Annotated in this window: 101 protein-coding genes, 1 pseudogene and 3 riboswitches (1 of these 105 cut by a window edge); of the genes and pseudogenes, 63 read left to right on the top strand and 39 right to left on the bottom strand. The window is 75.4% G+C overall.

The features are described 5' to 3' along the window. The 9 genes from ACI78Q_RS11405 to ACI78Q_RS11365 all read left to right on the top strand — a co-directional run. Positions 1–1,269, top strand: the 3' portion of a protein-coding gene (locus ACI78Q_RS11405; RefSeq protein WP_456923480.1) for an MFS transporter. It extends 69 nt beyond the left edge of the window; 1,269 of the gene's 1,338 nt are visible here — the last part of the coding sequence; its start codon lies off the left edge, out of view; its stop codon occupies positions 1,267–1,269. A gap of 134 nt (positions 1,270–1,403) precedes the next feature. Then, positions 1,404–3,011 carry a histidine kinase gene (locus tag ACI78Q_RS11400; RefSeq protein WP_456923479.1) on the top strand — a complete coding sequence of 536 codons (1,608 nt, stop codon included), beginning with the start codon at positions 1,404–1,406 and terminating at the stop codon, positions 3,009–3,011. After that, a complete protein-coding gene (locus ACI78Q_RS11395; protein WP_456923478.1) occupies positions 3,008–3,673 on the top strand; it encodes a response regulator in 666 nt (221 codons plus the stop codon). The genes ACI78Q_RS11400 and ACI78Q_RS11395 overlap by 4 nt, the downstream gene beginning before the upstream one ends. Before the next feature lie 249 nt (positions 3,674–3,922). Further along, complete coding sequence (locus ACI78Q_RS11390) at positions 3,923–5,017, top strand: Rieske 2Fe-2S domain-containing protein (protein WP_456923477.1); 1,095 nt, start codon at positions 3,923–3,925, stop codon at positions 5,015–5,017. Further along, positions 5,014–5,718: an alpha/beta hydrolase gene (locus ACI78Q_RS11385; RefSeq protein WP_456923476.1), complete on the top strand. Its 705-nt coding sequence runs from the start codon at positions 5,014–5,016 to the stop codon at positions 5,716–5,718. The genes ACI78Q_RS11390 and ACI78Q_RS11385 overlap by 4 nt, the downstream gene beginning before the upstream one ends. Positions 5,719–5,741: 23 nt before the next feature. Then, entirely contained in the window at positions 5,742–6,017 is a 276-nt protein-coding gene (locus ACI78Q_RS11380) for a muconolactone Delta-isomerase family protein (protein WP_456923475.1), read from the top strand. Then, positions 6,017–6,196: a hypothetical protein gene (locus ACI78Q_RS11375; RefSeq protein WP_456923474.1), complete on the top strand. Its 180-nt coding sequence runs from the start codon at positions 6,017–6,019 to the stop codon at positions 6,194–6,196. The genes ACI78Q_RS11380 and ACI78Q_RS11375 overlap by 1 nt, the downstream gene beginning before the upstream one ends. Continuing rightward, the gene (gene ligA / locus ACI78Q_RS11370; protein ID WP_456923473.1) at positions 6,186–6,554 is read left to right on the top strand and encodes a protocatechuate 4,5-dioxygenase subunit alpha; all 369 of its coding nucleotides are present in this window, start codon (positions 6,186–6,188) and stop codon (positions 6,552–6,554) included. The genes ACI78Q_RS11375 and ligA overlap by 11 nt, the downstream gene beginning before the upstream one ends. Continuing rightward, complete coding sequence (locus tag ACI78Q_RS11365; protein ID WP_456923472.1) at positions 6,547–7,404, top strand: class III extradiol dioxygenase subunit beta; 858 nt, start codon at positions 6,547–6,549, stop codon at positions 7,402–7,404. Before ligA ends, ACI78Q_RS11365 begins: the two co-directional genes overlap by 8 nt. Positions 7,405–7,479: 75 nt before the next feature. Here ACI78Q_RS11365 and ACI78Q_RS11360 read toward each other — a convergent pair whose 3' ends face one another. The 3 genes from ACI78Q_RS11360 to ACI78Q_RS11350 form a co-directional block, all read right to left on the bottom strand. Beyond that, entirely contained in the window at positions 7,480–8,013 is a 534-nt protein-coding gene (locus ACI78Q_RS11360) for a cysteine dioxygenase (protein WP_456923471.1), read from the bottom strand. A gap of 131 nt (positions 8,014–8,144) precedes the next feature. Then, positions 8,145–8,645, bottom strand: a complete 501-nt coding sequence (locus tag ACI78Q_RS11355) for an NADPH-dependent FMN reductase (RefSeq protein WP_456923470.1) — start codon at positions 8,643–8,645, stop codon at positions 8,145–8,147. Beyond that, the gene (locus ACI78Q_RS11350) at positions 8,642–9,742 is read right to left on the bottom strand and encodes an LLM class flavin-dependent oxidoreductase (protein WP_456923469.1); all 1,101 of its coding nucleotides are present in this window, start codon (positions 9,740–9,742) and stop codon (positions 8,642–8,644) included. The genes ACI78Q_RS11355 and ACI78Q_RS11350 overlap by 4 nt, the downstream gene beginning before the upstream one ends. Before the next feature lie 228 nt (positions 9,743–9,970). Next, positions 9,971–10,086: riboswitch (SAM riboswitch) on the top strand. 33 nt (positions 10,087–10,119) lie between these two features. Between ACI78Q_RS11350 and ACI78Q_RS11345 the strand changes: the two genes are divergently transcribed. Then, complete coding sequence (locus ACI78Q_RS11345) at positions 10,120–11,496, top strand: aminotransferase class V-fold PLP-dependent enzyme (protein ID WP_456923468.1); 1,377 nt, start codon at positions 10,120–10,122, stop codon at positions 11,494–11,496. Positions 11,497–11,501: 5 nt separating this feature from the next. Here the strand turns inward: ACI78Q_RS11345 and ACI78Q_RS11340 are convergent, their stop codons facing one another. Continuing rightward, positions 11,502–12,413, bottom strand: coding sequence for a hypothetical protein (locus tag ACI78Q_RS11340; RefSeq protein WP_456923467.1), 912 nt, complete (start codon positions 12,411–12,413; stop codon positions 11,502–11,504). A gap of 68 nt (positions 12,414–12,481) precedes the next feature. Between ACI78Q_RS11340 and ACI78Q_RS11335 the strand changes: the two genes are divergently transcribed. The 6 genes from ACI78Q_RS11335 to ACI78Q_RS11310 all read left to right on the top strand — a co-directional run bounded on the left by ACI78Q_RS11335 (position 12,482) and on the right by ACI78Q_RS11310 (position 18,391). Next, positions 12,482–13,462, top strand: coding sequence for a sulfotransferase (locus tag ACI78Q_RS11335; RefSeq protein WP_456923466.1), 981 nt, complete (start codon positions 12,482–12,484; stop codon positions 13,460–13,462). An 11-nt stretch (positions 13,463–13,473) separates the two neighbouring features. Next, complete coding sequence (locus ACI78Q_RS11330; RefSeq protein WP_456923465.1) at positions 13,474–13,962, top strand: beta-class carbonic anhydrase; 489 nt, start codon at positions 13,474–13,476, stop codon at positions 13,960–13,962. Between the two features lie 81 nt (positions 13,963–14,043). Beyond that, a complete protein-coding gene (locus ACI78Q_RS11325) occupies positions 14,044–14,859 on the top strand; it encodes a DUF1684 domain-containing protein (protein WP_456923464.1) in 816 nt (271 codons plus the stop codon). Further along, a complete protein-coding gene (locus ACI78Q_RS11320) occupies positions 14,856–16,049 on the top strand; it encodes an LLM class flavin-dependent oxidoreductase (RefSeq protein WP_456923463.1) in 1,194 nt (397 codons plus the stop codon). Before ACI78Q_RS11325 ends, ACI78Q_RS11320 begins: the two co-directional genes overlap by 4 nt. A 9-nt stretch (positions 16,050–16,058) precedes the next feature. Beyond that, positions 16,059–17,396: an NtaA/DmoA family FMN-dependent monooxygenase gene (locus ACI78Q_RS11315; protein WP_456923462.1), complete on the top strand. Its 1,338-nt coding sequence runs from the start codon at positions 16,059–16,061 to the stop codon at positions 17,394–17,396. Between the two features lie 89 nt (positions 17,397–17,485). Further along, entirely contained in the window at positions 17,486–18,391 is a 906-nt protein-coding gene (locus ACI78Q_RS11310) for an alpha/beta fold hydrolase (protein ID WP_456923461.1), read from the top strand. Positions 18,392–18,416: 25 nt separating this feature from the next. Here ACI78Q_RS11310 and ACI78Q_RS11305 read toward each other — a convergent pair whose 3' ends face one another. The 5 genes from ACI78Q_RS11305 to ACI78Q_RS11285 form a co-directional block, all read right to left on the bottom strand. Beyond that, complete coding sequence (locus ACI78Q_RS11305) at positions 18,417–19,430, bottom strand: ABC transporter substrate-binding protein (RefSeq protein ID WP_456923460.1); 1,014 nt, start codon at positions 19,428–19,430, stop codon at positions 18,417–18,419. Positions 19,431–19,450: 20 nt separating this feature from the next. Further along, entirely contained in the window at positions 19,451–20,428 is a 978-nt protein-coding gene (locus tag ACI78Q_RS11300) for an ABC transporter substrate-binding protein (protein WP_456923459.1), read from the bottom strand. A gap of 122 nt (positions 20,429–20,550) precedes the next feature. Beyond that, on the bottom strand, positions 20,551–21,342 hold the full coding sequence (locus tag ACI78Q_RS11295) for an amino acid ABC transporter ATP-binding protein (protein WP_456923457.1): 792 nt from the start codon (positions 21,340–21,342) through the stop codon (positions 20,551–20,553). Continuing rightward, positions 21,339–22,316 (bottom strand): amino acid ABC transporter permease, encoded by a 978-nt coding sequence (locus ACI78Q_RS11290; RefSeq protein WP_456923456.1) that lies wholly within the window; start codon positions 22,314–22,316, stop codon positions 21,339–21,341. The genes ACI78Q_RS11295 and ACI78Q_RS11290 overlap by 4 nt, the downstream gene beginning before the upstream one ends. Continuing rightward, positions 22,313–22,846 carry a GNAT family N-acetyltransferase gene (locus ACI78Q_RS11285; RefSeq protein ID WP_456923455.1) on the bottom strand — a complete coding sequence of 178 codons (534 nt, stop codon included), beginning with the start codon at positions 22,844–22,846 and terminating at the stop codon, positions 22,313–22,315. The genes ACI78Q_RS11290 and ACI78Q_RS11285 overlap by 4 nt, the downstream gene beginning before the upstream one ends. Positions 22,847–23,157: 311 nt before the next feature. Beyond that, a riboswitch (SAM riboswitch) is annotated at positions 23,158–23,270 on the bottom strand. Between the two features lie 216 nt (positions 23,271–23,486). On the opposite strand from ACI78Q_RS11285, the gene ACI78Q_RS11280 reads away from it, so the two are divergent. From ACI78Q_RS11280 to ACI78Q_RS11255, 6 genes are all read left to right on the top strand, one after another. Continuing rightward, positions 23,487–25,424, top strand: a complete 1,938-nt coding sequence (locus tag ACI78Q_RS11280) for an FAD/NAD(P)-binding protein (RefSeq protein WP_456923454.1) — start codon at positions 23,487–23,489, stop codon at positions 25,422–25,424. Positions 25,425–25,468: 44 nt separating this feature from the next. Continuing rightward, positions 25,469–25,960: a Chromate resistance protein ChrB gene (locus tag ACI78Q_RS11275; protein ID WP_456923453.1), complete on the top strand. Its 492-nt coding sequence runs from the start codon at positions 25,469–25,471 to the stop codon at positions 25,958–25,960. Beyond that, complete coding sequence (locus ACI78Q_RS11270) at positions 25,957–26,388, top strand: chromate resistance protein ChrB domain-containing protein (protein ID WP_456923452.1); 432 nt, start codon at positions 25,957–25,959, stop codon at positions 26,386–26,388. Before ACI78Q_RS11275 ends, ACI78Q_RS11270 begins: the two co-directional genes overlap by 4 nt. A 19-nt stretch (positions 26,389–26,407) precedes the next feature. Beyond that, the gene (locus ACI78Q_RS11265; protein WP_456923451.1) at positions 26,408–26,665 is read left to right on the top strand and encodes a hypothetical protein; all 258 of its coding nucleotides are present in this window, start codon (positions 26,408–26,410) and stop codon (positions 26,663–26,665) included. Positions 26,666–26,699: 34 nt separating this feature from the next. Beyond that, positions 26,700–28,163: a chromate efflux transporter gene (chrA, locus tag ACI78Q_RS11260; RefSeq protein WP_456923450.1), complete on the top strand. Its 1,464-nt coding sequence runs from the start codon at positions 26,700–26,702 to the stop codon at positions 28,161–28,163. 94 nt (positions 28,164–28,257) lie between these two features. Continuing rightward, positions 28,258–29,112 (top strand): SDR family oxidoreductase, encoded by an 855-nt coding sequence (locus ACI78Q_RS11255; RefSeq protein WP_456923449.1) that lies wholly within the window; start codon positions 28,258–28,260, stop codon positions 29,110–29,112. A 96-nt stretch (positions 29,113–29,208) separates the two neighbouring features. Here the strand turns inward: ACI78Q_RS11255 and ACI78Q_RS11250 are convergent, their stop codons facing one another. After that, the gene (locus ACI78Q_RS11250) at positions 29,209–30,855 is read right to left on the bottom strand and encodes a Na+/H+ antiporter (RefSeq protein WP_456923448.1); all 1,647 of its coding nucleotides are present in this window, start codon (positions 30,853–30,855) and stop codon (positions 29,209–29,211) included. 110 nt (positions 30,856–30,965) lie between these two features. Here ACI78Q_RS11250 and ACI78Q_RS11245 point away from each other — a divergent pair, with 110 nt between their 5' ends. The 4 genes from ACI78Q_RS11245 to ACI78Q_RS11230 all read left to right on the top strand — a co-directional run bounded on the left by ACI78Q_RS11245 (position 30,966) and on the right by ACI78Q_RS11230 (position 35,556). Continuing rightward, the gene (locus ACI78Q_RS11245; RefSeq protein WP_456923447.1) at positions 30,966–31,265 is read left to right on the top strand and encodes a DUF1905 domain-containing protein; all 300 of its coding nucleotides are present in this window, start codon (positions 30,966–30,968) and stop codon (positions 31,263–31,265) included. Positions 31,266–31,361: 96 nt separating this feature from the next. Then, the gene (locus ACI78Q_RS11240) at positions 31,362–33,053 is read left to right on the top strand and encodes a SpoIIE family protein phosphatase (RefSeq protein WP_456923446.1); all 1,692 of its coding nucleotides are present in this window, start codon (positions 31,362–31,364) and stop codon (positions 33,051–33,053) included. Positions 33,054–33,139: 86 nt separating this feature from the next. Next, positions 33,140–33,916, top strand: a complete 777-nt coding sequence (locus ACI78Q_RS11235) for a cyclase family protein (protein ID WP_456923445.1) — start codon at positions 33,140–33,142, stop codon at positions 33,914–33,916. Then, a complete protein-coding gene (locus tag ACI78Q_RS11230) occupies positions 33,913–35,556 on the top strand; it encodes a thiamine pyrophosphate-binding protein (protein WP_456923444.1) in 1,644 nt (547 codons plus the stop codon). The genes ACI78Q_RS11235 and ACI78Q_RS11230 overlap by 4 nt, the downstream gene beginning before the upstream one ends. Positions 35,557–35,728: 172 nt before the next feature. Here ACI78Q_RS11230 and ACI78Q_RS11225 read toward each other — a convergent pair whose 3' ends face one another. Together ACI78Q_RS11225 and hppD are read right to left on the bottom strand one after the other, a co-directional pair. After that, on the bottom strand, positions 35,729–36,895 hold the full coding sequence (locus ACI78Q_RS11225; RefSeq protein ID WP_456923443.1) for a C40 family peptidase: 1,167 nt from the start codon (positions 36,893–36,895) through the stop codon (positions 35,729–35,731). 15 nt (positions 36,896–36,910) lie between these two features. Further along, positions 36,911–37,053, bottom strand: a riboswitch (cyclic di-AMP (ydaO/yuaA leader). Between the two features lie 163 nt (positions 37,054–37,216). After that, entirely contained in the window at positions 37,217–38,443 is a 1,227-nt protein-coding gene (hppD, locus tag ACI78Q_RS11220; protein WP_456923442.1) for a 4-hydroxyphenylpyruvate dioxygenase, read from the bottom strand. A 160-nt stretch (positions 38,444–38,603) separates the two neighbouring features. Between hppD and ACI78Q_RS11215 the strand changes: the two genes are divergently transcribed. After that, positions 38,604–39,122 (top strand): Lrp/AsnC family transcriptional regulator, encoded by a 519-nt coding sequence (locus tag ACI78Q_RS11215; RefSeq protein WP_456923441.1) that lies wholly within the window; start codon positions 38,604–38,606, stop codon positions 39,120–39,122. Here ACI78Q_RS11215 and ACI78Q_RS11210 read toward each other — a convergent pair. Continuing rightward, positions 39,095–40,372: an MFS transporter gene (locus ACI78Q_RS11210; RefSeq protein ID WP_456923516.1), complete on the bottom strand. Its 1,278-nt coding sequence runs from the start codon at positions 40,370–40,372 to the stop codon at positions 39,095–39,097. The two genes, ACI78Q_RS11215 and ACI78Q_RS11210, sit on opposite strands and share 28 nt — an antisense overlap. A gap of 103 nt (positions 40,373–40,475) precedes the next feature. Between ACI78Q_RS11210 and ACI78Q_RS11205 the strand changes: the two genes are divergently transcribed. From ACI78Q_RS11205 to ACI78Q_RS11185, 5 genes are all read left to right on the top strand, one after another. Beyond that, the gene (locus ACI78Q_RS11205; RefSeq protein WP_456923440.1) at positions 40,476–40,820 is read left to right on the top strand and encodes an STAS domain-containing protein; all 345 of its coding nucleotides are present in this window, start codon (positions 40,476–40,478) and stop codon (positions 40,818–40,820) included. A gap of 48 nt (positions 40,821–40,868) precedes the next feature. Then, positions 40,869–41,393, top strand: coding sequence for a gamma carbonic anhydrase family protein (locus ACI78Q_RS11200; RefSeq protein ID WP_456923439.1), 525 nt, complete (start codon positions 40,869–40,871; stop codon positions 41,391–41,393). A 187-nt stretch (positions 41,394–41,580) separates the two neighbouring features. Then, the gene (locus ACI78Q_RS11195) at positions 41,581–42,609 is read left to right on the top strand and encodes an ATP-dependent 6-phosphofructokinase (protein WP_456923438.1); all 1,029 of its coding nucleotides are present in this window, start codon (positions 41,581–41,583) and stop codon (positions 42,607–42,609) included. A 165-nt stretch (positions 42,610–42,774) separates the two neighbouring features. Next, the gene (locus ACI78Q_RS11190; RefSeq protein ID WP_456923437.1) at positions 42,775–44,826 is read left to right on the top strand and encodes a DUF222 domain-containing protein; all 2,052 of its coding nucleotides are present in this window, start codon (positions 42,775–42,777) and stop codon (positions 44,824–44,826) included. A 160-nt stretch (positions 44,827–44,986) separates the two neighbouring features. After that, positions 44,987–45,694, top strand: a complete 708-nt coding sequence (locus tag ACI78Q_RS11185; RefSeq protein ID WP_456923436.1) for a dienelactone hydrolase family protein — start codon at positions 44,987–44,989, stop codon at positions 45,692–45,694. Between the two features lie 21 nt (positions 45,695–45,715). On the opposite strand, the gene ctaD is transcribed toward ACI78Q_RS11185, so the two are convergent. From ctaD to ACI78Q_RS11170, 3 genes are all read right to left on the bottom strand, one after another. Next, positions 45,716–47,476: an aa3-type cytochrome oxidase subunit I gene (gene ctaD, locus ACI78Q_RS11180; RefSeq protein WP_456923435.1), complete on the bottom strand. Its 1,761-nt coding sequence runs from the start codon at positions 47,474–47,476 to the stop codon at positions 45,716–45,718. Between the two features lie 222 nt (positions 47,477–47,698). Continuing rightward, entirely contained in the window at positions 47,699–49,570 is a 1,872-nt protein-coding gene (locus ACI78Q_RS11175) for a bifunctional sugar phosphate isomerase/epimerase/4-hydroxyphenylpyruvate dioxygenase family protein (protein ID WP_456923434.1), read from the bottom strand. Next, the gene (locus ACI78Q_RS11170; protein WP_456923433.1) at positions 49,554–50,444 is read right to left on the bottom strand and encodes a shikimate dehydrogenase; all 891 of its coding nucleotides are present in this window, start codon (positions 50,442–50,444) and stop codon (positions 49,554–49,556) included. Before ACI78Q_RS11170 ends, ACI78Q_RS11175 begins: the two co-directional genes overlap by 17 nt. 221 nt (positions 50,445–50,665) lie before the next feature. Here ACI78Q_RS11170 and ACI78Q_RS11165 point away from each other — a divergent pair, with 221 nt between their 5' ends. The 3 genes and pseudogenes from ACI78Q_RS11165 (at position 50,666) to ACI78Q_RS11155 (ending at position 54,473) form a co-directional block, all read left to right on the top strand. Then, positions 50,666–51,355: a TetR/AcrR family transcriptional regulator gene (locus tag ACI78Q_RS11165; RefSeq protein ID WP_456923432.1), complete on the top strand. Its 690-nt coding sequence runs from the start codon at positions 50,666–50,668 to the stop codon at positions 51,353–51,355. Between the two features lie 255 nt (positions 51,356–51,610). Beyond that, positions 51,611–52,963 (top strand): MFS transporter, encoded by a 1,353-nt coding sequence (locus ACI78Q_RS11160; protein WP_456923431.1) that lies wholly within the window; start codon positions 51,611–51,613, stop codon positions 52,961–52,963. A 67-nt stretch (positions 52,964–53,030) separates the two neighbouring features. Then, positions 53,031–54,473 (top strand): annotated as a pseudogene (locus tag ACI78Q_RS11155) (carboxylesterase family protein). Positions 54,474–54,479: 6 nt separating this feature from the next. On the opposite strand, the gene ACI78Q_RS11150 reads toward ACI78Q_RS11155, so the two are convergent. Together ACI78Q_RS11150 and ACI78Q_RS11145 are read right to left on the bottom strand one after the other, a co-directional pair. Beyond that, positions 54,480–54,827 carry a UBP-type zinc finger domain-containing protein gene (locus tag ACI78Q_RS11150; protein ID WP_456923430.1) on the bottom strand — a complete coding sequence of 116 codons (348 nt, stop codon included), beginning with the start codon at positions 54,825–54,827 and terminating at the stop codon, positions 54,480–54,482. Positions 54,828–54,925: 98 nt separating this feature from the next. Next, on the bottom strand, positions 54,926–55,738 hold the full coding sequence (locus ACI78Q_RS11145; protein WP_456923429.1) for a hypothetical protein: 813 nt from the start codon (positions 55,736–55,738) through the stop codon (positions 54,926–54,928). A 306-nt stretch (positions 55,739–56,044) separates the two neighbouring features. On the opposite strand from ACI78Q_RS11145, the gene ACI78Q_RS11140 reads away from it, so the two are divergent. From ACI78Q_RS11140 to ACI78Q_RS11130, 3 genes are all read left to right on the top strand, one after another. Then, a complete protein-coding gene (locus tag ACI78Q_RS11140; protein ID WP_456923428.1) occupies positions 56,045–57,703 on the top strand; it encodes an FAD-dependent oxidoreductase in 1,659 nt (552 codons plus the stop codon). Next, on the top strand, positions 57,700–59,166 hold the full coding sequence (locus tag ACI78Q_RS11135) for an ATP-binding protein (RefSeq protein WP_456923427.1): 1,467 nt from the start codon (positions 57,700–57,702) through the stop codon (positions 59,164–59,166). Before ACI78Q_RS11140 ends, ACI78Q_RS11135 begins: the two co-directional genes overlap by 4 nt. Before the next feature lie 65 nt (positions 59,167–59,231). Beyond that, positions 59,232–60,755, top strand: coding sequence for an MFS transporter (locus tag ACI78Q_RS11130; RefSeq protein ID WP_456923426.1), 1,524 nt, complete (start codon positions 59,232–59,234; stop codon positions 60,753–60,755). A gap of 9 nt (positions 60,756–60,764) precedes the next feature. Here ACI78Q_RS11130 and ACI78Q_RS11125 read toward each other — a convergent pair whose 3' ends face one another. Both ACI78Q_RS11125 and ACI78Q_RS11120 read right to left on the bottom strand, forming a co-directional pair. Beyond that, the gene (locus ACI78Q_RS11125) at positions 60,765–63,986 is read right to left on the bottom strand and encodes a bifunctional cytochrome P450/NADPH--P450 reductase (RefSeq protein WP_456923425.1); all 3,222 of its coding nucleotides are present in this window, start codon (positions 63,984–63,986) and stop codon (positions 60,765–60,767) included. Beyond that, positions 63,983–64,705, bottom strand: a complete 723-nt coding sequence (locus ACI78Q_RS11120) for a hypothetical protein (protein ID WP_456923424.1) — start codon at positions 64,703–64,705, stop codon at positions 63,983–63,985. The genes ACI78Q_RS11125 and ACI78Q_RS11120 overlap by 4 nt, the downstream gene beginning before the upstream one ends. Before the next feature lie 237 nt (positions 64,706–64,942). Between ACI78Q_RS11120 and ACI78Q_RS11115 the strand changes: the two genes are divergently transcribed. Continuing rightward, the gene (locus ACI78Q_RS11115; protein ID WP_456923423.1) at positions 64,943–65,407 is read left to right on the top strand and encodes a response regulator; all 465 of its coding nucleotides are present in this window, start codon (positions 64,943–64,945) and stop codon (positions 65,405–65,407) included. 9 nt (positions 65,408–65,416) lie between these two features. On the opposite strand, the gene ACI78Q_RS11110 is transcribed toward ACI78Q_RS11115, so the two are convergent. Genes ACI78Q_RS11110 through ACI78Q_RS11100 form a run of 3 tightly spaced genes read right to left on the bottom strand, consistent with a single transcriptional unit; the run spans position 65,417 to position 68,291 of the window. Next, positions 65,417–66,040, bottom strand: a complete 624-nt coding sequence (locus tag ACI78Q_RS11110; protein WP_456923422.1) for a LutC/YkgG family protein — start codon at positions 66,038–66,040, stop codon at positions 65,417–65,419. After that, positions 66,037–67,521 carry a LutB/LldF family L-lactate oxidation iron-sulfur protein gene (locus ACI78Q_RS11105; protein ID WP_456923421.1) on the bottom strand — a complete coding sequence of 495 codons (1,485 nt, stop codon included), beginning with the start codon at positions 67,519–67,521 and terminating at the stop codon, positions 66,037–66,039. The genes ACI78Q_RS11110 and ACI78Q_RS11105 overlap by 4 nt, the downstream gene beginning before the upstream one ends. Next, positions 67,518–68,291 (bottom strand): (Fe-S)-binding protein, encoded by a 774-nt coding sequence (locus ACI78Q_RS11100; protein ID WP_456923420.1) that lies wholly within the window; start codon positions 68,289–68,291, stop codon positions 67,518–67,520. Before ACI78Q_RS11100 ends, ACI78Q_RS11105 begins: the two co-directional genes overlap by 4 nt. A 231-nt stretch (positions 68,292–68,522) precedes the next feature. Between ACI78Q_RS11100 and ACI78Q_RS11095 the strand changes: the two genes are divergently transcribed. The 3 genes from ACI78Q_RS11095 (at position 68,523) to ACI78Q_RS11085 (ending at position 70,402) form a co-directional block, all read left to right on the top strand. Continuing rightward, the gene (locus ACI78Q_RS11095; protein ID WP_456923419.1) at positions 68,523–69,101 is read left to right on the top strand and encodes a carboxymuconolactone decarboxylase family protein; all 579 of its coding nucleotides are present in this window, start codon (positions 68,523–68,525) and stop codon (positions 69,099–69,101) included. Continuing rightward, entirely contained in the window at positions 69,098–69,961 is an 864-nt protein-coding gene (locus tag ACI78Q_RS11090) for an RNA polymerase sigma-70 factor (protein WP_456923418.1), read from the top strand. Before ACI78Q_RS11095 ends, ACI78Q_RS11090 begins: the two co-directional genes overlap by 4 nt. Positions 69,962–70,108: 147 nt before the next feature. Beyond that, positions 70,109–70,402, top strand: coding sequence for a hypothetical protein (locus ACI78Q_RS11085; RefSeq protein WP_456923416.1), 294 nt, complete (start codon positions 70,109–70,111; stop codon positions 70,400–70,402). 55 nt (positions 70,403–70,457) lie between these two features. Here ACI78Q_RS11085 and ACI78Q_RS11080 read toward each other — a convergent pair whose 3' ends face one another. The 4 genes from ACI78Q_RS11080 to ACI78Q_RS11065 all read right to left on the bottom strand — a co-directional run bounded on the left by ACI78Q_RS11080 (position 70,458) and on the right by ACI78Q_RS11065 (position 73,473). Further along, the gene (locus ACI78Q_RS11080) at positions 70,458–70,739 is read right to left on the bottom strand and encodes a hypothetical protein (protein WP_456923415.1); all 282 of its coding nucleotides are present in this window, start codon (positions 70,737–70,739) and stop codon (positions 70,458–70,460) included. A gap of 136 nt (positions 70,740–70,875) precedes the next feature. After that, positions 70,876–71,295 (bottom strand): VanZ family protein, encoded by a 420-nt coding sequence (locus tag ACI78Q_RS11075; RefSeq protein WP_456923414.1) that lies wholly within the window; start codon positions 71,293–71,295, stop codon positions 70,876–70,878. A 75-nt stretch (positions 71,296–71,370) separates the two neighbouring features. Further along, positions 71,371–72,615: a DUF3500 domain-containing protein gene (locus tag ACI78Q_RS11070; protein WP_456923413.1), complete on the bottom strand. Its 1,245-nt coding sequence runs from the start codon at positions 72,613–72,615 to the stop codon at positions 71,371–71,373. A gap of 3 nt (positions 72,616–72,618) precedes the next feature. Beyond that, positions 72,619–73,473, bottom strand: coding sequence for a fumarylacetoacetate hydrolase family protein (locus tag ACI78Q_RS11065; protein ID WP_456923412.1), 855 nt, complete (start codon positions 73,471–73,473; stop codon positions 72,619–72,621). A 305-nt stretch (positions 73,474–73,778) separates the two neighbouring features. On the opposite strand from ACI78Q_RS11065, the gene ACI78Q_RS11060 reads away from it, so the two are divergent. The 3 genes from ACI78Q_RS11060 to ACI78Q_RS11050 all read left to right on the top strand — a co-directional run bounded on the left by ACI78Q_RS11060 (position 73,779) and on the right by ACI78Q_RS11050 (position 77,728). Then, positions 73,779–74,753, top strand: a complete 975-nt coding sequence (locus ACI78Q_RS11060) for a hypothetical protein (RefSeq protein WP_456923411.1) — start codon at positions 73,779–73,781, stop codon at positions 74,751–74,753. Between the two features lie 116 nt (positions 74,754–74,869). Then, positions 74,870–77,131 carry a glycoside hydrolase family 3 C-terminal domain-containing protein gene (locus ACI78Q_RS11055; RefSeq protein WP_456923410.1) on the top strand — a complete coding sequence of 754 codons (2,262 nt, stop codon included), beginning with the start codon at positions 74,870–74,872 and terminating at the stop codon, positions 77,129–77,131. Positions 77,132–77,263: 132 nt separating this feature from the next. Next, positions 77,264–77,728, top strand: coding sequence for a DUF3237 domain-containing protein (locus ACI78Q_RS11050; RefSeq protein WP_456923409.1), 465 nt, complete (start codon positions 77,264–77,266; stop codon positions 77,726–77,728). A 2-nt stretch (positions 77,729–77,730) separates the two neighbouring features. On the opposite strand, the gene ACI78Q_RS11045 is transcribed toward ACI78Q_RS11050, so the two are convergent. Together ACI78Q_RS11045 and ACI78Q_RS11040 are read right to left on the bottom strand one after the other, a co-directional pair. Continuing rightward, complete coding sequence (locus ACI78Q_RS11045; protein WP_456923408.1) at positions 77,731–78,117, bottom strand: nuclear transport factor 2 family protein; 387 nt, start codon at positions 78,115–78,117, stop codon at positions 77,731–77,733. A gap of 346 nt (positions 78,118–78,463) precedes the next feature. Next, complete coding sequence (locus ACI78Q_RS11040; RefSeq protein ID WP_456923407.1) at positions 78,464–79,639, bottom strand: LLM class flavin-dependent oxidoreductase; 1,176 nt, start codon at positions 79,637–79,639, stop codon at positions 78,464–78,466. 126 nt (positions 79,640–79,765) lie between these two features. On the opposite strand from ACI78Q_RS11040, the gene ACI78Q_RS11035 reads away from it, so the two are divergent. Next, a complete protein-coding gene (locus ACI78Q_RS11035) occupies positions 79,766–84,316 on the top strand; it encodes an HAD-IC family P-type ATPase (protein WP_456923405.1) in 4,551 nt (1,516 codons plus the stop codon). A 46-nt stretch (positions 84,317–84,362) separates the two neighbouring features. Here ACI78Q_RS11035 and ACI78Q_RS11030 read toward each other — a convergent pair whose 3' ends face one another. Beyond that, on the bottom strand, positions 84,363–85,214 hold the full coding sequence (locus ACI78Q_RS11030; protein WP_456923403.1) for an SDR family NAD(P)-dependent oxidoreductase: 852 nt from the start codon (positions 85,212–85,214) through the stop codon (positions 84,363–84,365). A gap of 409 nt (positions 85,215–85,623) precedes the next feature. Between ACI78Q_RS11030 and ACI78Q_RS11025 the strand changes: the two genes are divergently transcribed. The 4 genes from ACI78Q_RS11025 to ACI78Q_RS11010 all read left to right on the top strand — a co-directional run bounded on the left by ACI78Q_RS11025 (position 85,624) and on the right by ACI78Q_RS11010 (position 89,608). Continuing rightward, entirely contained in the window at positions 85,624–86,154 is a 531-nt protein-coding gene (locus tag ACI78Q_RS11025) for a MarR family winged helix-turn-helix transcriptional regulator (protein WP_456923401.1), read from the top strand. A gap of 188 nt (positions 86,155–86,342) precedes the next feature. Beyond that, complete coding sequence (locus ACI78Q_RS11020) at positions 86,343–87,365, top strand: ABC transporter substrate-binding protein (RefSeq protein ID WP_456923400.1); 1,023 nt, start codon at positions 86,343–86,345, stop codon at positions 87,363–87,365. A 147-nt stretch (positions 87,366–87,512) separates the two neighbouring features. Then, positions 87,513–88,631: an NDMA-dependent alcohol dehydrogenase gene (locus ACI78Q_RS11015; protein WP_456923398.1), complete on the top strand. Its 1,119-nt coding sequence runs from the start codon at positions 87,513–87,515 to the stop codon at positions 88,629–88,631. A gap of 35 nt (positions 88,632–88,666) precedes the next feature. Beyond that, positions 88,667–89,608 carry a ribonuclease Z gene (locus ACI78Q_RS11010; RefSeq protein WP_456923397.1) on the top strand — a complete coding sequence of 314 codons (942 nt, stop codon included), beginning with the start codon at positions 88,667–88,669 and terminating at the stop codon, positions 89,606–89,608. On the opposite strand, the gene ACI78Q_RS11005 is transcribed toward ACI78Q_RS11010, so the two are convergent. From ACI78Q_RS11005 to ACI78Q_RS10990, 4 genes are read right to left on the bottom strand one after another with little or no spacing between them, the layout of a single operon-like run. Continuing rightward, the gene (locus ACI78Q_RS11005; protein ID WP_456923396.1) at positions 89,584–91,146 is read right to left on the bottom strand and encodes a hypothetical protein; all 1,563 of its coding nucleotides are present in this window, start codon (positions 91,144–91,146) and stop codon (positions 89,584–89,586) included. The genes ACI78Q_RS11010 and ACI78Q_RS11005 overlap by 25 nt on opposite strands. 19 nt (positions 91,147–91,165) lie before the next feature. Then, positions 91,166–91,984, bottom strand: coding sequence for an SDR family NAD(P)-dependent oxidoreductase (locus ACI78Q_RS11000; RefSeq protein ID WP_456923395.1), 819 nt, complete (start codon positions 91,982–91,984; stop codon positions 91,166–91,168). Between the two features lie 20 nt (positions 91,985–92,004). Continuing rightward, complete coding sequence (locus tag ACI78Q_RS10995; protein WP_456923394.1) at positions 92,005–93,774, bottom strand: sigma-54-dependent Fis family transcriptional regulator; 1,770 nt, start codon at positions 93,772–93,774, stop codon at positions 92,005–92,007. Beyond that, on the bottom strand, positions 93,771–94,865 hold the full coding sequence (locus ACI78Q_RS10990; protein ID WP_456923393.1) for an LLM class flavin-dependent oxidoreductase: 1,095 nt from the start codon (positions 94,863–94,865) through the stop codon (positions 93,771–93,773). The genes ACI78Q_RS10995 and ACI78Q_RS10990 overlap by 4 nt, the downstream gene beginning before the upstream one ends. 259 nt (positions 94,866–95,124) lie before the next feature. Between ACI78Q_RS10990 and ACI78Q_RS10985 the strand changes: the two genes are divergently transcribed. Beyond that, entirely contained in the window at positions 95,125–96,222 is a 1,098-nt protein-coding gene (locus tag ACI78Q_RS10985; protein WP_456923392.1) for a ScyD/ScyE family protein, read from the top strand. A 13-nt stretch (positions 96,223–96,235) separates the two neighbouring features. Here ACI78Q_RS10985 and ACI78Q_RS10980 read toward each other — a convergent pair whose 3' ends face one another. Next, positions 96,236–97,072 carry an alpha/beta hydrolase fold domain-containing protein gene (locus tag ACI78Q_RS10980; protein ID WP_456923391.1) on the bottom strand — a complete coding sequence of 279 codons (837 nt, stop codon included), beginning with the start codon at positions 97,070–97,072 and terminating at the stop codon, positions 96,236–96,238. A gap of 199 nt (positions 97,073–97,271) precedes the next feature. Here ACI78Q_RS10980 and ACI78Q_RS10975 point away from each other — a divergent pair, with 199 nt between their 5' ends. Beyond that, the gene (locus ACI78Q_RS10975) at positions 97,272–98,189 is read left to right on the top strand and encodes a YwqG family protein (protein ID WP_456923390.1); all 918 of its coding nucleotides are present in this window, start codon (positions 97,272–97,274) and stop codon (positions 98,187–98,189) included. A 114-nt stretch (positions 98,190–98,303) separates the two neighbouring features. On the opposite strand, the gene ACI78Q_RS10970 is transcribed toward ACI78Q_RS10975, so the two are convergent. After that, entirely contained in the window at positions 98,304–98,876 is a 573-nt protein-coding gene (locus ACI78Q_RS10970; protein ID WP_456923389.1) for a mycothiol transferase, read from the bottom strand. A 224-nt stretch (positions 98,877–99,100) separates the two neighbouring features. Between ACI78Q_RS10970 and ACI78Q_RS10965 the strand changes: the two genes are divergently transcribed. The 3 genes from ACI78Q_RS10965 to mug all read left to right on the top strand — a co-directional run bounded on the left by ACI78Q_RS10965 (position 99,101) and on the right by mug (position 100,525). Continuing rightward, positions 99,101–99,616 (top strand): hypothetical protein, encoded by a 516-nt coding sequence (locus ACI78Q_RS10965; protein ID WP_456923388.1) that lies wholly within the window; start codon positions 99,101–99,103, stop codon positions 99,614–99,616. Between the two features lie 132 nt (positions 99,617–99,748). Continuing rightward, on the top strand, positions 99,749–99,958 hold the full coding sequence (locus ACI78Q_RS10960) for a hypothetical protein (protein ID WP_456923386.1): 210 nt from the start codon (positions 99,749–99,751) through the stop codon (positions 99,956–99,958). A 60-nt stretch (positions 99,959–100,018) separates the two neighbouring features. Beyond that, a complete protein-coding gene (gene mug / locus ACI78Q_RS10955) occupies positions 100,019–100,525 on the top strand; it encodes a G/U mismatch-specific DNA glycosylase (RefSeq protein WP_456923385.1) in 507 nt (168 codons plus the stop codon). A 6-nt stretch (positions 100,526–100,531) separates the two neighbouring features. Here the strand turns inward: mug and ACI78Q_RS10950 are convergent, their stop codons facing one another. After that, entirely contained in the window at positions 100,532–100,675 is a 144-nt protein-coding gene (locus ACI78Q_RS10950) for a hypothetical protein (protein WP_456923383.1), read from the bottom strand. A gap of 85 nt (positions 100,676–100,760) precedes the next feature. Here ACI78Q_RS10950 and ACI78Q_RS10945 point away from each other — a divergent pair, with 85 nt between their 5' ends. The 6 genes from ACI78Q_RS10945 to ACI78Q_RS10920 all read left to right on the top strand — a co-directional run bounded on the left by ACI78Q_RS10945 (position 100,761) and on the right by ACI78Q_RS10920 (position 107,159). Continuing rightward, positions 100,761–101,219, top strand: coding sequence for a winged helix-turn-helix transcriptional regulator (locus ACI78Q_RS10945; RefSeq protein WP_456923382.1), 459 nt, complete (start codon positions 100,761–100,763; stop codon positions 101,217–101,219). A 127-nt stretch (positions 101,220–101,346) separates the two neighbouring features. Then, complete coding sequence (locus tag ACI78Q_RS10940) at positions 101,347–102,762, top strand: tannase/feruloyl esterase family alpha/beta hydrolase (RefSeq protein ID WP_456923381.1); 1,416 nt, start codon at positions 101,347–101,349, stop codon at positions 102,760–102,762. Between the two features lie 62 nt (positions 102,763–102,824). Continuing rightward, complete coding sequence (locus ACI78Q_RS10935) at positions 102,825–104,084, top strand: FAD-dependent oxidoreductase (RefSeq protein ID WP_456923379.1); 1,260 nt, start codon at positions 102,825–102,827, stop codon at positions 104,082–104,084. A gap of 7 nt (positions 104,085–104,091) precedes the next feature. Next, positions 104,092–104,529, top strand: a complete 438-nt coding sequence (locus tag ACI78Q_RS10930; protein ID WP_456923378.1) for a hypothetical protein — start codon at positions 104,092–104,094, stop codon at positions 104,527–104,529. Positions 104,530–104,730: 201 nt separating this feature from the next. Further along, positions 104,731–106,116, top strand: coding sequence for a cytochrome ubiquinol oxidase subunit I (locus ACI78Q_RS10925; RefSeq protein WP_456923377.1), 1,386 nt, complete (start codon positions 104,731–104,733; stop codon positions 106,114–106,116). Further along, the gene (locus tag ACI78Q_RS10920) at positions 106,113–107,159 is read left to right on the top strand and encodes a cytochrome d ubiquinol oxidase subunit II (protein ID WP_456923376.1); all 1,047 of its coding nucleotides are present in this window, start codon (positions 106,113–106,115) and stop codon (positions 107,157–107,159) included. Before ACI78Q_RS10925 ends, ACI78Q_RS10920 begins: the two co-directional genes overlap by 4 nt. Positions 107,160–107,207: 48 nt before the next feature. On the opposite strand, the gene ACI78Q_RS10915 is transcribed toward ACI78Q_RS10920, so the two are convergent. Further along, entirely contained in the window at positions 107,208–108,053 is an 846-nt protein-coding gene (locus ACI78Q_RS10915; RefSeq protein WP_456923375.1) for a cold-shock protein, read from the bottom strand. 268 nt (positions 108,054–108,321) lie between these two features. Between ACI78Q_RS10915 and ACI78Q_RS10910 the strand changes: the two genes are divergently transcribed. Then, a complete protein-coding gene (locus ACI78Q_RS10910) occupies positions 108,322–109,698 on the top strand; it encodes an FAD-dependent oxidoreductase (protein WP_456923374.1) in 1,377 nt (458 codons plus the stop codon). A 125-nt stretch (positions 109,699–109,823) separates the two neighbouring features. Here ACI78Q_RS10910 and ACI78Q_RS10905 read toward each other — a convergent pair whose 3' ends face one another. Beyond that, the gene (locus tag ACI78Q_RS10905) at positions 109,824–110,993 is read right to left on the bottom strand and encodes an LLM class flavin-dependent oxidoreductase (protein ID WP_456923515.1); all 1,170 of its coding nucleotides are present in this window, start codon (positions 110,991–110,993) and stop codon (positions 109,824–109,826) included. A gap of 264 nt (positions 110,994–111,257) precedes the next feature. Here ACI78Q_RS10905 and ACI78Q_RS10900 point away from each other — a divergent pair, with 264 nt between their 5' ends. Next, the gene (locus tag ACI78Q_RS10900) at positions 111,258–113,042 is read left to right on the top strand and encodes an FAD-dependent oxidoreductase (protein WP_456923373.1); all 1,785 of its coding nucleotides are present in this window, start codon (positions 111,258–111,260) and stop codon (positions 113,040–113,042) included. The last annotated feature ends 41 nt before the right edge of the window (positions 113,043–113,083 follow it).

Raw genomic sequence — 113,083 nt, 5'->3', positions numbered from 1 at the left:
TTCATCGGCACGTCGATCGAGTGGTACGACTACTACATCTTCGGCACCGCCGCCGCGCTGGTGTTCGGGAGCGTCTTCTACCCCGAGTTCGACCCGACGGCCGGCACCATCGCCGCGTTCGCCACCTTCGCCGTGGGCTTCATCGCCCGCCCGCTCGGCGCCGCGGTCATCGGCCACTTCGGCGACCGGATCGGCCGCAAGTCGATGCTGGTGCTCACCCTGCTGCTCACCGGTGGGGCGACCTTCCTCATCGGTGTGCTGCCGACCTACGCGGCGATCGGCGTCGGCGCGCCGCTGCTGCTGGTCGCGCTGCGGCTGATCCAGGGCTTCGGCGTGGGCGGTGAGTGGGGCGGTGCGGTGCTCATCGCGACCGAGCACGCCAGCCCCCGTCGCCGCGCCGTCTACGGCAGCTTCGCCCAGTTCGGCGTCCCGGTCGGCGTGCTGACCTCCAACCTCGCGTTCCTCGCCGTCTCCGGCATGGACAACGAGGACTTCCTCGCCTGGGGCTGGCGGATCCCGTTCCTCATCAGCATCGCGCTGGTGGTCGTCGGCTTCGTCGTCCGCAGCAAGCTGGAGGACGCCCCGGAGTTCCAGCAGGTCAAGGAGAAGAAGCAGGTCAGCAAGATCCCGGTCGCCGAGCTGGTCAAGCGCCAGCCGCGCACGCTGGTGCTGGGCAGCCTGGCCTCCATCGCCCCGCCGGCGGTGGGCTACACGGTGATCGTCTACATGCTGACCTACGGCACCACCGTCGTCGGCTTCGACCGGACCACCCTGCTGTGGCTGATCCTCGCCTCGACCGCGGTGTGGATCGCCACGATCGTGGTGTCCGCGCTGCTGTCGGACCGCTTCGGCTCCAAGAAGGTCTTCGCGGTCGGCGCGCTGACCGCCGTCCTCTGGCCGCTGCCGATGTTCGCCCTCGTCAACACCGGCAGCTCCGCCGCGGCGCTGTTCGCGTTCGTCGTCGCGGCGATCGTGCAGGGCATCATGGCCGGCGCCCAGGGCGGCCTGTTCACCGAGATCTTCGAGGTGAAGACCCGCTACAGCGGCATCTCGATCGCCTACCAGCTCGGCGGCATGATCGGCGGCGCGGTCACCCCGATCGTGGCCACCGCCCTGTACGGCTCCTACGAGTCCTCGACCCCCATCGCCATCTACGTGGCGGCGCTGTCGCTGGTCAGCCTCGTGGCCGTGCTCGGCATCCGGCCGGTGCCCAAGGCGCAGCAGGCCGACGCCGACCGGCTCGGGACGGCGGCCGCGACCGCCGGCTGAGCCGCGGCGCGACCCACCACGGCGCGCCGGCCGGGACTCCTCGTCCCGGCCGGCGCGCCGTCGTCGTCGCCGGGCCCTCCTGCGGGGGGAGCTCCCCGGGCGGGCCGGGGCCGGGCTCCCGGCCGGGGGGTAGCGTGATCGCCCGGCAGTGGGCCGGTGTCGACGGGCGGGACGAGGCAGTGGTGCGCAGCGAGGTGGCGCCGGCCGGCGCGGTGTGGCCGGCGGACGCCGGGGACGACCCGGTGCTCCGCGCGCTCGTCGAGGTCTCCGCGGACGGGCTGGTGCTGGTCGACGGCGCCGGCCGCCTGCTGGGCCTCAACGCCGCCGCCGCGCAGATCCTCGGCCGCCCCGCGGCCGACCTGGTCGGCACGGCCACCCCGTTCGAGCCCACCACCGGCGACCCGGACGCCCAGGACCGGCGGACGGCGAGCTGGCCGGTGCCCGGGCACAGCCGCCGCGAGCTGGAGTACCGCGTGCTCCCGGTGGACTCCTCCCGCTGGGCCGTGTGGTTCGGCGACGTCACCGACACCGTCCGCCAGCAGGAGCGGCTGACCGCGATCACCCGGGCGGCGGCCAGCGTGGCCGACGCCTACTCCCTGCCGGCCACCCTCGACGCGGTCGCCCGCGAGATCGCCATGACCGCGTCGATCGCCGCCGTCCAGATCCTCGCGCTCGACGACCCCCGCGAGGACCTCCGGCTGCTGGGCATGGCCGGGTTCGGCGACGTCGTCGACTTCGCGGAGAAGCTCGCCGCCTGCCGCCGGCTGGGCGCCCGGGTGCTGTTCATGGAGGCGCTGGAGGGCCGCCAGCCGGTCGTCAGCCTGCACCGCAAGCCGGTGATCATGGCCGACCCGCTGTGGGCGCCGCTGCACGAGATCATGGACGTCCCCGACTGGGACAGCTTCGTCTCGATGCCCCTGGTGGTGCGCGGCCGGACGCTGGGGATCATCAACGCCTACTACTCGCCGGGGGAGGACCCCGGCCCCAGCTCGCTGGCGTTCCTCGAGGCCATGGCCGACTCCGCCGCCGTGGCCATCGAGACCGCGGCGCTGCTGACCCAGACCCGCTCCCGCGCGCAGAGCGACGAGCGCCGCCGGCTGGCCCGGGACCTGCACGACTCGGTGGTCCAGCAGGTGTTCTCCATGCGCATGCAGGCCGAGGCGCTGCGCGCCCACCTCGCCACCGCCGACGCCGACCCGGCGACCGTGCGCAGCGGCGCGGAGGAGCTCGCCGAGCTGTCGGCCAGTGCGCTGGCCGACCTGCGCGGGCTGGTGTTCGAGCTGCGGCCGCTGGACCTCGCCGAGAACGGCCTGGTCGAGGCCATCCGCGCGCACGCCGCCGGCGTGGAGGCGCGCACCGGGCTGGCGGTCGAGGTGCACGCCGACGACGACCTGGAGCTCGACGTCGACGTCGACGTGCAGGAGGACCTCTACCGGATCGTCCAGGAGGCGCTGCACAACGTGGTGAAGCACGCCCGGGCCACCGAGGCCGACATCCGCGTGGACCGGCCCGGCGGCGGGGTGCGGGTCGAGGTCACCGACGACGGCTGCGGCGGCACGCCCGACCCCGCGCCGGCGCCCGACGCCGGTGACCGGCCCCGCGGCCGCCTGGGCCTGGTGTCGATGCGCGAGCGCGCCGAGCGGTGGGGCGGGCAGCTGGCGGCCGGGCCCCGGCCGTTCGGCGGCTGGCGGGTGCAGGTGACGCTGCCCGCGCCGGGCGCCCGGGGGAGGGCGGGCCGGTGAGCGGCGAGGCGATCGGCGTCCTGCTCGTCGACGACCACGCGATCGTGCGCCGCGGGGTGCAGGCCTACGTGGCCAGCGTGCCCACGCTCACGGTCCTGGGGGAGGCGTCCGACGGCCAGCAGGCCGTCGAGCTGCTGCACCAGTGGCAGACCACCGGCGAGCCGATGCCCGAGGTCGTCCTCATGGACCTGCAGATGCCGCGCATGGACGGCGTGGCCGCCACCGCCGCGATCGCCCGCGCCCACCCGGGCATCCGGGTGGTCATCCTCACGAGCTTCGGCGAGGTCGAGCGCGTGCACGCCGCCCTGGCCGCCGGGGCGGCCGGCTACGTGCTCAAGGACGCCGACCCCGCCGAGGTGGCGACGGCGATCACCGCGGCCGCCGCCGGCGAGGTGCACCTGGACTCCGCGGTGGCCCGGCAGCTGGCCCGCCGGATGGCCGCCCCCCAGGCCGGGCTCACCTCCCTCACCGCCCGGGAGCGGGAGATCCTGGCGCTGGTCGCGCAGGGCCACTCCAACCGCGACATCGCCGACGAGCTGGTGATCAGCGAGCGCACCGCGCGCACCCACGTGAGCAACGTGCTGAGCAAGCTGCAGCTGTCCAGCCGCACCCAGGCCGCGCTGCTGGCGATCCGCGAGGGGCTCATCCCCCCGCCCGCCTGACCTGCGCGGACGCCGACGTCCGGAGGCGGGACGAGGCGTAGGACACATGACGTAGCCGGGACCTGCCGAGTCGGTCGCCCCGAAGCTGTCATCGAGCCGATCCGCCGGACACCGGCGATCCTTAGCGTCAGTGTGTGTGCGGTCACCCCTGGGGGCCCGCCGCCGGGGTGCGCGTCCCGGTGCCCGGCCCCCGGCCGGGCGGCCCGGCGCCGCACCCCCGATCCACCCTCTCGAGTCAAGGAGTCCGCGATGGCAGCCAACCCCATCGTCATGAACGGCTGGTACATCGGCGCCTGGTCCGACGAGGTCAGCCGCACGCTGATGCAGCGCTGGATCTGTGGCCGCCCGGTGTGCTTCTACCGGCTGTCCGACGGCAGCGCGAACGCCATCGAGGACCGCTGCCCGCACCGCCGCTACCCGCTGTCGCTGGGTCAGCTGGACGACGACGTCATCACCTGCAACTACCACGGCTACAAGATCGACGGCTCCGGCCAGTGCGTGGGCGTCGCGGAGCAGCCCGACATGCCCAAGGGCGCCACGGTGCACCGCTTCCCGGTCGTCGAGCGCTACGGCATCGTGTGGATCTGGCCGGGTGACCCCGACAAGGCCGACCCGGACGACATCCCGGACGTCTCCTGGCTCGAGGACCCGAACTGGACCCACGTGCAGGGCTCGGTCGGCCTCAAGGGCCGCCAGGTGCTGCTGGTGGAGAACCTGCTCGACCTGACCCACGAGACGTTCCTGCACCCGACCTCCATCGGCAACGCCGCGGTCGCCGCCACCCCGATCGACGTGATCGGCGAGGGCAACAAGGTCTCCTTCGTCCGGCACATGATCGACATCGAGGCCCCGCCCTTCTACCAGTCGTCGATGGGCGTGACCACGAACATCGACCGCTGGCAGGACGGCGACTTCTACGCGCCGGGCATCTTCATCCTCAACATCCGGATCGCCCCGACCGGCACCGAGGAGCCCGAGGGCTTCCACATGAAGGTCATCTACGGCATGACCCCGGAGACCGAGACCACCACGCACGACTTCTTCGCCCTGGGCCGCGACTACAAGATCGACGACCAGGAGCTCTCGGACTTCCAGCTCAAGCAGCAGCTGGCGGTCATGAAGGAGGACGTCGACGCCCTCGAGATCCAGGAGAAGATGGTCGCCACCGACCCGGGCATGATCGAGTCCTCGATCCGCTCCGACGTCGCCGGCATCCGCGGCCGCCGCCTGCTGGAGAAGATGGCCAAGGCCGAGGCCGCCGCGCGCGGCGAGGTCCCGGCCCGCCCGGCGCGCCCCGCCCGTCCGGCCGCCGCGGCCCAGCCGGAGCCGGCGGGTCAGGCATGAGCACGTTCGTCCTCGTCCACGGGGCCTGGCACGGGGGCTGGTGCTGGGACCGCGTCGCGCCGCTGCTGCGTGCGGCCGGCCACGAGGTGCACGCCCCCACGCTGACCGGCCTGTCCGAGCGCTCCCACCTGCTCTCCCCGCTGGTCGGGCTGGACACCCACGTCGAGGACGTCGTCCGGCTGATCGACACCTTCGGCCTGCGCGACGTCGTCCTGGTCGGGCACAGCTACGCCGGCCAGATCGTCACCGCGGTCGCCGACCGGCGGCCCGACGCGATCGCCAAGCGGGTCTACCTCGACGCCTTCGTCGGCTCCGACGGCGAGGCCGCCCGCGACCTGCTGCCCGAGCAGGTGGAGCACCACTGGGCGGAGTCGGCCGCGGAGCAGGGCTTCGGCTGGCTGGTGCCGGTCCGCAAGCTGTCCGTCCTCGGCGTGACCGAACAGGCCGACGTCGACTGGCTGACGCCCAAGCTCACGCCGCACCCGTGGAAGACCTACCTCGACCGGCTCGACCTCACCGGCGCCGTGGACACCGTCCCGGCCGCGTTCGTCGAGTGCGTGACCTGGATGCGGGTCTTCCAGGCCCAGGCCGAGCGTGCCCGCGAGCGCGGCTGGCCGGTGCACGAGCTCGACACCGGTCACGAGGCGATGGTCACCGCCCCCAAGGCGCTGGCCGACGTCCTGCTCGAGCTCGCCCGCTGACCACCACACGACAGGAGACCACCGTGGAGTTCCTCGTCCGCGCCGAGAACCTGCTGCCCCCGGACACCCCGGCGGAGCGGCGGGCGGAGCTGCGCTCCGGAGAGCGGGCCCGCGCCATGGAGCTGCGGGAGGCCGGCGTCCTCAAGCGGCTGTGGCGGGTCCCGGGCCGCACCGGGTGGATCGGGCTCTTCGAGGCCCCCGACCCGGCCGCCCTGCACGACGCGCTGGTGTCGCTGCCGATGTCCCCGTGGCTGGACGTGCACGTCGAGGCGCTGGCCCAGCACCCCCAGGAGCGCTGATGACCGCCTCCACCTCGCGGCAGCTGCGCATCACCTTCCGCCAGTACGACGGTGAGATGCTCGGGACGTGCTGGTGCGGTCGCACCAAGACCAGCGCCCACCCGCGGCCGCTGTGGGAGTGGCTGGACGACCACGAGCACCTCGGCGGCGACGAACAGGAGGTGACCGATGAGCACTGACACCCCCGTCGGCAGGTTCGACCTGCCGGGGACCCCGGTCTTCGACGGCCAGACCAGCCGGCGCGGCTTCCGCATGAACAAGCTGTTCATGAGCCTGCGCTCGGCGGAGGCCCGGGAGCGGTTCCTCGCCGACGAGGCCGCCTACTGCGACGAGTTCCGGCTGAGCCCGGAGCAGAAGCAGGCCGTGCTCGCCCGCGACTGGCAGGCGATGATCGACCTGGGCGGCAGCATCTTCTACGTGTACAAGCTGGCCATGATGGACGGCCGGTCGATGCAGTACCTGGGTGGTGTCTTCAGCGGCATGACCGAGGAGGAGTTCGTGGCGGCGATGCGTGCGGGAGGACGGCGGGATGGCTGAGGTGATCTGGGGCCTGGCGACGTCGCACGTCCCGTCGATCGGGGCGGCGATGGACCGCGGCAAGACCGAGGACCCGAACTGGAAGGGCCTGTTCGACGGCTACGCCCCGGCGCGGGAGTGGCTGGCCGAGCACCAGCCCGATGTCGCGATCGTGATCTACAACGACCACGCCAACGGCATCGACCTCGACATCGTCCCCACGTTCGGCATCGGCACCGCCGAGCGCTACGAGGTGGCCGACGAGGGCTTCGGCAAGCGCCCGGTGCCCGACGTCGTCGGTGACCCCGAGCTGTCGCTGCACCTGCTCGAGAGCCTGGTGGACGACGGCTTCGACCTCACCGTGTTCCAGGAGCTCGACGTCGACCACGGGTTCACCGTGCCGCTGTCGGTCTGGACGCCGGACCCGGGCGAGGCCTGGCCGTGCCCGGTGATCCCCCTGCTGGTCAACGTCATCCAGTACCCGCAGCCGACCGCGGCCCGCTGCTACGCCCTCGGGCAGGCCCTGGGCCGGGCGATCCGCAGCTACCCGAAGGACGTCAAGGTCGCCGTGCTGGGCACCGGCGGGATGTCCCACCAGCTGGCCGGGTCGCGGGCGGGCTTCATCAACCCCGACTTCGACCACATGTTCCTCGAGGCCATCGAGAAGGACCCGGCCAAGCTGACGACGCTGTCCCGCCAGGACTACATCCGCGAGGCCGGCTCCGAGGGCATCGAGATGATCATGTGGCTGATCATGCGCGGGGCGATGAACGAGCAGGTGACGAAGGTGCACTCGCACTACTTCGTGCCGGCGTCCAACACCGCCGCGGCGATCGCGCTGTTCGACAACCGGGTGCCCCAGCCGGCCTGAACCGGCACCCGTGGACCGACGGGCCGTACCGCTCCTCCGTCGAGCGGTACGGCCCGTCGGCGTCCCAGGGGCCGGTCACCAGTCGACGCCGGCCCGTTCGGTGCCGGTGCGGAGCAGGCCGCCCCGGTCCACCCGGTAGGTGTTCATGACGGTCAGCCGCGGGCTGTAGACGTGCACGCTCAGCGCGGGCTCGGCACCGGTGTTGGTCACCCGGTGCACGTGGTGGGCGCCGAACGGGCGCACCCGGCCGGCCGAGAGCCGGGTGGCGTCCGGGAGCGCGCCCACCTCCTCGTCCAGCGTGCCGCGGACGACGGCGAACGCGCCGGCCGAGCCGCCGTGGTCGTGCAGGCCGGTGCCCTGGCCGGGCAGCCAGGAGAGCAGCCAGACCTGCGCGGCGGCCAGTGCGGGGTGCAGCGAGGGGTCGAGGGCGTCGGCGGCCAGCGCCGGGTCGAGCAGGTGGGTCCACCGGCTCTCGGCGCGGTACTCCACCAGCGCCGACCAGCGGTGCTCGGCGGCGGCGAGGGCCGCGGCCAGCGCGGCGGCCCCGGTGCGGCGGCGGGTGGGGTCGGCGTCCGGACGGCGGGCAGGGGACAGCAGGGATCGGGTCACGAGGGTCCTTCGGAGAGTGCTGGGGGTGGGCGCGGGGATCAGCGGCGGCGACATCGCGCGCTGGACACGCGCAGCAGGTCCACGGCGACGCGGCGGGTGAGCCTCACCGCGCGCCCCGCGACAGGTCCACGTCAGCCGCGCCGCGCGGTCCGGGCGGCGTCGACCTGCGGGCGCGCCGCGGCCAGCCAGGCGTCCAGCGGTGCGGGGTCGTCCCAGGTCTTCTCCAGCAGGTACAGCCCGCGGGTCGGCGTGGTGGCGCCGAGCTCGACGAGGACCGGCTTGAGCAGCAGCTCGGGTGCCAGCGCGTGGGTGGGCCCGCCGCCCAGCATCAGCGGGACGGCGACGACGCCCGCGAGGTCGCCGGTGCCGATCTGGTCGAGGAACAGCTTGAGCAGGCCGGTGTAGGTGGCCTTGTAGGTGGGGCTGGCGACGACGGCGACCTCGGCCTCGCGCACCGCGGCGACCGCCTCGGCCACGGCCGGGTCGCCCCAGGCGAGCAGCCCGGCACCCAGGTCGACGACGTCGACGACGAGGTCCGGCGGGGCGTCGGTCAGCCGCTCGACGACCAGCTCGGCGGCGGAGCGGGTGCGGGAGCGGGGCTTGGGGTTGCCGACGACGGCGACGGTGGTCATGCCGCGGCCGCGTCGCGCTTCGCGACCTCCTCGCGGACCAGCGGGAGCACGTACCGGCCGACGTCGATGGCGTCGCCGAGCAGGTCGTAGCCGCGCATCGAGATGATGTCGACGCCGAGGCCGACGTAGTCCAGCAGCGCCTGGGCCACCGTCTCGGGGGTGCCGACCAGCGCGTTGGAGTTGCCCGCACCGCCGGTTGCCCGCGCGGTCGGCGTCCACAGTGCGCGGTCGAACCGCTCACCGCGGGCGGCGATCTCCAGCAGCCGCTGCGAGCCGGTGTTCTCGGGGCCGGTCAGCGGGTGCCGGCGCGAGATCGGCTGCCGCCCACCGGCGGTGCGGGCGGTGATCCGGTCGACGGTGCGGTACGCCTTCTCCCAGGCCAGCTCCTCGGTGGGGGCGATGATCGGCCGGAAGGCCACCTGGATCCGCGGCATCGTCGTCCGCCCCGCCGCACGGGCCGCCGCGTGCACGCGCTCGATCTGCGCCGCGGTCTCGGCCAGGGGCTCGCCCCACAGCGCGAAGACGTCGGCCTCGGCGCCGCCGGCGGCGTAGGCGGCCTCCGACGAGCCACCGAAGGAGACGTCGGGGCGCGGCTGCTGCACGGGGAAGGTGTCGCTCACGAAGTCGGCGAACCGGTAGTGCTCGCCGTCCCAGTCGAACGGCTCGCGGGAGGTCCAGGCCTTCTTGACGATCTGGATGTACTCGCGGGTGCGGCCGTAGCGCTGGTCCTTGGTCAGGTAGTCGCCCTCGCGCTGCTGCTCGGCGTCGGTGCCGCCGGTGATGAAGTGCACGGTCAGCCGGCCGTCGCCGATCTGGTCGAGCGTGGCGAAGGTCTTGGCGGCGAAGGTCGGGTAGCTGACGTTGGGCCGGTGGGCGAGCAGCACCTGCAGGCGCTCGGTGTGCGAGAGCAGGTACGCGGCGGCGGCCGAGGGCTCGGGGGCGCCGGAGCCGTAGGCGAACAGCACGCGGTCCCACCCCCAGTCCTCGTGGGCGCGGCCCAGGCGCAGCGTGAACTCCTTGTCGAAGCTCGCGCCGGAGCGGGGGGTGGTCTCGGAACCGTCGTTGGTGGCGGCGATGCCCAGGAACTCGATCGGCATGGTGGTCCTCACGTGGCGGGGCGGCCGCGCGCTGGACGCGGCCGGGGGAGGGATCGGGAGGGCGCCGTCAGGGACAGGTGGCCGACCAGACCCGCCCGAGGTCGACGTGGACCCGCCGGACCAGCCGCGGGGCGGCTGCGGGGGCGGTCGACAGGCTGGGCACGGGGATATCTCTACCATCTCGATCGGGTTTGACGGGAAAGCGGGTGCCGTGTCACGCTCCCGGCAGGTCAAGAGTGCCAGCGACAAGCCCCGGCTCGCTGGCCGGCAACCCTTCCTCCGCGATGGGGTGCCCCGGGTGACGACCTGGCGGGTGTGCCGACCGGCGCCCGCAAGCGCGGACCCCGTACCCGGGTCCCCGAACCGAGGAGCCCTGCGTGACCGGCGCCGTCCTGTCCCGTCCCGTCCTCCCCGCCGCCCCGGAGCGGCCGCTGCTGCCGGTCGTCGGCGCCGACACCGAGGTGCCGCTGGTGCCCACCGGGCGGGCCCCGTACGCCGATCTGGACACCGCGGCGAGCACCCCCGCGCTGGTCGCGGTCGCCGACCGGGTGGCCGAGACGTTGCCGCTGTACGCCAGCGTGCACCGCGGCGCGGGCTACCTCTCGCAGGTCTCGACAGCCCTGTACGAGTCCGCGCGTGACACCGTCGCCCGCTTCGTCGGCGCGCGGCCGGACGACGTCTGCGTGCTCACCCGCAACACCACCGACGCGCTCAACCTGCTGGCCGCCTCGGTCCCGGCGGGGGAGCGGGTGCTGGTGCTCGACTGCGAGCACCACGCCGACCTCCTGCCCTGGCAGCGCCGGGGGAACACCACCGTGCTCCCCACCCGGTCCACGGTCACCGCGACGCTGCGGGAGCTGGCCGCCGAGCTCGCCGCGCAGCGCCACGCCCTCGTGGCGGTCACCGGGGCGTCCAACGTCACCGGCGAGGCGCTGCCGCTGGCGGACGTCGTCGAGCTGGCGCACGCCGCCGGTGCGCGCGTGGTCGTGGACGGCGCCCAGCTGGTGCCGCACCGCCGGTTCTCCCTCGCCGCGTCCGGCGCGGACTACGTCGCACTGTCGGGACACAAGCTCTACGCGCCCTACGGCACCGGGGCGCTGGTCGGCCGGCGGGACTGGCTGGACACCGCCCCCGCCCACCTGGCCGGTGGCGGTGCGGTGCACGAGGTCACCGTCGAGGCGACGCGGTGGGCCGCGGCGCCGCACCGGCACGAGGGCGGGTCGCCCAACGTGCTCGGCGCGGTCGCGCTGGCCGCGGCCTGCGACGCGCTGACGGAGCTGCCCGAGGGTGCCGTGGAGGAGCACGAGCTGGCGCTGCGGGCCCGGCTGGAGGCCGGCCTCGACGCGCTCCCCGGCGTGCGGCGGCTGCGCATCTGGCCGGACTCGGCGACGCCCACCGGGGTCGTGTCGTTCACCGTCGAGGGCGCCGACCCGGGCCTGGTCGCCGCCGTCCTCTCGGCCGAGCACGGCGTCGGCGTCCGGGACGGCCGGTTCTGCGCCCACCCGCTGCTCCAGCGGCTCGGCGTGCCCGAGGGTGCCCTGCGCGCCAGCGTCGGCGTCGCCACCACGGCGGCCGACGTCGACCGGCTGCTCGCCGGCCTCGCCGCCTTCCTGGGCCGCGGGCCGGCGGTGCGCTACGCGGTACGCGAGGGCCGGTGGCAGCCGGCCGAGGACCCGCGGCCCCTGGCCGGGCTGGCCGGCGCCGACCTGCGCGCCGTCGCCCGGGGCGCAGGCTGCGGCGGGGCGGCGCGGTGACCGGCTCAGCCGGGCAGGACGACGGTGCGCAGCTCGTGGGCGCCGTCGGCGCGGTTGGCCTCGTAGAACCAGCGGGCGCCGCCGCCGGGCAGGGCCACCGCGTCGGCGTAGCGCAGGCCGCCCGGGGCGTGCGGGCTCTGCAGCAGCGGCCCGCCGGGGGCGGCGCGGAACCGCCCGTCGCCGTCGGCGTGCGCGAGGCCGGTGCGCTCCTCCCAGTTCTCCGCCGCGGTGGCGCGGCCGTCGTACAGCGCCCAGCTGCGGTCGCCGTCCAGCACGACGGCGGCGAACCGCACCCCGCGGGCGTCCCAGCTGCCCGGCGTGCCGGCCAGGGCGGTGCCCTGCCAGCTCCAGTCGACGCCGTCGTCGCTGGTGGCGTGCTCGGTGGTCATGCGGTCGGTGGCGTCCGGATCGTCGAGCGGGTGGACGCTGGCCCACAGGTGCCACCGGCGTCCGTCGTGCCGCAGGACCGGGTCCTTCACGGCCTCGGCGTCGCTGCCCGGCAGCACGGTGCGCGGGGTCGCCGTCGCCAGCTCCTCGACGGTGCCGGCCTCCAGCAGGTCGACCCGCCAGTGCTTGGTCCCCGGCGTCGCGCAGCTGACGTAGAGCCGCCAGCGGCCCTCGGGCGTGTGCACCAGCGCCGGACGCTCCAGCGACTCGGCCCCGAACGCGTCCTTGCCCACGCCCACGACCGGGGTGAACCGCACCCCGTCGTCCGAGCGGGCGACGACGTTGGCGAAACCACGGCCCTCGCCCACCGGCCGCCGCAGCCGGTAGGCCAGCCACCACGTCCCGTCGACCAGCTGGGCCGACGGACCGCCGGCCCACGAGCCGGGGCGGGGGTCCTCCGGGGCCAGCACCACCTCGGCGTCGGCCCAGAACCGGTGCGGGTCGGGGAGGGGGACGGCGTTGTCGGGCACGCGGCGGCTCCGGTCTCGGGCGAGGGGGACGCCGCTCAGTGTGCACACCGCTCGAGGAAGGAGTCCGCATGAGCGGCCGACTGCCGCAGTTCGTCATCGCCGGGGCCCCCAAGGCCGGGACGACGGCGCTGCACGCCGCCCTGGCCACGCACCCGGGGCTGTACCTGGCGCCGGTCAAGGAGCCGAAGTACCACCTGACCGACGGCCGGCCGCCGCCGCGCAGCGGGCAGCGCGGCCCCGGCGACGCGCACAGCGCCCGGGAGTGGATCTGGCGTCGGGAGGAGTACCTCGCGCTGTTCGACGCCGCTCCCGACGACGCCGTCCGCGGCGAGAGCACGCCGTTCTACCTGTACGACCGCCAGGCCCAGGAACGGCTCGTCGCCGACGTCCCCGCCGTCAAGGTGGTCGTGGTCGTGCGCGACCCGGTGGACCGGGCGTGGTCGAACTGGGTGCACCTGCGGGCCGACGGGCTGGAGCCGGTCGCCGACTTCCTCACCGCCGTCCGGCTGGAGCAGCAGCGCATCGCCGAGGGCTACGCCCCGTTCTGGCACTACCGGGGCCTGGGCCGGTACGGCGAGCAGTTGCGCGACCTGTACCGGCTCCTGCCGCGGGAGCAGGTGTTCCTGCTGCGGTACCGGCAGCTGGTCGACACCCCGCGCGAGACGCTGGACCGGGTCAGCACGTTCCTCGGCGTCGAGCCGGGGGTCGCCCACACGGTGGCCCCCGAGAACGTCAAGCCGTACGTCGCCGACACCCCGCGGTACCGGGCGCTCGCCCGCGCCGTCCGCGCCGGGGCGGCACTGGGCGCCTACGCGCCGCCGCAGGTCTGGCGGCAGGCGAGCCGGCCGCTGGTCGCCGCGCTGCACGCCGGGAGGGCGCCGCGCCCGGAGATGCCGGTCGAGGTCCGGCGCGAGGTGCTCGGGCCGCTGCTGGAGGACATCGCGCTGCTCGAGGAGCTGACCGGCGAGTCCTTCGCCGACTGGAAGGGCGACACCGGCCGGGGGGACTTCCGCTCCCGGTCGTCCGGAACCGCACCCATCCCCCGGTAGAGGAGAGACCGATGTCCGTCACCGACGAGCTGCTCGCCGCCAACGCCCGCTACGCCGAGGGCTTCTCCGGCCCGCTCCCGCTGCCGCCGTCGCGGTCGGTCGCCGTGGTGGCCTGCATGGACGCCCGCCTCGACGTGTACCGCGCGCTCGGGCTGGCCGAGGGCGAGGCGCACGTCATCCGCAACGCCGGCGGTGTCGTCACCGACGACGAGATCCGCTCGCTGGCGATCAGCCAGCGGCTGCTCGGCACGCGGGAGATCGTGCTGGTCCACCACACCGACTGCGGGATGCTGACCTTCACCGACGAGGACTTCCGCACCTCGGTCGAGCAGGACTGCGGCATCCGCCCGCACTGGCACTCCGAGGCCTTTCCCGAGCTGGAGGACGACGTCCGCGCGCAGCGGCAGCGGATCCTCGACAGCCCGTTCGTCCCGGTGAAGGACAGCGTCCGCGGCTTCGTGTTCGACGTCGCCACCGGGAGGCTCAGCGAAGTGCTCTGAGGCGGGTACCCCCGGGGCGGCGCCGCTCGCCGGCGGCCGCCCCGGACCCGCCCCGTCCGACCCCGCCCGACCAGGAGAACCATGACCACCGTCGCTCCCCCCTCCGACACGTTCGCCCGCGACTGGGCCGACTGGCACCGCCGGCACGAGACCCTCCGCGCCGACCCGCACGGATTCCTCGCCGTCACCGGCCTGCACTGGCTGACCGCCGAGCCGCAGCGGGTCCCGGGCGCCCCGGGCGCGTGGTCGACCGGCCCCCGCGGGGTCGTGGTGACCCTGGACGAGGGGGAGGAGCTGGCCGTGGACGGCGTGCCGCTGCACGGCGAGCACGGGTTCGGCGTCCTCCCGGAGCGCGGCGGGGTCACCGCGACCGCCGGCGACGCGGTGGTCGAGGTGGCCCGGCGGGGCGGGCACGACGTCGTCCGGCCCCGGCACCCCGACCACCCGCTGCGGGTCCGGTACACCGGCACGCCCACGTTCGAGCCGGACCCGCGGTGGGTCGCCGAGGGCCGCTACGTGCCGTTCGACGAGCCCCGGCCGACGACCGTCGGTGCGGCCGTCGCGGGCCTCGAGCACGTCTACGACGCCCCCGGCGCGGTCGAGTTCGAGCTCGCCGGCCGCCCCCTGCGCCTGACCGCGTTCAACGGCGCCGCGCCCGGCAGCCTGTTCGTGCTCTTCACCGACGAGACCTCCGGCGTCACCACGTACGCCGCCAACCGGTCGCTGGCGCTGCCGGCGCCCGACGCCGACGGGCGGGTGGTGCTCGACTTCAACCGGGCGGTGAACCTGCCCTGCGCCTACACCGACTTCGCGACCTGCCCGCTGCCCCCGGCGGAGAACCGGCTGCCGATCGCGGTCGAGGCCGGCGAGCAGATCCCGCTCGAGCGCCGGGCATGAGCGCCATGCACCTGGCCGTCGCCCTGGACGGCGCCGGCTGGCACCCCGCCGCCTGGCGCGAGCCGGACGCCCGGCCGGCCGAGCTGCTCACCCCCGGCTACTGGGTCGACCTGGTGCAGGAGGCCCAGCGGGGCCTGCTGGACCTCGTCACCCTCGAGGACGGCCTGTCGCTGCAGTCGACCGACCGGTACGGCCCCGACGACCGGACCGACCAGGTCCGCGGCCGGCTGGACGCCGTGCAGGTGGCCGCCCGCGTCGCGCCGGTGACCGAGGGCATCGGGCTGGTCCCGACCGCGGTGGTCACGCACACCGAGCCCTTCCACCTGTCGAAGGCGATCGCCACCCTGGACTACGTGAGCACCGGCCGCGCCGGCGTCCGGGTCAAGGTGGGCAGCAACCCCGCCGAGGCGGCGCACTTCGGCCGGCGCACCCTCCCCGCGCTGGGCAGCGTCGACCCCGCCGACCCGGCGGTGCAGGCCGCCCTGCGGGAGCTGTTCGACGAGGCCGCGGACTGGGTGGAGGTCGTCCGCCGGCTCTGGGACAGCTGGGAGGACGACGCCGAGATCCGCGACGCCGCGACCGGCCGCTTCGTCGACCGCGCCAAGCTGCACCCCGTCGACTTCGCCGGCCGCTGGTTCGCCGTGCGCGGCCCGTCGATCACGCCCCGGCCTCCGCAGGGGCAGCCCGTCGTGACCGCGCTGGCCCACCAGGCGATCCCGTTCGAGCTGGTCGGGCGCAGCGCCGACGTCGGGTTCGTGACGCCGCGGGACGCGGCCGACGCCACCGCGATCGTGGCGGAGATCCGGCGCGCCCAGGACGCGGCGGGGCGGTCGGAGGAGACGGTGCACGTCTTCGGCGACCTCGTGGTGTTCCTCGACGACGCCCCGGCCGCGGCCGCCGCCCGGCGCCGGCGGCTGGACGCGACCGCGGGCAGCGAGTACGTCAGCGACGCGAGGGTCTTCGCCGGGTCGCCCGCCCAGCTCGCCGACCTGCTGGAGGAGTGGCACGCCGCCGGGCTCACCGGCTTCCGGCTGCGCCCGGCGACGCTGCCGCACGACCTCGTGCAGGTGACCCGCGGGCTGGTGCCCGAGCTGCAGCGCCGGGGCCGGTTCCGCACCGCCTACGCGGCGACGACGCTGCGCGGGCACCTCGGCCTGCCCCGCCCCGCCAACCGCTACGCCGCCGTCTGAAGGAGCACCGTGACCAAGCAGATCCACCTGGCGGCGCACTTCCCCGGGGTCAACAACACCACCGTCTGGAGCGACCCGGCCGCCGGCAGCCACATCGAGTTCTCGTCCTTCGCCCGGTTCGCCCAGGCCGCCGAGCGGGGGAAGTTGGACTTCCTGTTCCTCGCCGAGGGGCTGCGGCTGCGCGAGCAGAACGGCCAGATCTACGACCTCGACGTCGTCGGCCGGCCCGACACCTTCACCGTGCTGGCCGCGCTGGCCGCCGTCACCGACCGCCTCGGCCTGACCGGCACGATCAACTCGACGTTCAACGAGCCCTACGAGGTGGCCCGCCAGTTCGCCACGCTCGACCACCTCTCCGGCGGGCGGGCGGCGTGGAACGTGGTCACGTCGTGGGACGCCTTCACCGGCGAGAACTTCCGGCGCGGCGGCTTCCTCCCGCAGGACCAGCGCTACGAGCGGGCCCGCACGTTCCTGGAGACCGTGCTGGAGCTGACCGGCTCGTGGCGCGGGGACGAGATCGCCGCGGACAAGGAGAGCGGGGTCTTCCTCCGAGACCCGCAGGCCGGCCGGTTCGCGCACCGCGACGCGCACTTCGACATCTCCGGCCGGTTCGACGTGCCCCGCAGCCCGCAGGGGCACCCGGTGGTCTTCCAGGCCGGGGACTCCGAGGAGGGCCGGGAGTTCGCCGCGGCCAGCGCGGACGCGATCTTCAGCCGGCACAGCACCAAGGAGGCCGCGCAGGCGTTCTACTCCGACGTCAAGGGCCGCCTGGAGCGCCACGGCCGGTCGCGGGACTCGTTGCTGATCCTCCCGGCGGCCACCTTCGTCATCGGCGACACCGACGCCGAGGCCGCGGAGCTGGCGCACGAGGTGCGGCGCCAGCAGGTGTCCGGCCAGACGGCGCTGCGGTTCCTCGAGCAGGTGTGGAACCGGGACCTGTCCGACCTCGACCCGGACGGCCCGCTGCCCGACGTCGACCCGGTGGTGGGGGAGGAGCACGTGGCGAAGGGCCGGGCGCAGGTGCGCATGTACCGCGACCCGCTGGCCACCGCCCGGCAGTGGCGGCAGCTCGCCGCGGAGAAGGGCTACTCGATCCGCGAGCTGATGATCGAGGTGCAGAGCCGGCAGACCTTCGTCGGCAGCCCGGCCACGGTCGCGGCCACCATCGACGACCTCGTGCAGTCCGACGCCGCCGACGGCTACATCCTCGTCCCGCACATCACCCCGGGCGGGCTGGACCCGTTCGTCGACCGCGTCGTCCCGCTGCTGCAGGAGCGCGGCGTCTTCCGCACCGACTACGAGGGGACGACGCTCCGCGACCACCTCGGGCTGCCCGCGGTGCGCTGAGCGCACCGCGCCCACCGCGGCACGGCCGTTGCGCCTCCCCACCGCTGGGGAGGAGGGTGTCGCGCGCGGCCGGGACGAGGGAGCGCGGGATGGCGGGCGACGGCTCGGGCTTCGCGGGGGTCGCCCGCCTCCTGGTCGGCGGCGTGCCGCTGGCCTACCGGGAGCTCGGATCGGGTGAGCCGGTCGTCCTCGTGCACGGCGGCATCAGCGACCTGCGGACCTGGACCCCGCAGCTGCAACCGGTCGCCGCCCGGTACCGGGTGATCGCCTACAGCCGCCGGTTCGCCCGCCCCAACGCCGACGTCCCGCCGGGCGCGGCCGACCCGATGGCCGTCCACGTCGACGACCTGGTCGCCGTCCTCCGGGAGCTGGACGCGGCGCCGGCGCACCTGGTCGGGAACTCGTGGGGCGCGTTCATCTGCCTGCTCACCGCGATCGCGCACCCGGACGCCGTCCGCAGCCTCGTCCTCGAGGAGCCGCCGCTGCTGTCACTGGTGCTGGGCCCGGGCCGGCGTCCGCACCCGGGGGTGCTCGCTCGCAACGTGGTCCGGCACCCGGGCACCACGCTGGGCGTCCTGGGGTTCGGCCTGCGCACCTTCGCCCCGATGGCGTGGGCCCAGCGGCGGGGGGACGACGAACGGGCGTGGCAGACCTTCGCCCGCGGCGTCCTGGGCCGGGAGGCGTTCCGGAGCCTGACGGCGGACCGCCGGCAGCAGATGCGGGAGAACGCGACGACCCTGGCGGGGAACCTGCGGGCGGGCTTCCCGCCGCTGCCCGAGCCGGCTCTCCGCAGGCTGGAGGTGCCCACGCTGCTGCTCACCGGCGCCCGGAGCCCGGCCGTCGTGCGGGGGCTCAGCCGGTGGCTGGCGACGCTGCTGCCCCGCGCGGAGCAGCTGACGGTGCCGGGCGCGTCGCACCTGGTGCACGAGGACCGGCCGGAAGCGGTCAACGACGCGATCCTGCGGTTCCTGGACCGGTGCCGGCCGGGCGACTGACGCCGCCCGGCCGGCACCGGTGGGCTCAGGAGCCGACGGCGGGGTTGACCACCGGCTCGTCGACGGCCTCGTCGGACAGGCCCCAGCGCTCGAGGGTCCGGGCGTAGGTGCCGTCCTCGAACACGTGCTGCAGCGCCGCCTCGACGGCGTCCACCAGGCCGTTGTCCTTGAGCGTGGTGGCCGCGACGTAGGTGGTGTCGGGCCACCCGGCGTTGACCGTGCCGACGATCTCGACGTCCCCGACCGACTGCTGGTAGACGGCGTTGGGGTTCGGACCGAGGTAGGTGTCGATCCGGCCCGACTGCAGCGCCAGCAGGGCGTCGGCGGCGTTGGCGTGGTACTCCAGCTGCGCGGGCTCGAGCCCGGCGGCCTCGTTCTGCGCGTTCCAGTCCAGCAGGATCCGCTCCTGGTTGGTGCCGGAGCCCACCGCGATCGTGAGGCCGGCGATGTCCTCGGCGCCGGCGATCGACAGCCCGCTGCCGGGCCTCGCGGTGAACGCCATGACGCCCTGGCGGTACGTGGCGAAGTCGAACAGCTGCAGCCGCTCGTTGTTGACGCCGACGTTGCTGAACACCGCCTCGAGGTCACCGCTCTGCACGCCGAGCGGCCACTGCTCCCAGGCCACGTTCACCACCTCGAGCTCGAGGCCGAGGGACTCGGCGACCAGCGAGGCGATGTCGACCTCGCTGCCGACGACGGTGCTGTTGTCGTCGGCGAGGAAGCCCAGCGGCGGCTCGCCGGTGCCGACGACGCCGACGGTCAGCTTCCCGTCCTCGGCGATGTCGGCGGGCACGAGCGCGGCGGTGCCGGGGTCCTCGTCGGTGTGGACCCGGCCGGCCTGCTCGGGGCTGGTGTCCACCTCCAGGACCGAGGTGGTCTCGTCGGCCTCGGCGGCGGCCGCGGCGGTGTCGGCGCGCTGGTCGGCCTCGATCTCCGCGGAGCTGGTGCAGGCCGACAGGAACACGACGGTGGACAGGGTCAGGGCGGTGGCCACGGGCAGCGCGGCGGGACGGCTGCGACGGGTGCGGGTACGGGTCATCGGGGATCTCCTCGCGGGGTTCAGGCGCCCAGGCCGGGCGGGTTGGTCTCGGCGCGGTCGACCGCCTCGGCGCCCAGGCCCCAGCGGTCCAGGACCTCCTGGTAGCTGCCGTCCTCGATGGCGGAGTTCAGCGCGGCGGTGAACGCCTCGGCCAGGCCGTTGCCCTTGGCGGTGGCGACGGCGATGTTCGCGGTGTCGGGCCAGCCGCCGTTCACGGTGCCGGCGACCGCGACGTCGTCCGGGGAGACCGCGGCGCTGTAGGCGGCGATGGCGTTGGGGCCGACGTAGGAGTCCAGCCGGCCGGACTGCAGGGCCAGGACGGCGTCGTTGTAGGACTCGTAGTAGTCGACGGTCACCGGCTCCAGGCCGGCGTCGGTGTTCTGCTGGTCCCAGGCGAGCAGGATCTGCTCCTGGTTGGTGCCGGAGCCCACGCCGACGGTGAGCCCGGCGATGTCGGCGGCCTCGTCGATCTGCAGGTCGCTGTCGGCCTCCACCAGCCAGCCGAGCTGGTCGACGCGGTAGGAGGAGAAGTCGAACAGCTGCTTGCGCTCCTCGGTCACGGTGACGTTGGAGATGGTGGCGTCGACCTCGCCGGACCGGGTGGCCAGCGGCCAGTTGGACCAGTCGTTGACGACCAGCTCCAGCTCCAGGTCGAGCGCGTCGGCGACCAGGGTGGCGATGTCGGTCTCGCTGCCGATCACGGTCTGGTTGTCGTCGGCGAAGAAGGCCAGCGGCACCGCGCCCTGGGTCACCGAGACCCGGAGCACGCCGTCCGGGAAGGCCCCCTCGGGCAGCAGCGCGATGGCCTCCTCGTCGGGGGTGGTGTGGATGCGGTCCTGCTCCGGGCTGGTGTCGACGGTGAGGGCGGTGCGCTCGCCACCCTCGTCGGCGCGGGCCTGCTCCTCGATCTCCGCAGAGCTGCTGCACGCCCCCAGCGCCAGCAGGGACACGGCGGCCAGGACGGGGACGAGGCGGGCTCGTCGGGTACGGGGGGTCACGATGGTTCTCCTCGGGCAGGCTCGAAGGACCCCCTGCCCCCCACCGCTCGCGGGCTCGCGGCGGGCCCCTACAGGGGGCCGTGGAGGCGTGGGGCTTGGATTGGATTGCGGTTCGGGTGGGGTCAGAGGACCTTGGCGAGGAAGGCGCGGGTCCGTTCGTGCTGCGGGTCGTCGAGGACGCGCTCGGGCGGGCCGGTCTCGACGATGCGGCCGGCGTCCATGAAGACCACCTGGTCGGCGGCCTCGCGGGCGAAGCCGATCTCGTGGGTGACCACGATCATCGTCGTCCCGGTGCGGGCGAGGTCCTCGATGACGCCGAGCACCTCGCCGACCAGCTCCGGGTCCAGCGCCGACGTGGGCTCGTCGAACAGCAGGACGGCCGGCCGCATCGCCAGCGCGCGGGCGATCGCCACGCGCTGCTGCTGGCCGCCGGACAGCTGCCGGGGGTAGACGTCGGCCTTGTCGGCCAGGCCCACCCGCGCCAGCAGCTCGCGGGCCTCGGCCTCCACCTCACTCCGGCGGCGGCCCTGCGCGGACACCGGCGCCTCGACCACGTTGTCCAGCGCGGTGAGGTGCGGGAAGAGGTTGAAGCCCTGGAAGACGAAGCCGAACCGCGTGCGCTGGCGCAGCAGGTCCTTCTCCTGGAGCTCGTGCAGCCGCTCGCCGTCCCGGTGGGCCCGCCGTCGGTAGCCGACGAGCTCGCCGTCGAGGGCGACGAAGCCGCGGTCGACCTTCTCCAGGTGGTTGATGCTGCGCAGCAGCGTCGACTTGCCGGAGCCCGACGGGCCCAGCACCACGGTGACGCTGCCGGGCTCGACGACCAGGTCCACGCCGTGCAGGACCTCCAGCGTGCCGAAGGACTTGTGCACCCCGTGCACCTCGACCCGGCCGGGCCGGACGGCCGCGGCGGTCACCGGGACACCTCGCGGGTGGAGGAGACGCGGGCGAGACCGGCGGTGAGGTTGGCGCGCAGCCGCTGCAGCGGTGTCGGCGGCAGCGTGCGGACCGCGCCCCGGGCGTAGTACCGCTCGACGTGGTACTGGACGACGGTGACCACCGTGGTCAGGACGACGTACCAGACGGCGGCCACGATGAGCATCGGGAGCACCCGCTGGGTGCGGCCGTAGATCACGCTGACGGTGTAGAAGAGCTCGCCGAGCGCCAGCACGTAGACGATCGAGGTGCCCTTGAACAGGCCGATGACCTCGTTGACCGCCGTCGGCACGATCGAGCGCATGGCCTGCGGCAGCACGATGCGGGTGGTCTGCCGGCGGCGCGGGATGCCGAGGGAGGCGGCCGCCTCCAGCTGGCCCTGGTCGACCGACAGGATGCCGGCGCGGACGATCTCGGCGGAGTAGGCGGCCTGGTGCAGGCCCAGGCCGAGGACGGCGGCGCCGAACTTGTCGATCAGCGAGAGGGTCTCGACGCTGGCGAAGGACGGGCCGAACGGGATGCCGAGGTCCAGTGTCTGGTACAGGTAGGCGAGGTTGTACCAGAGCAGCAGTTGCAGGATCAGCGGCACCGAGCGGAACACCCAGGTGTAGCCCCAGCTGACCGCCTGCAGCAGCGGCGAGCGGGACAGCCGCATGAGCGCCAGCACCGTGCCGAGCGCGAAGCCCAGGACCGCGGTGATCAGCGTCAGCTGGATCGTCGTCCAGACGCCGCGGACGATCGACTCCTCGGTGACGTACGCGGCGACGACGTCCCACTCCCACCGCGGGTTGGTGACCAGCGAGTTGACCACCATCGCCAGCAGGACGGCGACGACGGCGGTGGCCACCCAGCGGCCGGGGTGCCGGGCGGGCACCACCCTGAGCTGGTCGTAGGGCGTGCCGGTCGGCGGTGGTGCGGCGGTGTCCGCGGCAGGGCGGGGGACGACGGCGGTCATTCGGGGTCTCCCAGGGGCTTGTCGAAGGCGTAGCCGAGCTCGCCGGGCGGCAGGGTGCGGAGGGTGGCCAGGTCGGTGGGGCGCGGGACGGCCGGGTCGAACAGCGGGGTCCAGCCGGCGGCCAGGTAGAGGGCCTTGGCCTCGGGCTGGCGCGGGCCGGTCGTCAGGTACATGCGGGTGTAGCCGCGGGCGGCGGCGCGCGCCTCGAGCTCGGCGAGCACCCGCCGGGCCAGGCCGCGGCGCCGGTGGGCCGCGGCGGTCCACATCCGCTTGACCTCGGCGGTGCCGGGGTCGGCGTGCCGGCGGTAGGCGCCGCCTGCGACCGCGACGCCGTCCTCGAGCACCAGGATGAGCTCGCCGTCCGGGGGGAGGAACTGCTCGGCGGGGAAGCGGGCCATCTCCGCGGCCGCGCCGCCGAAGAGGTCGCCGTAGCGGGTGTCGTACTCGACGGTGAGCTCGGCGAACAGCGGCGCGGCGAGCGGGTCGTGCGGGTGGACGCGGACCACGTGCAGGCCGGTGGAGGTGGTCACGCGGTCACCTCCGTGTCCGGCCGGAGGCGCCTGGGCAGGGGGGTGCGGGACATGCGGGGTGCTCCCAGGGGACGAGCGGGTGGGGGTGCGCGGGCACGCCGCCGGCACCGCGGGAAGGCGGTGGGCAGGAGCGGGCGGGGCCGCGGGACCGGGGAACCGGTCAGGAGGGGGAATGCGTCAGCGACAGAGCGCGCTGTCGGTACGCAGGAGGTCGACCGTCGGTCGGCCGACGAGGTCGGTCGAGAGGTCGCGCACGCTCGGCGTGCCGGCGGTGCTCACGGGGGCGTGCTCCTCGTTCAGAGCCCGGGAGGGCTGCGGACTTGCCGACGCGGGATGCGTCGGCCAGGTCGTCACCCGGGGCACCCCGTCGCAGCGGAGGGTTGCCGGCCAGCGAGCCGGGGCTTGTGTGCTGGCACTCAGGACCTGGCCGGGACGATAGGCACCGGATGTCATATCCGTCAATCCCGATCGGTTTGGTAGACATTGGTGAGACACCGCACCGGCCAGGAGGAGGAGGGGGCGTGACCCGATCGGAGCTCGCACAGCGTCGGCACGTCGACCTGCTCCGCACCAGCAGCGCCCTGTGTCCGGAGGACTGACCCGCCCGTCCCTCGTCCTCCCGGCACTGGAGCGCCCCCGCATGTCCCGCCCCGACCCCCTCCGCGCCCCGACCCTGGTCGTCGTCGGCGCCGGCCCCACCGCGATCGGCGTCCTCGAACGCCTCGTCGCCTCCGCCCCCGAGCTCTCCGCCGGCCGGCGCCTGCACGTCCACCTCGTCGACCCGTTCCCGCCCGGCGGGGGTCGCGTCTGGCGCGCCGCGCAGCCCGCCCTGCTGTGGGCGAACTCGCTCGTCGGCGACGTCACCGTCCTCCCCGACCCCTCGGTCGTGGTCGACGGCCCGGTGGAGGAGGGCGCCACGCTGTGGCAGTGGGTGTGCGACGTCGCCCGGCACCGCCCGGCCGACGACCCGGTCGGCCGCGAGGCCCGCGGGCTCACCCCGTCGTCCTTCCCCTCCCGGCCGCTGGTCAACGCCTACCTCGGCTGGGTGCTCGACACGGTGGTCGCCGCTGCCGCGCCCTGGGTCGACGTCCACCTGCACGCCACCCGTGTGCTCGACGTGGCCGACACCCCCGCGGGCACCCGGGTGCGGCTGGCCGACGGCGCCGAGCTGGCCGCCGACGCCGTCGTGCTGGCCCAGGGGCACCTCGACGCGCGGCCCACGGCGGCGGAGCGGTCGACGACGGAGCGCGCCGAGCGGCACGGCCTCACCTACGTGCCCACGGGCTACACCGCCGACCTGGACCTGTCCGCGCTGGCGCCCGGGGAGGACGTCCTGGTCCGCGGGGCGGGCCTGGCCTTCGTCGACCTCGCGGTGCTGCTCACCAGCGGCCGCGGGGGACGGTTCACCCGGGACGACGACGGCCGGCTGCGCTACCACCCCTCCGGGCGGGAGCCGGTGCTGCACGTGGGCTCGCGGCGCGGCGTCCCCTACCGGTCCAAGCTCGGGTACACGTGGGCCGGCCCGCCGGTGCCGCTGCGGTTCTTCACCCTCGCCGCCGTCGACGAGGCGTTCGGCCCGTCCCGGCGGCTGGATCTGCGGGCCGACCTCGCGCCGCTGATCGAGCGGGACCTCGCCTGGGCGCACTACACCGAGCTGTTCCGGGCCTTCCCCGAGCGCACCGCCATGCCGTGGGAGGAGTTCGCCGAGGCGTACGTCGCGGCGGCCACCCCGCGCGCCGAGCGGGCGCTGGTGGCCCGCGCCGTGCCCGACCTGGTCGACCGGTTCGACCTGGCCGCGCTGGACCGCCCGCTCGCCGGCCGGTGGTTCGCCGAGCCGGAGGCGCTGCAGGACGCGGTGCGCCGGCACGTGCGCGCCGATCTCGACCGTGCCGCCGACCCGCGGTTCAGCACCGACGCCGCCGTCTTCACCGCCCTGCTGCAGTGCCACGGCACCATCGCCGCGCTGGCGGCGGCGCGGCGGCTGACGCCGCGGGCGGAGTCCGAGGACCTCGCCGGCTGGTGGATGAACCTGTTCAGCTACCTCGCCAGCGGGCCTCCCGGCCCGCGGCTGGAGGAGCTGCTCGCCCTGTCGGAGGCCGGCGTGCTGCACTTCCTCGGCGCCGGCGTCGAGGTGGTGCTGGACGAGGACGCCGGGGTCTTCCGCGCGCACTCCACCAGCTGCCCCGGGGTGGTCGAGGCCCGCGCCCTGGTCGAGGCGCGGGTGCCGTCGCCGGACGTCACCGCCACGCCGGACCCCGTCGTCACCGGCCTGCTGGGCCGCGGTGAGGCCCGCGAGCGGGTGCTCGCCGACCCCGGTGCCGCGGCCGGCGTCCGCGGCACCGGGCGGCTGGACGTCGACGCCGACCTGCGGGTGGTCACGGCATCCGGGGAGCCGCACCCGACGATCCGGGCGGCCGGCTTCTGGACCGCCGGCGCCCAGGTCGCGGCCTTCGCCCGCCCGCGCACCAACGCGCCGTTCTTCCGGCAGAACGACGCCCTCGCCCGCGACCTCTGGCACACGCTCACCGGCGCGGGGCAGGAGCCCGTCGTCCCCGTCCTCGCCGCCGGGGCCGCCTGACGCTCCCCCTCGACACGGCGTTGCAACCGTGGTTGCATCGCCGTGTGCAGCGTCCGACGTCGCCGGCCGGTGAGTGGGTGCTGCTGTCCTACCGGCTGCCGCGTGAGCCCTCCGGTCCCCGGACGACGCTGTGGCGCCGGCTGCGGCGGCTCGGCGTGGCCCAGCTGTCCGACGGCCTGGTCGCCCTGCCCGCCGACGCCCGCACCCGTGAGCAGCTGGAGTGGCTCGCCGACGACGTCCTCGAGGCCGGCGGGACGGCGGGGCTGTGGGTGGCGCGGCCGGGCAGTGCCGCCCAGGAGCGGGCCCTCGCCGCGCGGATGGCCGCGGCACGGGCGGAGGAGTACCGGGCGCTGGCGGCGGAGTGCCGGGCGGCCGCCGACGCCGATCCCGCAGAGCGCGCCCGGGCCCTGCGCCGGCTGCGCACCGAGTTCCGCGCGATCGGGCGGCGCGACTTCTTCCCGCCGCCCGAGCGCGACGAGGCGACCGCCGCGTTGCAGACCCTCACCGCGGCCGGCGACGTGGCGGTGGCGCCGTGAGGTGGGCGACCCGGGCCGGGGTGCACATCGACCGCGCCGCCTGCGCCTGGCTGATCCGCCGCTTCCTGGACCCGGAGGCGGTGTTCGTCTTCGTCTCCGACCCGGCCGAGGTGCCCGCCGACGCCACCCCGTTCGACATGCGCGGGGTCGAGCTCGGCCACCACGGCGGCGACTGCTCGTTCGAGACCATCCTGCGCCGCCACGAGCTCACCGACCCGGTGCTGTGGCGGGTCGCCGAGGCGGTGCACGAGGCCGACCTCGACGACGGGCGGTTCGACGCGCCCGAGGCGCCGGGTCTCGACGTCCTCCTGCGCGGCCTGTCGATGACCGGCACCGACGAGCAGACCCTCGCCGTCGCCGGTCCGCTGTTCGACGGGCTGTACGAGTACCACCGCCGCCGCCTGCTGCTCGGCCGCGAGCCGGCCTGACCTTCCGTCGGAGGACCTGATGCGCAGCACCGCCGACCACGGCTTCTCGGTCACCGTGTACGTCCACCACAGCCGGGCGCGCGCGTACGTCCAGGTCGTCGGCGGTGTCCTGCTCGGCCTCGGCCTGGCCGCGGCCGTCGGGCTCGACCCCGGCCTGGTCTTCGCCGCCTACACCGCCGGCACGGGTCTGCTCCTGCTGTGTCTGGGGCTGCTGCTGCCCGAGGACCCCGACGCCGCCCCCGACCAGCCCGGCCGATGCGGTCCTCCTCCGCGCTGAGCCGCCCCCGCCCGCACACGAGACGAGGACGTCCATGACCCGCGAGGCACGGCCCCGGCCGCGCACCGAACCGCCCACCGTCCCGGAGCCCGCCGACGTGGCCACGTCGGCGCCCGTGACCCCGGCGCCGACGCGGCCGCACGCGCAGAGCGTGGTGCCGTTCCGGACCGCCGTGCGTGCCTGGTTCCTGATCTCCCTCCAGACCTTCGGCGGCCCGGCCGGCCAGATCGCGGTCATGCAGCGCACCCTGGTCGACGAGAAGCGCTGGATCGGCCAGAAGCGGTTCCTGCACGCGCTGAACTACTGCACGCTGCTGCCCGGCCCGGAGGCGCAGCAGCTGGCCACCTACGTCGGGTGGCTGCTGCACGGCACCCGCGGCGGCCTGGTCGCCGGCGGGCTGTTCGTCCTGCCGGGCGTCGTCGCGCTCCTGGCGCTCTCGGCCGTCTACGTCGCCTTCGGCACCGCCACCGCGGTCACCGCCGTCTTCGTCGGGCTCGCGGCCGCGGTGCTGGCGATCGTGGCGCAGGCAGTGGTGCGGGTGGCGAAGCGGGCCCTGGACAGCCGTGCCCTGGTGGTCATCGCCGTGGCGGCGTTCCTGGCCCTCTCCCTGTTCGGCGTGCCGTTCCCGGTCGTGGTCGCGGTCGCCGGGCTCGCCGGCTGGGGGCTGGGCCGCTGGCGGCCGTCCGCGCTGCCGCAGAAGAAACCGGCCGAGGGCCCGGACGCCGGCCCGACGCCGGTGATCTCCGACGACGTGCTGCACCACGAGACCCCCACCACCCGGCGCACCCTCACGGTGCTGCTCGCCGGGCTGCTCGTGTGGGGTGTCCCGGTCGCGGCGGCCGCGGTGCTCACCGGGACGCACAGCGTCTTCACCCAGCAGGGGCTGTTCTTCTCCGGCGCCGCGGTGGTCACCTTCGGCGGCGCCTACGCCGTGCTGGCCTACGTCGCCCAGCAGGCCGTGGCCGTCTACGGCTGGCTCGGGCCGCGGGAGATGGTGCGCGGGCTGGCGCTGGCCGAGACGACGCCGGGCCCGCTGATCATGGTCGTGCAGTTCGTGGCGTTCCTCGGCGCCTACCGCGCACCCGGCGACCTGGACCCCTGGGTGGCCGCCGTGCTGGCCTCGCTGCTGGTCACCTGGGTGACGTTCGTGCCCAGCTTCCTGTTCGTGCTCCTGGGCGCCCCGTACATGGAGCGGCTGCGCGGCAACCGGTCGCTGTCGGCCGCGCTGGCCGGCATCACCGCCGCGGTCGTCGGCGTGATCGCCAACCTCGGCGTCTACTTCGCCGTCCACACGCTGTTCTCGGAGACCGTGGGGGTCGACCGCGGGCCGCTGCACCTGGAGCTGCCCGAGCCGAGCACGCTGCGGCCGGTGCCCCTGGCCATCGCCCTGGTGGCCGCGGTGCTGCTGTTCCGCGTCAAGTGGTCGGTGCTGCGCACGCTCGGCGTCTGCGCCGTGCTGGGCCTGGCCGCGGGCCTCGCGGGCCTGCCGGTCGGGTGATCTCCCGCCCGGCGGGAACAGGGCTGCCGCCCGCCGGGTTCGCCGACGTGCAATGGCGTTCCCTCGCCATCCCGCCCGTATCGGAGGACCCCGCATGTCGATCGTCGTCACCGGAGCCACCGGCCAGCTCGGCCGGCTCGTCGTGGAGGAGCTGCTCGCCCGGGGCGTCGCCCCCGGGGACGTCGTCGCCGGTGGGCGGGCGCTGGAGCGGATCGCCGACCTCGCCGAGCGCGGCGTGCGCACCCTGCGCCTGGACTACGACGACCCGGCCACCCTGGACGCCGCGTTCTCCGCGGGCGACACCGTCCTGCTGGTCTCGGGCAGCCAGCCAGGGGCGCGGGTCGCCCAGCACCGGGCCGTGGTGGACGCCGCGGTGCGGGCCGGGGTGGCCCGGATCGCCTACACCAGCATCCTGGGCGCCGACGACACGCCGCTGCTGCTCGCGCCCGACCACCGGGCGACCGAGCAGATGATCCGCGAGAGCGGCCTGCCGGCGACCCTGCTGCGCAACGGCTGGTACACCGAGAACTACGTGCCCCAGCTGCAGCAGGCGCGGGAGACCGGCGTCGTGGCGGCCAGCGTCGGCGACGGCCGGGTCGCCAGCGCCACGCGCGCGGACTACGCCGCGGCCATCGCCGGCGCGCTGGTCACCGACGGCCACGAGGGCGCGGTCTACGAGCTCTCCGGCGACACGGCCTGGAGCTTCGACGAGCTCGCCGCCGCGATCGGCGAGCTGCTGGGCCGCGAGGTCGCCTACGAGCGGCGCTCGCCGGAGGAGCAGCGCGCGGCCCTGCTGGCCGCCGGGCTCGACGAGGGCACCGCCGGGTTCGTGGTCGGGCTGGAGGGCGGCATCCGCGCCGGCGCGCTGAGCGCCACCTCCGGCGACCTCGCCAAGCTGGCCGGCCGCCCCAGCACGCCGCTGGTCGAGGGTCTGCGCCCGTTCGCCTGAGAGGAAGGATCCCCTCCCGGGTCTCCTCGCACGCTCGGGAACGCCCTGGAGGGGGCCGGAGGCGCGATCACGAACGGCGCACCACCCGGCCCGCTGTCACCGGCGGGCCGGCAGCCGGCCCTCCTCGTGGTCGAGCTCGCGCTCGAGCCGGCGCAGGCCCTCGTCGGGCAGCCGGCCGACGTCCCGCCAGTGCAGCAGCTCCTCGCGCTGGGCGCCGAGCACGGCCTTGCGCACCCGCAGCGCCGCCTCGTACTCCGGCGACATCGGCACCTCGCCGCCCTCCGCGGACTGCAGCACGTCCAGCCGGCGCCGGTAGCGGTCGAGGCGGGCCTGCAGCTGCGCGCGGATGGTCTCGATCGCCTCGTCGTCGACGTGGTCGTGCTGCTCGGCGGCCAGCTCGTCGAGCCGCCGCAGGCCGGCCTCCACCGAGGCCGCCCGCGCCTCGTTGCGCAGCCGGGCCTGGTCGGCCTCGTCGGCCCGCAGGTCCAGGGCGCGCGCCAGCGGGGCGAAGGTCAGCCCCTGGCCGACCAGCGTGACCAGCACGGCGAGGAAGGCGCAGAACAGCAGCAGGTTGCGGTCGGGGAACGGCTCCCCGGTGTCCGTGGTCAGGGGCAGGGTGAAGATCGCCGCGAGGCTGATCACCCCGCGGGTGCCGGCCCAGCTGAGGACGACGATCTCCCGGCCCGACAGCCGCGTCAGCGCGGTCCGCGGGTCGCCGTCCTCCCCGGCCAGGTCCTCGCCGCCCAGCCGGGTGTGCAGCGACTGCGGCAGGTGCTCGGTGAGCCACAGCCACAGCGGCCGCAGCAGCAGCACCACCCCGACGGTGATCAGCGACGCGGTCACGATCGTGCCGGTCGTGTACTGGTCCAGGCCGCGGATGACCGCGGGCAGCTGCTGGCCGATGAGCAGGAAGACGACGCCCTCGAGCAGGAAGTCGACCAGCCGCCAGACCGCGTCGGTCTGCAGCCGGGTCGCGCCGGTCGCCCAGACCGGGAAGTTGTGCCCGATGATCAGCCCCGCGACGACGACGGCCAGCACCCCCGACACGTGCAGGCTCTCGGCCAGCAGGTAGGCCACGAACGGGGTGGCCAGGGAGATCGCGTTCGACGACAGCGGGTCCCGGCGCAGCTTGCGCAGCGGCCGGACCGCATGGGCGATGAACACCCCGACCGCCACGCCGCCGGCGGCGACGACGACGAACTGCCCGACCGCGGCCGGGGTGGAGAACCCGTCCCCCTGCGCGGCGGCGACCGCGACCGACAGGATGGTGAGGGCCGTGGCGTCGTTGAGCAGCCCCTCGCCCTGGATCAGGGTGATCAGCCGCGGCGGCAGGCCCACCTTGCGGCCGACGGCGAGCGCGGCGACCGGGTCGGGCGGGGCCACGGCGGCGCCCAGCGCGATCCCCGCCGCGAGGGTGGCGCCGGCGACGAACAGCTCGAAGCCGATGCCGATCACCAGCGCGGTGGCGGTCACGAGCAGCACCGAGAGGCTGACCACCGTCCGCAGGTTGCGGCGGATCGCGGTCAGGGAGCTGTCGAGAGCAGCGCTGTAGAGGAGGGGTGGCAGCACCAGGGTGAGCACGAGGTGGGGGTCGAGCGCGATGTTCGGGCCGGGCAGGTAGGCGTAGGCGATGCCGATCAGGGTCAGCAGCGCCGCGGCCGGCAGCCCGCTGCGGTCGGCCAGCCAGCGCACCGCCACGATCACCGCGACCGCGCCGAGGACCAGCAGCAACAGGGGATCCACGTGCACCTCCGCATACTTCCCGACCGGCCGGGAGCGGGCAGTGCGGCCCGCCGATGACTTCCGGCCCGTCCCGCGGTCGGAGCGGTGAGGACGAGGAGAGGAGCGCCACCATGACCGCTGCGCGATCGACGGGGCCGGGACCGCTGGACACCGAGTTCACCGCCCAGCTGCTCCGCAGCCCCGCGGACGGCGGGTGGACCTACGTGCAGATGCCGCGGTCGGCCGAGTTCTTCGGCACCCGCGGCCTGGTCAAGGTGCGCGGCACCATCGACGGGCGGCCGTTCCGCAGCTCGTTCATGGCCCTGGGCGACGGCACGCACAAGCTCCCGGTGCGGGCCGACGTGCGCGACGCGATCGGCAAGCAGGCCGGCGACACGGTCACCGTCCACCTGGAGGAACGGCTCGGCTGAGCGCGCGCACGGCGTCCCCGGCCGGTCGCCGTCCCTGGCGTACTGTGCCGGGATCATGCAGCGGGTGCGCCGCCCGGCCGAGGTGATGGGGACGTCGTGAACGAAGCGGTCGTGCCCTCCGCCCGCGCCGGTGGCCGCGCGGGCGCCCGGGTCGGTCACGGGGCGGTCGCCGTCTTCGACGCCGACTGGACCCTCGTGGCGGTCGACCAGGCCACCGCCGACCTGCTGGGACGCCGGCGCGAGGAGCTGGTCGACCGGAACATCTGGATCGCGCTGCCCGAGCTGGCCGGCACGATCTTCCACAGCTTCCTGCTGCACGCCCGCAGCGTCGGTGAGCGGGTGACCTGGCGCGGCTTCTACGCCCCCGCGGAGCGCTGGCTCGACGCCACGGCGCACCGCGCCGGCGACCAGCTGCACGTGCACCTGCGGGAGAGCGCCGGGCCGCTGCCCGAGGGGCTGCGGGCCGAGGACGCCGATGCCCGCTCCGACGCCGCGGCCGAGGACGACCGCCTGCGCTTCCTCGCCGAGGTGAGCGAGGCGATGATCAGCACGCTCGACGCCGGGGAGTCGGTGGGCAAGCTGGTCGACCTCGTCGTCCCCCGGCTGGCCGACTGGGCCGTGGTCACGGTCGTCGGGGACGACGGGCAGTCCCCGGAGGAGCGCTGGGCACACCGCGACCCCGCCCGGCTGGCCGACCTCGAGACCTACATGCTCGGGCGCCTCCAGACCCCCGGCGACGACAGCAACCCGATGGCCGCCGCGCTGCTCACCGGCGAGCCGGTCCACCTGCCCTGGATCGACCCGGCCCTCGTGGAGCCGGCGCTGGGCAGCGACGAGGTGCGGGAGGCATGGGAGCGGCTGGACGCCGGCTCGATCACGATCGTGCCGCTGCGGGCCCGCTCGGAGACCTTCGGCGCCCTCGGCCTGGTGAACTCCTCGGGGCGGGCGGCCCACGGGGAGATGGAGATCGCGACGGCGGTCGAGGTCGCCCGGCGCGCCTCGCTGGCCATCGACAACGCCCGGCTCTACGGGCGGCAGCTCAAGGTCGCCGAGACGCTGCAGCGCAGCCTGCTGACCCCGCCGCCCCAGCCCGACGAGCTGGAGATCGCCGTCCGGTACCAGCCGGCGTCGAGCACGCTGCACGTGGGCGGGGACTGGTACGACGCCTTCCAGCAGCCCGACGGCGCGACGCTGCTGGTCATCGGGGACGTCGTCGGCCACAACGTCGACGCGGCCGCGGCGATGGGCCAGCTGCGCAGCATCGTCCGAGGGATCGCCTTCGACCGGCAGGAGGAGCCGGCGCGGATCCTCACCCGGGTCGACGCGGTCATGTCCGGGCTGCAGGTCAGCACCCTGGCCACCGTCCTCATCGCGCGCATCGAGCAGGCCCGGGAACTGGCCGGGACCGGCCGGCGCACGGTGCGGTGGTCCTCGGCGGGACACCTGCCCCCGCTGCTGCTGCGGGCCGACGGGCGGGTCGAGCTGCTGGCCTCCCCGCCGGAGACGCTGCTGGGCGCGGACTCCCCCCACCCGCGGTCGGACTCCGTCGCCGACGTCGGCCCCGGGGACACGCTGGTCTTCTACACCGACGGGCTGGTCGAGCAGGGCCGCACCGGCATCGACGAGGGCACCGACCGGCTGCTCGCCGCCGTCGCGGCGGTCGGCCCGCAGCCGGTCGACGAGCTGTGCGACGAGCTGCTGGGCCGGATCGTCGGGGGCCGTCCGGACGACGACGTCGCGATCGTCGCCGTCCGCTGCCACGAGCAGGAGGGGCGCCCGGCCGGCTGACCGGCACCGCGTCCGCGCGCCGGCCGTCCGGCTCCCGGGTGCGGCATGCTCCCAGCACCCCGAGTTCCCCCGTCGAAGGGACGCCCATGTCAGCCCTGTCCGGGTTCGCCGCCGCCCTGGTCGGCGGCCGCATCGAGGTCGTGGACCTCACCGCCCCGCTGTCGGCCGAGACCCCGGTCATCCAGCTGCCCGAGCAGTTCGCCCAGACCGCGCGCTTCGAGCTCGAGGAGCTCAGCCGGTACGACGACCGCGGTCCGGCCTGGTACTGGAACAACTTCCGGTCCGGCGAGCACACCGGCACGCACTTCGACGCGCCCAACCACTGGGTGACCGGCAAGGACGGCGAGGACGTCGCCTCCGTGCCGCTGCAGCGGCTGATCGCCCCGGCGGCGGTCCTCGACTTCTCCGCGCAGGCCGCCGCCGACCCCGACTTCCTGCTCGAGGTCGAGCACGTGCGGGCGTGGGAGGCCGAGCACGGGCCGCTGCCCGAGGGCGGGTGGCTGCTCTACCGCACCGGCTGGGACGCCCGCAGCGCCTCGCAGGAGGAGTTCCTCAACGCCGACGACGCCGGCGCGCACACCCCGGGCATCTCGCCGGACTGCGCGCGCTGGCTGGCCGAGGAGGCGCCGGTGGTCGGCGTGGGCGTGGAGACCGTGGGCACCGACGCGGGGGCGGCGCACTCCTTCGACCCGCCGTTCCCGTGCCACGCGGCGCTCATGGGCAGCGGCAAGTACGGGCTGACCCAGCTGCAGAACCTGGCGCAGCTGCCGCCCACCGGGGCGGTGCTGGTGCCGGCGCCGCTGCCGATCGTCTCGGGTTCCGGCTCGCCGGCGCGGGTCCTGGCCCTCGTCGACCGCGGATGACGTCGCGCACCACCGTCGCCGAGGCCGTCGGCGCCGCCCTGGTCGGCTGCGGGGTCGGCGCCGTGTTCGGCGTCGTCGGCTCCGGCAACTTCGCCGTCACCAACGCCATGGTGGCCGCCAGGGCCCGGTTCGTGGCCGCCCGCCACGAGGGCGGCGCGGCGACCATGGCCGACGCCCACGCCCGGATGACCGGCCGGCCGGTGGTGCTGAGCGTGCACCAGGGCTGCGGGCTGACCAACGCGATGACCGGCATCACGGAGGCGGCCAAGAGCCGCACCCCGTTGCTGGTGGTCGCTGCGGAGGCGTCCGCGCCGACGTCGAACTTCGCCGTCGACCAGTCGGGGCTGGCGGCCGCGGTCGGCGCGGTGCCGATGCGGGTCACCTCGGCCGGTGACGCGCTGGACCAGGTGGCCGCCGCGGTCCGGGCCGCCGTCCACGGCCGGCGGACGGTGCTGCTCAACCTGCCGCTGGACGTGCAGGTGGCGCAGCTCCCGGTGCCGTCCGGGCCCCCGCCGGTGCCCGCTCCCGCCGAGCCGGTGGTGACCCCGGAGCACGTGGAGCGGCTCGTGCACGCGCTGCGGCACGCCCGGCGGCCGGTGTTCGTCGCCGGCCGCGGTGCCCGGGGCTCCCGCGCGGCGCTCGAGGACCTCGCCGCGCGCTGCGGCGCCCTGCTGGCGACCTCGGCGGTGGCGCGCGGCCTCTTCCGCGGCGACCCGTGGTCGCTCGACGTCTCGGGCGGGTTCGCCTCGCCGCTCGCCGCAGAGCTGATCAGCGGCGCCGACCTCGTCGTCGGCTGGGGGTGCGCGCTCAACATGTGGACGATGCGGCACGGCCGGCTCATCGGCCGCTCCGCCGTCGTCGTCCAGGTCGACGACGACCCCGCGGCCCTCGGCGTCCACCGCGACCTGACCTTCGGGGTGGTCGGCGACGTCCGGAGGACGGCGGAGGCCGCGGCCGCCGTCCTCGGGGAGCGGGCCGTCGAGGGCTACCGGACGCCGGACGTGCGCGCCGCGATCGCCGACCGGGTGCGCTGGCGGGACGTGCCCTTCGCGCCGGTCGGGGGCGCCGGACGGATCGACCCGCGCACGCTGACCATCGCGCTGGACGACCTGCTGCCGGCCGAGCGCGTGGTCGCCGTCGACTCGGGCAACTTCATGGGCTACCCGAGCATGTTCCTCGACGTCCCCGACGAGCAGGGCTTCTGCTTCACCCAGGCCTTCCAGTCCGTCGGTCTGGGGCTGGCCTCGGCGATCGGCGCGGCGCTGGCCCGACCGGACCGGCTGCCGGTGGCCGCCCTCGGCGACGGCGGCGCGCTCATGAGCGCCTCGGAGCTGGAGACGGTGGTCCGGCTGGGGCTGCCGATGGTGGTCGTCGTCTACGACGACGCGGCCTACGGCGCCGAGGTGCACCACTTCGGGCCGGAGGGCCACCCCCTGGACACCGTCCGCTTCCCCGACGCCGACCTGGCGGCGATCGCCCGCGGGTACGGCTTCGTCGGGGTGACCGTGCGCGGCGTCGAGGACCTCGACGCGGTGGCCGACTGGGTGGCCGGCCCGCGTACGGCGCCGCTGCTCATCGACGCCAAGGTCGCCGCCGACGAGCCGTCGTGGTGGCTGGAGGAGGCGTTCCGCGGCCACTGACGGTGCCGTGAGCATCGCAGGGAGCGCCAGCGACCGAGGAGCGGAGCGGCGCCGGAAGGGGCCAGGGGGCGCGGCCACTGACGGTGCCGCCTCTCCCCGTGATCATGGCGCCGGGACCGCCGGAGGCCGCTCCGGCGTGGTTCCGGCGCCGTGATCGCCGCAGGCGGGGCGGTCAGCCGGCGATGCGGCGGGCGCTGTTGTAGCCGCCCATCGAGTCGATCGACGCGACCTTCACCGGCTGGCCGTAGGTGGAGGCGTGCACCATCTGCCCGTTGCCGACGTAGATGCCGACGTGGCTGACCGGGCTGTAGAAGAACACCAGGTCACCGGGCTGCAGTGCCGACCGCGAGACGGGGGCCCCCATCGTCGACTGGATCCGGCTGGAGTGCGGGAGGCTGATGCCCGCCGCGGCGTAGGCGTACTGCACCAGCCCGGAGCAGTCGAAGGAGTTGGGCCCGGCCGCGGCCCACACGTACGGGTCGCCCTGCTGGGCCAGCGCGGTCTCGACGGCCCGCTGCGCGGCGGCGCTGCCGCCGGCCACGGGCGCGGCGGGGGCGGGAGCAGGCGCGGGTGCGGGTGCGGCGGCCGACCGGGCGCCGCCGGCGGCCGGGGCCGGCGGGGCGGCGGGTGCGGGGGCGGCTGGTGCCGGGGCCGCCTGAGTCGTGGCGGCCTGAGCGGCGGCGGCCCGTGCGGCCTCCTCGGCGGCCCGGCGCTCGGCGGCCTCCCGCGACGCCCGCTCCTCCTCGGCGACCAGCCGGTCGTACTCGGCCTGGAACCGCGCCACCTGCCGGTCGAGGTCGGCCTGCTTCGCGGCGACCTGGTCGACCAGGGCCTGCGCGTCGGCGGCCGCCTGCTCGGCGGAGGCGCGGGCGGCGTCGGCGTCGCCGGCGGCCTGCTGGGCCCCGCCGAGGACGCCGTTGTTGTGGTCGGCGATGGTCTGCAGCGTGCCGACGCGGTCGAGCAGCTCCTCCGGCGAGTCGCTGGTGAGCATGGCCGACAGCGTGCTCAGCCGGTCGCCGGTGAAGGCGCCGCGGGCGACCGCGCGCACCTGCTCGCGAGCGGTGGCGAGGGCGTCCTCGGCGGCGGCCAGTTCCGCGCCGGCCGCGGTGGCGGCGTCCTGGCTGGTCCGCAGCCGCTCGCGGGCCTCGTTGAACTGCTCGGTGACGACCTCGAGGTCGTGGGCCTTGGCGGCGACGAGCGCGGCGGCGTCCTGTGAGGTGGCCGGATCGCCGGGAGCGGCCGACGCCGCGGGGAGGCTGGTCAGGGTGAGCCCGCCGGCGGCGACGAGGCCGACCAGGAGGCGGGGCAGCGCGCGGGCAGGGGCGTGCGACGTCGCCATGGTGGGCGGGTCTGTCCTCTCTTCCACAGCCGCCTACCGAGTTAGCTGACGGGTTCGGGCGGGAAGGCGCCCGGCGTCCACGGCCCTCGCGAGGCCGCGGTCGCTTCACCCCAGTACTGCGGTGGGTCCCCGGTCCCTGGTGCCGGCGGAACGGGCCGGCGCAGGGTTCGGCGGCGTCCGGCCGGTGTCACAGGGGAGTGACGGAACGACCCGTCCGGACGCCGTCACGCTAGGTCGGCACCAGGGGGGCGACAAACCGGGCGACCGGCTCGCGCGGACACCCCGGCCGGTGCTGACGCGCTGTGACGACACCGCCCGGGATCAGAGGTTGCCGCGGCGTTCCTGCTCCCGCTCGATCGCCTCGAACAGCGCCTTGAAGTTGCCCTTGCCGAAGCCGAGCGAACCGTGTCGCTCGATCAGCTCGAAGAACACCGTCGGCCGGTCGCCGGTCGGCCGGGTGAAGATCTGCAGCAGGTACCCGTCCTCGTCGCGGTCGACCAGGATGCCGCGGCGCTGCAGCTCCTCCACCGGCACGCGGACGGTGCCGATGCGGGCCCGCAGCTCCGGGTCCTCGTAGTAGGAGTCCGGTGTCGGGAGGAACTCCACGCCCTCGGCGGTCATCGCGTCGACGGTGGCGAGGATGTCGCCGGTGGCCAGTGCGACGTGCTGGGCGCCAGGGCCGCCGTAGAACTCCAGGTACTCGTCGATCTGCGAGCGCTTCCTGCCCGCGGCCGGCTCGTTGAGCGGGAACTTCACGCGGTGGTTGCCGTTGGCGACGACCTTGCTCATCAGTGCGGAGTAGTCGGTGGCGATGTCCGCGCCGACGAACTCCGCCATGTTGGTGAAGCCCATGACCCGCCGGTAGAAGTCCACCCAGCGGTCCATGGCTCCGAGCTCGACGTTGCCGACGACGTGGTCGATCGCCTGGAACAGCCGCCGCGGCGCACCCGGGCGCCGCTGGTGTGCCGACGTCCGCGCCACGTACCCGGGCAGGTAGGGGCCGGTGTAGCGCGAGCGGTCGACGAGGCTGTGCCGCGTGTCGCCGTAGGTCGCGATCGCGGCCAGCCGGACGGTGCCGTGCTCGTCGGTGACGTCGTGCGGCGGCTCGAGGACGGTCGCCCCCTGGGCCGCGGCGTGGGCGACGCAGCGGTCCACGTCGGGCACGGCCAGGGCGATGTCGACGATGCCGTCCCCGTGCCGGCGGTGGTGGTCGGCCAGCGGGCTGGTCGGGGAGTAGGCGCCCGTGACCACGAACCGGGCGGCGCCGGAGCGGAGGACGTAGGCCCGGCAGTCCCGGTTGCCGGTCTCCGGCCCCGAGTAGGCGACCAGCTCCATCCCGAACGCGGACTGGAAGAAGTGGGCGGTCTGGGTGGCGTTGCCCGCGATCCAGACCAGGGCGTCCCAGCCGCTGACCGGGAAGGGGTCGGTGGCGGGGTCGTGCTCGACCAGCCCGACCAGCTGCCGCAGCTGCTCGGCGCTGAGCTCGGCCAGGCGCTCGTCGTCGGTGAGGACCTGCTCGAGGGTCCCGTGCGGCTCGGTGGCGGTCATGTCGCCCTCCCGGATGATCCCGTCTCCCTGCGTGCGTCCAGCACACCTCCGGGCGCCCGGGATGGGCAAGATGACCGTCTCGGGCTGGCCGATCGGGGCAGGACGGCGGCCGTCGACGGCGTCGAGGTGGTCAGATCGACCAGCTCGGGGAGGAGGAGCGGTGGCCCACCGGCTGGACGCGCTCGACCTGGCGGTGCTCACCGCGCTGACCGAGCAGCCGCGGGCCGGCGTGCTGGAGCTGTCCCGCCGGCTCGGGGTGGCGAGGGCGACGGTGCAGGCGCGGCTGCGGCGGCTGGAGGAGTCCGGTGTCGTCACGGGGTACGGGCCGGACGTCGACCCGGCCGCGGCGGGGTTCGGCGTCCAGGCGTTCGTGACCCTGGAGATCGCCCAGGGCGCGCTGGAGGAGGTCGCCGCCGACCTGCGGGCGATCCCCGGCGTCCTGGAGGCGCACGTGACCACCGGCGCCGGCGACGTGCTGGTCCGGCTGGCCGCCGAGTCGCACGCGGCGCTGCAGGAGACGCTGGTGCGGCTGGGCCGCTCGCCCTCGGTGGTGCGCTCGACCAGCGTCGTCGCGCTGTCGGAGCTGGTGCCCCGGCGGGTGCTGCCGCTGCTCGCGTCGGGGACGCCGCGTCCGGCCGGGCGGGCGCCGGGCTACCGGGAGGCCGCGACGGGCGACTGAGCGGCCGGGACGCCGGGGGACCGCGGCAGCGCGAGGGCGGCGACCAGGCCGAGGCCCAGCACCGCCGTCGTGACGCCGAACGCGGCCTGGAAGCCGGCGACGTCGGTGAGCCAGCCCGCGGCCAGCGGCCCGACGATCCCGCCGAGGTCGGCCGACATCTGGAACACCGCCACCACCCGGCCGCCGCGGGCCGGGCTGACGTCCCCGACCAGGGCGGCCGGGACGCTGGACAGCAGCGAGGCGGCCAACCCGAACACCGCCATCGAGAGCAGGAACGCCCCGGTCGCCGGCGGCAGCGCGAGCACGGCGGTGGCGGCGGTGGCGAGCGCCGTCCCGAGGACGAGCGCGGGGCGTCGTCCCCACGCGTCGGCGAGCCGGCCCGAGCGCAGCAGGCCGACGGCCTGGGCGAGGGAGCCGGCCAGCAGGCCGAACCCGGCCCAGGTGACCGTGCGCCCGAGCTCCTCGGTGACGTAGAGGGGGACCAGCGAGTTGCGGACGCCGAACAGCATCCAGCCGACGCCGAGGTTGACCACCAGCGCCGCGAGGTAGGCCCGCGACCGGAACGCCGCGCGCAGCGGCAGGGGGCCTGGGTCCGGGTCGGGGTCGCCGCCGGCGACGGTGGCCGACGTCGCCTCCTCCCCGGCCGGCGCCGCCTCCTCCCCGGCCGGTTCTGCCTCCTCCCCGGTCGGCGCCGGGGACCGGAGGAACAGCAGGCTCACCCCGCCGGCGACGAGCAGGAACCCGGCGTACAGGACGAACGGCAGGCTGGGGGAGAGCTCGGCGAGCAGGCCCCCGGCCGCCGGCCCGGCGATGCCGCCCAGGATGAAGCCGCCCTGGTAGGTCGCCGCCGCCCGGCCGCGGTGCGCGGCCGGGGCCACCCGCAGCAGCAGCGAGAGGGCGGCCACGGTGAACATCGCGCTGCCGACCCCGCCGGCCGCGCGCAGCCCCAGGAAGAGCGGGAAGGAGCCGGCCAGGCCGGCCGCGCCCGTCGTGACCGCGACGGTGACCAGTCCGAGGGTGAGGACGACGCGCTCGCCGAGCCGCTCGACCAGCGAGCCGCCGCCGAAGGCGGAGACGAACCGGAAGAACGCGAAGGCGCTGACCGCCAGGCCGACGGCGGTCGTGCCGACGCCGAAGGACCGGGCGAACAGCGGGATGGCCGGGGCCACGATCCCGAAGCCCAGCGCGACCACGAAGGCCACGACCGACAGCACACCGACCTCGCGGGGCAGGTCCCCGTCCCCCCGCATCCGCACGGGGAGCGATGCTCGCACGCCGCTCGGCGCCACCCGTCGGGAGGAACCGGCGGGCGGGGAGGTTGTCCGCGGGTGCGAGCTCCGTCACAGTGTGTGCGTGGGGTACCTCCGCGGGGGTGGGGACGAGCCGCCGTCCGGCTCGTTCGAGGTGGTACACGAGGTGGGCGGCCCGGTCCTGCACCTGCGCGGGGACGTCGACGCGCCGCTCGTGCACCACATGCGCGACGCCGGGCTGGACGAGGGGACCATCGTCGCGGTGCACGTGGCCGGGATGGCCTACATCGACTCCAGCGGCCTGGCGCTGCTGGCCGGGTGGGCCCAGCAGGCCGCGGGGCAGGGGCGGCCGGCCGTCGTCCGGCACGCCGGCCCCCGCTTCCGGCAGGTCCTCGACCTGACCGGGCTCGCGCCGCTGTTCGTCCTCGAGGGGACCGCGGGCGCCTGACCGCGCTCCGATCGCCGGCGTGGGGAGCCGCCCCTACCCTCGGCGTCCGTGCCGCTGTTCTCCTTCGAAGGCCGGTCCCCCCAGGTGCACCCCGAGGCGTGGGTGGCGCCGACGGCGACCCTGGTCGGGGACGTCGTCGTCGAGGCCGGCGCGTCGATCTGGTACGGCGTCGTGCTGCGCGCGGACTTCGGCCGCATCGTGGTCCGCGAGGGCGCCAACGTGCAGGACAACTCGGTGCTGCACGGCGGCGCCGACCCGGAGACCGAGGTGGGCCCCGGCGCCACCGTCGGGCACATGTGCGTGGTGCACGGCGCGGTCATCGGCGCGGAGGCCCTGGTCGGCAACGGCGCCACGGTGCAGGACGGCGCCCGCATCGGCGCCCGCGCCCTGGTCGGCGCGCAGAGCCTGGTGCCTCCGCGCATGCGGGTGCCGGACGGCGTGATGGCGCTCGGCGTCCCCGCCCGGGTGCGCGGCCCGCTCTCCGACGGCGCGCGCGGCTGGGTGTCGGGCAACCCCGGCATCTACCGGGAGCTGGCGCGCCGGCACGCCGCCGGCGTCGCCGAGGTGGGCTGACCGCGCGACGGCGTCCAGCGGACGCAGAGGAACCCGCACGGTTCCCTGACAGCGGCTGCCGCCACCGTGGTCGCCGGCGAGGACCGTCGGCTGAGCCGACACGCGGTGTGGGCCGGGGTCCGGGTCATCATGTCGTCATGACGTATCGTCGACCGCGACCCGGCCCACGACCACGAGGAGTTCGCCGGTGCGCATCGGGATCCTGACCGGCGGGGGCGACTGCCCCGGCCTCAACGCCGTCATCCGCTCCGTCGTCCGCACGGCGACGACCCACTACTCCAGCGAGGTGATCGGCTTCCGCGACGGCTGGCGCGGCCTCCTCGAGGACCGGACGACGCCGCTGGACGTCGCCGCCGTCGACGGCCTGCTGACCCGCGGGGGGACGACGCTCGGATCGGCCCGCGTCGCGCCGGAGAAGCTGCACGCCGGGCTGGCGCAGATGAAGGGCGTGCTGGCCGAGCACGGCGTCGACGTGCTCATCCCGATCGGCGGGGAGGGCACCCTCACCGCGGCGCACCTGCTGTCGCAGGCCGGCGTCCCGGTGGTCGGCATCCCCAAGACGATCGACAACGACATCGACGGCACCGACCTGACCTTCGGGTTCGACACCGCGGTCAGCATCGCCACCGACCTCATCGACCGGCTGCACACCACTGCCGAGTCCCACCAGCGGGTGCTGCTGGTCGAGGTGATGGGCCGGCACGCCGGCTGGATCGCGCTGCACGCGGGCCTGGCGTCGGGGGCGCACGTCACGCTCGTGCCCGAGGAGCCCTTCGACGTCGCCGAGGTCGCGAAGATCGTCGAGGACCGCTTCGCGCGCGGGGACACCCACGTCATCGGCGTCGTCGCGGAGGGTGCCTCGCCGATCCCCGGCACGATGCTGGTGCGCGACGGCGGCGTCGACGAGTACGGGCACAAGCGGTTCACCGGCGTGGCGCAGCAGCTGGGCGACGAGCTCGAGCGGCGCACCGGCAAGGAGGTGCGCACCACCGTGCTCGGTCACGTGCAGCGCGGGGGCACCCCGACGTCGTTCGACCGGGTGCTGGCCACCCGCTTCGGCCTGCACGCGACGATCGCCGCGCACGAGGGCCGGCACGGGCAGATGGTCGCGCTGCGGGGCACCGAGATCGACCTGGTGCCGCTGGCTGACGCCGTGGCGAGGCTCAAGACGGTCACGCCGTCCCGGCTGGCCGAGATCGGCGCCTTCACCGGCTGACGCGGCGGCTGTCGCTGCCGTCGCCCGGTGCGGCGGGGTGCCGGCTCGCTGTCGGTTACAGCCGCTGTACCGAGCTCTGGATGGCTCCCGGTGCGCCTGGTGAGCTGCGCATCCTCCGTCCACAGCGGTTGCAGAGCGTCTTCGTTCGAACGTATGATCGAACGCATGGAGGACGTGGCGCTCTCCGGCACCCGCGGTGGTGTCGTGCGCCCCTCGCCGGCCGAGGGCCCTGTTCCGGCGGTGGGCTGGGCGGCCGGTCCGCTGGGGGTGGTGCAGGCCGCGGACCGGGAGATCGCCCGGCAGACGGCGCTGCGCGCGCGAGCGGTGGCGGAGTTCGCCGCGAGCCGGCCGGCCTCGGCCGACCGGGCGCAGGGTGAGCCGGGTGCGATGGCAGCCGGGCGGTGGGCGGCGCGACCCGAAGTGCTGCGGGCGGTGAGTGAGTGGGCGGCGCCGGAGCTGTCGATCGCGCTGGGCATCACCGCGCCGGCCGCGGAGGCGCTGCTGGAGCGGTCGCTGACCCTGGTGCACCGGCTGCCGGGCACGCTGGCTGCCCTGGAGACGGGGGTGCTGCACGCCGGGCACCTGTGGCACCTGCTCGACAAGGTCGCCCCGATCGAGGACGACGCCGTACGGGCGGAGGTGGAGGCCGAACTGCTGACCTGGGTGGGCGGCCGGTCGGTGACCACCCCGGCGCAGCTGGGCGACAAGGCCCGCCGGGTGGTGCTGGCCCGCGATGCCCGCGCGGCCGCCTGGCGGCTGGCCGCGGCGCTGCGCGACCGGGGCATCTCGCTGCGCCCGGAGCGGGCCGAGGGGATGGCCGCGCTCACCGTGGTGTGCACCATGCCCGAGGCGCAGGCGCTGCACCGGGCCCTGGGTGCGTGCGTCGACGCCCTCACCGCACCCGGCGACCGGCGCAGCCACGGGCAGAGGATGGTCGACTGCCTGCTCGACCTGGTGCTGCGCCCCGGCGAGTGCGATCTGCCGCCGGTGCAGGTGCTGCTGACGGTCGTCGCCTCGCTCGGCACGGTGCTCGGCGGGGACGCCCCCGGTGAGGTCGACGGCCAGGTCGTACCGGCGGAGGTGGTGCGCGCTCTGCTCCGCGGCCTCACCGGCCAGGACACCGGCACCGGCGCGCACACGGCGCAGCCGGCCACGACGGCGGAGCCGGCCGCGCCGGCAGCTGACGCCGTCGCCGAGCCGGACCTGCGGCCGTGGCAGGCCGTCGACCAGGACGAACTGGAGCGCTGGTGGGCCGAGATGGAACGCCGCGTGCTCGCCGAGGAACTGGCCGATCTCCCCGAGCCCGGCGACCCGATGCCGTACGACGCCCCGCTCGTGGAGGACGCCTGGCCGGATCTCGACGATCCCCTCGAGCCGGACGACCTCGAGGTCTTCGACGCCTGGGAGGAGTTCGGCGACCTCCCCGACGACCCGGCCGAACCGCAGACGCCCGAGACAGCACCACCGGCCACCGGGCAACACCAGCGTGGCGTCGGGTGGTGGGCGTCCGCCGACCGCGCCGTCGACGACGCCGGCGCCGCCGTGCACGCCGCCGCGCGGGCACTCGGTCATGCCCGGCGGATGGTGCGCACCGCCGAGTCCGCCGACGCCGCAGACGAGGCCGCGTGGAGCGCCGGTCCCGCCGGACGGATCACCGCCGCGCCCGATGCGATCGCCGCCCTCGCCGCCGCAGCCGACGTGCAGCGCGACCAGCTGGCCGGGCGGCTGACCGCCACCGCCGGCGGCGGGCTGGCCGACCGGCCCCGCATCGCGGTGACCGACGCCCTCAGCGGCGCCCTCATCGCGCTCACCGACCTGCCCGGGCTGCGCCGCGCCGCGCACTGCGGCGCGCCCGCCTGCCGCCGGCGGCCCGAGACCTGCACCCACGACCTCACCGGCCGCCCCGCGCTCGGCGCCCCGGGCCCGACCGACGGCTACCGGCCCGGCGCCGGCCTCGACCGGTTCGTCCGGGCCCGCGACCGGCGCTGCCGCTTCCCCGGCTGCCGCCGCCGCGTACCCAACAGCGGCGAGCTCGACCACCACCGTCCCTGGCCCGAAGGCCCCACCAGCGCGGACAACCTCGTCGGCTACTGCACCACCGACCACCGCGGCAAGCACCAGGCCGCCGGCTGGCGGCACCGACTCGACCCGGACGGCACCCTCACCGTCACCACCCCCAGCGGCCTCACCGCGGTCACCACCCCACCGCCCTACTGAATCGTGGTGCGGCTCGGGATGCTCGCCCCACGCAGCCAGCCGGCGCTCACCTCCACATCGGCGGGCGGCGCACGGAGGACCGCCGCCCGCACGAGCTGCCGGGGAGCGGCCTGCGTCGGTAGCGTGCGTCCTCCGGTCCGGACGGCGCAGGGAGAGGCACGTGCCCGAGACGACGATCCCCGGCGGGCAGAGCGCTCCGGAACTGCGCGCCCACCTCGCGGTCCCGCCGGTGGGGGAGGGCCCGTGGCCCGGGGTGGTGGTCGTCCACGAGGCGTTCGGCCTCACCGACGACGTCCGTCAGCACGCCGATCGCCTCGCCGCTGCCGGGTACCTGGCGCTCGCCCCGGACCTGTTCACCGCCGGCGGGCTGCGCTGTCTCAAGCGCACCTTCGGCGACCTGTTCCGGCAGGAGGGAGCCGCCTTCGGCGACCTGGAGGCCGCCCGGCGGTGGCTGGCCGACCGCCCCGACTGCACCGGCCGGGTCGGCGTGGTCGGGTTCTGCATGGGCGGCGGTTTCGCCCTGCTCGCGGCCACCCGCGGCTTCGACGTGGCGGCGCCGAACTACGGGATGGTGCCGAAGAACGCCGAGGAGGTGCTCGCCGGTGCCTGCCCGGTCGTGGCCAGCTTCGGGCGGCGCGACCGGGGGCTGCGCGGGGCGGCCGGGCGGCTGGAGGGCATCCTCACCCGGCACGAGGTGCCACACGACGTCCACGAGTACCCCGACGCAGGCCACTCGTTCATGAACCGGCACAACGCCGGCCCGTTCGCCGTCCTCGAGCGGGTCGTCGGGCTCGGCTACCACCACCCGTCGGCCGAGGACGCCTGGGCGCGCATCCTGCGCTTCCTCGACACCCACCTGCGCGGCTGACCGCGCCAGCGGTCCCGCGGCTCAGGTCGGGTCGGGGTCGCGCGAGCCCTGGCGCCCGCCGCCGGTGAGCCCGACCTCGCTGACGCCGCCGTAGGGCTCGTGCCGGCCACCGACGTGCTTCTCGGCCTCCAGACGGTCGAGCAGGTGCGGGTAGTGCGCCTCGAACGCCGGCCGCTCCGAGCGGATCTTCGGGATCTCCACGAAGTTGTGCCGCGGCGGCGGCGAGGACGTCGCCCACTCCAGTGAGTTGCCGTGACCCCAGGGGTCGTCGCGGACGGCCAGCGCGCCGTGCCGCCAGGAACGGATCACGTTGAACAGGAACGGGATGATCGAGGCGCCGAGCACGAACGAGAAGATCGTGGAGATCGTGTTCAGCGTGGTGAACTCGTCGGTGGGCAGGTAGTTGACGTACCGGCGCGGCATGCCCTCGTTGCCCAGCCAGTGCTGGATGAGGAACGTGCCGTGGAAGCCGATGAAGGTCATCCAGAACTGCAGCTTGCCGAGCCGCTCGTCGAGCATCCGGCCGCACATCTTGGGGAACCAGAAGGCGATGCCGGCGTTGGCGGCGAACACGACGGTGCCGAAGACCACGTAGTGGAAGTGGGCGACGACGAAGTAGCTGTCGTTGAGGTGGAAGTCCAGCGGCGGGGAGGCCAGCAGGACGCCGGTCAGCCCGCCGAGCAGGAAGGTGACCAGGAACCCGACCGACCACAGCATCGGCGTCTCGAAGGTGAGCTGGCCGCGCCACATGGTGCCGATCCAGTTGAAGAACTTGATGCCGGTCGGCACGGCGATCAGGTAGGTCAGGAACGAGAAGAACGGCAGCAGCACCGCGCCGGTCGCGAACATGTGGTGCGCCCACACCGCCACCGACAGCGCGCCGATGGCGATGGTGGCGAAGACCATGCCCTTGTAGCCGAACAGCGGTTTGCGGCTGAACACCGGGATGATCTCGGTGATGATGCCGAAGAACGGCAGCGCGATGATGTAGACCTCGGGGTGGCCGAAGAACCAGAACAGGTGCTGCCACAGCATCGGCCCCCCGTTCTCCTCGGAGTAGACCAGCGCCCCGAGTTGCCGGTCGGCCAGCAGCCCGAACAGCGCCGCGGTCAGGATCGGGAACGCGAAGATCACCAGGATGCTCGTGACCAGCGTGTTCCAGACGAAGATCGGCATTCGGAACATCGTCATCCCGGGCGCCCGCAGGCAGACGATCGTCGTCATGAAGTTGACCGCGCCGAGGATGGTGCCCAGGCCGCTGACCGCCAGCCCCGCGATCCACAGGTTCGCGCCGGCACCCGGACTGTGGACGACGTCGGACAGCGGGGTGTAGGCGTACCAGCCGAAGTCGGCCGCACCGCCGGGGGTGGCGAAGCCCGCGACGGCGAGGGTGCTGCCGAAGAGGAACAGCCAGTAGGAGAAGGCGTTCAGCCGCGGGAACGCGACGTCGGGGGACCCGATCTGCAGCGGCATGATCAGGTTGCCGAACGCGAAGAACAGCGGCGTCGCGAAGAACAGCAGCATCACCGTGCCGTGCATGGTGAACAGCTGGTTGTACTGCTCCGGCGAGAGGAACTGCAGCCCCGGGCGGGCCAGTTCCCCGCGCATCAGCATGGCCATGAGGCCGCCGATGACGAACCACACGAACGACGTCACCAGGTACATCAGGCCGATGGCCTTGTGGTCGGTCGTCCGCAGCAGGCTGTCCAGCCGCGAGCCCTTGGCGGGCGGCGGCATCTCGTTCGGCCGGCTGACGATGGGCCGCGGCGCGATGGCCGTCACGACGTCGGTCCCGGACGCCGGGAGGGGTCCGGCCCGGCGCATCCCGGGCTGGTCAGACGGGGGAAGTGGCTCATGGACGCGCCCCTGGGTCGAGCCGCCGGTGCGGCGAGGGAGGCTCGAGTGATCCGAGTCACCCTCATCATGGCCTGTCGGCGCCCCGCCCGACACCCGGAACCGCGCTTCGTCGCGACGGCGGTGCCGGGCGCTACGCGGTCACCGCCCTCACCCGGCCGCGGGCGCCGGCGCGGCCTGCCGGAGGCGGCGGTGGGCGGCCATCCGGACGGGTGCGTCGGTGGTGCCGTAGCCGTCGTAGCCGCCCAGCCGCTGCACGACCTCGAAGAACACCCGGTCGCCGAGCACCTCCGTGACCAGGTGCAGGTAGCCGCCGGCCGCGTCCTCCTCGTAGAGCAGGCCGTGCTCGCGGACCGCCGCCAGCAGCTCCGGGGCCAGGTCGAGGCGGGCGTCGAGGTCGTCGGCGTAGTTCGCCGGCACGGGCAGCAGGGGGGCGCCGGCCGCGCGCAGCGCCCGAGCCGTGGCGACGATGTCGTCGGTGGCGAGGGCGACGTACTGCGGCTCGGGCACGCCGGGCGCCCAGCCCCCGCGGCGCAGGGTGGAGGCGCTCAGCGCCAGCCGCACGGCGCGGTCCGGCCCGGTCACCGCCCGGGTGCGTACGAGCCCGAACGGCGCGGCCAGCTCGGTGACCTCCTGCGGCTCCAGGCCGAGCACCGCCCGGTAGAACAGCCCGGCCTCGTCGAAGGCGTCGAAGGGCTGGGCCAGGCCGACGTGGTCGACGCGGGTGATCCCGGTGCCCGCACCGGCCGCCGAGCCGGTCGGCAGGAAGTCGGCCGGCCAGCCGTCGGGCACGGTCCGGGTGAAGAAGACCTGGGTGCCGTCGGGGGCGGCCACCGCCGACAGTTCCGCCTCCGCCGACCCCCGGGTGCGGGGGAGCACCGGGGCGCTCATGGCCTCGGCCCGCGCCGCCGAGCGACCTGGGTCGGCGCTCTCCAGGCCCAGCGCCGCGACGGCGGCCACGCCGGTGGCGGCGGGGCGCACGACGGAGGCGTTGAGCAGCACCCGCGCGTCGCCCTGCTCCCACAGCTGCACGGGCTTGGAGCGGTGCTGCCCGGTGTGGGTGAACCCGAGCGTGCCCAGCACCTCGGCCACCCGCGGTCCGGAGACGCCGTCCACCTCCAGCTCGGTGAACGACCAGCCCGACAGCGCGGGAGCTGGCGGGGGAGTGGCCAGGCCGGCGTCCGGACGGCGCAGTGCGAGCGACTCCTCCAGCCACTGCAGCGAGCGCATGGCGTCCACCGCCGTCCGGGCGGGGTCCGACTGCCGGTAGACGTCGTTGAAGACCTCGAGGGAGAGCGGGCCGGTGTAGCCGGCGGCGAGCACCGCGCCGAGGAAACCGGGCAGGTCGAACGCGCCCTGGCCGGGGAAGAGCCGGTGGTGGCGGCTCCACTGGAGCACGTCCATGCGCAGCGCCGGCGCGTCGGCCAACTGGAGGAAGAACAGCTTCTCGCCGGGCACCTGCGCGAACCCGGCCGGGTCCCCGCCGCGGGAGAGCACGTGGAAGCTGTCCAGGCAGAGCCCGAGGGCGGGCGAGTCCGCGCGGCGGACGGCGTCCCACGAGCGCTCCCACGTCGAGACGTGCGTGCCCCAGGCCAGCGCCTCGTAGGCGATCCGCAGGCCACGCTCGCCCGCGCGGGCGGCCGCGGTGGCCAGCTGCTCGGCCAGCAGGTCGGCGTCGTCGACCGCGTCGGGGGCCACCGACGAGCAGACCAGCACGGTGCCGACGCCGAGGGCGGCCATCACGTCGAACTTGCACTCGGCGCGGCGCAGGTTGCGGGTGAAGCGCGCCGGGTCGGTGGAGTCCAGGTCGCGGAACGGCTGGTAGAGGTCGATCGACAGGCCGAGGTCGGCGCAGCGGGCGGCGAGCTCGGCCGGTGACCAGGGGGAGGCGACCAGGTCGGGCTCGAAGACCTCGATGCCGTCGAAACCGGCGGTCGCGGCCGCGGCCAGCTTGTCCTCGAGCGTGCCGGACAGGCAGACCGTGGCGATCGCGCGCCGGGGCCGCTCAGGCGATGCGGACATCGGGGCCCGGCCCGGAGACCAGCTCGGTGAAGTGCGCCAGCATCCGGTCGGCGTCGGGCTCCACGCCGGTGAACAGCCGGAAGGCGTCCACCGCCTGGAAGACCGCCATCCCGCCGCCGTCGAGCACCCGGGCGCCCAGACGCCGGGCGGTGCGCACCAGCTCGGTCTCCAGCGGGCGGTAGACGATGTCGGCGACCCACAGGTCGGGGCGGAGCAGGGCGGCGTCCACCGGCAGGCCGGGGTGGGCGGCCATGCCCGTGGGGGTGGCGTGGGCGAGCCCGTCGGCATCGGCCAGCGCCGCGGGGAGGCCGGCCAGGTCGCCCCCGGTCGCGCGGGTGGCGCCGAAGCGGTCGCCCAGCGCGGCGGCGAGCTGCGCGGCCCGCTGGACGTCGACGTCGACGACGGTCAGCCGGCGGGTGCCCAGGGTGAGCAGTGCGTGCGCCACCGCGGCCCCGGCGCCGCCGGCCCCGAGCAGCACGACCCGGTCCAGTGCGGCGTCGGGCAGTCCGCGGTCGAAGGCGCGGGCGAAGCCGGACCAGTCGGTGTTGTGCCCGACCGCCCGGCCGTCGCGCAGGACGACGGTGTTGACCGCGCCCAGCGCCTCGGCATCGGGCGACAGCTCGTCGAGGTGCGGCAGGACCAGCTGCTTGCACGGGTGGGTGACGTTGAGGCCGTCGTAGCCCACCAGCCGGGCCGCGGCCAGGACCTCGCCGATCGCGGTGGCCGGCCGGGCGAGGACATCGAGGTCCAGGCGCCGGTACAGGTACCGGAGACCGAGTTCGTCGGCCTCCCGCTCGTGCATCGGCGGGGTCAGGGACGGGCCGATGCCCGTGCCGACCAGACCGACGAGGAAGCTCTGCGAGGCGGACGTCATGGTCGTCTCCCTAGCTATGTACCAACTGGTGAGTTGTTCCCAGGGGACCACACCGGAGGCCGCGACGCCAGCCCTCGGGGTGATCCGGGCCACGGCGCCGGCGGGCGGCGGCCTCGTCCCGAGGCTCGCCGCGTGCCCGCGAGCCCGCGAGCCCGCGAGCGAGGCGGGGGACGGGGGTCCTTCTAGGCTCTGGAGGACGGCCGTCGAGGAGGGCAGCACCAGTGACCGCGCAGCACACGCAGGGCGAGACCTCCCCGGACACCCCCCCGGCGGCGCCGGCCGGAACCCCCGAGCGGACGCGGGACGCCGACCGCACCCGCGCCGAGATCCTCGCCGTGGCCACCGCCGAGTTCGCCGACCGCGGCTACGCCGGGGCCCGCATCAACGAGATCGCCGACAAGCTGAGCACCACCAAGCGGATGATCTACTACTACTTCGGCGGCAAGGAGCAGCTCTACGTCGCCGTCCTGGAGCAGGCCTACAGCCGCATCCGCAGCCTCGAGCAGCAGCTGGACGTCGAGCACCTCGACCCGGTCGAGGCCATCCGCGAGCTGGCCGGCCTGACCTTCGACCACCACGAGGCCCATCCGGACTTCATCCGCCTGGTCAGCATCGAGAACATCCACCGCGCCGAGCACATCACCCGCTCCGAGGCGCTGTCGGGGCTGGCCAACCCGGCGCTGGACGTCCTCGGCACCATCCTCGAGCGCGGATGGGGGGCGGGGCTGTTCCGGGACGACGTGGACGCGCTCGACGTCCACCAGGTGATCAGCGCCTACTGCGTCTTCCGGACCGCCAACCGGCACACCTTCGGCGCCATCTTCGGCCGCGACATGCTCGACCCCGCCCGGCGCGAGCACCAGCGCCGGATGCTCGGCGACCTCGTCGTCGCCTACCTCACCGCCCACTGAGCCCTCCCGACATCCCGTCGGGACCGGGACTTGACACGGTGACGGCGATCACCTCACCATCTGGTACGTAACCAGTTGGTACATAAGCCGCTGGGGACACCGCGCCGGCCCCGAACCCGGGGCCAGGGCGGCACGGGGGGCCGGGGATCCCGGCCGCCGCCCGCTGCACCGCACCGCCGACCATCCCGGGCACGCCCCGGACGCCCCGACCGGCACGACGAGATCGCTGCCGCCGCGCCTCCTCAGGAGACCGACATGAGCACGACCCCCGCCACCGGTGGGACCACCCACGCGCACACGCCGCGCAAGGCCGCCATCGCGAGCTTCGTCGGCAGCATGCTCGAGTACTACGACTTCTTCATCTACGGCGCCGCCGCCGGGCTGGTCTTCCCGCAGGTGTTCTTCCCCGAGAGCGACCCCAGCACCGGGATCCTGCTGTCGCTGGCCACCTTCGGCGTCGCGTACGTCGCCCGGCCGCTGGGCGCGGTCGTCATCGGCCACTTCGGCGACAAGGTCGGCCGCAAGAAGATGCTCGTGCTGACCCTGCTGCTCATGGGCGTCTCGACCTTCCTGATCGGCGCGCTGCCGTCCTACGGCGCGATCGGCGTGGCCGCCCCGATCCTGCTGGTCCTCATGCGGATCCTGCAGGGCCTGTCGGCGGCCGGCGAGCAGGCCGGCGCCAACTCGATGACCCTGGAGCACTCGCCCGAGGGCAAGCGCGGGTTCTTCACCAGCTTCACCCTCGTGGGCACGCAGGCAGGGCTGATCCTGGCCAACCTGGTCTTCATCCCCTTCGCGCTGCTGCCCGAGGACCAGTTCCTCAGCTGGGGCTGGCGTATCCCGTTCTTCCTGTCCGCGGCCGTCGTCGCCGTCGGCTACTGGGTGCGCCGCTCGCTGCCCGAGACGCCGGAGTTCGAGCGGGCCAGCGAGGAGCACGAGGTCGCCAAGCTGCCCGTCGCCGTCCTGTTCCGCGACCACTGGGCCTCGGTGCTGCGGGTCGTCCTGTGCGCGCTGGTCTCGGTGGTGAGCACGATCGTCGGCACCTGGGCGCTGGCGCAGGGCACCAGTGACGCCATCGGCATGGAGCGGTCGACCCTGCTGTGGATGATCGTCGTGGCCAACGTGATCGCGCTGGGCACGCTGGTGCTGTGGGCGCGGCTGTCGGACCGCATCGGCCGCCGTCCGGTGTTCGTCTTCGGCGCCCTGGGCTCGGCCGTGGCGATCTTCCCCTTCCTGTGGGCGGTGCAGAACGGGAACGTCGCGCTGGTCTTCGTCTTCGGCATCCTGATCTCCGGCGTCACCTACTCGGCGGCCAACGGCATCTGGCCCTCCCTGTACGGCGAGATGTTCGACACCCGGGTCCGGTACTCCGGCACGGCGATCGGCACCCAGATCGGCTTCGCCCTCGGTGGCTTCTCGCCGCTGATCGCGGCCGCGATCGTCGGTGACGGCCCGAGCGGCTGGGTGCCGGTGGCCGTCCTGACCGCCGCTGCCGCCACCGTCGCCGGGCTGTGCGCCCTCACCGCCCGGGAGACCGCGCACGTGCCGATCGAGGAGCTCGGCCGCAAGGACACCACGCCGCGCGACCGCTCCTTCGTCGGCGCCTGACCCAGCCGCTCCTCCTGCGGGCCCCGGCCGCCGGCCGGGGCCCGCGGCCCGTTCCGCGGAGGTCTGCATGTCCGTCCTCGTCGAGACCACGACCGGGCCCGTCACCGGCCGGCTCGCCGACGGCGTCCGCAGCTGGCGTGGCGTCCCCTACGCCCGCGCCGAGCGCTTCGACCCGGCGTCCCCGGTGGCGGCCTGGCGCGAGTGCCTCGACGCCACCGGCCCCGGCCCGGTCGGCCTCCAGTACCTGCCGGACGGGTAGCCGACCGGCACCGAGGGGTGCCTCACCCTCGACGTGTACGCACCGGCCGGGGCGGACGGCCCGCTCCCGGTGCTGTTCTGGGTGCACGGCGGCGCCTTCCGGACCGGTGCCGCCGCCGACTACGACGGCTCGGTGCTGGCCGCGGCCGGCCCGGCGGTCGTCGTCGCGGTCTCCTACCGGCTGGGCCCGCTCGGCTTCCTCCAGCTGGGCACCGCCGGGGATCCCGAGCCCAGCCCGGCGATGACCGACCTGCTCGCCGCGCTGGACTGGGTGCAGCGGGAGGTCGCCGGTTTCGGCGGGAACCCGGGCCGGCTGACGCTGGTGGGGCAGTCGGCCGGGGCCAGCCTGGTCTGCGCCCTGCTGGCCACGCCGGCCGGGCGGCGCGCCCGCGCCGCGATCGCGCTCTCGATCGGCGGGATGCCCCAGGAGCCGGCCGAGAGCGCGGAGGTCGCCGGCCGGGTGCTCGCCCGCCTCGGCGTCCCCCGCACCGACCGGGCGCGGCTGCGCGACCTGCCGGCCGAGGCCGTGCTGGCCGCCGCCCGCGCGGCGGCCGCCGCCAGCACGCGGCAGTACCTGGGCGGGGTGTTCTTCGCCCCGGTCCTCGACGGCGCGGTCCTGCCCGAGAGCCCGGTGGACGTCGTCGCCCGCGGAGCCCTGCGCGACACCGTCCTGTGGCTCGGCTCGTGCCGCGACGAGATGGCGGTGTTCCTGCGGCACGGCGCGGACGACGCCGCCGCGGTGGCGCGCGCCTCCGTCGGGGACGCCGCCTTCGACCGCCTGCTGGGCGTCTACACCGCGACCGCGCGCCCGGGGGAGGACCCGCTGCAGGTGCTGCTCACCGACGAGATGTGGGCCCGGCCCGCGTGGCGGCTGGCCGAGGCGCAGGCCCGGGCCGGTGGCCGGGCCTGGCTCAGCCGGTTCGACCACGCGCCGGCGCTGCCGCCGTTCGACGTGCTGGGCCCGACCCACGGCGCCGACAACGCCTGCCTCTGGGCGCGCCCGCCGCGGTTCGTCGAGCGGCCGCTGCTGTCCCGCCCGGCCGCGGACATGACCCCGGCCGACGTCGCGGTCACCGCGGCGCTGCAGGGGTCGGTGCTCGCCACGGTGCGCGGCGGGACGCCCGCGGTCGGCGTCCTCGACCCGTGGCCGGCCTACGAGCCGGCGGCCCGCTGCACGGCGGTGTTCGACGCCGCCCCGCGGGTGGAGTCCGACCCGGACGACGAGCGCCGCCGCGCCTGGGACGGCGCCTGACGCCGGTCAGTGCAGGCGGGCCCGCCAGTCCGCCGGCACCCGGCCGCGCGGCCCCGGTGCCGGCTGGTCGGCCGGGTGGGCCAGCGGAGGCGCGAGGTCGGGCCCGGACACCGCGCGCTCGCGGGAGAAGTCCCAGAACCAGCCCTCGCCGGGCTCGAAGCTGCGGACGACGGGGTGCCCGGTGGTGGCCGCGTGCTCGCGGGCGTGCCGGGACGGCGAGGAGTCGCAGCAGCCCACGTGGCCGCACTGCGCGCAGCGGCGGAGGTGGAACCACCAGCCGCCGGTCGCGTCGCACTCCAGGCAGCCGGTCCCGCTCGGCGGCACCGTCGGGTCGATCCCCGCGACAGCGGTCATGGCGGCGTCCTCCCGTGGGGCGGCGGTCGGCGCCCACGGTAGGGACGGCGGACCGTCGCGGGAACCCCGTCGTGCCCCCGGCCGGGGCGGCGCGCCGGTCAGCGCGGCCGGATGGTCACCCGCGGCGTGGTCAGCATGGCCTTCAGTGCGCCCAGCAGGCCCAGCACCGGGACGGCGGCGGCGAACCACGTGCCCAGCGCCAGCCGGTCGGGGTCCCAGCCGGCGTCGGCCAGCAGCGCGAGGACGGCCGTGAGTGCGCCGAGCGACACGAGGAGGGCGAGCACCCCGACGAGCCGGTGGGTCCGGGCGCGGCGGAACAGCAGCAGCCCCAGGAAGAACAGCACGACCCCGCTCAGGACCACCGCGAGCGGTGCCCACTGCTCGACGGGGCCCAGTTCGCCGGAGCCGGAGGCCAGGGCGTCGGCGCCGCGCCAGGCCAGCGCCAGGCCGGTGGTGTCCAGCCCCTCTCCCCACGGGACCCAGAGGCTGACGTTGGCGGCCAGTGCCGCGAGGAGCAGGGCGACGGCGCCGATCCGCTCGGGGCGCCGCAGGACCACCAGTCGCACGGGGAGGTCGAGCGGGCCGGCGGGCCGCTCCGCCAGCGCCACCGACTGCGGCTCCGCGCCGGCCCCGGCCGCACCGGTGTCCCGGGGCACCTCGGGCAGTGCCCCGTCGCGCGGCACCTCGGGCAGCGCACCGTCCCGGGGCACCTCGGGCACGGATCCCTCCGGGAGCCGCACGGTGCCGTCGTCCTCGGGCGGTTCGGGTGGGAAGCCGAGGATGGTCGGGTCGCCCTCGGCGGACGGGGCCGCGACCGGGGCGAGGGGGACGGTCTGCTCGTCGCCGGCCGCGGTCTCCCCGCGGGGCATCGGCTCGCCGGGACGGTGGGGCTGGCGCTGCTGGTCGGTCACCGGTTCCTCCGATGGTGCGGGCGCGGGGAGACGCCCGGCGCCGAGCGTAGGACGGCCCGGGCCGCCGCAGCAGGGGGAACGGAACGGCGCCGGCCGCCTCCGTCCGCGTGTCGGGGCGACGCGCCGACGAGCGCGTCCGAGCCGCGGCCGGGCGGGCCCGCCGACGCGTCCGCGAGGGGTGTCGCCGCAGCCGGAGCCGGGGCTAGCGTGGTCGGCGCGGGGCGACCGGGAGCCCGGGTCGCGGGGCGCCGCCGCACCCGTCGCTGCACCCGTCGCTGCACCCGGCAGGCCGGACAGGAGGCCGTCATGGGCAAGCCGGTCCTGCTCAGCGTGGACGACGACCCGGGGGTCTCCCGGGCCGTCGCCCGCGACCTGCGCCGCCGCTACGGCGAGGACTTCCGCGTCCTGCGGGCCGCCTCCGCCGACGAGGGGCTGTCGGCGCTGCGGGAGCTGAAGCTGCGCGGGGACCCGGTCGCGGTGCTGCTCGCCGACTACCGGATGCCGGAGATGAACGGCATCGACTTCCTCGAGCGGGCGATGGACCTCTTCCCCCACGCGCGCCGGGCACTGCTCACCGCCTACGCCGACACCGACGCCGCGATCGCCGCGATCAACGTCGTGGACGTCGACTCCTACCTGCTCAAGCCGTGGGACCCGCCCGAGGAGAAGCTCTACCCGGTCGTCGACGCGATGATCGAGGCCTGGCGGGAGAGCCCGGACGGCGGCTTCGAGGGCGTCAAACTGGTCGGGCACCGGTGGTCGGCGCCCTCCTTCCGGGCGCGGGACTTCCTCGCCCGCAACGCCGTCCCCTACCGCTGGTACAGCGTCGACGAGCCCGAGGGGCAGCGGATCCTCGCCGCCGCGGGCGCCGGTCCGGACGACGTCCCGGTGGTGGTGACCTCCGACGCGCAGGTGCTGCGCCACCCCAGCGAGGCCGAGCTGGCCGCGGTCGCAGGCTTGGGCGTGGAGCCGCAGGCGGACTTCTACGACCTGATCGTGGTCGGCGGCGGCCCGGCCGGGCTGGGCGCCGCGGTGTACGGCGCCTCGGAGGGGCTGCGCACGGTGCTCGTCGAGCGGCAGGCCACCGGCGGCCAGGCCGGCCAGAGCAGCCGCATCGAGAACTACCTCGGGTTCCCCGACGGCGTCTCCGGCGGGCAGCTGGCCGACCGCGCCCGGCGGCAGGCGGTCAAGTTCGGCGCGGAGCTGCTGCTGGCCCGCGACGTGGTGGCGCTGGAGGAGCACGGGCCCAAGCGGGTGCTGCACCTGGACGACGGCCGCCGCATCGGGGCGCACGCGGTGGTCCTGGCCACCGGCGTCTCCTACCGCAGCCTGGGCGTGGCCGGCGTCGACGACCTGACCGGGCGCGGGGTGTTCTACGGCTCGGCGATGACCGAGGCGGCCGAGTGCGCCGACCGGGACGTCTTCATCGTCGGCGGGGCCAACTCCGCGGGCCAGGCGGCGGTCTTCTTCTCCGGGTACGCGCGCTCGGTCTGCCTGCTGGTGCGCGGCCCGTCCCTGGAGGCCTCGATGTCGGCCTACCTCATCGAGCAGATCGCCGCGATCCCGTCGATCAGCGTGCGCACCAGCACCACGGTGGCGGCCGCGCACGGCGACGGGCACCTGGAGGCCATCACCGTCGAGGACGCGCGCAGCCGGGAGCGGGAGACCCTGCCGTCGAGCCACCTGTTCGTCTTCATCGGCGGCGCCCCGCGGACCGCCTGGCTCGACGGCGCCGTCCTCCGCGACGAGCGCGGCTTCATCCCCACCGGGCCCGCGCTGCTGCGCGACGGGCGCCGTCCAGCAGGCTGGCCGCTGGACCGCGACCCCTACTTCCTGGAGGCCAGCCTGCCCGGCGTCTTCGTCGCCGGCGACGTGCGGTCGGACTCGGTGAAGCGGGTCGCCTCGGCCGTCGGGGAGGGCGCCATGGCCGTCACGCTCGTGCACCGGTACCTGGAGCAGCGGTGACGGCGGCCCCGGCCCGGATGACCCCGGCCGAGCTGCGCGAGCTGTTCCTCTTCACCGACCTCGACGACGCGCAGCTGGCGTGGGTGGCCGCGCACGGCGACGTCGTCGACTGCCCGGCCGGCGCCACCGTCTCGGTGGAGGGCGAGCCGGCCGACTGCTTCTACGTGCTGCTGGACGGGACGATGAGCATGGTGCGGCTCGTCGGCGGCAGCGAGGTCGAGACCGTGCGGACGTCGCAGCGCGGCGTCTACTCCGGAGCCGTGCAGTTCTACATCGGCGACCGGATCGCCCAGACCTACCCCGGCACGGTCCGGGCGGTGACCGACTGCCGGTTCCTGGCGCTGCCGGCCGCGGAGTTCGAGGCGGTGTTCCGCCGCTGGTACCCCATGGCGGTGCACCTGCTCGAGGGCCTGTTCTTCGGCCAGCGCAACATCGCCGAGCTGGTCAGCCAGCGGGAGCGGCTGCTGGCCCTGGGCAAGCTGACCGCGGGGCTGACCCACGAGCTGAACAACCCCGCCGCCGCGGCGTCCCGGGCGGCGGCCGCGCTGCGCGACCGGATCGCCGGGATGCGGCACAAGCTGGCGCTGCTGGCCAGCGGGAAGATCGACGGCACGGTGCTGCGCGACCTCACCGGCCTGCAGGAGGAGCTGGTGGCCCGGGTCGGCACCACTGCGGAGCTGACCGCCATCGAGCGGTCCGACCGCGAGGACGAGCTGGCCGACTGGCTCGACGACCACGGCATCGGCGGCGCGTGGGAGCTCGCCGCCGTGTTCGTCCCGGCCGGCCTGGGTCCCGCGGACCTCGACCGGGTGGTGGACAGCGTGGAGCCCGGCGCCCTCGAGGCCGCGCTGCGCTGGCTGTCCTACACCGTCGAGACCGAGACGCTGCTGGTCGAGATCGGCGAGAGCACCGCCCGCATCTCCGGGCTGGTCGACGCCGCCCGGCAGTACTCCCAGCTCGACCGGGCCCCGCACCAGCCCACCGACCTGCACGCCGGGCTCGACGCCACCCTCGTCGTCCTCGGCGCGAAGATCCCGCCGGGGGTCACCGTGGTGAAGGACTACGACCGCGCCCTGCCCCTCGTGCCGGCCTACGCCGGGGAGCTGAACCAGGTGTGGACCAACCTCGTCGCCAACGCGCTGGACGCGATGGCGGGGGAGGGGACGCTCACCCTGCGCACCGCCCGGGACGGCGACTGCGCGCTGGTCGAGGTGGCCGACACCGGTCCGGGCATCCCGGAGGAGCTGCAGCGGCGGGTGTTCGAGCCGTTCTTCACCACCAAGCCGGTCGGCCAGGGCACCGGCCTCGGCCTCGACGTCTCCTGGCGGATCGTGGTCACCCGGCACGGCGGGGACCTGCGCGTGCAGTCCCGGCCCGGCGACACCCGCTTCTCGGTGCTGCTGCCGCTCGCCGAGGGCGCCACCGCGCCGGCCGCTCGTGAGGCGGAGGCGGGCGCCGGCTGACACGCGGAGGATGGTGGGCGGGCGGGCACCCGGCCGCCGCCCCCCAGCTGCGTGGAGGCGCCCGCGTGTCCCAGCCCGCCGTCGGCACGACCCCCTCCGGCTCCGGCGCGCCCGCGGCCGACCCCGACGGTCACCGGCCGGACCCGCGACGCTGGCGGGCGCTGTGGGTGACGCTGGTCGCCGGCTTCATGAGCCTGCTCGACGTCAGCATCGTGTCGGTCGCCCTGCCGTCGCTGCAGCGGGACCTCGGCGCCTCCCCGGCGACCGTGCAGTGGGTGGTGTCCGGGTACGCCCTGACCTTCGCGCTGGTGCTGGTGCCCGCCGGCCGGCTCGGCGACGCGCTGGGCCGGCGCCGGATGTTCCTCGTCGGGCTGTCGCTGTTCGTGCTGTGCAGCGCCGCGGCGGGGGCCGCGCCGACGGTGGAACTGCTGGTCGCGTCCCGGCTGGCGCAGGGGCTGGCCGCCGGGTGCCTCGCCCCGCAGAACTCGGGCCTGATCCAGCAGCTGTTCCGCGGCGCGGAGCGAGGGCGGGCGTTCGGCCTGTTCGGGGCCACCGTCGGGATCTCGACGGCGGTCGGGCCGGTCGTCGGCGGGCTCATCCTGGCGCTGGCCTCCGGCCCCGGCGGCTGGCGCTGGATCTTCTACGTCAACGTGCCGATCGGCGTCGTGGCCCTGGTGCTCGCCTGGCGGCTGCTGCCCCGCGGCGGGACCGGGCGGCGCGGGCGCATCGACCTCGGCGGGGTGCTGCTGCTCGGCGGAGCCGCGCTGTCGCTGCTGCTGCCGCTGGTGCAGGCGGAGGCAGGCGGGCTGGCCCGCCTGTGGTGGCTGCTCCCGGCCGGCGTCGCGGTGCTCGCCGGCTTCGTGGCCTGGGAGCGGCGGGTGGTCACCCGCGGCGGTGAGCCGGTGTTCGACCCCCGCCTGGTCACCGAGACCCGGGGGTACGCCATCGGCGCGGCGCTGGCCACCGTCTACTTCGTCGGCTTCAGCGGCATCTGGCTGGTCTTCGCGCTGTTCTTCCAGACCGGCCTGGACCTCACGCCGCTGCAGTCCGGCCTGGCGGTGACGCCGTTCGCCCTGGGCGCCGCGGGATCGGCGGTGGTGGCCGGGCGGGTGGTCGAGCGGTTCGGGCGCGCGATCACCGTGGTCGGGCTCGCCCTGGTGATGGCCGGGCTGGCGGCGGCCGCCGTCGTCCTGCTCACCGTGCCGCCGTCGGCCGCGGCGTGGGCGGCCGCGCCGGCGCTGCTGGTCGGCGGGATCGGCGGCGGCTGCGTGATCTCCCCGAACGTGACGATGACGCTGCGCGACGTCCCGGTCCGGATGGCCGGCGCCGCCGGCGGCGGGCTGCAGACCGCGCAGCGCTTCGGCGCCGCCATCGGCACCGCCGCGCTGCCGGGCCTGTTCTACGTCGTCCTCGGCGCGACCGGCGAGGACCACCCCGCGGCGGCTGCCGCCGGGCTGGCCGTGGCGGTCGCCGGGGTCGGCGGCGCCCTCGTCCTCGCGGTGGTCGACCTGCGCCGCGACCGGCGGCGGGACGCCGCGGAGCGGGCGGACCGCGACGACGCCGAGCGGCACGGCCACGCCCACCCCTGAGGCGGCAGGTCAGCCGCCCCAGATGTCCTCCACCAGCCGGCCGGCGCCGCTCAGCCCGGCGAGCCAGGCCTGGGCGTCGCCCTCACCGGCCGAGGTCTTGGCGCGGAAGACCTGCACCAGCGCGCTGCGGACGCCGGGGGCGATCGTCGCGGCGTTGCCGCAGACCAGGACGACGGCGTCGTGCTGGAGCAGCTCCCAGACCTCGTCGGCGCAGTCGAGGATCGCGTCCTGGACGTAGCGGCAGGGGCGGCCGTCCTCCCGGGAGAAGGCGTTCTCCACCCGCACCAGCCCCCGCTCCTCGAACCCTCGCAGCTCGTCGGCGTAGAGCAGGTCCGAGCCCGGCTCGCGGCAGCCGAAGACCAGCAGGGACCGCGCCACCGGGATGCCCTTCCCGTGCTGGGCGGCGCGCTCCTGCAGGAACCCGCGGAAGGGCGCCAGCCCCGTCCCGGCGCCGACCATGAACATCGGCACCTGCGGGTCCTCCGGCGGCCGGAACGGGATCGTGGGCTCGCGGACGAAGACGAACACCGTGGCGTTCTCCGACAGCTGCGCGAGGTGGCCGGAGGCGACCCCGGTGAAGGTCCCGTCCCCGGAGCGGGCCGGGGCCCGCAGCACCCCGGCCGTGATGCTGCAGGTGTCGGGGTCGGTCAGCGGCGAGGAGGAGATGGAGTAGTACCGCGGTCGCAGCGGCGGGAGCATGTCGAGGTACTCCTCGAACGGCAGCGCGCACGCCGGGAACTGCTCCAGCAGGTCGATCACCGAGCGGTTGGGTTCGTGCACCTCGGCCCGGTACCGCCCGTCGTCCTCCGCCAGCTCCTGCAGCGCCGCCCGCTGCTGCGGGTCGCCGGTGTACCGGGCGAGGACCTCGATGTCGTCCCGGGTGGCGACGTCCTGCAGCTCGACGCAGCTGCCGAGCACGCCGAGCACGGGCGCCGGCTCGTCGATCGGCAGGTGGGTGTGCGACCCCGCGTTCGGGATGATCGTGACGTACTGGCCGGCGTCCAGGCCGAAGTGGCCCATGACCCGGCGCAGCAGGTCGATGCTGTTGCGCGGCAGCACGCCGAGGTGGTCGCCGGCGCGGTACCGCTGGTCCTCGGGCAGGGCCACCTCGAGGTGCCGGGTGGACCTCCCGGGGGTGCCGTACGGACCGGCGGTCAGCAGCTCCCGGTTGGCCAGCACCCGCGCCGGCTGCGCCCGGTAGGACAGGACCAGCGGGTTCGTGAGCTGCCGGTTGGTCAGCGTGATGGACAGCCGCGGCCCGGCGGGCGCCGTGGCCGCGACGTCGTCGGGCAGGTCCAGCGCGCGGGCCACGGTCGCCCAGAGGTCCCCGTGCCAGGCGCGGTACTCCGCGTCGAAGTCCCCGGCGGCGTTGCCCTCGCCGCGGGGGTGGGCCCGCTCGGCGCCGTGGGCCTCCAGCTCCCGGTCCAGCAGGGTGGGCACGGCCTGGTAGGTGCTGGCCCACTCGGTGTTGCCACAGCCGAAGACGGTGTAGGTCACCCCCGACGCGGCCCCGGCGGGGGCGGTGCTGATCCAGCGGCAGAACTCGGCGGCGTTGTCCGGCGGCGTCCCGTTGTAGGAGGAGCAGACCACGAGGAGGGCGCCGCCGGCGGGCAGGTCGTCGACGTGGTCGTCGAGGGTCCCGAGCGTCACGTCGAAGCCGCGCTCGGTGCCCTCCTGGGCCAGCCGGGTGGCGAGCGACTCGGCGGTGCCCAGGTTGGAGCCGAACAGCACCGTCAGCTTCGTGCCGTGCCGCGCGACCGTGGGCACCGGCTCGGCCACCGGGGCGGCGGCCGGCTCGGCGGTCTCCGGCCCGGTCCGCTGGACCGGGATGCCGTACGGGACGTCCCGTCGCGGCAGCACGCGGAGGTGGAAGTCGTCGGGCTTGATGGTGAGGGTGGTCTTGGTGCGCAGCTGGTAGCCGCGGTCGTCGACGAAGTCGAACCGCTGCAGCAGCATGCCCAGCACGAGGGTGGCCTCCTGCAGCGCGAACTGGCGGCCGATGCAGGCCCGCTGGCCGGTGCCGAAGGGCTTGTAGGCGTGCGGCGGCAGCGCGGCCAGCCGATCGGCCGCCACGTGGTCGGGGTCGAAGTCCGCGGCGTCGGGGCCCCAGACCGAGGTGGCGCGGTGCAGCGCGGGGGTGAGGACGGTGATCGGGGTGTGCGCCGGGATGGCGTACCGGCCGCCGATCACGGTGTCCTCGAACGGCGCCCGCGTGAAGCCCGGTGCGGTCGGCCACAGCCGCAACGACTCGTCGAGCACCTGCCGGACGTAGCGCAGCCGCGTCACCTGCTCGAAGGTGGGTGCGGGCGTCCGGCCGAGCACGGTGTCGACCTCCGCGCGGGCCCGCTCCAGGTACCGCGGGTTGGCCACCAGGTAGTAGAGGGCGAACGACAGCAGCCCCGAGGTCGTCTCGTGCCCGGCGATGAGGAAGGTGATGCACTGCGCGCGGATGTTGCGATCGGGCAGCCGCTCGCCGTTCTTGTCGACCCCGGTCAGCATCCGGCCGAGCAGGTCGGTGGTGTCCGCGGCCTCCCCCTGCGCCCGCCGCTCGGCGATGAGCCGGTCGACCAGGTCGTTCATGAACGCCTGGTCCTCGTCGAGCTGCCGCTGGGCACGGACCCTCAGCCGGGTCTGGAGCGGCAGCTGCCGGGCGCGGGCCTGGGACTCGGTCAGCGTGCGGATCATCGCGTCGACGAACGGGTGCGGGGTCTCCCGGTAGAAGGAGTTGAACCGGTAGCCGAAGCCGCACAGCGCGATGGTGTCGAGGGTCAGCCGGGTCATGTCGGCCGGGACGTCGACCTCCTCGCCGGCGTTGAGCCGCGACCACTTCTCCACCAGCTGCTCGGCGATGTCGAGCATCTTCGGCATGTAGTCGCGCATCGCCTGCAGGCTGAACGGGCTCATCAGGATCTCGTGCGCCCGGCGCCAGAGGGGCTCGTCGGTGTCGGAGGTGAACAGCCCGGTGTCGAGCGCGTCCTTCCTCAGGTTGGCCAGCCCGCCGCTGACCAGCTTGTCGAAGCGCGCGTCGTCGCAGACCTCCGCGACCAGCTCCGGCCCCGAGACGATCAGCCGCGCGCCGCCCGGGACGGTCAGGCGGTAGACCGGCCCGTACTCCTCGGCCATCCGCATGAGGCTCTCGAAGGGGCTCGCCGTGTCGATGTCGAAGACGTTGCCGAGCACGGGCACACCCCGCGGGCCGGGGATCTCGTCGAGGGCGATGGTGGCGGTCACAGGGACCCTCCTGTCGGCCGGCGCACCAGCAGCACGGTGCTCAGCAGCAGCACCCAGGCCGGGAACACCAGCAGGATCGCGGGGTGGAAGGTGACGCTGACCAGCAGGAAGGCGGCCAGCAGGTAGCTGACGACGGCGAGCGGCCGGGGCAGCATCCCGGCCGCGGACGCCAGCCGGGTCGTGGTGAGCATGTACATGCCGGCGGCCCTGACCCCGTAGACGAAGACCAGGGCGTACCCCACCGACGACAGCGCGCGGGCGACCTCCGGGCCCGGGAGCGGGGCGTCGGAGAAGCGGGTCAGCAGCGCGACCGCGCCCGTGGCCGCCGTGCCGACGTAGAGCATGGCGACGAACAGCACGCCGGCCGCCAGGTTCAGCCAGTGCGGGACCTCGCTCCACGACCGCGGCCGGCGGACCTGGAAGGCGGTCCGCATCGCGGTCGCGTGCCACAGGCAGGCGATCCCCGCGAAGGGCACGACGTACAGGCCGAGGACGGTGAGCGGATCGGCGCCGCCGTCGTAGAAGTCGGCGTAGGTGCTGTCCGGGTCGGCCAGCCGCGGGATCCGGCTGACGAGGACCAGCCCCACCACCAGCAGGAGCGCGAACACGATGCCCGCCCACCCGGCGGTCCGGGTGTGCGCGGCCACCAGCCGCTCGGTGCTGGGCTCCGCCGGCGCCGGGCTCGCTCGATCGGCCCGTGTGCGTGTCGGAACGCGCATGGCGCCTCCGGCGGCCGCCGGCCCCGGCGACCGCGTGTGCGGTCTCGCCCACCCGGCAGGGAGGAACCGCACACTCGTACACCTGCCGGCAAACCCGGTCAACGCGTCCGCGGGCGGCTCACCGGCCGGGCGGCCGGTCCCTCACGGGGTCCGCCGGGCCGCCCACTGCGGGTGAGCCGGGCCCTCCACCTGCGCGGCGTCATGGCGGGGGCGCCGGGCCGTCTCCAGGGCGTGACGATGAGGCTCATCCGGCCCGCGACGCCGGCTCCTGCCCCGCCGCGCGCGCCGCTCCCCACGGTCCTGGTCGCCGACGCCCACCCGGTGCTGCGCCGCGTGGTGCGGGACTGTCTGGAGGACACCGGCGACCTGACCGTCGTCGCGGAGGCCGAGAGCGGGGACGAGCTCCTCGCCGCCGGCCTGCGCACCCGGCCGGCCGTCGTCCTGGTCGACCCGGAACTCCCCGGCACCGACCCGCTCCAGGCCGCGCGGGAACTGCTCGACGTCGCCCCGCGCACGCGGGTCGTCGTCCACGCGCGCTGCTTCAGCCTGGTCACGTTCTCCCGGGCCCGGCGGCTGGGCGCCGTCGGCTACCTGCTCAAGGGCGCCGACCTGGTCGACCTGCCGCAGCGCATCCGCGAGCTCGCCGCGGGCGGCACCGCCTGGACCCCCCGGGCGATCCGCCAGGTGGACGACGAGGGGTGAACCCTCCCGTCAGGCGACGAGGACGACGACGAGGGTGCGCGGCCCGTGCACGCCCTCGACCCGGTTCAGCTCGATGTCGCTGGTCGCCGACGGGCCGCTGACCATCGTGAGCGGTGCGGTGGGGTCCAGCCGGGTCAGCGCCTCGGGCACCCCGCCCACCACCTGCGCGGCCTCGACGACGCAGACCAGGCAGTCGGGCAGCAGCGACAGCGCCCGCCGCCCGGACAGCGGGCCGCCGTCGAGCACCAGCGTCCCGGTCTCGGCGACGGCCACGGCCACGCCGGTCACGGTGGCGGCGAACGCGGTCAGCCCGACGGCCGGCCGGCCGTCGTCCTCGCGGACCCCCTCGGGGCGCCAGGCGACCGGCAGCCCGGGCGCGACGACGACGTCCGCCGCGGCCCAGCCGGACCCGAGCCCCGCGGAGAGGGCGGCGGACACCGTGGCGGCGACGTCGCCCGGTGCGGCGCGCAGCACCGTCGCCCGGTAGTCCTCCAGCCGGTCGGTGAGGACGTCGAGCAGCTCGGCGCCCGACCGCCCGTCGGCTGTCCGGTAGGCGCGGGCGACCTGCGGCGCCGGGCGGTCGGGGTCGAGCGCGGTGCGGATCCGCGCGAGCACCTCGTCACGGGAGCTCATGCCCCGTGCTCCCGCGCCCACTGCTGGGTGAACGTCTCCCGCGGCGGGGCGGGCAGGTCGCGGCTGCGGGTCCACCCGGAGACCGGCGGCGGCAGGGCCGCGGGCAGCGTCGGCCGGCCGCGGGCCAGGAGCCGGCCGAGCCCGGCGGCGCGCTGGGCCAGCCGCCACAGCCGCGGGTGCGACATCGCCCGCGACAGCGCGCGGAAGGCCGCCGCCTCGGGGGTGACCCGCTCCTGGGCCTCGACGTGCTCGGCGCGCAGGTGCACCAGGATCGACGGGATGTCGATGGCCACCGGGCACGCGTCGAAGCAGGCGCCGCACAGCGACGAGGCGTAGGGCAGCGACGCGTTGTCCTCGACCCCGGTGAGCTGGGGACTGAGCACCGCACCGATCGGGCCCGGGTACACCGAGCCGTAGGCGTGCCCGCCGGTGCGCTCGTAGACCGGGCACACGTTGAGGCAGGCCGAGCACCGGATGCAGTGCAGCGCCTCGCGGCCCACCTCGTCGGCGAGCACCGCCGTCCGCCCGTTGTCGAGCAGCACGAGGTGGAACTCCTGCGGGCCGTCGCCGGCGGTGACGCCGGTCCACATCGACGTGTACGGGTTCATCCGCTCGCCGGTGGAGGAGCGGGGGAGCAGCTGCAGGAAGACCTCGAGGTCGCGCCAGGTCGGCACCAGCTTCTCGATGCCCATGACGGTGATCAGCGTGTCGGGGAGGGTCAGGCACATCCGGCCGTTGCCCTCGGACTCGACCACCGCCAGCGTGCCGGTCTCGGCGACGGCGAAGTTGGCGCCGCTGATCGCCACCCGCGCCCGCAGGAACCGCTCGCGCAGGTGGGCACGGGCCGCCATCGCCAGCCGCCGCGGGTCGTCGGGCAGGTCGCGGTCGGCGTCGGGGCCCTGGAACTGAGGCATGGTGCGCAGGAAGATCTCGCGGATCTCCGCCCGGTTCTTGTGGATCGCGGGCACCAGGATGTGGCTCGGCGCGTCGTCCCCGAGCTGGACGATGAGCTCGGCGAGGTCGGTCTCGTGTGCGGTGATGCCCGCGGCCTGCAGCGCCTCGTTGAGGCCGATCTCCTGGGTGGCCATCGACTTGACCTTGACCACCTCGTCCGAGCCGGTGGCCCGCACCAGCCGGGTGACGATCTCGTTGGCCTCGGTGGCGTCGCGGGCCCAGTGCACCGTGCCGCCGCGCTCGGTGACCCGGGCCTCCAGCGCCAGCAGGTGCTCGTCGAGCCGCGCCATGGTCGCCGCCTTCAGCGCCTTGCCGGCCTGGCGCAGCTCCTCCCAGTCGGGCACCTCGCCGACCACGGCGGCCCGCTTGGCGCGGATCGTCGAGGTGGCGTGGCCGAGGTTGGCCCGCAGCTGGCCGTCGCGCAGCGCGTCGCGCGCGGCGTCCGGGAAGGGCCGGTCGCCGCGCAGGTGGCCCACGCCCCGGGGCGCGGTAGGGATCGCCGGCATGCCGAGGTGGACGGCGGTCACGCGGGCACCGCCGGCCTGGTCGACTGGTGGGGGGTCGCGGCGTCCTCCGTGGAGGCGAGGATCTCGGCCAGGTGCACGGTGCGGGTGCCCGAGCGCAGCCGGGACAGCCCGCCGCCGATGTGCATCAGGCAGGAGGCGTCGCCGGCGGTGCAGACCTCGGCGTGCGTGGACAGCACGTTGGCCATCTTGTCGGTGAGCATCGCGGTGGAGGTGTCGGCGTTCTTCACCGCGAACGTGCCGCCGAAGCCGCAGCACTGGTCGGCGCCGGGCAGCTCCACCAGCTCCAGCCCGCGGACCGCGCGCAGCAGCCGCAGGGGCCGGTCGCCCACCCGCAGCAGCCGCAGCGAGTGGCAGGTCGGGTGGTAGGTGACGCGGTGCGGGTAGTAGGCGCCGACGTCGGTGACCCCCAGGACGTCGACCAGGAACTGCGACAGCTCGTACGTCCGCTCGGCCAGCGCCTCGGCGTCGGCGGCCAGGGCGTGCTCCCCGGCCCGGCGCAGCACGGTCGCCTGCTGGTGGTGGATCGAGGCCACGCACGAGCCGGACGGCGCCACCACCGCCTCGGCCCCGGCGAAGGCACGCACGTGGTTGGCCACGATCGGCACCGCCTCGCGCCGGTAGCCGGTGTTGACGTGCATCTGCCCGCAGCAGGCCTGCCCCGGCGGGACGACGACCTCGTGGCCCAGCCGCTCCAGCAGCGTGGCGGTCGCCCGCGCCACCTGCGGCACCATCGTGTCGACCAGGCACGTCGCGAAGAGCGCGACCCTCATGTGTCCTCCCCGTCCCCGCCGGTGCGGCGGTCGGTCCTGCTCGACTCGCGGACGACCAGCACCGGCTGCTCGTGCTGCCGTGTGCGCCGACGAGATCATGGCCCACCAGCGGCCGCCCGACCGCGCGGTGCCGCCGTCCTCCGGCCCGTGGTCGCGACGTCCGGCCCGGGTGTCACATCCGGTGCCCGGCCGGCGTCTCCATGGCGCAGACACGGAACCGGAGGAGGAGCGATGACCAGCGGCACCAGGATCCCGAAGGCGGAGCTGACCGGCGTCCACGGCGCAGTGGTGAGGCGGGTGTCCCGCAGGGTGTTCGGCAGCATGCCGGAGCCGGTCGAGGTCGCGTGGCACAACCGGGAGGTGCTGGGGTTCAGCTTCGCCGTCGGCCGCAAGGCGCAGAGGTGGCACCGGTGCGACGCGAGCCTGAAGTCGTTCGCGCACATGGCGGTGGCCAGTCTGGTCGGCTGCAGCTTCTGCCTGGACCTCGGCTACTTCCAGGCCGGCAACGAGGGACTGGACCTGACCAAGGCCCGCGAGGTGCCGCGCTGGCGCGAGTCGGAGGTGTTCACGCCGCTGGAGCGGGAGGTCATGGAGTACGCCGAGGCGATGACCCGCACCCCGCCCACGGTGACCGACGAGCTGTCCGCGCGCCTGCTCGACCAGCTCGGTGCACCCGCGCTGGTGGAGCTGACCGCGTACATCGCGCTGGCGAACCTCTACACCCGCACCAACACCGCCTTCGGCATCGAGTCGCAGGGCTTCGCGGCGTCCTGCGACCTCCGGCCCCTCGCGGCACCGTCGACGACATGACCGACGACCCGTTCGTCGTCCACCGCAGCCTGCTGTTCACCGTCGCCTACGAGATGCTCGGCTCCGCCGCCGACGCCGAGGACGTCGTCCAGGAGACCTGGCTGCGGTGGGCCGACGTCGACCGGACCGAGGTGCACTCCCCGCGGGCCTACCTGATCCGCATGGTCACCCGGCAGGCGCTGGACCGGCTGCGGTCGGTGTCCCGCCGCCGGGAGGAGTACGTGGGGCAGTGGCTGCCCGAGCCGCTGCTCACCGCCCCCGACGTGGCCGACGACGTCGAGCTCGCCGAGAACGTCTCGATCGCGATGCTCACGGTGCTGGAGACGCTGGGGCCGGTCGAGCGGGCGGTGTTCGTGCTGCGCGAGGTGTTCGAGACGCCGTACGAGGAGATCGCCGAGGCGATCGGCCGGACCCCGGCCGCGGTCCGGCAGATCGCCCACCGTGCCCGCGAGCACGTCGCGGCGCGGCGGCCCCGGATGCAGGTGGACCGGGCCGAGCAGCAGGCGGTCGTCGAGCGGTTCATGGCCGCCGTCGCCACCGGCGACGTCCAGGCGCTCGTGGCGGTGCTCGCCCCGGACGTCGTGCTGGTCGCGGACGGCGGCGGGCTGGTGACGGCCGCCCGGAGGCCGATCACCGGCGCCGACCGGGTGGCGGCGTTCCTCGCCCGCGCGGTGGAGCTCCCGGACCTCGTGGCGAGCCCGGCCTGGCTCAACGGCATGCCGGGCATCCGCATCGACGCGGGTGGCGAGCCCACGGCGGTCGGTCTGGTGGTCGAGGACGGGCGGATCACCCGGCTCTACGCGATCCGCAACCCGCACAAGCTGGGCGGGCTGGCGGAGGTGGCCGACCTGCGGCGGTGACCGGCGGGGCCGCAGCGCGGCGAGGTGGCGCGCAACCGCAGCGTGGTCGCCGGGCGGGCGCCCCCGGCGGTCACGCACGGGTGCCCGCCGGGCACCCCCGTGGGGCCTACCGTGCCCTTGCTCGACGCACGCCGCGAGGAGGTCGCCATGCCTGTCGTGCTCGTCCACCAGGGACCGACCCTCACCCAGGAGCGGTACGAGGAGACCGTCCGCCGGCTCACCGGTTCCAGCGGTCGGCTGGAGAAGCCGGCCGACTGGCCGGTCGACGGTCTCCTGGTCCACGCCGCGGGGCAGGGCCCCGCCGGCTTCCGCGTCGTCGACGTGTGGGAGTCCGAGGACGCCGCCCGGCGCTTCGGCGAGAAGCTCCTGCCCGTGCTGCAGGAGGTCGGCATCACCGAGCAGCCGGAGCTGTACCCCGCCCACACGTTCGTCTCGGCCTGACGCCGGAGCTCTCCCCGTCGCCGTGTCGTCGGCGCCCGGCCGGGGGCGGCGGATCTCAGTCCTCCGACCGCAGCTCCTGCACCTGCGCGGCCTCGCGCTCGGCGAACTCGCGGGAGCTGGCCGCCTTGCGGCGGAGGCGTTCGGCGGCCTCCGGGTGTTCCCGGGCGAGGTCCTCGAGGCTGCCCGCCAGCCGCTCCTCGGTGCCCGCGATGGACGCGGCGGTGGCGGCCAGCCGGGCGGAGAGCTCCTTGTGCCGTTCGGCGAGGCGGCGCGTGCGGCCTCGCAGCTCGGCGTACTCGTCGGCGAGTTGCCGGGTGCGGTCCAGTTCGCCCTCCATGACCTCTCCTCGGCGCAGGGTCCGTGCCTTCCCAGGGTGAGCCGCGCGCCGCCGTTGCGACAGCCCTCCCGGGACGTCGTCCGGCCCCTCCCCGGCCCGGTCCGCGGCGGCCGGCTCCTGCTCGACGACCGGCGGGTCAGGCGGGCACGCGGACCCACTCCCGCAGGCGGGTCGTGGCCAGCCCGGCGAGCACCGCACCGGTGGCGTTGAGCGCGGCGTCGACGGGTGAGACGACCCGGCCGAGCGGCAGCGCCCACTGGAGCAGCTCGATGCCGCCGGCCACTGCCAGGCCGGCCGCGGCCAGCCGCCCGGCGCTGCCCAGCCCCGGCCGGCGCAGCACCGCCAGGACCGCCAGGGGGCCCAGGAGGAGCAGGTTGCCGAGCAGTTGCAGCAGCGTCGCCTCGGAGTCCAGCCCGGTGGCGTACCAGCGCAGCTCGGTCAGGGGTGCGCCCCACGCCCAGCCGCTGCCGCCGGCCGGGGTGAGCGTCAGGACGGCCACCGCCAGCGCGGCGGCCACCAGGGCGACGTCCAGGGCGGTGCGGCGGTCGGCGTCCATGCCCCGACGGTGCCGCCGCGCGCCGGGAGCCCGCTGGCAGCGACCTGGACGGCGGCTGTCAGCGGGCCCGGCGGCTCACCGGCGGGCGCACCACTCCCGGACCCAGGCCCGGCCGTAGTCGTTGCCGTGCGGGGTGCGCAGCACGGTGTGGACGTGGAACGTCTTCGGGGTGTCGTAGTCCAGGAAGACCCCGCGGTGGTGGTCGAGCTCGGCGATGACCACGGGCGACTGGACCCGGTAGTAGAAGACGTCGCCGGGGGCGTGGCCGCCGATCCAGGAGAACCAGGTCTCGTCCAGGTGCGCCTCGACCTCGCGCAGCCGGGCCGCGCGCGGGCCCTCGGGCAGCAGCCGGACGAACGTCGCGACGACGTCGAGCACCCGCCGCCGGGCCGCGTCCGGCACGTCGGCCACGGGGATGCCCTCCACCGGGATGACCCGGTTGTCCTGGAACGCACCGGCCAGGTGCCGCTCGTCGCCGGGGTGCACCCGGCCCGGCGGCATCGCCGGGTCGACCATCTGCTGGTAGACCGTCGCCGCGCGCCGCTGGTCGCGGTCCAGGGCGGCCATGACCGCCAGCCCGGCGTGGATCCGGTCGGCGAACAGGTCGGCCAGGCCGGCGTGCGGTCCGGCGTCGATCTCGTCGGGCTCGGCGCCGAGGAAGACCGGCGAGACCACCATCCGGCCCTCGACGACCAGGCAGTTGACCGCGCAGTGGTGGCCGTAGAGCTGCCAGCCCCACGGCGCGCGCAGGTCGGGGGTGCCGTAGAGGGCGATGTTGTAGCTCCACTCGCCCAGCACGGTGGGCAGGTCGACGACCTCGCCGAGGAAGCCGTTGACCAGCATCATCGCGTGCACGGAGGCGAAGCCCTCGGGGGAGAGGGAGGCCCGCACCAGCGCCAGCGCCTTGTCGCGAACCGCCTCCGGCTGGAACTCCAGGCGCAGGCCGGTGTCGAACTGCAGGAACTCCGGGTTGGCCCAGGTCTGCCACTCGACGGCGTCGACGGGGAAGGAGATCCGGTCCCGGCCCGCGTCGTCCAGGGCCGCGAGCAGGTCCTCGGCGGCGGCGACCATGGCCTCGACCGGCGCCTCCTCGCCGGGGCGGGCCGGGTCCAGCGGGTACAGGCCCTCGCTCAGGGTGCCGTCCTCGGTGACGCCGCGGAACTCGTTGCGGTACAGCGGGGTCCAGCCCTCGACCAGGCCGCCGGTGAACGTGCCCGGCGTCCGGGCGTGCTCCCGGTAGGTGTAGGGGTCCATGCCGCGGACCTCGGCCAGCCGCGGGTGGTCGTGCGGGAACAGGTACTGGCGGAACTCACCGGACACGGCTCAGGCCCCCTGGCGACGGGCGTCGTTGCCCACGACGGGGTTGCGCAGCACGCCGAGGCGGTCCACCTCGACCTCGACCACGTCGCCGGGCTGCAGCAGCCACGGGGGCGTGCGGGCGTAGCCGACGCCGGACGGCGTGCCGGTGGCCAGCAGGTCGCCGGGGCGCAGCGTGAAGGTGTGCGAGATGAGGGAGAGGGTGTCGCCGACGGGATACACCATCTCGTCGGTGCGCCCGTCCTGCACGACCTCGCCGTTGACCCGGGTGGTCACCCGCAGGCCGTCGCGCAGGTCGCCGACCTCGGCGGCCGGGACCATGGGGCCCAGGGGGCCGGAGCGGTCGCCGTTCTTGCCCAGGATCCACTGGCTGGTGAGCTTCTGCGCGCGCCGCGAGGTGAGGTCGTTGAAGGTGGAGTAGCCGACGACGGCGGCCAGCGCCTCCTCCGGGGTCGCGTCGACCAGCGTGCCGCCGACCCAGGCCACGACCTCGCCCTCCCAGTCCAGGCCGTCCTCGTTCGACGGCACCGGCACCTCGGCGCCGTCCACGGTCAGCGACTGCGTCCAGCGGGCGAACAGCGTGGGGTGCGGCGGCAGGTCCTCCGCGGCGAAGGAGCCCTCGGCCACGTGCTTGAGGTAGTTCAGCCCGATGCACACCACCCGGGCGCCGGGCAGCACCGGCGGCACCCGCTCCACGTCGGTCACCGGCAGGGCCGGCCCGGCCGGCGTCCGGCCCAGGTGCCCGGCGGCGTCGGCCCAGAACTCCTCCAGGCCGGCGAGCACGGTCACCTCGGTGCCGTCGTCGGACAGCGCGGCGACGTCGACGGGTCCGCCGTCCCGGCGGATGCCCACGATCCTCATGACTGGTCTCCCTCGGTGTCAGGTGGCGCTGCAGGAAGGCGATCCCCGGCTCTGCCTCGTCGCGGCCGGCGTGGGGCGCGCCGGACGACATGGTGGCGGGCGCCGTGGCCGCGGGGGCGGGCAGGGCAGGACGACCCCGCCGGCTGATCGACCCGGTCGCACGTGGTCAGGGCGGATCAGGGTCGCGTGGCGCCCCAAGATGGTCAGTTCTGGTCATGCGGTGGGGGCCGCCGGGGTCGCACCCTCGCACTGCACAGTTCCACGGCCCGAGGGGTGCCCCGGGCCGGTCACCGGAGGAAGGATCCATGACCGCAGCCGAGCGTGCCGCGTCGCGGGTGGGGACGACGGGGCGCGCGCACGGACCAGAGGTCGAGGAGTCCCGGGACGACGTCCGACCGGGCACGCGCGTGCTGCTGCGCGCGTTCGTGGGGCTCACCCTGCTCGCCGTCTGCCAGCTGCTCCTCCGGCCGGGAGCGACGCAGGAGGCCTTCGCCTGGCACATCCACGCCGAGCTGACCGCGGCCTTCCTCGGCGCGAGCTACGCGGCGGGCTTCGTGCTCTCGCTGCACGCCCTGCGGCAGCGGACGTGGAGCCGGGCGCGCATCCCGGTCCTGACCGTCGGCGTCTTCGCCGCGGTGACCCTGTTCGCGACCCTGCTGCACACGCACAAGCTGCAGCTGACCAGCGGCGTCCCGACCGCGCGCGCGGCCGCCTGGCTGTGGCTGGTCGTGTACCTGGTGGTCCCGGTCGCCTGCTTCCTCGTCGTGCGCCGGCAGGGGTGGCGGCGCCCGTGGACGTCGGCCGGCCGCCGGACGATGCCGCACTGGCTGGCGGTGCTGGTGGGCGTGCAGGGGACGCTGCTGACGACGGCGGGCGTGCTGCTCGTCCTCGGCGGCGTCGCGGTGCACCACCACGCCGACCCGGTCACCCACTTCTGGCCGTGGGACCTGATGCCGCTGAGCTCCATGGTCGTCGGGGCCTGGCTGGTCGCCTTCGGGGTGGCCGCGGTCCTCGTGATCCGGGACGGCGACCTCGCCCGGCTGGTCGGCCCGTCGGCGGCGTACGCCGTCTTCGGGGCCCTGCAGCTGCTGGTGCTGGCCCGGTACGGGGAATCGGTGAGCGCCGCCGATCCGTGGCTGTGGGGGTACGTGCTCCTCACCGCCAGCACCGTGTTCGCCGGCGGGTACGGCTGGTGGGCGGCCCGGCGGGGAGTGCGGGCCGCAGGCCTCGCGGCGGTGCCGCGCGGCGCCGGGGGCCGGGCGCCGGAGCCCGTGGGCTGAGCCGCTGCCCACGACCGATCGGCCGAGCCCGCGGACCCCGGCGGGCTCGGCCGGTCAGCTGTGGTGGTCGGCGACCACCGCGCAGCGCTCCCTCGCCGGTGGGCATGCTCGCGTCCGTGACCGACGCTCCCGCCCTCCCCGCCGGCCTCTCCCTCGAGCAGCGGGCCGCCCTCCTCTCCGGCCGCGACTTCTGGACGACGACGCCGCTGGAGGAGGCCGGCCTGCCGTCGGTCGTGCTCACCGACGGGCCGCACGGCGTCCGCCGGCAGGAGGGCTCCTTCGACACGATCGGCATCCACCGCAACCTCCCGGCCACCTGCTTCCCGCCGGCGGTGGCGGTGGGCTCGAGCTGGGACCCGGAGGTCGCCGAGCGGATCGGGGCCGCGATCGGCCGCGAGGCGCGGGCGCTGGGGGTGCACGTCGTCCTCGGGCCCGGCGTGAACATGAAGCGGTCCCCGCTGTGCGGGCGGAACTTCGAGTACCACGCGGAGGACCCGCTGCTGTCCGGGGTGCTCGGGGCGGCCCACGTGCGGGGACAGCAGGGGGAGGGCGTCGGTGCGTCGGTGAAGCACTTCGCGGCCAACAACCAGGAGACCGACCGGATGCAGGTCAGCGCCGACGTCGACGAGCGGACGCTGCGGGAGATATACCTGCCGGCCTTCGAGCGGGTGGTCACCGAGGCGCGGCCGGCCACGGTGATGTGCGCCTACAACAAGGTCAACGGGGTCTACGCCTCGCAGCACCGCGAGCTGCTCACCGGGGTGCTCCGCGACGAGTGGGGCTTCGAGGGCGTCGTCGTCTCCGACTGGGGCGCCGTCGACGACCGCGTCGCGGCGCTGGCGGCGGGCCTGGACCTGCAGATGCCCGGCGACCGCGGGGCCGGCGACCGCCGGGTGGTCGAGGCGGTGCGCGCAGGAGAGCTCGACGAGTCCCGCGTCGACGCGAGCGCGGCCCGGGTGGCGGGTCTGGCGCGCCTGGTCGGGCCGGTCGCCGACGGGTTCGACGTCGACGGCCACCACGCCCTGGCCCGTGAGCTGGCCGCGCGGTGCGCCGTCCTGCTGCGCAACGAAGGGAACACGCTTCCGCTCGCGCCGGGCACGCGGGTCGCGGTCGTCGGGGAGTGCGCCCGGACGCCGCGGTTCCAGGGCGGCGGCAGCTCGAACGTCCACGCCACCCGGGTCGAGTCCGCGCTGGACGCCGTCCGGGAGCTGGCCGGGGTCGACGTGCCCTTCGCCCCCGGCTTCGCCCTCGACGGCGCGGGGGACGCCGCCGCCCTGCGCGAGGAGGCGGTGGCGCTCGCCCGGTCGGCCGAGGTGACGGTCGTGTTCGCCGGGCTGGGGGAGGCCGAGGAGTCCGAGGGCTTCGACCGGGAGTCCATCGACCTGCCCGCCGGCCAGGTGGAGCTCATCCGGGCCGTCGCCGCGGTCGCGCCCCGCACGGTCGTCGTCCTGTCGAACGGCGGGATCGTCTCGCTGGAGGGCTGGCACGACGAGGTGGACGCCGTGCTGGAGGGCTTCCTGCTGGGCCAGGCGGGCGGCGGCGCGCTGGCCGACCTGCTGTACGGGGTCGCCAACCCGTCGGGCCACCTCGCCGAGACGATCCCGCTGCGGCTGGCCGACGTCCCGAGCTCGATGAACTTCCCCGGCGAGCAGGGCCACGTCCGCTACGGCGAGGGCGTGCTGGTCGGCTACCGCGGGTTCACCACGCTGGACCGGCCGGTGCGCTACGCCTTCGGGCACGGGCTGAGCTACACCACCTTCACGACGGCGGACCTGCAGGTCGTCGTCACCGGCGACGACGCCGCCCGGCTGTCGGTGACCGTGGCCAACACCGGCGACCGGGCGGGCCGGCACGTCGTACAGGTGTACGTGGCGACGTCGGCCGGGCCGGTTCGCCGCCCGGCGCGGGAGCTGCGCGCGTTCACCCCCGTCCTGCTCGCGCCGGGGGAGCGGCGCACGGTGACCGTCGACCTGGACCGGCGCGCCTTCGCGTACTGGGACGTCCGCGAGCGCGGCTGGGTCGTCGCGCCGGGGTCGTACACGGTGGAGATCGGGGCCAGCGCCGTGGAGGTCCTCGCCGCGGCGACGGTGACGCTGGCCGGCGACGACCTGGTGCCCGCGCTGACGCTCGACTCGTCGGTGGCCGAGTGGCTGGCGCACCCGGTCGTCGGCCCCGAGCTGGTCGAGGGGTTCGCGCTGTGGCTGCCCGACCTGCCGCCGCCGTCCACCGAGGCCGGGCGGGGCATGCTGCGGATGGTCGGGTCCATGCCGATGCGCCGGTTCGTCACCGACCTCGGCGCCTCCGTCCCGGCCGGGGAGCTGGACCGGCTGGTGGCCCGCGCGGCCGCCGCCCGCGCCGAGCGCGTGGGCCGGCCGTGACCGGTACGTCGCGCTGGGCAGCCGCCGACGGGGCGCTGGTCGACGCCGCCGCCCTCCTCCGCGGCTGACCCGCACCGCGCGGCCATGGGGCAGGATCGCGGCGGCCCGCGCCCGGACCACCCGAGGAGAACCGTGACCGTCGTCCCGCCGCCGCTGGAGCACGTCCTGCACCTGGAGGTGACCGTCGACCCGCCGGTCGAGATCGGGCCGACGCCGGCCGGCCACCGCCGGGTCATCCCCATCACCGGCGGCACGGTCTCCGGACCGCTGCTCACCGGACGGGTGCTGCCCGGCGGCGCGGACTTCCAGGTGATCCGCACCGAGACCGAGACCGTCGCCGAGGCCCGCTACGTCATCGAGACCGACGAGGGGGAGCGGGTCTACGTCGAGAACACCGGACTGCGCACCGGCTCGGCCGAGGACATCGCCCGGCTGCGCCAGGACCTGCCGGTCGACCCGTCCCGGATCTACTTCCGCTCCACCCCGCGGTTCGAGACCTCCGCGCCGCGCCTGGCCGTGCTGACCTCGCACGTGTTCGTCGGCTCCGGCGTCCGGCACCCCACCGGCGTGGTCTTCGACTTCTTCCGGGTCGGCTGACCTCAGTCGGGCAGCCGCGTCGGCGCGTAGGCCAGCATGCGCCAGTCGCCGTCCCCGGCGCGGGTCCACACCGCCAGCGCCAGGGCGTCGATGGTCTTCGGCACCCCGTCGACGTCGACGTCGGCGGTCATGCGGCCCACCACGATCGCGGCGTCCCCGGACACCTCCACCCGCTCGACCGGGTGCTCGGCCCGCCGGTAGACGTAGTAGCGGGAGCGCAGCTTGGCCAGGTACTCCTCCTTGGTGTCCCGGACGCCGCTGGAGTGCGCGTAGCTCGCCTCCGGCGCCAGCAGTTCCTCCAGCGCGTCGAGGTCGCCGTCCACCATCGCCCGGTAGCGGCGGTCCTCCGCCGCGAGCACCGCCCGCACGTCGTCGTCCCGGCTCGTCATGCCCCCATCCTGGCCGGAGGGGGCTGGCTCGCGCCGGGTGGACGGCGATCCGCGCGTGCAGCCCTCACCACACGGCGCCGCCGATCCCGGCCGGGAGCCGGCGTGGCTGCGCCGCGGCGTGCTGGTCGTCCTGGTCGCGGTGGCCGGGTACCAGGTCGTGCTCTGGGCGTTCGGCAACCTCCGCGGCTTCCTCGGCCTGCTGTTCCTCGCCTGGCTGTTCTCCATCAGCGTCGAGCCGGTGGCGGAGGACGACGCCCCGCCCCCTCCGACGAGTCCGCCCCGCTACCGCGCCCGGAGACGGCATGAGCCGGCCGGCCCCGCGGCAGGGGGCGGCCGGCTCCGCCGTTCAGCCCTCGGCCTTCTCCCTCTCGTAGCGCTCGGTCATCGTCGCCACCGCCTGCATCTGCTGGGCCGCGTAGTCCTCGCGCTTGCCGCCGGCGAACTCCTTCCAGTCCAGCGTCTGCTGGGCGTGGCTGACCTCGCCGCCCTGGAAGTGCGGCATGACGTGCTGGGCGATCAGCTCCCACGAGCGCTTGGTCGCCTGCGGGTTGGCCCACTCGTGGCCCAGCAGCAGCATGCAGCCGAACCCGCCGGACTGGTCCCACAGCCGCTGCACCTGCGCGCGGGCGTCCTCCACGGTGCCGATCGCGCCGATTCCGGCCTCGTTGATGAAGTCGATCATCTCCTTCGCGTCGCCGCCCTCGACGGCCATCTGCGGGAACGCGGCGGTCTTCTGGAAGTACCGGAACCACGTCTCGATGCCGTACTGCACCTCGGCGTAGGCCTGCTCGCGCGTCTCGGCGATGTGCATGAGCCCGACCAGCCGCCAGTCCCGGCGGGACACCGTCTGGCCGAAGTGCTCCGCGCGTTCCTGGACGACGTTCCAGTGGTGGGCCAGGGCGTCGAAGCCCTCCTTGGAGAGGGTGGCACCGATCGACAGCAGCCCGATCCCGTGCCGGCCGGCCATCCGCGGCCCGGTGGGCGAGGCGACGGCCGCGACCGCCACCTCGAAGCGCGGCTCGGTGTACGGGCGCAGGTGCAGCCGGGCGTCGACCAGGTTGTGCGTGCGGGTCTGCTGGGTGACCGTCTCGCCGCGCAGGAGCCGCATGATGATGTCGAGGTCGACCTCCAGCAGCTCGCGGGTCTCGGTCGGGTCGAGCCCCAGCATCATCGAGTCGGTGGGCAGCGAGCCGGGGCCGCAGCCCAGCATCGCCCGGCCCCGGGTCAGGTGGTCCAGCAGCACCATGCGCTCGGCCACCCACAGCGGGTTGTGGTACGCGATCGAGGTGACGCCGGTGCCGAGCTTGATGTGCCGGGTCCGCTCGGCGGCCGCCGCGATGAAGATCTCCGGTGAGGCGATGAGCTCGGTGCCGGCCGAGTGGTGCTCGCCGATCCAGGCCTCGTCGTAGCCCAGCCGGTCCAGGTGCTCGACCAGTTCCAGGTCCCGCTGCAGGGCCAGCGTGGGGTTCTCGCCGGCAGGGTGGAACGGGGCGAGGAAGGTGCCGAAGCGCAGTCTGTCCATGGGTCCTCCTGGGTGTCGGGGTCGGCCAGAAAGTAACCTGCGTCACATCGCCCGCGGGACCCTCGCGGACGGGCCGATCCGGTTCCGTCGGCGTACCGTTCCGGGACCACCGTTCGAGGGACGCCGATGGCCCTGCTCCGCCGGATCCAGGCAGCGCGCGGTGCGGCGGAGACGGCCGTCCGTCTCACCGCCGCCGGCGCGGTGCTGGCCGCCGCCCCCGCGGTGGTCACCGCCGGGCTGCTGGCCGAGCCCGCGCGGGTCACGGCCCGCGTGGCCCGCGCCGCCGCGGGGGCAGCTGCGGGCGCCGGCGCCGCGGTCGCCGACGGCTCGCGGCACCTGGCCCGGGTCGCGGCGGTCTCCGGCACCCGGGCGGTCGGCACGCTCCTGACCGGCGCCGACCCGATCCCCGACGGTCACCTGCACTCCCTGGTCGACGCCGCCAGGGGCATGGTCGAGCCGCCGCGTTCCCGGCACACCCGCCGCGTGTGGGCCGGGAGCGGTCACGTCCAGGTCGAGGTGTGCGCACCGTCGGCGGAGGAGCAGCCCGAGGTCCGCCGGGCGCTGCGCCGCCAGCTGGAGCGGCTGGAGGGCGTCCAGTGGGCGACGGTCAACGACGTCGTCGGCCGGGTGCTGGTCGCCGTCGACGACCGGCGGGTACGGGTCGAGGACGTCGTCGGCGCGGTCACCGCCATCGAACAGGCCCGCGGTGGCCGGCAGGTGTTCCCGCAGTCGGTCGAGCACCCCGCCGACCTGGAGCCGCTGCTGGCCGCCGTGGTCGCGGCCGCCGTCGACACCGCGGCGGTCGGCGTCGCCTACCTCGGCAAGGCGCTGCCGGTGCCGGCGCTGTCCCGGCACGTCACGCTCGCCATCGCGCTGCTCGACAGCCAGCGGTGGATCCGCAACGGGCTGGAGGCGCGGTTCGGCGTCATCGGTACCGACCTGCTGTTCAACGGCACCAGCGCGCTGCTGCACGCGCTCACCCAGAGCCCCACCATCCCGGCCCTCAACGCCGCCGCGGCGCTGCAGCAGGCGGTGGAGATGCGGGCCCGGCGGCAGGTCTGGCAGCGGCGGGAGCCCGAGCTGTGCGGTCCCGAGCCCGACGACGAGGGGGAGCCGCTCCAGCCGCCCGGTCCGCGTCCGGTGCCCCTGCCCCCCGGCGCCGTCGAGACCTACCGCGCCCGCCTGGAGCGGGTCGCGCTCGGCGCCTCCCTCGGCCTGCTGCCGCTCACCGGCAGCCCCGGCCGCTCGGCGGACATGCTCAAGGCGCAGAACCCGAAGGCCGCGGGGCTCGGCCGGGAGTCCTTCGCCGCCACCCTCGACCTGCTGATGTGCCGGCGCGGGGTGCTCCCGATGGACGGCGCGGCCTACCGGCGGCTGGACCGGGTCGACACCGTCGTCGTCGACGGGGCCACGCTGTGCTCCGGCCCGCCGGTCGTCATCGAGGCGCGGGCGACCGCCGACGGGTGGGACGACGCCGGCGTGTGGACCGCCGCCGTCCGGCTCCTCGGCGCCCGGGGCGGGGCCGACGACGGCCGGCTGCGGCTGGGGCCGCCCCGCAGCGCGCCCGGCGCCGAGGGCGGGGAGGTGCGCAGCCTGCTCGAGGGCCGCCGCCGCGTCGGGGAGGTGACCGTCGCCCCGGAGCCCGACCCGTACGCCGAGGCGCTGCTGTCCGCGGCCAACCGGGCCGGCCACCGGCTGGTGCTGACCCCGCACGTCGGCACCCGCGAGCTCGCCGGGGCCGCCGACGAGGTGGCCCCCGCCGACGAGCCGCTGGTGGAGACGGTGCGCCGGCTGCAGGCCGACGGGCGGGCCGTGCTGCTCGTCTCCGCCGCCGACGCCCCCGCGCTCATGGCCGCCGACGTCGCCGTCGCCCCCGTCCTGCCCGGCTGTGCCCCCGCCTGGGGCGCGGACCTGGTCACCCGGACCGGCCTGGTCGACGCCTGTGCCCTGGTCGACGCCACCGTCCCGGCGCGCGCGGTGAGCCGCCGGTCGGTGACCACCGCCGTCACCGGCAACGTGCTGGGTGGTCTGCTCGCCGCGGTCGGCAGCGCCCGGTACGGGCAGGGCAAGGCGACCACCCCCGGGAAGACGGCCAGCACCGCCACCCTGGTCGACGGCGCGTGGACCGCCGTCCGGACCGCCCGCCGCCCGGAGCCGCCGCCGGCGGTGCACACCCCCTGGCACGCCCTCGACGCCGACGACGTGCTCGCCCGCGTGTCCGGCCTGCCGCGGCCGGACGACGAGCCGCCCGGCCGCCTCGCCGTCGCCGCCCGCGTCGTGGGGGACCTCGCCGTCGTCCGGCTGCCCGCCCGCTTCGTCCGCACCGTCGTGGCCGAGCTCGCCGATCCGCTCACCCCCGTGCTGGCCACCGGCGCGGCGGCGACCGCCGCGCTCGGGGAGAACACCGACGCCCTGCTGGTCGGCGGCGTCACCGTGATGAACGCACTGGTCAGCGGGTTGCAGCGGCTGCGCGCGGAGACGGCGCTGGAGTCGTTGCTCCTCGAGCAGGACGTGACGGTGCACCGCGAGACCGACGGCGGCACCGAGGACGTCCTCGGCGGCGCGCTGCGCGTCGGTGACGTCGTGCGGGTCGGCGCCGGTGACGTCGTGGCCGCCGACGCCCGGCTGCTGGAGGCCACCGACCTGGAGGTCGACGAGTCCAACCTGACCGGGGAGTCCCTGCCGGTGGTCAAGTCCGTGCCGGCCACGCCCGGTGCCGACGTCGCCGACCGCACCTGCCTGCTCTTCGACGGCACGACCGTGGTGGCCGGCAGCGGCCGTGCGGTCGTCGTCGCCGTCGGGTCGGCCACCCAGGCCGGGCGGGCCGCCCGCGCGGCCGGCGGCGCCGCGCCCCCGGCCGGCGTGCAGGCCCGGCTGGCCGAGCTCACCCGGGCGGTGCTGCCCCTGACCCTCGCCGGCGGCGCCGCGGTGACCGCGCTCGGCGTGCTGTGGCGGCGCCCGCTGCGGGAGGCGGTCGCCGCGGGGGTGGCCGTGGCGGTCGCCGCCGTCCCGGAGGGGCTGCCGCTGGTCGCCACGGTCGCGCAGCAGGCCGCCGCCCGCCGGCTGTCCCGCCGCGGCGCCGTCGTCCGCAGCGCCCGCGTGCTGGAGGCGCTCGGCCGCGTCGACACCGTCTGCTTCGACAAGACCGGCACGCTCACCGAGAACCGGCTGCGGGTGGCCCGGCTGCACCCGATGGACGACGGCAGCAGTGAGGACGACGTGCTGCGGCTGGCCGCGGCGAGCGTGGCCAACGGCGACGCGCAGGCCCACGAGACCGACCGCGCCGTGGTCGAGGCCGCCGCCGAGCGCGGGCTGGCCGGCGAGGGGGAGTGCGACGCCTGCGTGCCCTTCGCCGCCGAGCGCGGCTTCTCCGCGGGCGTCCGGGACGGCCGGCTGGTGGTCAAGGGCGCGCCGGAGGTGGTCGCGGCCCGGTGCGCCGGGACGCCGGACCTGCGGGCGGCGGTGCAGGAACTGGCCGCCGACGGGCTGCGCGTGCTGGCCGTCGCCGACCGGGAGGTCGACGGCGTGCCCGAGGACCTCGAGGCGGCTGCGCAGGAGCTGCACCTGCGCGGGCTGGTCGGCCTGGCCGACACCCTCCGCGCGTCGTCGGTGGCCGCCATCGAGCAGCTGCGCGCCGCCGGCATCCGGGTGGTCCTCGCCACCGGCGACCACCCCGAGACGGCGGGCGCGATCGCCGCGCAGGCCGGCGTCCCCGGCGCCGAGAAGGTGGTCACGGGGGCCCAGCTGGCCCGCGCCTCCGACGCCGAGCGCGCCCGCATGGTGCGCGAGGGCACCGTGTTCGCCCGCCTCTCGCCCGAGCAGAAGGTGACGCTGGTCGGCGCGCTGCGCCGGGCCGGCGCCACCCTCGCGATGACCGGGGACGGCGTGAACGACGCCGCCGCGATCCGGCTGGCCGACGTCGGGGTCGGCGTCTCCGGGGCGGAATCCCCGGCCGCCCGGGCCGCGGCGGACCTCGTCCTCACCGACCTCGACCTCACCCGGCTGGTCGACGCGATCGGCGAGGGGCGGGCCATGTGGCTGCGGGTGCGGGACGCGGTCTCGATCCTGGTCGGCGGCAACGCCGGCGAGGTCGCCTTCACCGTGCTGGGCACCGCGTTCGGCGGCCGGGCGCCACTGGGCACCCGTCAGCTGCTGCTGGTCAACCTGCTCACCGACATGTTCCCGGCGCTCGCGGTCGCGGTCGCCGCACCGCGGTCGGCCGTGCTCGAGCAGTCGGAGGGACCGCTGGCCGGGCACCCGCTGGAGGCGGTGCTGAGCGCCGGGCCGCAGCGCGGCTTCTCCGCGGGCGTCCGCCGGATGGTGCTGGTGCGGGGCGCGGCGACCGCGGCCGGGGCCACCGGGGCCTGGGCCGCGGGGCGGCTGACCGGCCCCGCCGGCCGCGCCGGCACCATGGGGCTGGCCGCGCTCATCGCCACCCAGCTCGGCCAGACCGCCTGGGCCGGACGCCGCAGCCCGCTGGTGCTGGCCACTGCGGCGGGCTCGCTGGCGGTGCTGGTCGGCGTCGTCTCCACCCCCGGCGTCAGCCGGTTCTTCGGCTGCACCCCGCTGGACCCGCTGTCGTGGCTGGTCGTGCTCGGCTGGGCCGCGGCCGGCACCGCGGGCGCGGAGGTCGTGCCCGTGCTGGTCCGGCGGTACCGCGGGCGGCCGGCCGGCTGACCGGCCCCTGCGTCACCGGGCGAGCGGCGTCACCGGGACAGCGGCGTCACCAGGACAGCGGGGGAGTGGGCGGCCCGCCGGCGATGACCTCCTCGGCCCGTCCGCGGATGGCGGCGTCCCGGGCAGCGTTGGTGAGCACGTAGAAGCGGCCGGTGCGGACGGCGTCCACCACCAGCTCGGCCACCTCCTCGGGCTCCCGCGCCGGCGCCGACCGCGCGTGCAGCTCGGCGCGGGCCGCGCGCGTCACCGCCCCGGTGTCGGTCGCCGGGCCCGCGGACGCCGGCCGGTTGCGCGAGGAGTTGTCGAAGTTGGTGCGGACGGCGCTCGGGCACAGCAGCGTGACGCCGACGTGCGAGCCGGCCTCCCGCAGCTGGAAGTGCAGCGACTCGGTGAGCGCCACGACCGCGTGCTTGGAGGCGCCGTAGGCGCCCAGGGAGCCGGCGAACAGGCCGAAGACCGAGCTGGTGTTCACGATGTGCCCGGCGTCCTGCTGCTGGAGCACCGGCAGGAACGCCCGGATGCCGTGCACCACGCCCCACAGGTTGACGCCGAACACCCACTCGAGGTCGCCGAGCGGGACCTCCCACAGCGGGTCCTGGGAGCCGCCGACGCCGGCGTTGTTGCAGACCAGGTGCACCGCGCCGAACGTGGACAGGGCGGCGTCCCGCAGCGCCTCGACCGAGGCCGCGTCGGCGACGTCGGTGAGCACCGGGAGCACCGGGACTCCGGAGCCGGCGACGTCGGCGGCCGCCGACTCGAGCGCCGGCCCCTCGACGTCGGCCATCACCACGCGCATGCCCTCGGCGGCGAACCGCCGGGCCAGGCCCAGCCCGATGCCGCTGGCCGCGCCGGTCACCACCGCGACCCGGCCGGCCGCGACCACGTCTCCCCGCTCCACGTCGTGGCACCCCTCCGTCTGCCCCCGGCGATCCACGGCGCACGCCGGAGAGCGGCGGTTCCGCGGTCGCGTGTCCGTCGTCACCGAACACCACGGCCTGCGGCGCCGCGCGACCGGGCCGCGACCCCGCCCGTTGTCCGCGCAACTGTGTCGGGGGTGGTGGGCGTCGTCAAGGCGGGGTTCCGGTCGGCAGTGCCGGGGACGATCCAGGTTGACGGGGCAACTCGTCTTGACAGACGACGTGACCCCCGCCACGTTGGTGTCGGCGTGAGGCGCGAGGACGACCCCGTTCCGGTGCCGGCCCGCGGACCGGGGCGTTCCACCACCATGCCGAGACCCCGCAGGTCCGGGGTGCGGAGACGGCAGAGGGGGCACCGGGGACGTGACCGAGCACGTGCGGCGACGCCCCATGCCCCACACCATCGACGTCGACCGGTACGTGCCCGCTTACATCACGGTCATAGCCAGCACCATCACCACGTCGGGCTCCCAGGTGTACCTGCGGAACTTCGGCGTCGGGATGAACGACTGGCGGGTGGTCTCCTGCATCGGCATGGACCCCGGCATCACCGCCCAGGAGATCAGCAACGTCACGAAGATCGACAAGTCGGTCATCAGCCGCAGCGTGAAGTCGCTGGTGGCCGCGAAGCTCGTGACGGTGGAGACCTCGCCGGGATTCCGGCGGCTGTACCTGACCGGTGACGGCGCCCGCCTGTACAAGGACGTCGTCCCGGTGGCGCTCGAGCGGGAGGAGCTGCTGCTGGCCGGGCTGAGCGACGAGGAGGTCGAGCAGCTGCTCGGTCTGCTGCGCCGGATCAACGCCAACCTGCCCGCGCTGGCCGCCTACGACCCCCGGCTGGCGCCGGGGGAGGGCGCCGCGGCGGGCCTGGAGCGCGGGCTGGACGACGGCCCACCCACCCTGGCCTCGACCAGCAGCTGACCGGGCGCCCGGACCTCGGCGCTCTCGTCCGGTTGCGGAGGCAACGCCGACTGGAGGTGTGCCCGCAGGCGAACGCCGTCCGCGCCTCGGTCGACCCGGTTGGGCCCGCAACCACTTGACAGTGGCTGTGGTGCACAGCACGTTGTGCCCGACCGCGAACCTCCGTGCTCCCTCGAGAGCGAGGCACGATGCGCCACCTCCCGCGCCGCCGAGTCCGGCCGAACCCGGCCCTGGCACTGCTCGCGACCGTCCCCCTGGTGCTGGCCGCGTGTGGCGGTGGCGAGGACGAGGCGGCGCCCTCCGCGCCGGCGGCGTCCGGGTCGGCCACGGCCGAGCCGGTCACCGTCGAGGTCGGCGTCATCCCGGTCACCGACGTGGCGGTCCTCTACCTCGGGCAGGAGCAGGGCTTCTTCGAGGAGCAGGGCCTGACGCTGCACTTCAACACCGGCCAGGGCGGCGCCGCGCTGGTGCCGTCGGTGGTCAGCGGCGAGTACGACTTCGCGTTCAGCAACGTCATCTCGGTCATGCAGGCCCGCGAGCAGGGGCTGCCGCTGACGATCATCGCGCCGTCGGCGGCCAGCACCGGCGAGGCCGACTTCGGCATCAACATGCTGATGGCCATCGACCCCGCCATCCAGGACGCCGCCGACCTGGTGGGCCGCACGGTCGGCGTCAACACGCTCAACAACCTCTCCGAGACGCTGGCGAAGGTGTCGGTCGCGGCGGCCGGGGGCGACCAGAACGCCGTCCAGCTGGCCGAGATGTCCTTCCCCGACCAGGTCACCGCGCTCGCCTCGGGCGACATCGACGCCTTCGTCTGCGCCGAGCCGTTCTGCAGCATGGCCGCCGACAACGGGGCGCGGGTCATCGCCAACCCCTACGACGACCTGGCGCCGGGCGAGCAGATCGCCGCCTCGGCCTACTTCGCCACCGAGCAGGCCATCGCCGAGGACCCCGACCTTTACGAGCGCATCCAGGCGGCCATCGAGGCCTCGCAGCAGTACGCCTCCGAGCACCCCGACGAGATCCGCGCCCAGCTGCCGAACTACACCCAGATCGACCCGGCGCTGATCGAGCGGATGGGGCTGCCGGAGTTCAAGCCGACCCTGGCGCCCGACGAGCTGCAGAGCCTGGCCGACGCCGCGCTGGAGTACGGCATCGTCGACGAGGCGCCGAAGCTCGATGAGGTCGTCTGGACGCCGGGCGGCTGAGGCCGGGGCGGGCTGGGAGGACGGGCGCACCCGTCCTTCCACTCCGTGGACAGCGGCCTTCCCGGCGTGCGGCGGCGCCCGCACGCTGGGGCCGGAAGTGACGCACACCACGCCGGCCGGAGCCGGCGAGACCAGGAGTGGACTGACATGAGGACACGCGCCGCGATCATCCGGGAGCCCGGCAAGCCCTGGGTGGTCACCGAGCTGGAGCTCGACGAGCCGCAGGCCGACGAGGTCCGCATCCGCTTCGTCGCCTCCGGCATGTGCCACTCCGACGAGCACCTGCGCACCGGGGACAGCGTTGCCCGGCTGCCGATGGTCGGCGGCCACGAGGGCGCCGGGGTCGTGGAGGCGGTCGGTGAGCGGGTCACCCGCGTGGCCGTCGGCGACCACGTCGTCTGCTCCTTCATCCCGGCCTGCGGCGTCTGCCGGTACTGCTCGACCGGCCGGCAGAACCTGTGCGACCGCGGTGCCGAGATGGCCACTGGCAAGCTCGGCGACGGCACCTTCCGGTTCCACGACGACGAGGGCAACGACCTCGGCGGGTTCTGCATGCTCGGCACGTTCAGCCAGCGCGCCGTGGTCGACCAGGCCTCCTGCGTCCGGATCGACGAGGACATCCCCTTCGAGGTCGCGGCGCTGGTCGGCTGCGGCGTCCCCACCGGCTGGGGCTCCTCGGTCAACGTGGCCAAGGTCCGGGCCGGGGACACCGTGGTCGTCTTCGGCGCCGGTGGGGTCGGCATGAACGCCGTCCAGGGCGCGGCCTACGCCGGGGCGAAGAACCTCGTCGTCGTCGACCCGGTGGCGTTCAAGCGGGAGAAGGCGCTGGAGTTCGGCGCCACCCACGTGTTCGCCGACGCCGACCAGGCGCGCGAGGCGGTCGTCGACATGACCCGCGGCCAGCTCGCCGACCACGCCATCTGCACCGTCGGCGTCCTCACCTCCGTCGTCGTGGCCGCGGCCGCGGGGATCGTCGGCAAGGGCGGCCAGGTCACGGTCACCTCCGTCGGCCGGCAGGACGACGAGCAGATCCGGCTGCGGGCCAACGGCGCGGTGGTCGGTTACCAGCGCAACATCCAGGGCCACATCTTCGGCATGAGCAACCCGCTGTACGACATCCCGCGGCTGCTCGACCTCTACCGCGCGGGCCGGCTGAAGCTGGAGGAGCTGATCACCCGCCGGTACACCCTCGACGAGATCAACCAGGGCTACCAGGACCTCGACGAGGGGAAGATCGTCCGCGGGGTCGTCCTGCACGACAGCTGAGCGGCGCGCCGTCCGGCGGCGATAGCGTCGCCGCCGTGACGGCCCGCGAGCTGGTGGTCCTCGGCACGGCCAGCCAGGCGCCGACCCGGGAGCGCAACCACAACGGCTACCTGCTGCGGTGGGACGGCGAGGGCCTGCTGTTCGACCCGGGGGAGGGCACGCAGCGGCAGCTGCTGATGGCCGGCGTCCCCAGCAGCGCGGTCACTCGGATCTGCCTCACGCACTTCCACGGCGACCACTGCCTGGGCCTCCCGGGCGTCGTCCAGCGGATGAGCCTGGACCGCGTGCCGCACCCGGTGCCCGCGCACTTCCCGGCGTCCGGCGCGGAGTACTTCGCCCGGCTGCGGGCCGCGTCGGTGTTCCACGACGTCCTCGACCTGCGCGAGGAGCCGCTGACCGCCGACGGGCCGGTGGCGGTGGGGGAGTCCTGGACGCTGTCGGCCCGACGCCTCGACCACCCGGTCGAGGCGTTCGGCTACCGGCTGGTCGAGCCCGACGGCCGCCGGATGCTGCCCGAGGCGCTGGCCGCCGCCGGGATCTCCGGTCCGGACGTCGGCCGGCTGCAGCGGGCCGGCGCCCTCGACGTCGGCGGCCGGACCGTGCGGCTGGAGGACGTCAGCGCCCCCCGCCCCGGTCAGCGGTTCGCCTTCGTGATGGACACCCGGCTGTGCGACGCCGTCCGGGCCCTGGCCGAGGGCGTGGACCTGCTGGTCGTCGAGTCCACCTTCCTGGAGGAGGACGCCGAGCTGGCCACCGCCTACGGGCACCTGACCGCCCGGCAGGCCGCCACCGTCGCGGCCGGGTGCGGGGTCCGGACGCTGGTGCTCACCCACTTCTCCCAGCGCTACCGCGACCCCCAGCGGTTCCGGGAGGAGGCGGCCGCGGTGTTCGGCGGCGACCTGGTGGTCGCCGCCGACCTGCAGACGGTGCCCGTGCCGCCGCGGGTCGACGCTCACCGCACCGGGCCGCTGCCGTAGTCGCCGAAGGGGAAGAGCGGCGCCGCGGCCACCGGCACCTCCGTCACCGCCCGGCCCCCGGCGTCCAGCGTGCGCACGGTGTCGGCGGCCTCGGGCAGCGGGACGACCGCGCTCCCGCCGGTCAGAGGCACGGTGGCGACCACCCCGCCCCGGTCGTCGAGGACGGCGGCGGCTGCGGCGTCCGGGGGAGCGGTGACCACGAGCCACCGGCCGGCGTCCGACGGCTCGGTCTCGGGTGCGGAGAGGTCGCAGACGCGGGCGACCATCAGCCCGGCGACCGAGGCGGTGCCCGGCGGGGTCGAGGCGCCGCACGGCACCGCCCGCCCGCTGCCGGTGGGGCCCACCTGCGCGGCCCACGTCGTCACGACCAGCCCGCCGCCCGGGCTGCGGGCCACCACGACCGCCACCGACCCCGGCACGCCCTCCAGGGGGAGCGCCCCCGACCACAGCAGGTCCGGCAGCAGGTCCCCGGGCTCGACGCCGAGCGGGACGGCCAGCTCGGTGAGCGCCTCGGCGACCGCCCGCGGAGCCGGCAGGGTCTCGACCGGACGCAGGGGCGCCAGCACCGGCGGCGGCGGGGCCGGGGCGCGTACCGCGAGGTCGAGCCCGGGCGCGGCACGGTCGACCACCCCGCCGCCGCGGAGCACCCGGATGCTGGCCCCGCTGCCGGCCGACGTCGTCGGCACGGCGGTCACCGCCACGCCCTCGGGTGCGGGGACCGGTTCGTAGACCCGGCCCACCGTGCCGCGCGGGCCGACCTGCAGCCGCGGGGAGACCTCGACCGCGTCGCCGCGGCCGGCGACGACCACGAGGGTGGCCGTGCCCGGCCCGCCGAGCAGCAGCGACGCCGGCCGCTGCGGGCCCAGCGGCCGGCGGGGGACCGACAGCTGCAGCTGCGCGGGCCCGGCCCCCACCGGGCCGGTCAGCCACACCCCGCGCAGGTCCTCGTCGACGGTGCCGGTCACCAGCACCACCCGGCCGGCGGGGGTGTCGGTGGCGAGCACGACCGTGCGCTCGGCCACCGGGGCGGCCGCGACCGGACCCCAGCCGGCCCGCCGGACGGCGTCGATGAAGGCGCGGTCGCCGGCCAGCGACCCGCGGGTCGGCCCGGTCAGGACGGCGACCTCCTGCTCGACCGGCGGGGGCGTGGGCGCGTCGCCGGGCATGGCCACGGGGATCGCGAGCGCCGTGGCGGCGAGCACCGCGATCCCGGCCCCGGCCCGCCAGCGGCGGGTGCGGCGGACCCGGCGGCGGACGTCGGCCACCGCGGCACCGGCGTCCAGCCGCCACGCGACGTCCTCCGGCGGGAGCGCGTCGAGGGACTGCAGCACCTGCCCGTCCCCGGCGGCGGCCACGGCCGCCGCCGCGGTCGCCGACGGGTCGCCGCGGCCCCAGCGCAGCCGGACGCGGGTCAGTGCGACCTGGACGGCCTCCTCCGCGCGGCGGGCGTCGCCGGTCAGCCGCAGCGCGTCGGCCAGCAGCGCCGGCCGCCGCGCGGCGACGAACCGGGCGAACGCCGCGTCGTCGTCCTCCCGCACGCCGTCCAGTCTGGCGGGGTCAGCCCGCGGCGGGCACCGGCGCCGGCGGGAAGGCGGCCTGCACCCGGGCGGCGCGCCCGGCGGCCTGGTCGCGGAACTCCCCGTGGGTCACCACGTAGAGGTCGTTCGCGCGGACGGCCTCGACCACCATCGCCCCCACCTCCTCGGGCTCGATGAACCGCAGCCGGCCGGTCTCCTCGAGGTCGACGTCGTACAGGCCGCTGTCCCCGGTGGCCGGCCGGGTCCGCAGGCTGGTCTTGATGTTGCTGTGCACCGCGCCGGGCAGCAGGGCGGTGACCCCGACGCGGGAGCCGGCGGCGGCCAGCTCGCCGGCCAGCACCTCGCTGATGCCGAGGACAGCCGCCTTGCTGGCCACGTAGGGCGCCACGTTCGGTGGCGTGACCAGCACCGACAGGGACGACGTGTTGACGACCTGCCCCCAGTCGGGGTTGCGCTCCAGCACCGGCAGGAACGCCTGGATGCCGTGCACGACCCCGTACAGGTTGACGTCGAGCACCCATCGCCAGTCGTCGAGGCCCAGCCCGGACACCGGCCCGAACGGCCCCACCCCGGCGTTGTTGCACACCACGTGCACCTCGCCGTACTCCGCCACGGCCCGGTCGGCCAGAGCGGCGACGCTGTCGGGGTCGGTCACGTCGGTGCGGACGCCGAGCACCCCCAGCTCGCGGGCCGTGGCGGCCAGCGCGGCCTCGTCGACGTCGGCGATCACCACCGAGCAACCGGCGTCGAGGAACGCCCGGGCCAGGCCGCGGCCGATGCCGGAGGCGCCTCCGGTCACCACGGCGGTCGTGCCGGCGAACTCCACGGTGCGGGTCACACGTCGTCCTTCCCTCGGGGTCAGTGCAGCTGGTAGCGCTTGAGCTTGCGGTAGACGGTGGCCCGGGAGATCCCGAGCCGGGCGGCGACGGCGTTGCGGTCGCCGCCGGCCTCGCGCAGGGCCACGGCGAGAGCCTGGCGCTCCAGCCGCTCGAGCTCGCCGAGCGGCCGCCCGGCCGGCGCGCGGCGGTGGTGGGCGGGCAGGTCCTCCAGGCCGATCTCCGGCCCGGCCGCGCGCACCCGGGCGGTGGCCAGCACCTGGAGCAGCTGGCGGACGTTGCCCGGCCAGTCGCCGGCGAGCAGGGCCGCCTCGGCCCGGGGCGCCAGCGTCGCCGGCCCGCCGTCCCGCTCGGCGAGGGAGGCGAGGAGGTCGCGGCACAGCCCGGGCAGCTCGCCGGGCCGCTCGCGCAGCGGCGGGACGGGCAGGACGACGGGGAACGCCTCGCGCAGCCGCACCGCGCCGGCCCCGCGGTCCTCGGGGGCGGTGCCGACGAGGGGGCCGCGCGCCCGCGCGACCAGGTCGGCGACGCTGGGGGCCAGCGCGGCGGGCAGGTCCGGGACGTGGCCGAGCAGCACCGGCCGGCCGCCGTCCACCGCGGCGACCAGCGCGCGCAGCCAGGCGTCGGGGTCCAGGGCGGCCAGGGCGCCGTCGAGCTCGACCGTGTCGCCGCCGTCCGCGCGCAACGCCGTCCGCGCGGCGTGCCGCTTGCCGGTCCCGCGCTCACCGGTGAGCAGCACCGGTGTGCCGGCGGCGAGCGCCCGGGCCAGCCGGCCGGGGACGTCCGCCGGTGCCGCCGTCCGGGGCAGGCCGTCGGGGACCCGCTCCGGCTGCTCCCCGACCGGCTCCAGGACCAGGACGGCGGCGTACTCCCCGCGCGGCTGCTCCACCGGCAGCACCGACACCTCGACGGTCGTCCCGCCGGCCAGCCGGCGCCGCACGGTGCGGCCGCCCGGGCCGGTCTCCTCGGCGAGGCGGCGCAGCAGCTCCTCGTCGGCCTCGTGCACGAGCTCGCGGGCGCGCGTGCTGACCACGCACAACCGCGAGGTCACCCCGACGACGGCACCCCGGCTGCGGCGGGCGACGCGCAGGTAGGCGTCGAAGAACTCCCGCTCGCCGTCGCTGCGGCTGGCCAGCAGCTGTGCCTCGATGGAGCGGCCGATCTCCACGACCAGGGGCAGGACGGCGGCCGAGGCGTACTCCCGCCGGCAGTGCACCCCGAGCGTGCCCACGTACCGCCGCGTGAACGGGTCGCGGATGATCACGCCGGTCGTGGTGAGCACCTCGCTGTCGGTGCGGAAGTGCTCGGTGCCGGAGATGAGGAACGGCCGCTGCTCCTCGTGCGCGCAGCCGAGGCCGTTGGTGCCGATGACGTCCTCCGCGAAGACGGTGCCCGGCCGGAGGTCCATCTCCTGGAAGCGGCCCGGCGGCGGGAGCTCCCCGACGACGGTGGTGAGCAACCGGCAGGTGCGGTCGGTGAGGAACCCCCACGAGCCCAGGTCGGAGATCTGGTCGGCCAGCCGGTCGAGGATCGGCTGGGCCACCGCCGCCAGGCGGGTGCCGGGGGCGGGGCCCTCGTCGACCGGGAACCGGGTGGCGGCCGGGTCGACACCGGCCAGCAGCGAGCGGCGCCACGACCGGACCACCTCGGGGCGCACCCCGGGGGCGTCCGCGGGGCGCAGCGTGAACGGGTCGCGGGCCAGGAGGTCCTCCTTGGCCGCGCGGACGGCGTCCCACTCCGCGGCGGTCCGCGGCACCCGCGGACCGCCGGCGGAGGAGGGCGCCGTCGTCACGCGGCCGCGACCTCCGGTGCGCGCCGCATCCCGCGGGCCTTGGGCATGACCTCGCGGGCGAACAGCTCCAGGCTCGCCTGCGCCTGGTCGTAGGGCATGCCGCCGAAGCACGGCGCGACGACCAGCTCGTAGTCGCCGAGGACGTCGCGGATCTCCTCGATCTGGCCGAGGATCCGCTCGGGGCTGCCCCACAGCGCGGTCGCCGCGTAGTCGTCGGCCGCCTTCTCCACGCCGATCTCGCGGAAGTACGCCGCGCTCTCGGCGTAGCGCTCGTGGCCCTTGGTGGTGGCGAAGTGCGTGCCCGCCATCTCGTAGTGGTCGACGTTGGACAGGAAGAAGCGGTTCACGTACCGGAAGTGGCGCTCGCGCCCCAGTTCGTCGTCCTCGTGGCAGTACATGTTGACGTTCAGCGAGATCGGCGGGGCCACCCGGCCGTGCTCGGCCTCGAACAGCTCGCGGTAGGTGGTGAAGTTCGGCATGAGCGCGGGCACCGGCCGGACGATGAACGACATCATCTGCGCCTCCAGCTCCGCGGCCATGACCAGCGAGTCCGGCGAGCCCGCGACGACGTAGCGGCGGCCGCGGAAGGAGGCGCGCGGCCGGGGGCGCAGCTCGGCGCGCGGCTGCGGGTAGAAGGGCCCGTCGCCCTCGATGACGCCGGTCTCCAGCGCCTCGAAGATCATCGGGGCGGCCTCGTCGAAGCGGTCGCGGGTCTCGTCCAGCGGGATGCGGAAGGGCACGTACTCCTTGCGGGACAGGCCGCGGCCCAGGCCCAGCAGCAGCCGCCCGCCGGAGAGGGTGTCGAGCATGAGAGCCTTCTCGGCCACGCGCAGCGGGTCGTTCCAGGGCACGATGACCGCGCCGGTCCCCAGCTTGATGTGCTGGGTGCGGCCGGCGACGTTGGCCAGGAGCAGCAGGTTGTCCGGGCAGAGCGAGTAGTCCTCGAAGTGGTGCTCGACGGCCCAGACGGCGTCGTAGCCGAGCGCCTCGGCCCGGACGGCGAGGTCGACCTCGCCGGCGTACATCTCCTGGTCCGTGACGTCGGGGTCGAGCTTCCCGAAGCCGAGGTTGATCCCGATGCCCAGCTGCACTGCGTCCGCCTCCTGGTCGTCCGGTCGCCCGCCGCCGTGTGACGCGGGTCATCCCCGGGCGACGGTAGGGGAGATCGGCCGGCGCATCGTCTCAGTTTGAGACCGCGGGGTTCGACGTCCTGCGCGGACCCCGCTCGACCGGTGCGACTACCAGCGGCGACGCCACGCGCCCTGAACAGCGCCTTCGCGGAACGCGCCGTTCCGTCGCGCCCGGCCGCGCGCCTACCGTCCCCTGCGCCCACGAGTGTGAGGGGGACCCATGAGGACCTGTCGGAGCGCCGTCGTCGGCGCCGCCGCCGTGGCGCTGCTGGCCGCCCAGGCCGGCGTGGCCGGTGCGCAGGAGGGCGGGATCGAGACCGTGGCGGGCGGGCTGGAGGGGCCCCGCGCGGTGGCCGACCACGGGGCCGGGCGCCTGCTCGTCGCGGAGTCCGGGACCGGCGAGGTGTCGTCGGTCGACACGGAGACCGGCGCGGTCGAGGCCGTGGTGACCGGGCTGGTCAACCCGCAGGGCGTGGCCGAGCGGCGCGACCGCATCTACATCGCGGTGGGGGAGCCCGGCCCGCCCGAGGTCGGGGTGCCGCCGCCGGCCGAGCCCCCGCCGGTGGGGCAGGGCGGCCCGGGGCTGGTGATCACCGACACCGACGGCACGATCGTGAGCACCGTGGACACGCTGGCCTACGAGCTGGAGCACAACCCCGACGGCCAGACGCAGTACGTCGACGGCGCGCCGGTGGACTCGCTGTCCAACCCGTTCGCCGTGCTCGCCCAGCGCGGGCGGGTGCTGGTCGCCGACGCCGGGGCCAACGACGTCCTGTCGGTGGACCGGGAGACCGGCGAGGTCAGCACGTTCTTCGTGCCGCCGGTGGTGACCGACGTCCCGGCTTGCGAGAACGCGGCGAACAACCCCGGCACGGTGGGCTGCGACCCCGTCCCCACCGGTCTGGCGCGCGGCCCGGACGGGCGCGTCTACGTGAGCACACTGGGCGGCGAGGCGGCCGGTGCGGCGCGGGTGTACGTGCTCGACTCCGACGGGGACGTCGTCGACGTGCTGGAGGACTTCACGTCCGCGGCGGGTGTGGCCGTCGACCGCGACGGCAACGTCTACGTCGCCGAGCTGCTCGAGGGCATGCCCGCGGGGATGCCGGGACCGGGCTTCGACCCGGCGACGGTCGGCCGGGTGGTCCGCGTCGACACCGACGGCGAGCGCACCTACTCCCAGGTGACGATGCCGAGCGGGCTGCTGGTCGAGGACGGCACCCTCTACGCCTCGGCGTGGAGCGTCGCCGGCTTCGTCGGCCTGGCCGGACGCGGTGAGGTCGTCCGCGTGGGCGACGACAGCTTCGAGGCCGCCGGGTAGCCGGCCGGCGGCCCTACTGCGGCGGGCTCGTCAGGGCGGCGCGGAGGAAGCCGCTCACCGCACCCAGGCCGGCGGGGCTGTCGAAGGCGGGGTCCTCGTGGTTGGCCCCGCCGAGCAGGTGGAACGACGTCGGCACCCCGGCCGCGCGCAGCGCCGACACCAGCCGGCGGCTGTGCGTGGCCGGCACCAGGCCGTCGGAGTCCCCGTGGACGACGAGGAACGGCGGGGCGCCGGCCCGCACGTGGGTCAGCGGGCTGGCGGCCCGGGCGAGCTCCGGGTCGTCGGAGGTGTTCCGCAGCCCCAGCAGCCGGGCCTCGAAGGACGGCTCCAGGGGTGGCCCGGTGACGAACGGCGGCAGCGGCCCCTCCGGGACGTCGGTCGCGCGCGCGAGCAGGTCGGTGGTGGCGAACCAGGTCACCGCCGCCTGCACCGAGCTGTCGCCGAGCTCGGCGTCCCGGGCGTCGGCGCACAGCGCGGCGAGCGCAGCCAGGTGCCCGCCGGCGGAGGCTCCCCACGCGCCGACGCGGGTCGCGTCGACCCCGAACCGGGCGCCCTCGGCCCGCAGCCACCGCACGGCCCCACGGACGTCGTCCAGCGGGGCCGGGAAGGTGGCCTGCCCGCTGAGCCGGTACTGGACCGCGGCGACCGCCACCCCGGCCGCGGCCACCGGCTGCAGCCGCTCGGCGGCCCGGTCCGTGCGCGACCCGCGCAGCCAGCCGCCGCCGTGCAGGTAGACCACGACCGGCGCCGGCTCCGGAGTGGCCGGGACGTACAGGTCCAGGTGCAGCGGGACGCCGCCGGGCCGCGCGTAGACGAGGTCGCGGGTGACGGACACAGCGGTCGTGGACATGGCGCTCCCGGGAGGAGGGGACGGGGTCCGGCCAGTCTGCCGGGTCCGCCGGTGGCTCCGGGGGCGGGGCCGGAGCATCGGAGGCAGACGCCTGGGGCCATGCGGAGCCGGGGCGTCGAGGGCACCGGGCCGCACACGGGCCTCGTCCTGAAGGCGGCCTGTGGGCCACCGGCGGGAAGACGTCGCGATGATGAGCGGCGTGGCCCGCAGATGGCATCCTCCGGACGACGACTTCGCCCCGATCAACATGTCGTGGCTGGCGGTCGACGAGTGGCTTGCGGGCCTGCCCTTCGACACGACGGCCCTCGCCCGGGACATCACCTGGTCCCCGGTGTTCACCGAGCAGGGCTTCCGTCCGGGTCGGGCCGGGTTGGCTCGGGAGTGGCGGTGGGGCGGGTGGGTCTCCTGGCTCGGCGGGCCGGCGCTGCTGCCGCTGGACGAGTGGCCGCGCCGACCGGACGGCAGGCCGCTGGCGCACGTGGCCTCGGTGTCGCTGTACGAGGCCTGGGCCGCGGCCGAGGAGGAAGGCAAGGCGGCCTGGCCAGAGCCTCGCGAGGGACTACCCACCGAGGGCTACCTGGAGGTGTTCCACGACCTGGTCGACACCTACGGCTGGGAGGCGACCGACGGGGACGCGGGTGGCTGGCTGGTGCGCTGGGTGCCCGAGCCGCAGCGGCCGGGTCTCGCCGAACCGCCCGCCGACCTCGACACGCCGACGGACGCCTGCCAGGCGGGGATGCTGCTTCCCGGCTGGAGCAGTCGACCGTCGGGGGACTTCCTCACCGATCGCGGGCAGAACCGGGCCGCGGCGCACGTCGCCGAGGAGTTCCAGCGGGCCTGGACGTACCAGCGGACTCAGTCACGTGAGGCACCGCCCACGACGGTGACCCATGTCTACGGGTACAGCCAGAACTCGACCGCGCCGGCTCTGCGGATCCTGCGCGAGGTGCTGCCCGTCCAGGAGGGCGACGGCTACCGGCTCGTGCTGGACATCGAGTCGTGGACCCACCTGAGCGGCTGGTTCGGAGACGCCGCCGCCCTGGAGGTGTGGATGCGGGACAGCGACCTGGTCGCGCGACGCTTCGACCGAGCGTGGTGCATCACCCGCACCGACTGAAGGCGGAGATCTGAGTGGGCGGCTCTGGGACACCGGCCGGCTCGCCGTGAAGGCGGCTTCAGGGTCGCCGTCTGGGACCTCACGGGCCAGGGCGGCGGTCCATGGCCTGTGCCCTCACACGACAGCGTGCGGGCGTCCGGCTGGCGGGTCCTCCCCGACGAGGCCGTCCACCGACTCGCGGATGAGGTCCGCATGGCCGACGTGCCGTGCGTACTCCTCGATCAGGTCGATCAGGAGACGACGCAGGCTGGCCACCTCACCGTCCGGCCACCCCGAGCCCATGCGATCCAAGCCGCCGTCCTCCAGCAACTCCGCGACCGCAGCCCGCGAGCGGACCACCGCGTCCAGCCACAGGGCGTGCAACTCCTCAGGGGTGTCCTCCGCGGCAGTGCGCCAGATCCAGTCGGGGTCCGCGTCCCAGTCGACCGTCTCCCACGGGACCCCCGGGCTGCGGCCGAGCAACTTGGTGGAGAAGGTCAGTGCCTCCACGAAGGCCAGGTGCTTCAACAACCCGCCCAGAGTCATCGCCGACGCGCCGACAGTCCTCCGCATGCCCGCGGTGTCCAGGCCTCCGGTCTTCCACGCGAAGGTGGCGCGCTGGCGTTCCAGAGAACCAAGCAGTGTCGTGGTCTCGTCGCCAGCGAGCGGGGGTCCTGACCACGTCTGCACGTCCGCCGGATCGGTCACGAAGCGGAGGCTAGTCGGCCCGGCCGAGTTCCGAGACACACGGACCCGTCTGGGTCGGGGCCCAGCCATGCTCCGCTCTGCGACTGGTCATCTGGCATCGCATGTGTCCCTGGGTGGGCCGCTCAGGGACACCGGGCCGGCTGGCCGCGAAGCGGCCCCAGGGCGCGGTTGCCTCCGAGGCCGCAGTCGGTCGCGCGGCTCGTTCCAGCCGTTACGGTCGGGCCGTGTCGCAGGGAGAGCGTGCACCGCTCGATCCGTCGACAGCCGCTGTCCTCGACGAGATCAAGCCCTACGTCGTAGCGGTGGGAGCGGTCTCGCTGTTCGGCACGCCCGCAGAAGTCGCTGTCCCGATCGTGCGTCGCCTGCGCGGCCGGTCGGGGGTGTCGGCCGGCCCGGGCTTGATGAACCTGGGCAACGGGCTCGTCGCCTTGGGGATCGCCCACTACTTCCGCCGGCGACCAGCGCAGTGGCGGCGATGGAGGCGCGAGCGCATCCCGCGTCGGGCCGCGATCGCGGGCCTCCTCTACCTGACGCTGTCCCCGGCGGCGGCTGGATGGAAGCGCGGCGTGGTCTTCCCTGGACGGTCTCCGCTCTGGGGAGGGTTCGTCTCGCCCATCGGGCTCCTCCAGATCTCCCTTGCGGTCGTGGCCCTCCACCGCGCGCGGAGGGCGAGGTCCGCTGGCCGCAGAGAGGATGCGCAGGACGACTCCGGCGCGGACCACGGAGCCGGTAGTCCGTAGGGGCCCGATCTCGGACGGTTCGGCGTAGGCCCACCCCCCTGGCCTTGCTCCGCGTTCCCGCGGGGACGGCTGCCACCCGTTCAGGTGTCTGACGGCGGCTTGCGGCAGTGATCTCGGGAGACCATGGCCGGCGTGACCCGGCCCCAGGCGTCCGTCGACCGGCCCACGCTCCTGCTCGGCGTGGCGGGCACCATCGGCGCGGTCACCGTGCTGGCTCAGGGCGAGTGGCTCTGGGCGGCCGTCGTCCTCGTGGGGTCGATGGTCGCCGAACTGCTCCTGGTCCTGGCGCGACGCCGGCGGAGGCGACACCCCGCGAGCCCTGAGCGATCCGTGTCGCCGTAGGGGGACGCCGGCATCAGCCGCGGCGCGCGTGGTCGCCCGACGAGACCTAGGCTCCGCCGGGTGCCGGCCAAGCCGCTGCCCGACGTGGTGGCCGACGACCTCGACGTCCTGTTCTGCGGCATCAACCCCTCGCTGGTGTCGGCGGCGCGCGGGCACCACTTCGCCCGTCCCGGCAACCGGTTCTGGCCGGCGCTGCACCTGGCGGGGCTGACGCCGCGGCGGCTGAGGCCGGAGGAGGACGGCGAGCTGCTCCGCTACGGGCTGGGCGTGACCAACCTGGTCGACCGGCCCACCCGTGCCGCCGCCGAGCTGACTCCCGAGGAGCTGCGGGAGGGCGCGGTGGCGCTGGCCGAGCTCGTGTCCCGGCACCGGCCGCGGGTGCTCGCCGTCCTGGGCATCACCGCGTGGCGGCAGGCGTTCGACCGGCCGCGGGCGGTCGCCGGTCGCCAGGAGGAGCGGCTCGGGGGAGCGGTGACGTGGGTGGTGCCGAACCCGAGCGGGCTCAACGCCCACCACCAGCTGCCCGACCTCGCGCGCATCTACCGGCAGCTGCGGCCGCCGGCCTGAGCGGCGTCAGCAGCGGGTGGCCAGCGAGCGCAGCTCGTGCGCGGACTCCGTCGTCGGGGCGGTGCCGAGCGCGCGGGCGAAGGCGCGCTCCTCGCGCAGGCGGGCCCGGGTCCGGCGGTGTGCGGAGAGCCGGGTGAGCAGTCGGGACATGACGTCCACCTCCTGAGTCTGCGAAGTGAACTCTGCTCCGCTCGAAGAGGTTCGTCAAGTGAACTCAGCTGGGTACGCTGAGGCCGTGAGCGAAGCCGTGTGGGACCGGTCCCGGTGCTCGGTCGCCGGCACGCTGGCCGTCGTCGGGGAGAAGTGGAGCCTGCTGGTGCTGCGCGAGGCGTTCCTCGGCGTGCGCCGGTTCGCCGACTTCCAGCGGGTGCTCGGCGCCCCGCGGGCGGTGCTCACCGACCGGCTGGCCACGCTGGTGGCCCAGGGCGTGCTGCACCGGGTGCCGTACCAGGCCGAGGGGGAGCGGCAGCGCCACGAGTACCGGCTGACCCAGAAGGGCGTCGACCTCTACCCGACGCTGGTCGCGCTGATGGAGTGGGGCGACCGGTACCTCGCCGAGGACGGCGAGACCCCGCTGGAGCTGCGGCACCGCGACTGCGGCGAGCCGGTGCACCTGGCCCTGGTCTGCGAGGCCGGGCACGAGCTGGCCGGTGCCCGCGAGGTGCGGCCCGTGCCGCGGGTGCCGGCCGGCTGACCGTTCCCGCGGGCGGAAGCCGGCGTGACGCCGGTCACCGCCCGCTGCCAGGGTCGAGGGCATGCCGGCCTCTGGGGACCCTCGCCGTCTCGCCTCGCTGTCGCTCCCGAACACGACCGTCGACTCGGTGGTCGACCACCCGGGCGACGCGACGACGCCCGCGTCCTGCCGCGTGCAGCTGACCGTCACGCACCCGCCGGCCGGTGACCGCGTGACCGTCTGGGTGCACCTGCCCGCCGAGGCCTGGAACGGGCGGTTCCAGGGCGTCGGCGGGGGCGGTTTCCTCGGCGGCTCGCCGGAGTTCCTGCTGGACCCGCTGCGGGCCGGCTACGCGTGCGCCGCGACCGACGCCGGGCACGCCGACGGCACCGCGTCCTTCGCCCTCGACGCCCGCGGGCGGCTGGACTGGCAGGCGATCCGGGACTTCGGCCACCTCGGCATCCACGACATGACGGTCGCGGCCAAGGCCGTCGTCACCGCCTACTACGGCGAGGCGCCGGCGTACTCGTACTTCAACGGCTGCTCGACCGGCGGCCGGCAGGGGCTGATGGAGGCCCAGCGGTACCCGGGTGACTACGACGGCGTCCTCTCGGGCGCGCCCGCCATCAACTGGCCGCGGATGCAGGTCGGCCAGATCTGGGGCCAGCTGGTGATGCTGGAGTCGGGCACCTTCGTGTCGGCGGCCAAGTTCGCCGCCGCGCTGGACGCGATCGTCGAGCAGTGCGACCCCGTCGGCGACGGCGTCCGTGACCGCGTGGTGGGGGACCCGCTGGCCGCCCGTCCGGACCTCGACGCGCTCGTCGGGCTGCCCACCCCGGACGGCGAGCTGACCGCCGCCGAGGTGGAGGTCATCCGGCGGATCGGCGAGGGCCCGCGCCGCCGGGACGGTGGGTTCCTCTGGTACGGGCTGGCGCCGGGCGCCCCGTTCGCCGGGCTGCACGACACCGCGGTCGTCGACGGCGAGCTCGTCGGGCAGCCGTTCGTCTTCGACCTGTGGTGGATCGGCCTGTTCCTCGAGCAGGACCCGGCCTGGGACTGGCGCACGCTCACGCACGACGCGTTCGAGGCCTACTTCGACCGGTCGGTGGAGATGTACTCCGCCGTCCTCGCCGCCGACGACCCCGACCTGTCGGCGTTCGCCGACCGCGGCGGCAAGGCCCTGCTGTGGCACGGCGCGGCCGACTTCGGCATCCCGTTCCAGGGCACCGTCGACTACCACGAGCGGGTCCGGGCGCGGATGGGTGACGAGCGCACCGACGAGTTCCTCCGGCTCTTCCTCGCCCCCGGCGTGGGGCACTGCGGCGGCGGGGCCGGGCCGCAGCCGACCGGGCAGTTCGAGGCGCTGGTCGCGTGGGTCGAGCAGGGCACCGCCCCGGAGGAGATCCGCGCCGTCCGGACGGCGGAGGACGGCGAGGTCACCCAGACCCGCCCGGTCTACGCCTACCCCGGGGTGGCCCGCTGGACCGGCGAGGGTGACCCGGACGACGCGGCCAGCTTCACCCGCGCCGAGGGCACCCGACTGGTCCTGCCGCCCGGCCGCTGACGAACTCCCTTGCCCCGGCCGCGGTCACTGGTCGACGCTGGTCGGGGCGAGGGGAGGCCGCGATGGCCGTCGAGTCCGTGACCTGCTGCATCGCCGGTGGCGGCCCGGCGGGGATGGTGCTCGGCCTGCTGCTGGCCCGGCAGGGGGTCGACGTCGTCGTGCTGGAGAAGCACGGCGACTTCCTGCGCGACTTCCGCGGTGACACCGTCCACCCCTCGACGCTGCGGCTGCTCGACGAGCTGGGCCTGGCCGACGAGTTCCTGCGGCTACCCCACCAGGAGGTCACCCGGCTCGGGGTGACCACCGACGACGGCACGTTCGTCCTCGCCGACTTCGGCCGGCTGCCCGGTCGGTTCCCCTTCGTGGCCTTCGTGCCGCAGTGGGACCTGCTGGACTTCCTCGCCGACCGCGCGCGGGAGCTGCCGTCCTTCGGCCTGCGCATGGACGCCGAGGTGGTCGGCCTGCTGGTCGAGGACGGCGCGGTGCGCGGCGTCCGGTACCGGACCCCGGACGGGGCGGAGCACGAGGTCCGCGCGACGCTGACCGTGGCCGCCGACGGCCGGCACTCGACCGTGCGCGCGGCCGCCGGCCTGCGGCTGCGCGAGTTCGGCGCACCCATGGACGTGCTGTGGACCCGGCTGCCGAAGCTCCCCGGCGACGGGGGCCCGCAGTTCGGCGGGGCCGGCCGGGTCACCCGCGGCCGGCTGCTGATCCTCCTGGACCGCGGGGACTACTGGCAGTCGGCGTACCTCGTGCCCAAGGGCGGCTACGCCCGGCTGCAGGCGGCCGGGTTCGAGTCGTTCCGCGCCGACCTCGCGCGCCTGCTGCCGGCGATGCCCGCCGCGGTGGCCGCGCTGGGCGGGTGGGACGACGTCCGGGTGCTCACCGTGCGGGTGGACCGGCTGCGGCGCTGGCACCGGCCCGGGCTGCTGATCGTCGGGGACGCCGCGCACGCGATGTCCCCGATCGGCGGCGTCGGCATCAACCTCGCCGTCCAGGACGCCGCCGCGGCGGCCCGCCTGCTGGCCGGCCCCCTGCGCAGCGGCGCGGTCCGGCCGCGGGACCTCGCCCGGGTGCGGCGGCGGCGGCTGCTCCCGACCGTCGTCACCCAGTTCCTGCAGCGGCAGATCCAGACCCGCTTCCTGAGCCGGGTGCTGGCCGGCGACCGTGCGGTCGGCACGCCCCGCGTGCTGCGGGTGCTCGCCCGCCACCCGGTGCTGCAGGGCCTGCCGGCCCGCGTCATCGGGATCGGCGTGCTGCCCGAGCACGCCCCCGCGGCGGCCCGGGGCCGGTCCGCGGTGGCGCGCGCGGCGAACGGCTGAACGCCCGGTGCGCCGCACGGTCACCGGCCTGCTGGCCTGGTTCGCCGTCTTCGGCCTCACCGTCGGCGCCTGGCAGGCGCTCGCCCCGGCGTCCTTCTTCCGCGACTTCCCCGGCTTCGGGCGGCACTGGGTCGACGTGGACGGCCCGTACAACGAGCACCTGCTGCGCGACGTCGGGCAGGGCAACCTCGCCGTGGGCGTCGTGGCGCTGGTGGCCCTGCTGACCGGCGGTGTCTGGCTGGCCCGGGCCACCGGTCTGGCCGCCGTCGTGGCCTACCTGCCGCACCAGCTCTACCACCAGCAGCACGTGCACGTGCTCGAGTCGACCAGCGACGAGGTCCTGCAGACGGTCACGCTGAGCCTGGTGTCGCTGGCCGCGGTGGCGCTCGCCGTCCTGGCGTTCCGGCTGCCGGTCCGACCGGGGACCGGTGACCGCGGCCCCTGACGACCCTGCTCAGACCGGCGGCGGCTGCTCCGGTGGGGGCGCCGTGGGGTCGGTGGGGCCCGGCTGCGGCACCGGGGCGGGGCCGGGCGGGGACACGGGGTCCATCGGCGACGGTGACGGCGAGGGTGGCTGCGGCGCCGGGGGCGGTGGCATCGTCATCACCCGACGCTAGACCCGGGACGCCCAGAGCGGAGCCGCGTCGTGGATCCCTCGGTACTGCTGGCCGATGCGGCCGAGAACCTCTACCCCGCGCGCATGCAGATGGCCCTGTCGCTGGGCTGGCACATCGTCTTCGCCTGCTTCGGGGTCGCGTTCCCGCTGATCACCGTCGTCGCCGAGTGGCTGGGGCACCGGCGCGGGGACGCCGTCCTGAGCGGCCTGGCCCGGACGTGGGCGAAGGCGATGGGCGTGCTGTTCGCCGCCGGCGCGGTGTCGGGCACCCTGCTGTCGTTCGAGATGGGCATCCTGTGGCCGGGTCTGATGGACCGGTTCGGCGAGGTCTACGGGTTCCCGTTCGTGCTGGAGGGGTTCGCCTTCTTCATCGAGGCGATCTTCGTGGGCGTCTACCTGTTCGGCTGGGACCGGCTGCCGCCCCGGGCGCACATGGCGAGCGCACTCCCGATGGTCGTCTCGGGCATGGCCGGGGCGTTCTTCGTCGTCGCCGCCAACGCGTGGATGAACAACCCGACCGGGTTCCGGCTCGACGACGCGGGCCGGGTGGTCGACGCGCGGCCGTGGGCGGCCATGTTCGGGCCGTCCACCTGGCCCCAGGTGGTGCACATGCTGCTGGCCGCCTACATGGTCACCGGCTTCACCGTCGCGTCGGTCTACGCCGTCGGCATGCTGCGCGGCCGGCGCGACGCCCGGCACCGCGCCGGGCTCCTGCTCCCGCTGACGTTCGCGGCCGTGGCCGCGCCCGTGCAAGTGGTCGTGGGGGACTGGATCGCCCAGACCGTCGCCGAGAACCAGCCGGCCAAGCTGGCCGCGATGGAGGGGCTGGTCGAGACCACCGCCGGGGCGCCTCTGTCCATCGGCGGCGTCTTCGTCGACGGCGAGATGCGCTACGCGGTGGAGATCCCCAACGGGCTGTCGCTGCTCATCCACCACGACCCGGACGGCGTGGTGACCGGCCTGGCGGAGTTCCCGCCCGACCAGCGGCCCCCGGTCAACGTGGTCCACCTGGCCTTCGACGTGATGGTCGGCCTCGGCACGGCGCTGCTGCTGCTGGCCCTGTGGTTCGGCCTCGTGTGGTGGCGGCGCCGGCGCCTGCCCGGCACCCCGTGGTTCCTCCGCGCGGTGGCGGTCTCCGGCGTCGCCGCGATCGTCGCCATGGAGGCCGGCTGGGTCACCACCGAGGTGGGCCGCCAGCCGTGGACGGTGTACGGCATCCTGCGCACCGCCGACGCCGTCAGCCCGGCGCCCGGCCTCTACCTCGGCTTCTACGCCGTGGTCGTCGTCTACGTGCTGCTCACCGCGTTCACCGTCGTGGTGCTGCGCCGCCTGGCACGCAGCTCCGCCACCCCGGCCCCGCAGGAGCGCGACGCCCCGCCGCCGGATCGGGACGCCGGCGAGATGGCGGTGCGATGACGCTGGCCGACGCGGTGCTCAGCGTCATGTTCGTCGGCCTGATCGCCTACGGGATCTTCGGTGGTGCGGACTTCGGGGCCGGCATCTGGGACCTGCTGGCCGGCGGCACCCGGCGCGGCGGCCCGCAGCGGGGCCTGATCGAGCGCTCGATCGCCCCGATCTGGGAGGCCAACCACGTCTGGCTGATCTTCGTGCTCGTCGTCCTGTGGACGGCGTTCCCCGGGGCGTTCGCCGCGGTGGTGACCACCCTCTACATCCCGCTGACCCTCGCCGCGTTCGGGATGATCGCCCGCGGCGCGGCGTTCGCCTTCCGCAAGAGCGTGAACACCCTCGGCCTGCGCCGCTTCCTCGGGGCGTGCTTCGCGCTGTCGTCGCTGGCCACGCCGTACTTCCTCGGGGCGGTCGTGGGCGGGGTGGCCTCCGGGCGGGTGCCGCCGGGCATCGCGGCCGGCGACGTCCTCACCAGCTGGGTGAACCCGACGTCCGCGCTCGGCGGCGTGCTGGCGGTGCTGGTCTGCGCCTACCTGGCGGCGGTCTTCCTCTGCGCGGACGCCCGGCGCGAGGGGGCCGACGAGCTGGCCTCGCAGTTCCGGACCCGCGCCCTGGGTACGGCCGCCGTGACCGGCGCGGCCGGCATCGCGGGGCTGTTCGTGCTGCGGGCCGACGCGCCGCTGCTGTTCGAGGGGCTGACCGGCCGGGCCCTGCCGGTGGTGGCGCTGTCGGTCGCCGCGGGGCTGGCCGCGCTGGGCCTGCTCGCCACCCGGCGGTACGTGCCGGCCCGGGCGGCGTCGGCGCTGGCGGTCACCGCGATCCTCGTCGGCTGGGCCGTGGCCCAGTACCCGTACGTGCTCGTCCCCGACCTGACCATCGAGGAGGCCGCCGGCGGGCGGGCCACCCTCGTCGCGGTGCTGGTGGCGCTCCTGGGCGGCTCGCTGCTCCTGCTCCCGGCGCTGGTGTACCTCTACGTCCTCTTCCAGCGCGCGCCACCGCAGGGCGCGGCGGCACCCGCGGCGGGGCGCCCGGCCGAGGCGCCGCCCGGCTGAGGCGGGCGGCCCGGCGCGGGGGTCGGGACCGCCGCGCCGGGCCGGGTGTCAGATGCCCTGGACGGAGTCGGCCTGGGGGCCGCGCTGGCCGGGGCTGGCCTCGTACTGCACCCGCTGGCCCTCGTCGAGGCTGCGGTAACCGCCCTGGTCGGCGATCGCGGAGAAGTGCACGAAGACGTCGGGGCCGCCGTCGTCGGGCTCGATGAACCCGAAGCCCTTCTCGGCGTTGAACCACTTGACCGTGCCGGTGCTGCTGCCTCCGCCACCGCCGCCACGGGGAGCCCCGCCGCCGCGCGGGCCGGAGTCGCGGTAGCCCGAGTCGCGGTACCCGGAGTCGCGGTACCCGGTGTCGCGGCCGCGCCCGCCGCCGCTCCCGCCCTCGGGGCGGACGTCCTCGGCCTGCGGGCCGCGCTGCCCCTGGGTCGCCTCGTACTCGACCCGCTGGCCCTCGTCGAGGCTGCGGTAGCCCCCGGTGTCGGCGATCGCGGAGAAGTGCACGAAGACGTCGGCGCTGCCGTCGTCGGGGGTGATGAAGCCGAAGCCCTTCTCGGCGTTGAACCACGACACCGTGCCGGTGCTGCGGCCCCCGCCCCGGGACGACGGCCGGCCGCGGTCCCGGCCGCCGTCGCGGTCACGGCTGCCCTCCCGGTCGCGGCCGCGGTCCCCGCCGCGGCCGCCCGGCGCCCCACCGACCGGCCGGACCCCTTCCGCCTGCGGGCCCCGCTGCCCCTGGCTGGTCTCGAACTCGACCCGCTGGCCCTCGTCCAGGCTGCGGTAACCACCGGTGTCGGCGATCGCCGAGAAGTGGACGAAGACGTCCGGGCTGCCGTCGTCGGGCTCGATGAACCCGAAGCCCTTGTCGGCGTTGAACCACTTCACCGTGCCCTGCGGCATGTACCTGCTCCTGCGTCGTCCGGCGCGACGGGTCGGTCCCGCCACCCACGTCCAGGGTGCCCTACCCACCCGGAGGGCGGTTGCCCCGCCCCGGCGCCGATCTCCCCGCCGGGCCCGGAGGCTCAGGTCAGCCGGCGCCGTTCCTGGTCGGCGTAGGTGTCGAGCAACGCCCGCGCATGCGACCAGGCGCTCGCTCATGGGGGCCCTACCCCGGCAGCCGCGGTCCGCACGTCCGGCGCGGTGGCCCGGCTGCCCCTACCGTGCGCTCGTGGGCAAGCGGGTGGTCGTGGTGGGTGGGGACGCCGCCGGCGCCAGCGCGGCGTCGCAGGCGCGCAAGCGGCGGCCGGACCTCGACGTCGTCGTGTTCGAGCGGGGCCGGGCGACGTCGTACTCGGCGTGCGGCATCCCGTACTGGATCAGCGGCGCGGTGGAGTCCGAGGCGGCGCTGGTCGCGCGGACGCCGGAGCAGCACCGGGCCGCCGGCATCGACGTCCGGATGCGCACCGAGGTGGTCGGCATCGACCTGGACCGCCGGGTCGTCCACTGGCGCGACCTGGCCGGCGGCGGCTCGGGCGTGGAGCCGTTCGACGAGCTGGTCTACGCGACCGGCAGCGTCCCGATGCGCCCGCCCGTGCCCGGCATCGACGCGCCCGGCGTGTACGGCGTCCAGGTACTCGACGACGGCGTGGCCCTGCGCGCGGCGCTCGACGGCGGCGGCGTCCGCCGGGTGGTCGTGGTGGGCGGCGGCTACATCGGGCTGGAGATCGCCGAGGCCTGCCGGGTGCGCGGCCTCGACGTCACCGTCGTCGACCGGTCGGCCACGCCGGTGGGCACCTTCGACCCCGACGTCGGGGAGTTCATCGCCGAGGCGGTGCGCAAGGAGGGGATCGAGCTCGTGCTCTCCGACCCGGTCGCGGCCATCGAGACCGGCGCCGACGGCAGGGCGCGGGCCGTGGTCACCGCGAGCGGCCGGGAGCTGCCGGCCGACCTGGTGGTGCTGGGCCTCGGGGTGCGGCCGGCGGTGCGGCTGGCCCAGGAGGCCGGCATCCCGCTGGGCATCTCCGGCGGCGTCGCCGTCGACGCGCGCATGCGCACCGACGTCGAGGGGGTGTGGGCGGCGGGGGACTGCGTGGAGTCCCGCCACCGGCTCTCCGGCCAGCGCGTCGTGGTGGCGCTGGGCACCCACGCCAACAAGCAGGGCCGGGTGGTCGGCATCAACATCGCCGGCGGGTACGCCACCTTCCCCGGCGTCATCGGCACCGCCATCACCAAGATCTGCGACGTGGAGGCGGCGCGCACCGGCCTGTCGGAGGCCGAGGCGGAGGCGGCCGGGTACTCCTTCGTCACGGCGTCCGTCGACTCCACGACGAAGGCCGGCTACTTCCCGGGTGCCCGGCCCATCCGGGTCAAGATGATCGCCGAGCGGCGCAGCGGGCGGCTGCTGGGCGCGCAGATCGTGGGCCGGGAGGAGTCGGCCAAGCGCATCGACGCCCTGGCCATCTGCATCTGGAACGAGATGGGCGTCGACGAGGTGCTCTCCCTCGACCTGTCCTACGCCCCGCCGTTCTCCCCGGTCTGGGACCCGGTGCTCATCGCCGCGCGCAAGGCGTTCGACGCCGTGGAGGCCGACGTCCGGCTGCTCTGAGCGACCGGGCGCGGGCTCCTCGACGTCCTCGATCCGGACGTCCTCCCGGGCGTGGGAGCGGGCTGCCTCCTCGGTGGCTCGGGAGGGGCGCCGCCGGAGCGCCTCCGGCGGCACCCCTGCCCGGGTCAGGCCTGGCCGGCGGCCGCCCGCTCCTGGGCGTACCGGTCGGACGCGGCCTGGATCGCCGCGCCGTTCTTGGCGTCGAGCTCGGCGTGCTTGCCCCGGGCCCAGGACTCCGCGGCCAGCAGCCGCCGCTGGGAGGGCTGGAAGGCCGGGATCACGTGGCGGGCGAACAGCTCGAAGCTGCGCTGGGTGGCCTGCCAGTTCGCCCAGTCGTGCTGCAGCAGGATGTAGCAGCCGAACCCGCCGTCGGACTGGTCGACCAGGCGCTGGATCTGCGCGATCGCGTCGTCCGGCGTGCCCACCACGCCCCACCCGCTCTCGTCGAGCCACGCCAGCCGCTCGTCGAAGGTGTCGCCGGGGATGCGGACCGGCGGCAGCGCGAGGGTCTTCTGGGTGTAGTCGACGAAGGCGTCGAAGCCGTAGCGGATGTCCTCCACGGCCTGCTCGCGGGTCTCGGCGAGGTGCATCGGGCCCATCAGCCGCCACCGGGACCGGTCGGTCGGCCGGCCGGCCGCGGCCGCCTCGGCCTCCAGCACGTTCCAGTGGTGGGCGAGGACGTCGAAGCCCTCCTTGGTGGTCGCGCCGACCGAGAGCATGCCCAGCCCGTACCTGCCGGCGAGGGTGGGCCCGGTGGGGGAGGCGGTGGCGGCGACCGCGACCTCGAAGCACGGGTCCTGGTACGGGGCCAGCTGGCACCGGGCCTCGACCAGCCGGTACCGGTCGGTCTCCACCGTCACCGGCTCCTCGGTGGTCAGCAGGCGCAGCAGCACGTCGAGGTCCTCGTGCAGGGCCGGGCGCAGCTGGGCGGGCTCGAGGCCGATCATCGCGGCGTCGGTGGGCAGCGAGCCCGGGCCGACGCCGAGCATGAACCGGCCGCGGAGCAGGTGGTCGACGAGGATCGCGCGGTCGGCCACCCAGAGCGGGTTGTGGTACGGGATGGAGACCACGCCGGTGCCGAGCTTGATGTCCCGGGTGAGCGCCCCGACGTGGGCGATGAACGTCAGCGGGTCGGCGATGATCTCCGTGGCCGCCGAGTGGTGCTCGCCGATCCAGGCCTCGTCGAAGCCAAGCCGGTCCAGCAGTTGGATGGTCTCGACGTCGCGCTGCAGCGAGGTCGTCGCGTTCTGGGTGGGCGGGCTGTTGAACGGCGGCATGAACAGGCCGAAGCGCATCTTGCTCACGGGCGGGATCTCCTCCGGGTACGACGGTGGACCAAGGGCAGCGACCAGGGCCGGCTGCGGGGCCGGGGCGGCAGGCCGCGGCCCCGGCGAGTATGTCGCAGGTCACAGCTGCCGGCCTGCGAGGCGGGTGGACGGGCGGCCGTCGTCCACCGACGCGCTGTGACGGTTGACACGCCGGGTGGGCACCGACTGGAATCGGGTGGCCGTGCTGCGGACAGGTGTCCGCGACATCCCCCGTGCGAGAAGAGGTCCTCCATGAGCTTCCCCGCGACGACGCCCACCCCGGGAGGAGCGGCCGTCGCGGTCGACGTCCTCGTGGTCGGGTCCGGGCCGGCCGGCGCCTCGGCGGCCCTGTTCCTGGCCACCTACGGCACCTCCACGCTGCTGGTCACCAAGTACGGGCGGCTCTCGGACACCCCGCGGGCGCACATCACCAACCAGCGCACGATGGAGACGATGCGCGACATGGGCGTCGAGGAGCGCCTGATGCGCGAGGCGACGCCGTGGCAGTACATGGGCAACACGACGTTCTGCACCAGCCTGGCCGGCGAGGAGCTGGGGCGGATCCCCTCGTGGGGCACCGACACCGTGCGGCACGCCGACTACGAGCTGGCCAGCCCCACGACGATGCTCGACGCCCCGCAGACCATCACCGAGCCGATCCTGGTGCAGGCCGCCCAGGAGCGCGGCGCGCGGATCCGCTTCGACACCGAGTACCTCTCCCACGTCCAGGACGACGACGGCGTGACGACGACGGTGCGCGACCGGCTCTCCGGCGCGGAGTACACGATCCGCTCCAAGTACCTCATCGGTGCCGACGGCGCCCGGAGCAAGGTCGCCGCCGACCTCGACCTTCCCTACGAGGGTCCGGGTGCGGTGGCCGGCGCGCTGAGCATCGTCTTCGAGGCCGACCTCTCCCGGTTCGTCGCGCACCGCCCCTCGGTCCTCTACTGGATGCTCCAGCCGGGCGCCGAGAAGGAGGGCGTCGGCCTCGGGGTGCTGCGCATGATCAAGCCCTGGGACGAGTGGATGCTCATGTGGGGCTACGAGGTCGCCGCCGGCCCGCCGGAGCTCACCGACGAGGTGGTGCGGGAGCTGGCCGTGGCGCTGGTGGGCACCGACGACTTCGAGATGCACGTGAAGTCGCGCTCGCCGTGGACGGTCAACCACCACTTCGCGACGACGATCGCGAAGGGCCGGGTCTTCTGCGCCGGCGACGCGATCCACCGGCACCCGCCGACCAACGGGCTGGGCTCGAACACCTCCATCCAGGACAGCTACAACCTGGCCTGGAAGCTCGCCCACGTCGTCGCGGGGACGGCGGCGCCGTCGCTGCTGGACAGCTACGACGCCGAGCGGGCGCCGATCGCCCGGCAGATCGTCGAGCGGGCCAACCAGAGCATCGCCGACACCGGCAAGATCCTCAGCGCGCTGGACCTGGAGCACACCGAGGCCGACCACCTGCAGGAGCAGCTGGCGCTGTGGAAGTCGCCGGGGCCGCAGGGCGAGAAGATCCGCACCGCGCTGCGCGAGGCGATCGCGTACAAGGCCTACGAGTTCGACGCCCACGGGGTCGAGCACAACCAGCGGTACGCCTCGTCGGCCGTCGTCCCCGACGGGACGCCCATGCCCGAGTACCGCCGCGACCCGGTGCTGTACGCCCAGGCCACCACCTGGCCCGGCGCGAAGATCCCGCACACCTGGGTCACCGTCGGCGGGGTGCGCACCTCGACGCTGGACCTGGTCGGCCGCGGCCGCTTCGCCGTCGTCACCGGGATCGGCGGGGAGGCGTGGCTGGACGCCGCGGCCGAGCTCGGCACCGAGCTGGGGCTGACGATCACCCCGGTGTCGATCGGCCCCGGCCGGCCCGTCGAGGACCCCTACGGCACCTGGGCCGAGCTGCGCGAGATCGAGGACGGCGGCGTCCTGCTGGTCCGGCCCGACCTCTACGTCGCCGCCCGGCACCTCGGCGCGCCGTCCTCGGCCGACGAGGCCCGGGACTGGCTGTCGGCGGCGCTGCGGAGCGTGCTCGGCCGCTGAGTCGCCACCGGAGGCCGGGGACGCAGGTTTCCTGCGTCCCC

Source organism: Geodermatophilus sp. SYSU D00705, assembly GCF_054050135.1.
Note: the sequence above shows the minus strand (reverse complement) of the source record. Positions and strands in the feature narration are given on the sequence as shown.

Coding starts and splice junctions, on each gene's coding strand:
- ACI78Q_RS11175 (WP_456923434.1), bottom strand. CDS start 49,570: ATGTCCGCATCGCCTGAGCGGCCCCGGCGCGCGATCGCCACGGTCTGC.
- ACI78Q_RS11390 (WP_456923477.1), top strand. CDS start 3,923: ATGGCAGCCAACCCCATCGTCATGAACGGCTGGTACATCGGCGCCTGG.
- ACI78Q_RS11330 (WP_456923465.1), top strand. CDS start 13,474: ATGTCCGTCACCGACGAGCTGCTCGCCGCCAACGCCCGCTACGCCGAG.
- ACI78Q_RS11100 (WP_456923420.1), bottom strand. CDS start 68,291: ATGAGGGTCGCGCTCTTCGCGACGTGCCTGGTCGACACGATGGTGCCG.
- ACI78Q_RS11060 (WP_456923411.1), top strand. CDS start 73,779: ATGACCGCAGCCGAGCGTGCCGCGTCGCGGGTGGGGACGACGGGGCGC.
- ACI78Q_RS10915 (WP_456923375.1), bottom strand. CDS start 108,053: ATGCCGCAGGGCACGGTGAAGTGGTTCAACGCCGACAAGGGCTTCGGG.
- ACI78Q_RS11325 (WP_456923464.1), top strand. CDS start 14,044: ATGACCACCGTCGCTCCCCCCTCCGACACGTTCGCCCGCGACTGGGCC.
- ACI78Q_RS11065 (WP_456923412.1), bottom strand. CDS start 73,473: ATGAGGATCGTGGGCATCCGCCGGGACGGCGGACCCGTCGACGTCGCC.
- ACI78Q_RS11150 (WP_456923430.1), bottom strand. CDS start 54,827: ATGACCGCTGTCGCGGGGATCGACCCGACGGTGCCGCCGAGCGGGACC.
- ACI78Q_RS11310 (WP_456923461.1), top strand. CDS start 17,486: ATGGCGGGCGACGGCTCGGGCTTCGCGGGGGTCGCCCGCCTCCTGGTC.
- ACI78Q_RS11025 (WP_456923401.1), top strand. CDS start 85,624: ATGCCCCACACCATCGACGTCGACCGGTACGTGCCCGCTTACATCACG.
- ACI78Q_RS10935 (WP_456923379.1), top strand. CDS start 102,825: ATGGCCGTCGAGTCCGTGACCTGCTGCATCGCCGGTGGCGGCCCGGCG.
- ACI78Q_RS11245 (WP_456923447.1), top strand. CDS start 30,966: ATGACCGCTGCGCGATCGACGGGGCCGGGACCGCTGGACACCGAGTTC.
- ACI78Q_RS11290 (WP_456923456.1), bottom strand. CDS start 22,316: ATGACCGCCGTCGTCCCCCGCCCTGCCGCGGACACCGCCGCACCACCG.
- ACI78Q_RS11355 (WP_456923470.1), bottom strand. CDS start 8,645: ATGACCACCGTCGCCGTCGTCGGCAACCCCAAGCCCCGCTCCCGCACC.
- ACI78Q_RS11035 (WP_456923405.1), top strand. CDS start 79,766: ATGGCCCTGCTCCGCCGGATCCAGGCAGCGCGCGGTGCGGCGGAGACG.
- ACI78Q_RS11040 (WP_456923407.1), bottom strand. CDS start 79,639: ATGGACAGACTGCGCTTCGGCACCTTCCTCGCCCCGTTCCACCCTGCC.
- ACI78Q_RS11350 (WP_456923469.1), bottom strand. CDS start 9,742: ATGCCGATCGAGTTCCTGGGCATCGCCGCCACCAACGACGGTTCCGAG.
- ACI78Q_RS11015 (WP_456923398.1), top strand. CDS start 87,513: ATGAGGACACGCGCCGCGATCATCCGGGAGCCCGGCAAGCCCTGGGTG.
- ACI78Q_RS11075 (WP_456923414.1), bottom strand. CDS start 71,295: ATGGACGCCGACCGCCGCACCGCCCTGGACGTCGCCCTGGTGGCCGCC.
- ACI78Q_RS11120 (WP_456923424.1), bottom strand. CDS start 64,705: ATGCGCGTTCCGACACGCACACGGGCCGATCGAGCGAGCCCGGCGCCG.
- ACI78Q_RS10950 (WP_456923383.1), bottom strand. CDS start 100,675: ATGTCCCGACTGCTCACCCGGCTCTCCGCACACCGCCGGACCCGGGCC.
- ACI78Q_RS10985 (WP_456923392.1), top strand. CDS start 95,125: ATGAGGACCTGTCGGAGCGCCGTCGTCGGCGCCGCCGCCGTGGCGCTG.
- ACI78Q_RS10900 (WP_456923373.1), top strand. CDS start 111,258: ATGAGCTTCCCCGCGACGACGCCCACCCCGGGAGGAGCGGCCGTCGCG.
- ACI78Q_RS10920 (WP_456923376.1), top strand. CDS start 106,113: ATGACGCTGGCCGACGCGGTGCTCAGCGTCATGTTCGTCGGCCTGATC.
- ACI78Q_RS11020 (WP_456923400.1), top strand. CDS start 86,343: ATGCGCCACCTCCCGCGCCGCCGAGTCCGGCCGAACCCGGCCCTGGCA.
- ACI78Q_RS11225 (WP_456923443.1), bottom strand. CDS start 36,895: ATGGCGACGTCGCACGCCCCTGCCCGCGCGCTGCCCCGCCTCCTGGTC.
- ligA (WP_456923473.1), top strand. CDS start 6,186: ATGAGCACTGACACCCCCGTCGGCAGGTTCGACCTGCCGGGGACCCCG.
- ACI78Q_RS10905 (WP_456923515.1), bottom strand. CDS start 110,993: ATGCGCTTCGGCCTGTTCATGCCGCCGTTCAACAGCCCGCCCACCCAG.
- ACI78Q_RS11210 (WP_456923516.1), bottom strand. CDS start 40,372: ATGCGGGGGGACGGGGACCTGCCCCGCGAGGTCGGTGTGCTGTCGGTC.
- ACI78Q_RS11160 (WP_456923431.1), top strand. CDS start 51,611: ATGAGCACGACCCCCGCCACCGGTGGGACCACCCACGCGCACACGCCG.
- ACI78Q_RS11045 (WP_456923408.1), bottom strand. CDS start 78,117: ATGACGAGCCGGGACGACGACGTGCGGGCGGTGCTCGCGGCGGAGGAC.
- ACI78Q_RS11280 (WP_456923454.1), top strand. CDS start 23,487: ATGTCCCGCCCCGACCCCCTCCGCGCCCCGACCCTGGTCGTCGTCGGC.
- ACI78Q_RS11095 (WP_456923419.1), top strand. CDS start 68,523: ATGACCAGCGGCACCAGGATCCCGAAGGCGGAGCTGACCGGCGTCCAC.
- ACI78Q_RS11140 (WP_456923428.1), top strand. CDS start 56,045: ATGGGCAAGCCGGTCCTGCTCAGCGTGGACGACGACCCGGGGGTCTCC.
- ACI78Q_RS11265 (WP_456923451.1), top strand. CDS start 26,408: ATGCGCAGCACCGCCGACCACGGCTTCTCGGTCACCGTGTACGTCCAC.
- hppD (WP_456923442.1), bottom strand. CDS start 38,443: ATGACCGCCACCGAGCCGCACGGGACCCTCGAGCAGGTCCTCACCGAC.
- ACI78Q_RS11115 (WP_456923423.1), top strand. CDS start 64,943: ATGAGGCTCATCCGGCCCGCGACGCCGGCTCCTGCCCCGCCGCGCGCG.
- ACI78Q_RS11170 (WP_456923433.1), bottom strand. CDS start 50,444: ATGACGTCCGCCTCGCAGAGCTTCCTCGTCGGTCTGGTCGGCACGGGC.
- ACI78Q_RS11385 (WP_456923476.1), top strand. CDS start 5,014: ATGAGCACGTTCGTCCTCGTCCACGGGGCCTGGCACGGGGGCTGGTGC.
- chrA (WP_456923450.1), top strand. CDS start 26,700: ATGACCCGCGAGGCACGGCCCCGGCCGCGCACCGAACCGCCCACCGTC.
- ACI78Q_RS11305 (WP_456923460.1), bottom strand. CDS start 19,430: ATGACCCGTACCCGCACCCGTCGCAGCCGTCCCGCCGCGCTGCCCGTG.
- ACI78Q_RS11375 (WP_456923474.1), top strand. CDS start 6,017: ATGACCGCCTCCACCTCGCGGCAGCTGCGCATCACCTTCCGCCAGTAC.
- ACI78Q_RS11090 (WP_456923418.1), top strand. CDS start 69,098: ATGACCGACGACCCGTTCGTCGTCCACCGCAGCCTGCTGTTCACCGTC.
- ACI78Q_RS11080 (WP_456923415.1), bottom strand. CDS start 70,739: ATGGAGGGCGAACTGGACCGCACCCGGCAACTCGCCGACGAGTACGCC.
- ACI78Q_RS11190 (WP_456923437.1), top strand. CDS start 42,775: ATGGAGGACGTGGCGCTCTCCGGCACCCGCGGTGGTGTCGTGCGCCCC.
- ACI78Q_RS11230 (WP_456923444.1), top strand. CDS start 33,913: ATGACGTCGCGCACCACCGTCGCCGAGGCCGTCGGCGCCGCCCTGGTC.
- ACI78Q_RS11255 (WP_456923449.1), top strand. CDS start 28,258: ATGTCGATCGTCGTCACCGGAGCCACCGGCCAGCTCGGCCGGCTCGTC.
- ACI78Q_RS11365 (WP_456923472.1), top strand. CDS start 6,547: ATGGCTGAGGTGATCTGGGGCCTGGCGACGTCGCACGTCCCGTCGATC.
- ACI78Q_RS11085 (WP_456923416.1), top strand. CDS start 70,109: ATGCCTGTCGTGCTCGTCCACCAGGGACCGACCCTCACCCAGGAGCGG.
- ACI78Q_RS11320 (WP_456923463.1), top strand. CDS start 14,856: ATGAGCGCCATGCACCTGGCCGTCGCCCTGGACGGCGCCGGCTGGCAC.
- ACI78Q_RS10980 (WP_456923391.1), bottom strand. CDS start 97,072: ATGTCCACGACCGCTGTGTCCGTCACCCGCGACCTCGTCTACGCGCGG.
- ACI78Q_RS11110 (WP_456923422.1), bottom strand. CDS start 66,040: ATGAGCTCCCGTGACGAGGTGCTCGCGCGGATCCGCACCGCGCTCGAC.
- ACI78Q_RS11235 (WP_456923445.1), top strand. CDS start 33,140: ATGTCAGCCCTGTCCGGGTTCGCCGCCGCCCTGGTCGGCGGCCGCATC.
- ACI78Q_RS11335 (WP_456923466.1), top strand. CDS start 12,482: ATGAGCGGCCGACTGCCGCAGTTCGTCATCGCCGGGGCCCCCAAGGCC.